103 protein-coding genes (1 of these 103 only partly in view) are annotated in these 114,690 nt (G+C 62.6%); 69 read left to right on the top strand and 34 right to left on the bottom strand.

What is annotated here, in order from left to right; translation table 11 throughout:
• Positions 1-362 carry the final stretch of an NAD(P)/FAD-dependent oxidoreductase gene (locus tag AC1RTB_RS21040; protein ID WP_492879396.1) on the top strand. The gene continues 964 nt to the left of window position 1, outside the view, so 362 of the gene's 1,326 nt are visible here — the last part of the coding sequence; the start codon falls outside the window, past its left edge; its stop codon occupies positions 360-362.
• 2 nt (positions 363-364) lie between these two features.
• Here the strand turns inward: AC1RTB_RS21040 and AC1RTB_RS21035 are convergent, their stop codons facing one another.
• Positions 365-1,612 (bottom strand): S41 family peptidase, encoded by a 1,248-nt coding sequence (locus AC1RTB_RS21035; protein ID WP_492879597.1) that lies wholly within the window; start codon positions 1,610-1,612, stop codon positions 365-367.
• 293 nt (positions 1,613-1,905) lie between these two features.
• On the opposite strand from AC1RTB_RS21035, the gene AC1RTB_RS21030 reads away from it, so the two are divergent.
• The 7 genes from AC1RTB_RS21030 (at position 1,906) to AC1RTB_RS21000 (ending at position 9,421) form a co-directional block, all read left to right on the top strand.
• Entirely contained in the window at positions 1,906-3,096 is a 1,191-nt protein-coding gene (locus tag AC1RTB_RS21030) for an aminotransferase class V-fold PLP-dependent enzyme (protein ID WP_492879394.1), read from the top strand.
• A 22-nt stretch (positions 3,097-3,118) separates the two neighbouring features.
• Entirely contained in the window at positions 3,119-4,084 is a 966-nt protein-coding gene (locus AC1RTB_RS21025; protein WP_492879392.1) for an HpcH/HpaI aldolase/citrate lyase family protein, read from the top strand.
• Positions 4,085-4,097: 13 nt separating this feature from the next.
• Positions 4,098-5,282, top strand: a complete 1,185-nt coding sequence (locus AC1RTB_RS21020; protein WP_492879390.1) for a malate--CoA ligase subunit beta — start codon at positions 4,098-4,100, stop codon at positions 5,280-5,282.
• Positions 5,283-5,293: 11 nt separating this feature from the next.
• Complete coding sequence (gene sucD / locus AC1RTB_RS21015; protein WP_492879388.1) at positions 5,294-6,193, top strand: succinate--CoA ligase subunit alpha; 900 nt, start codon at positions 5,294-5,296, stop codon at positions 6,191-6,193.
• A 60-nt stretch (positions 6,194-6,253) separates the two neighbouring features.
• Complete coding sequence (locus tag AC1RTB_RS21010; RefSeq protein WP_492879386.1) at positions 6,254-7,222, top strand: 2-hydroxyacid dehydrogenase; 969 nt, start codon at positions 6,254-6,256, stop codon at positions 7,220-7,222.
• Between the two features lie 32 nt (positions 7,223-7,254).
• Positions 7,255-8,520 (top strand): glycerate kinase type-2 family protein, encoded by a 1,266-nt coding sequence (locus tag AC1RTB_RS21005; RefSeq protein ID WP_492879596.1) that lies wholly within the window; start codon positions 7,255-7,257, stop codon positions 8,518-8,520.
• A gap of 220 nt (positions 8,521-8,740) precedes the next feature.
• A complete protein-coding gene (locus AC1RTB_RS21000; RefSeq protein ID WP_492879384.1) occupies positions 8,741-9,421 on the top strand; it encodes a helix-turn-helix domain-containing protein in 681 nt (226 codons plus the stop codon).
• Positions 9,422-9,624: 203 nt separating this feature from the next.
• Here the strand turns inward: AC1RTB_RS21000 and AC1RTB_RS20995 are convergent, their stop codons facing one another.
• Together AC1RTB_RS20995 and AC1RTB_RS20990 are read right to left on the bottom strand one after the other, a co-directional pair.
• Entirely contained in the window at positions 9,625-9,990 is a 366-nt protein-coding gene (locus tag AC1RTB_RS20995) for a type II toxin-antitoxin system HicB family antitoxin (protein WP_492879382.1), read from the bottom strand.
• Positions 9,987-10,241, bottom strand: a complete 255-nt coding sequence (locus tag AC1RTB_RS20990) for a type II toxin-antitoxin system HicA family toxin (RefSeq protein ID WP_492879380.1) — start codon at positions 10,239-10,241, stop codon at positions 9,987-9,989. The genes AC1RTB_RS20995 and AC1RTB_RS20990 overlap by 4 nt, the downstream gene beginning before the upstream one ends.
• Before the next feature lie 301 nt (positions 10,242-10,542).
• On the opposite strand from AC1RTB_RS20990, the gene AC1RTB_RS20985 reads away from it, so the two are divergent.
• From AC1RTB_RS20985 to AC1RTB_RS20950, 8 genes are all read left to right on the top strand, one after another.
• Positions 10,543-11,439: a class II glutamine amidotransferase gene (locus AC1RTB_RS20985; RefSeq protein WP_492879378.1), complete on the top strand. Its 897-nt coding sequence runs from the start codon at positions 10,543-10,545 to the stop codon at positions 11,437-11,439.
• A 4-nt stretch (positions 11,440-11,443) separates the two neighbouring features.
• On the top strand, positions 11,444-12,181 hold the full coding sequence (locus AC1RTB_RS20980; RefSeq protein WP_492879376.1) for a GltB/FmdC/FwdC-like GXGXG domain-containing protein: 738 nt from the start codon (positions 11,444-11,446) through the stop codon (positions 12,179-12,181).
• Positions 12,182-12,189: 8 nt separating this feature from the next.
• Complete coding sequence (locus AC1RTB_RS20975) at positions 12,190-13,518, top strand: FMN-binding glutamate synthase family protein (RefSeq protein ID WP_476799907.1); 1,329 nt, start codon at positions 12,190-12,192, stop codon at positions 13,516-13,518.
• A 29-nt stretch (positions 13,519-13,547) separates the two neighbouring features.
• Positions 13,548-14,891, top strand: a complete 1,344-nt coding sequence (gene glnT, locus AC1RTB_RS20970; protein WP_492879374.1) for a type III glutamate--ammonia ligase — start codon at positions 13,548-13,550, stop codon at positions 14,889-14,891.
• 83 nt (positions 14,892-14,974) lie between these two features.
• Entirely contained in the window at positions 14,975-16,228 is a 1,254-nt protein-coding gene (locus AC1RTB_RS20965) for a sarcosine oxidase subunit beta family protein (RefSeq protein WP_476788057.1), read from the top strand.
• A 16-nt stretch (positions 16,229-16,244) separates the two neighbouring features.
• Complete coding sequence (locus AC1RTB_RS20960) at positions 16,245-16,553, top strand: sarcosine oxidase subunit delta (protein WP_492879371.1); 309 nt, start codon at positions 16,245-16,247, stop codon at positions 16,551-16,553.
• 143 nt (positions 16,554-16,696) lie between these two features.
• Positions 16,697-19,618, top strand: coding sequence for a sarcosine oxidase subunit alpha family protein (locus tag AC1RTB_RS20955; RefSeq protein ID WP_492879595.1), 2,922 nt, complete (start codon positions 16,697-16,699; stop codon positions 19,616-19,618).
• The gene (locus AC1RTB_RS20950; protein ID WP_492879369.1) at positions 19,611-20,243 is read left to right on the top strand and encodes a sarcosine oxidase subunit gamma; all 633 of its coding nucleotides are present in this window, start codon (positions 19,611-19,613) and stop codon (positions 20,241-20,243) included. Before AC1RTB_RS20955 ends, AC1RTB_RS20950 begins: the two co-directional genes overlap by 8 nt.
• A 153-nt stretch (positions 20,244-20,396) precedes the next feature.
• On the opposite strand, the gene AC1RTB_RS20945 is transcribed toward AC1RTB_RS20950, so the two are convergent.
• Complete coding sequence (locus AC1RTB_RS20945; RefSeq protein WP_492879367.1) at positions 20,397-20,771, bottom strand: BRA0787 family protein; 375 nt, start codon at positions 20,769-20,771, stop codon at positions 20,397-20,399.
• A 361-nt stretch (positions 20,772-21,132) separates the two neighbouring features.
• On the opposite strand from AC1RTB_RS20945, the gene AC1RTB_RS20940 reads away from it, so the two are divergent.
• The 3 genes from AC1RTB_RS20940 to AC1RTB_RS20930 all read left to right on the top strand — a co-directional run bounded on the left by AC1RTB_RS20940 (position 21,133) and on the right by AC1RTB_RS20930 (position 25,918).
• Positions 21,133-23,841, top strand: a complete 2,709-nt coding sequence (locus AC1RTB_RS20940) for a phosphoenolpyruvate carboxylase (protein WP_492879365.1) — start codon at positions 21,133-21,135, stop codon at positions 23,839-23,841.
• 43 nt (positions 23,842-23,884) lie between these two features.
• Entirely contained in the window at positions 23,885-25,189 is a 1,305-nt protein-coding gene (gene glyA / locus AC1RTB_RS20935) for a serine hydroxymethyltransferase (protein ID WP_492879363.1), read from the top strand.
• Between the two features lie 81 nt (positions 25,190-25,270).
• Positions 25,271-25,918, top strand: coding sequence for a LuxR C-terminal-related transcriptional regulator (locus AC1RTB_RS20930; protein ID WP_476788053.1), 648 nt, complete (start codon positions 25,271-25,273; stop codon positions 25,916-25,918).
• 6 nt (positions 25,919-25,924) lie between these two features.
• Here AC1RTB_RS20930 and AC1RTB_RS20925 read toward each other — a convergent pair whose 3' ends face one another.
• Entirely contained in the window at positions 25,925-26,707 is a 783-nt protein-coding gene (locus AC1RTB_RS20925; protein WP_492879361.1) for an anti-sigma factor family protein, read from the bottom strand.
• The gene (locus AC1RTB_RS20920; protein WP_492879359.1) at positions 26,704-27,243 is read right to left on the bottom strand and encodes an RNA polymerase sigma factor; all 540 of its coding nucleotides are present in this window, start codon (positions 27,241-27,243) and stop codon (positions 26,704-26,706) included. Before AC1RTB_RS20920 ends, AC1RTB_RS20925 begins: the two co-directional genes overlap by 4 nt.
• A 178-nt stretch (positions 27,244-27,421) precedes the next feature.
• Here AC1RTB_RS20920 and AC1RTB_RS20915 point away from each other — a divergent pair, with 178 nt between their 5' ends.
• The gene (locus tag AC1RTB_RS20915) at positions 27,422-28,801 is read left to right on the top strand and encodes a S8 family serine peptidase (RefSeq protein ID WP_492879357.1); all 1,380 of its coding nucleotides are present in this window, start codon (positions 27,422-27,424) and stop codon (positions 28,799-28,801) included.
• Between the two features lie 60 nt (positions 28,802-28,861).
• Here the strand turns inward: AC1RTB_RS20915 and AC1RTB_RS20910 are convergent, their stop codons facing one another.
• Both AC1RTB_RS20910 and AC1RTB_RS20905 read right to left on the bottom strand, forming a co-directional pair.
• Positions 28,862-30,085, bottom strand: a complete 1,224-nt coding sequence (locus tag AC1RTB_RS20910) for a glycerate kinase family protein (RefSeq protein ID WP_492879355.1) — start codon at positions 30,083-30,085, stop codon at positions 28,862-28,864.
• Between the two features lie 154 nt (positions 30,086-30,239).
• Positions 30,240-31,688 (bottom strand): SLC13 family permease, encoded by a 1,449-nt coding sequence (locus tag AC1RTB_RS20905; protein WP_492879353.1) that lies wholly within the window; start codon positions 31,686-31,688, stop codon positions 30,240-30,242.
• Between the two features lie 265 nt (positions 31,689-31,953).
• Between AC1RTB_RS20905 and AC1RTB_RS20900 the strand changes: the two genes are divergently transcribed.
• The 4 genes from AC1RTB_RS20900 to AC1RTB_RS20885 all read left to right on the top strand — a co-directional run bounded on the left by AC1RTB_RS20900 (position 31,954) and on the right by AC1RTB_RS20885 (position 36,811).
• On the top strand, positions 31,954-33,027 hold the full coding sequence (locus tag AC1RTB_RS20900; RefSeq protein WP_492879351.1) for a GlxA family transcriptional regulator: 1,074 nt from the start codon (positions 31,954-31,956) through the stop codon (positions 33,025-33,027).
• Positions 33,028-33,216: 189 nt separating this feature from the next.
• Positions 33,217-33,864 carry a GntR family transcriptional regulator gene (locus AC1RTB_RS20895; RefSeq protein ID WP_492943839.1) on the top strand — a complete coding sequence of 216 codons (648 nt, stop codon included), beginning with the start codon at positions 33,217-33,219 and terminating at the stop codon, positions 33,862-33,864.
• A gap of 197 nt (positions 33,865-34,061) precedes the next feature.
• On the top strand, positions 34,062-35,591 hold the full coding sequence (locus AC1RTB_RS20890; protein WP_492879347.1) for a trimethylamine methyltransferase family protein: 1,530 nt from the start codon (positions 34,062-34,064) through the stop codon (positions 35,589-35,591).
• Positions 35,588-36,811: a M24 family metallopeptidase gene (locus AC1RTB_RS20885; RefSeq protein WP_492879345.1), complete on the top strand. Its 1,224-nt coding sequence runs from the start codon at positions 35,588-35,590 to the stop codon at positions 36,809-36,811. Before AC1RTB_RS20890 ends, AC1RTB_RS20885 begins: the two co-directional genes overlap by 4 nt.
• A gap of 88 nt (positions 36,812-36,899) precedes the next feature.
• Here the strand turns inward: AC1RTB_RS20885 and AC1RTB_RS20880 are convergent, their stop codons facing one another.
• On the bottom strand, positions 36,900-37,193 hold the full coding sequence (locus AC1RTB_RS20880; RefSeq protein ID WP_492879343.1) for a hypothetical protein: 294 nt from the start codon (positions 37,191-37,193) through the stop codon (positions 36,900-36,902).
• 232 nt (positions 37,194-37,425) lie between these two features.
• On the opposite strand from AC1RTB_RS20880, the gene AC1RTB_RS20875 reads away from it, so the two are divergent.
• The 9 genes from AC1RTB_RS20875 (at position 37,426) to AC1RTB_RS20835 (ending at position 46,621) form a co-directional block, all read left to right on the top strand.
• The gene (locus tag AC1RTB_RS20875; RefSeq protein ID WP_492879341.1) at positions 37,426-37,800 is read left to right on the top strand and encodes a YybH family protein; all 375 of its coding nucleotides are present in this window, start codon (positions 37,426-37,428) and stop codon (positions 37,798-37,800) included.
• A 30-nt stretch (positions 37,801-37,830) separates the two neighbouring features.
• On the top strand, positions 37,831-39,363 hold the full coding sequence (locus AC1RTB_RS20870) for an aldehyde dehydrogenase family protein (RefSeq protein WP_492879339.1): 1,533 nt from the start codon (positions 37,831-37,833) through the stop codon (positions 39,361-39,363).
• A 4-nt stretch (positions 39,364-39,367) separates the two neighbouring features.
• Entirely contained in the window at positions 39,368-40,489 is a 1,122-nt protein-coding gene (locus AC1RTB_RS20865; RefSeq protein WP_492879337.1) for an NAD(P)/FAD-dependent oxidoreductase, read from the top strand.
• Between the two features lie 410 nt (positions 40,490-40,899).
• Complete coding sequence (locus tag AC1RTB_RS20860; protein ID WP_492879335.1) at positions 40,900-42,072, top strand: ABC transporter substrate-binding protein; 1,173 nt, start codon at positions 40,900-40,902, stop codon at positions 42,070-42,072.
• A gap of 123 nt (positions 42,073-42,195) precedes the next feature.
• Positions 42,196-43,083, top strand: a complete 888-nt coding sequence (locus AC1RTB_RS20855) for a branched-chain amino acid ABC transporter permease (RefSeq protein ID WP_492879333.1) — start codon at positions 42,196-42,198, stop codon at positions 43,081-43,083.
• A 23-nt stretch (positions 43,084-43,106) separates the two neighbouring features.
• Positions 43,107-43,841 carry an ABC transporter ATP-binding protein gene (locus AC1RTB_RS20850; protein WP_492879331.1) on the top strand — a complete coding sequence of 245 codons (735 nt, stop codon included), beginning with the start codon at positions 43,107-43,109 and terminating at the stop codon, positions 43,839-43,841.
• A 113-nt stretch (positions 43,842-43,954) separates the two neighbouring features.
• A complete protein-coding gene (locus AC1RTB_RS20845) occupies positions 43,955-44,749 on the top strand; it encodes an ABC transporter ATP-binding protein (protein WP_492879329.1) in 795 nt (264 codons plus the stop codon).
• Positions 44,733-45,734, top strand: coding sequence for a branched-chain amino acid ABC transporter permease (locus AC1RTB_RS20840; protein ID WP_492879328.1), 1,002 nt, complete (start codon positions 44,733-44,735; stop codon positions 45,732-45,734). The genes AC1RTB_RS20845 and AC1RTB_RS20840 overlap by 17 nt, the downstream gene beginning before the upstream one ends.
• Before the next feature lie 41 nt (positions 45,735-45,775).
• Entirely contained in the window at positions 45,776-46,621 is an 846-nt protein-coding gene (locus tag AC1RTB_RS20835; RefSeq protein WP_492879326.1) for a fumarylacetoacetate hydrolase family protein, read from the top strand.
• Between the two features lie 59 nt (positions 46,622-46,680).
• Here the strand turns inward: AC1RTB_RS20835 and AC1RTB_RS20830 are convergent, their stop codons facing one another.
• Positions 46,681-47,238: an NADPH-dependent FMN reductase gene (locus AC1RTB_RS20830; protein WP_492879324.1), complete on the bottom strand. Its 558-nt coding sequence runs from the start codon at positions 47,236-47,238 to the stop codon at positions 46,681-46,683.
• Positions 47,239-47,317: 79 nt separating this feature from the next.
• The gene (locus tag AC1RTB_RS20825; RefSeq protein ID WP_492879323.1) at positions 47,318-48,871 is read right to left on the bottom strand and encodes a phytoene desaturase family protein; all 1,554 of its coding nucleotides are present in this window, start codon (positions 48,869-48,871) and stop codon (positions 47,318-47,320) included.
• Positions 48,872-49,128: 257 nt separating this feature from the next.
• On the opposite strand from AC1RTB_RS20825, the gene AC1RTB_RS20820 reads away from it, so the two are divergent.
• The 9 genes from AC1RTB_RS20820 to AC1RTB_RS20780 all read left to right on the top strand — a co-directional run bounded on the left by AC1RTB_RS20820 (position 49,129) and on the right by AC1RTB_RS20780 (position 56,476).
• Positions 49,129-50,070 carry a VOC family protein gene (locus tag AC1RTB_RS20820; RefSeq protein ID WP_492879321.1) on the top strand — a complete coding sequence of 314 codons (942 nt, stop codon included), beginning with the start codon at positions 49,129-49,131 and terminating at the stop codon, positions 50,068-50,070.
• A 171-nt stretch (positions 50,071-50,241) separates the two neighbouring features.
• Positions 50,242-50,655, top strand: coding sequence for a cupin domain-containing protein (locus tag AC1RTB_RS20815; RefSeq protein WP_492879319.1), 414 nt, complete (start codon positions 50,242-50,244; stop codon positions 50,653-50,655).
• Positions 50,656-50,685: 30 nt separating this feature from the next.
• Complete coding sequence (locus tag AC1RTB_RS20810) at positions 50,686-51,090, top strand: RidA family protein (protein ID WP_492879317.1); 405 nt, start codon at positions 50,686-50,688, stop codon at positions 51,088-51,090.
• The gene (locus tag AC1RTB_RS20805) at positions 51,090-51,806 is read left to right on the top strand and encodes a ribonuclease activity regulator RraA (RefSeq protein ID WP_492879315.1); all 717 of its coding nucleotides are present in this window, start codon (positions 51,090-51,092) and stop codon (positions 51,804-51,806) included. The genes AC1RTB_RS20810 and AC1RTB_RS20805 overlap by 1 nt, the downstream gene beginning before the upstream one ends.
• Before the next feature lie 140 nt (positions 51,807-51,946).
• Positions 51,947-52,984 (top strand): response regulator transcription factor, encoded by a 1,038-nt coding sequence (locus AC1RTB_RS20800; protein WP_492879313.1) that lies wholly within the window; start codon positions 51,947-51,949, stop codon positions 52,982-52,984.
• A 200-nt stretch (positions 52,985-53,184) separates the two neighbouring features.
• A complete protein-coding gene (locus AC1RTB_RS20795; RefSeq protein WP_492879311.1) occupies positions 53,185-53,892 on the top strand; it encodes a corrinoid protein in 708 nt (235 codons plus the stop codon).
• Positions 53,893-53,939: 47 nt separating this feature from the next.
• Entirely contained in the window at positions 53,940-55,214 is a 1,275-nt protein-coding gene (locus AC1RTB_RS20790; RefSeq protein ID WP_492879309.1) for a flavin-dependent oxidoreductase, read from the top strand.
• A gap of 26 nt (positions 55,215-55,240) precedes the next feature.
• The gene (gene purU / locus AC1RTB_RS20785) at positions 55,241-56,164 is read left to right on the top strand and encodes a formyltetrahydrofolate deformylase (protein WP_492879307.1); all 924 of its coding nucleotides are present in this window, start codon (positions 55,241-55,243) and stop codon (positions 56,162-56,164) included.
• Positions 56,165-56,188: 24 nt separating this feature from the next.
• Entirely contained in the window at positions 56,189-56,476 is a 288-nt protein-coding gene (locus tag AC1RTB_RS20780; protein WP_492879305.1) for a DUF2218 domain-containing protein, read from the top strand.
• Positions 56,477-56,551: 75 nt separating this feature from the next.
• Here the strand turns inward: AC1RTB_RS20780 and AC1RTB_RS20775 are convergent, their stop codons facing one another.
• A complete protein-coding gene (locus AC1RTB_RS20775) occupies positions 56,552-57,421 on the bottom strand; it encodes a methylenetetrahydrofolate reductase (RefSeq protein ID WP_492879303.1) in 870 nt (289 codons plus the stop codon).
• Positions 57,422-57,770: 349 nt separating this feature from the next.
• Here AC1RTB_RS20775 and AC1RTB_RS20770 point away from each other — a divergent pair, with 349 nt between their 5' ends.
• From AC1RTB_RS20770 to AC1RTB_RS20745, 6 genes are read left to right on the top strand one after another with little or no spacing between them, the layout of a single operon-like run.
• A complete protein-coding gene (locus tag AC1RTB_RS20770) occupies positions 57,771-58,088 on the top strand; it encodes a hypothetical protein (protein WP_492879301.1) in 318 nt (105 codons plus the stop codon).
• 10 nt (positions 58,089-58,098) lie between these two features.
• A complete protein-coding gene (locus AC1RTB_RS20765; RefSeq protein WP_492879299.1) occupies positions 58,099-58,482 on the top strand; it encodes a hypothetical protein in 384 nt (127 codons plus the stop codon).
• 12 nt (positions 58,483-58,494) lie between these two features.
• Positions 58,495-58,662: a hypothetical protein gene (locus AC1RTB_RS20760; protein WP_492879297.1), complete on the top strand. Its 168-nt coding sequence runs from the start codon at positions 58,495-58,497 to the stop codon at positions 58,660-58,662.
• A gap of 10 nt (positions 58,663-58,672) precedes the next feature.
• Positions 58,673-60,070, top strand: coding sequence for an APC family permease (locus tag AC1RTB_RS20755; protein ID WP_492879296.1), 1,398 nt, complete (start codon positions 58,673-58,675; stop codon positions 60,068-60,070).
• 58 nt (positions 60,071-60,128) lie between these two features.
• Positions 60,129-60,827, top strand: coding sequence for a hypothetical protein (locus tag AC1RTB_RS20750; RefSeq protein ID WP_492879294.1), 699 nt, complete (start codon positions 60,129-60,131; stop codon positions 60,825-60,827).
• A 7-nt stretch (positions 60,828-60,834) separates the two neighbouring features.
• The gene (locus AC1RTB_RS20745; protein WP_492879292.1) at positions 60,835-61,101 is read left to right on the top strand and encodes a hypothetical protein; all 267 of its coding nucleotides are present in this window, start codon (positions 60,835-60,837) and stop codon (positions 61,099-61,101) included.
• Between the two features lie 33 nt (positions 61,102-61,134).
• Here the strand turns inward: AC1RTB_RS20745 and hppD are convergent, their stop codons facing one another.
• On the bottom strand, positions 61,135-62,247 hold the full coding sequence (hppD, locus tag AC1RTB_RS20740) for a 4-hydroxyphenylpyruvate dioxygenase (protein WP_492879290.1): 1,113 nt from the start codon (positions 62,245-62,247) through the stop codon (positions 61,135-61,137).
• A 125-nt stretch (positions 62,248-62,372) separates the two neighbouring features.
• Between hppD and AC1RTB_RS20735 the strand changes: the two genes are divergently transcribed.
• Positions 62,373-62,840 (top strand): Lrp/AsnC family transcriptional regulator, encoded by a 468-nt coding sequence (locus tag AC1RTB_RS20735; RefSeq protein WP_476799877.1) that lies wholly within the window; start codon positions 62,373-62,375, stop codon positions 62,838-62,840.
• A 338-nt stretch (positions 62,841-63,178) separates the two neighbouring features.
• On the opposite strand, the gene AC1RTB_RS20730 is transcribed toward AC1RTB_RS20735, so the two are convergent.
• A complete protein-coding gene (locus tag AC1RTB_RS20730) occupies positions 63,179-63,625 on the bottom strand; it encodes a MarR family winged helix-turn-helix transcriptional regulator (RefSeq protein WP_492879288.1) in 447 nt (148 codons plus the stop codon).
• A gap of 84 nt (positions 63,626-63,709) precedes the next feature.
• Between AC1RTB_RS20730 and hmgA the strand changes: the two genes are divergently transcribed.
• The 3 genes from hmgA to maiA are packed head-to-tail and all read left to right on the top strand — an operon-like array spanning position 63,710 to position 66,730.
• Positions 63,710-65,059: a homogentisate 1,2-dioxygenase gene (gene hmgA / locus AC1RTB_RS20725; RefSeq protein ID WP_492879286.1), complete on the top strand. Its 1,350-nt coding sequence runs from the start codon at positions 63,710-63,712 to the stop codon at positions 65,057-65,059.
• 13 nt (positions 65,060-65,072) lie between these two features.
• A complete protein-coding gene (locus AC1RTB_RS20720; protein WP_492879285.1) occupies positions 65,073-66,098 on the top strand; it encodes a fumarylacetoacetate hydrolase family protein in 1,026 nt (341 codons plus the stop codon).
• The gene (gene maiA, locus AC1RTB_RS20715) at positions 66,095-66,730 is read left to right on the top strand and encodes a maleylacetoacetate isomerase (RefSeq protein ID WP_492879283.1); all 636 of its coding nucleotides are present in this window, start codon (positions 66,095-66,097) and stop codon (positions 66,728-66,730) included. Before AC1RTB_RS20720 ends, maiA begins: the two co-directional genes overlap by 4 nt.
• 172 nt (positions 66,731-66,902) lie before the next feature.
• On the opposite strand, the gene AC1RTB_RS20710 is transcribed toward maiA, so the two are convergent.
• From AC1RTB_RS20710 to AC1RTB_RS20675, 8 genes are all read right to left on the bottom strand, one after another.
• The gene (locus AC1RTB_RS20710) at positions 66,903-68,915 is read right to left on the bottom strand and encodes a putative 2-aminoethylphosphonate ABC transporter permease subunit (protein ID WP_492879281.1); all 2,013 of its coding nucleotides are present in this window, start codon (positions 68,913-68,915) and stop codon (positions 66,903-66,905) included.
• Complete coding sequence (locus AC1RTB_RS20705; protein WP_492879279.1) at positions 68,912-70,096, bottom strand: putative 2-aminoethylphosphonate ABC transporter ATP-binding protein; 1,185 nt, start codon at positions 70,094-70,096, stop codon at positions 68,912-68,914. Before AC1RTB_RS20705 ends, AC1RTB_RS20710 begins: the two co-directional genes overlap by 4 nt.
• A 185-nt stretch (positions 70,097-70,281) precedes the next feature.
• On the bottom strand, positions 70,282-71,304 hold the full coding sequence (locus AC1RTB_RS20700) for a putative 2-aminoethylphosphonate ABC transporter substrate-binding protein (protein WP_492879277.1): 1,023 nt from the start codon (positions 71,302-71,304) through the stop codon (positions 70,282-70,284).
• 228 nt (positions 71,305-71,532) lie between these two features.
• A complete protein-coding gene (locus AC1RTB_RS20695; RefSeq protein WP_492879275.1) occupies positions 71,533-72,369 on the bottom strand; it encodes an EamA family transporter in 837 nt (278 codons plus the stop codon).
• 136 nt (positions 72,370-72,505) lie between these two features.
• Positions 72,506-73,963 (bottom strand): phosphonoacetaldehyde dehydrogenase, encoded by a 1,458-nt coding sequence (gene phnY, locus AC1RTB_RS20690; RefSeq protein ID WP_492879273.1) that lies wholly within the window; start codon positions 73,961-73,963, stop codon positions 72,506-72,508.
• A 239-nt stretch (positions 73,964-74,202) separates the two neighbouring features.
• Entirely contained in the window at positions 74,203-75,459 is a 1,257-nt protein-coding gene (gene phnA, locus AC1RTB_RS20685) for a phosphonoacetate hydrolase (RefSeq protein ID WP_492879271.1), read from the bottom strand.
• A 27-nt stretch (positions 75,460-75,486) separates the two neighbouring features.
• Positions 75,487-76,689: a 2-aminoethylphosphonate--pyruvate transaminase gene (locus AC1RTB_RS20680; protein WP_492879270.1), complete on the bottom strand. Its 1,203-nt coding sequence runs from the start codon at positions 76,687-76,689 to the stop codon at positions 75,487-75,489.
• Positions 76,690-76,819: 130 nt separating this feature from the next.
• Positions 76,820-78,487, bottom strand: a complete 1,668-nt coding sequence (locus AC1RTB_RS20675; RefSeq protein WP_492879268.1) for a Na/Pi cotransporter family protein — start codon at positions 78,485-78,487, stop codon at positions 76,820-76,822.
• 319 nt (positions 78,488-78,806) lie between these two features.
• Between AC1RTB_RS20675 and AC1RTB_RS20670 the strand changes: the two genes are divergently transcribed.
• Complete coding sequence (locus tag AC1RTB_RS20670) at positions 78,807-79,676, top strand: LysR substrate-binding domain-containing protein (RefSeq protein WP_492879266.1); 870 nt, start codon at positions 78,807-78,809, stop codon at positions 79,674-79,676.
• Between the two features lie 255 nt (positions 79,677-79,931).
• Positions 79,932-80,588, top strand: coding sequence for a TerC family protein (locus AC1RTB_RS20665; protein ID WP_492879264.1), 657 nt, complete (start codon positions 79,932-79,934; stop codon positions 80,586-80,588).
• 469 nt (positions 80,589-81,057) lie between these two features.
• On the opposite strand, the gene AC1RTB_RS20660 is transcribed toward AC1RTB_RS20665, so the two are convergent.
• Positions 81,058-81,441, bottom strand: a complete 384-nt coding sequence (locus tag AC1RTB_RS20660) for a YciI family protein (protein ID WP_492879262.1) — start codon at positions 81,439-81,441, stop codon at positions 81,058-81,060.
• 131 nt (positions 81,442-81,572) lie between these two features.
• Entirely contained in the window at positions 81,573-82,484 is a 912-nt protein-coding gene (locus AC1RTB_RS20655) for a LysR family transcriptional regulator (RefSeq protein ID WP_492879260.1), read from the bottom strand.
• 137 nt (positions 82,485-82,621) lie between these two features.
• Here AC1RTB_RS20655 and gstA point away from each other — a divergent pair, with 137 nt between their 5' ends.
• Positions 82,622-83,248, top strand: a complete 627-nt coding sequence (gene gstA, locus AC1RTB_RS20650) for a glutathione transferase GstA (protein WP_492879258.1) — start codon at positions 82,622-82,624, stop codon at positions 83,246-83,248.
• A gap of 2 nt (positions 83,249-83,250) precedes the next feature.
• Positions 83,251-83,580, top strand: coding sequence for a DMT family transporter (locus AC1RTB_RS20645; protein WP_492879256.1), 330 nt, complete (start codon positions 83,251-83,253; stop codon positions 83,578-83,580).
• 56 nt (positions 83,581-83,636) lie between these two features.
• Here AC1RTB_RS20645 and AC1RTB_RS20640 read toward each other — a convergent pair whose 3' ends face one another.
• From AC1RTB_RS20640 to AC1RTB_RS20620, 5 genes are all read right to left on the bottom strand, one after another.
• The gene (locus tag AC1RTB_RS20640) at positions 83,637-86,114 is read right to left on the bottom strand and encodes a GcvT family protein (protein WP_492879254.1); all 2,478 of its coding nucleotides are present in this window, start codon (positions 86,112-86,114) and stop codon (positions 83,637-83,639) included.
• Positions 86,115-86,341: 227 nt separating this feature from the next.
• Positions 86,342-87,130, bottom strand: coding sequence for a DeoR/GlpR family DNA-binding transcription regulator (locus AC1RTB_RS20635; RefSeq protein ID WP_492879252.1), 789 nt, complete (start codon positions 87,128-87,130; stop codon positions 86,342-86,344).
• A gap of 77 nt (positions 87,131-87,207) precedes the next feature.
• Positions 87,208-89,631, bottom strand: coding sequence for a GcvT family protein (locus AC1RTB_RS20630; RefSeq protein ID WP_492879251.1), 2,424 nt, complete (start codon positions 89,629-89,631; stop codon positions 87,208-87,210).
• A 77-nt stretch (positions 89,632-89,708) separates the two neighbouring features.
• The gene (locus tag AC1RTB_RS20625; RefSeq protein ID WP_492879249.1) at positions 89,709-90,665 is read right to left on the bottom strand and encodes a PDR/VanB family oxidoreductase; all 957 of its coding nucleotides are present in this window, start codon (positions 90,663-90,665) and stop codon (positions 89,709-89,711) included.
• A gap of 167 nt (positions 90,666-90,832) precedes the next feature.
• Positions 90,833-92,032, bottom strand: a complete 1,200-nt coding sequence (locus AC1RTB_RS20620; protein WP_492879247.1) for an aromatic ring-hydroxylating oxygenase subunit alpha — start codon at positions 92,030-92,032, stop codon at positions 90,833-90,835.
• A 101-nt stretch (positions 92,033-92,133) separates the two neighbouring features.
• On the opposite strand from AC1RTB_RS20620, the gene gcvA reads away from it, so the two are divergent.
• The 6 genes from gcvA to AC1RTB_RS20590 all read left to right on the top strand — a co-directional run bounded on the left by gcvA (position 92,134) and on the right by AC1RTB_RS20590 (position 99,587).
• Entirely contained in the window at positions 92,134-93,018 is an 885-nt protein-coding gene (gene gcvA, locus AC1RTB_RS20615; protein ID WP_492879245.1) for a transcriptional regulator GcvA, read from the top strand.
• 134 nt (positions 93,019-93,152) lie between these two features.
• Positions 93,153-94,211, top strand: a complete 1,059-nt coding sequence (locus tag AC1RTB_RS20610) for a GlxA family transcriptional regulator (RefSeq protein ID WP_492879243.1) — start codon at positions 93,153-93,155, stop codon at positions 94,209-94,211.
• A gap of 306 nt (positions 94,212-94,517) precedes the next feature.
• Entirely contained in the window at positions 94,518-95,948 is a 1,431-nt protein-coding gene (locus tag AC1RTB_RS20605) for a hypothetical protein (protein ID WP_492879241.1), read from the top strand.
• A 133-nt stretch (positions 95,949-96,081) separates the two neighbouring features.
• Positions 96,082-96,456 carry a hypothetical protein gene (locus AC1RTB_RS20600; protein WP_492879240.1) on the top strand — a complete coding sequence of 125 codons (375 nt, stop codon included), beginning with the start codon at positions 96,082-96,084 and terminating at the stop codon, positions 96,454-96,456.
• A gap of 243 nt (positions 96,457-96,699) precedes the next feature.
• Positions 96,700-98,469: a GumC family protein gene (locus AC1RTB_RS20595; RefSeq protein ID WP_492879239.1), complete on the top strand. Its 1,770-nt coding sequence runs from the start codon at positions 96,700-96,702 to the stop codon at positions 98,467-98,469.
• 452 nt (positions 98,470-98,921) lie between these two features.
• Positions 98,922-99,587: a sugar transferase gene (locus tag AC1RTB_RS20590; protein WP_492879594.1), complete on the top strand. Its 666-nt coding sequence runs from the start codon at positions 98,922-98,924 to the stop codon at positions 99,585-99,587.
• Positions 99,588-99,592: 5 nt separating this feature from the next.
• On the opposite strand, the gene AC1RTB_RS20585 is transcribed toward AC1RTB_RS20590, so the two are convergent.
• The 3 genes from AC1RTB_RS20585 to AC1RTB_RS20575 form a co-directional block, all read right to left on the bottom strand.
• The gene (locus AC1RTB_RS20585) at positions 99,593-99,853 is read right to left on the bottom strand and encodes a hypothetical protein (protein WP_492879237.1); all 261 of its coding nucleotides are present in this window, start codon (positions 99,851-99,853) and stop codon (positions 99,593-99,595) included.
• Positions 99,854-100,052: 199 nt separating this feature from the next.
• Positions 100,053-101,444 (bottom strand): polysaccharide biosynthesis/export family protein, encoded by a 1,392-nt coding sequence (locus tag AC1RTB_RS20580; RefSeq protein WP_492879235.1) that lies wholly within the window; start codon positions 101,442-101,444, stop codon positions 100,053-100,055.
• A gap of 35 nt (positions 101,445-101,479) precedes the next feature.
• Positions 101,480-102,352 carry a glycosyltransferase family 2 protein gene (locus AC1RTB_RS20575; RefSeq protein ID WP_492879234.1) on the bottom strand — a complete coding sequence of 291 codons (873 nt, stop codon included), beginning with the start codon at positions 102,350-102,352 and terminating at the stop codon, positions 101,480-101,482.
• A gap of 271 nt (positions 102,353-102,623) precedes the next feature.
• Between AC1RTB_RS20575 and AC1RTB_RS20570 the strand changes: the two genes are divergently transcribed.
• Entirely contained in the window at positions 102,624-103,856 is a 1,233-nt protein-coding gene (locus AC1RTB_RS20570; RefSeq protein WP_492879232.1) for a glycosyltransferase, read from the top strand.
• Here AC1RTB_RS20570 and AC1RTB_RS20565 read toward each other — a convergent pair.
• Positions 103,846-104,964, bottom strand: coding sequence for a glycosyltransferase family 4 protein (locus AC1RTB_RS20565; RefSeq protein WP_492879230.1), 1,119 nt, complete (start codon positions 104,962-104,964; stop codon positions 103,846-103,848). The two genes, AC1RTB_RS20570 and AC1RTB_RS20565, sit on opposite strands and share 11 nt — an antisense overlap.
• Positions 104,965-105,217: 253 nt before the next feature.
• Here AC1RTB_RS20565 and AC1RTB_RS20560 point away from each other — a divergent pair, with 253 nt between their 5' ends.
• Genes AC1RTB_RS20560 through AC1RTB_RS20545 form a run of 4 tightly spaced genes read left to right on the top strand, consistent with a single transcriptional unit; the run spans position 105,218 to position 109,853 of the window.
• Positions 105,218-106,450 carry a glycosyltransferase family 4 protein gene (locus tag AC1RTB_RS20560; RefSeq protein WP_492879227.1) on the top strand — a complete coding sequence of 411 codons (1,233 nt, stop codon included), beginning with the start codon at positions 105,218-105,220 and terminating at the stop codon, positions 106,448-106,450.
• Entirely contained in the window at positions 106,450-107,823 is a 1,374-nt protein-coding gene (locus AC1RTB_RS20555; protein ID WP_492879226.1) for a polysaccharide pyruvyl transferase family protein, read from the top strand. The genes AC1RTB_RS20560 and AC1RTB_RS20555 overlap by 1 nt, the downstream gene beginning before the upstream one ends.
• Before the next feature lie 18 nt (positions 107,824-107,841).
• Positions 107,842-108,870 carry a glycosyltransferase family 8 protein gene (locus AC1RTB_RS20550; protein WP_492879224.1) on the top strand — a complete coding sequence of 343 codons (1,029 nt, stop codon included), beginning with the start codon at positions 107,842-107,844 and terminating at the stop codon, positions 108,868-108,870.
• The gene (locus AC1RTB_RS20545) at positions 108,861-109,853 is read left to right on the top strand and encodes a glycosyltransferase family 2 protein (RefSeq protein ID WP_492879221.1); all 993 of its coding nucleotides are present in this window, start codon (positions 108,861-108,863) and stop codon (positions 109,851-109,853) included. Before AC1RTB_RS20550 ends, AC1RTB_RS20545 begins: the two co-directional genes overlap by 10 nt.
• Before the next feature lie 32 nt (positions 109,854-109,885).
• Here AC1RTB_RS20545 and AC1RTB_RS20540 read toward each other — a convergent pair whose 3' ends face one another.
• A complete protein-coding gene (locus tag AC1RTB_RS20540; RefSeq protein ID WP_492879219.1) occupies positions 109,886-111,337 on the bottom strand; it encodes an oligosaccharide flippase family protein in 1,452 nt (483 codons plus the stop codon).
• Between the two features lie 232 nt (positions 111,338-111,569).
• On the opposite strand from AC1RTB_RS20540, the gene AC1RTB_RS20535 reads away from it, so the two are divergent.
• A complete protein-coding gene (locus AC1RTB_RS20535) occupies positions 111,570-113,009 on the top strand; it encodes a DUF4214 domain-containing protein (RefSeq protein ID WP_492879218.1) in 1,440 nt (479 codons plus the stop codon).
• A gap of 32 nt (positions 113,010-113,041) precedes the next feature.
• The gene (locus AC1RTB_RS20530) at positions 113,042-114,442 is read left to right on the top strand and encodes a glycoside hydrolase family 140 protein (RefSeq protein WP_492879217.1); all 1,401 of its coding nucleotides are present in this window, start codon (positions 113,042-113,044) and stop codon (positions 114,440-114,442) included.
• Positions 114,443-114,690: the final 248 nt, after the last annotated feature.

Raw genomic sequence — 114,690 nt, 5'->3', positions numbered from 1 at the left:
AGGGCAGCGTCTACGAGCGGCACCGCACGCTCGATCCTTCACCTGCAGTCGCCCCGCTGGAAGCGGCCCGCGCCAATATGGAGAAGGTTTTTCCCGCACTGAAAGGCGTGCCGACGCTGCAGCGCTGGGCCGGCTTCATCGATGCCACGCCGGATGCGGTGCCGGTGATTTCGCCGGTGAAATCGCTGCCCGGGCTTGTCATCGCCACCGGCTTTTCCGGCCATGGCTTCGGCATCGGCCCGGCGGCAGGCAGGCTGACGGCAGATCTGGTGACCGGAAATGCGCCGCTCGTCGATCCCCAGGCATTCCGCTACGAGCGCTTCATCGACGGTACCAGACACCGTCCGACGACGGGAGTATAGCCTCAGCCGCCGGCAAGGATGCGGCTCATCTCGTCCATTGCGGCCTCGCGCTGCGGGTCCCGGCCCGCGGCGTAAGGCAGGCCGAAGGCCACCGGAATATCCGGCTCGACGCCATGTCCTTCCAGCCGCACATCGTCGCCGATGACGGCGTCGGAGACCGCCACTTCGAGCAGGCTGTCGTCGGGCAAAAGATAGGCTCGTCCGGCCAGCAACGCGCCGGCGGTACGTGCGCCCACGAGCGGAATGCCGTTGGTCTTCAGTGCATAGGCGAAGAGTTCAAGCCCGCTTCGCGCGCCCCCATCGATGATGCCAACGACAGGCCGCTGCCAGCGCACATTGGCAAGCGTTGCCTCGCCGTCGCGCTGGATCAGCCGGAATGTCGGGGTGTCGCCAACGAATAGCTCTGCCGCGTCCGAAGGGCCGCCGCCCCAACGCCCGCGCAGGTCAACGACCATGCCATCGACGTCCTTGAGCCGACCGTCTCCCAGTTCGCGGGCAACGATGTCGAGGCCGTCAGGTGCCGAAAGGGTCCACAGCCTGACATAGCCGATGCGCTTTCCGTTGCGTTCGGTTACGCTGACGCTTGCCTCGATCGCTTTTTCGAACGTTTTGAGCGGACGCAACTGCTCCACAGCGACCTTGACGGTGATGGGTTCAGCTCCGGCGTTGCGGCGTAGCCTGATCTCGACGGCCCGGCCGACCTTGTCGCGGAACGATGCGATCTCGTGATAGGGCGCGCCATCGACCGCAAGAATCTCGTCGCCGACCAGGATGCCCGCCCGCTGGGCAGGCGACCCGTCGTAGATGTCGTTGACGAACAGCGAGCCTTTGGTCGACTGCACGATCATGCCGATGCCGGGGTACGAGACCTGGCCTTCCGAAGGAAACAGCCGCCGCAAATCGTTGCGGATGGCAAAGCGGAAAATGTCGGCAAGTTCGAAATAGGCGATCGTATCCGGCTTGAAGCGGCCGGTGTGGGAAGCCTGAAGGCTGGCAAGGACGGTGTCGATCGCCTTGTCGACCCGTTCATTGGAGCTGGTGGCATTGAGAGGCGCATCGGCGTTGTCGATTTCACGCCTGACCGCTGTTGCAAACCGCCCAAGCGCCGATGTGTCATGGAAATGGTCGAAGACCAGTTCGACAGCGCGGTCGAACACCGGCTGGCCCGAGCGGGGAGGGGCCTCCGCCAGGGCCTGGGCAGGCAGGAGAAAAAGCAAGGCTGCCAATGCGAAGGAGCCGAAAATCCTCATATCCATGGGCCGTTTCGTTCGCCGATCTGGCCATTATCGCCCGAACCGTTGGCGGAACGAGTCCCTCGGTTCACAACATTCCGTGAGTGCCTCCGTCGATCATCGTTGTGCCGGGTAGGCTCCGACCTATCCGATAGGACGCCGGCGCGTCTGAAAGAGTAGGCCCGGTCCAACGCCCAAAGGTCCGCGTTTCTATCCCGGCAGGTGTTGTGAGCCGGCAGTGCAAAACCGATCATCCTCCCGAAAGCCACAGACAGGGCACCACGCCGCAACAGTTTTCGGGAGGACTTTTCATGGCCGGCTTCAATCAGCTCTTCGTTCCAGGACCGACCAACGTTCCGGAGATTGTCCGGCAAGCGATGAACATGCCGATGGAGGACATGCGCGCGCCGGATTACCCTGCCTTCACGCGCGGCCTCTTTACCGACCTGATGAAGGTCTTCCGCAACGAGACCGGCCGGGCCTTCATCTTCCCGTCCTCGGGCACCGGTGCCTGGGAATCGGCGATCACCAACACCTTGAACCCGGGCGACCGCGTGCTGATGTCGCGCTTTGGCCAGTTCTCGCATCTGTGGGTCGACATGGCCGAGCGCTTTGGCCTCGACGTCGATGTCGTCGATGCCGAATGGGGCACCGGCGTTCCGGTCGAGATCTATGCCGAGCGTCTCGCCAAGGACAAGGAACACCGCATCAAGGCTGTGTTCGTCACCCACAATGAAACCGCAACGGGCGTCACCAGCGACGTCGGCGCGGTGCGTGCGGCACTCAATGCTGCCAAGCATCCCGCGCTGCTGTTCGTCGATGGCGTGTCCTCGGTCGGTTCGATCGACTTCCGCCAGGAAGAATGGGGCGTCGACTGCGCTGTGTCAGGTTCGCAGAAGGGCTTCATGCTGCCACCCGGCCTCGGCTTCCTGTCGGTCAGCCAAAAGGCGCTCGATGCCGCCAAGACGGCCAAGTACAACCGCTGCTATTTCGCCTTCGAAGATCAGATCCGCGCCAACGACACCGGCTATTTCCCCTACACGCCGGCGGTGCAACTGCTGCGCGGCCTGCGTGCCGCACTCGACCTGATCCAGGAAGAAGGCCTTGAAAACATCTTCGAGCGCCACAACCGGCTGGCGACGGGCGTGCGCAAGGCGGTCGACGCCTGGGGCCTGCGCGTCTGCGCCAAGGAGGCGAAGTGGAACTCCGATACGGTCAGCGCGATCGTGGTTCCCGAGGGCATCGACAGCGCCGAAGTCGTCCGCCGCGCCTTCCACGGCTACCAGACCTCGCTCGGCGTCGGCCTCAACAAGGTTGCAGGCAAGGTGTTCCGCATCGGCCATCTCGGCTGGGTCAACGAAGTGATGATGTGCGGCGCGATCTCGGCGGCTGAAATGGCGCTGCGCGACGTCGGCGTCAAGGTGCAGCCGGGTTCCGGCGTGGGTGCCGCGCTCGAGCATTACCGCCTGTCGGCCCAGCCGGCCGTCGCCAAAGCAGCCTGAAGCAGAACAGGGAGGAAAACAGATGAGCCATACACTCCACCACCTGCGCAAGCTTCGCCTGCAGCGTAGCGAACTCGCCGTGCCGGGTTCCAACCCGGAGATGATCCGCAAGGCCGCCGATGGCGATGCCGACTACATCTTCCTCGACATCGAAGATGCGGTGGCGCCGCCGGACAAGGAACGCGCCCGCAAGAACATCATCCAGGCGCTCAACGAGATCGACTGGCGCGCCAAGGGCAAGACCATCTCGGTCCGCATCAACGGCCTCGACACCCATTACATGTACCGCGACGTGGTCGATGTGATGGAACAGGCCGGCGACAAGCTCGACACGATCCTGGTGCCCAAGGTCGGCGTTCCCGCCGATCTCTATATGGTCGATGCCATGGTCACTCAGATCGAGACGGCCAAGGGTTTCAAGACCCGCGTCGGCCTCGAGGCGCTGATCGAAACAGCACTCGGCATGGCCAATGTCGAAGCCATTGCCGCTTATGGCGGGCGGCTCGAGGCGATGCATTTCGGTGTCGCCGACTATGCCGCGAGCTGCAAGGCACGCACCGTCAGCATCGGCGGCCTCAACCCCGATTATCCCGGCGACCAGTGGCACGCAGCCCTGTCGCGCATGACTGTCGCCTGCCGCGCCTACGGCCTGCGCCCCATCGACGGGCCGTTCGGCGATTTCTCCGATCCTGAAGGTTACATTGCCGGCGCAAAACGTGCGGCGGCGCTGGGTATCGAGGGCAAGTGGGCGATCCACCCCTCGCAGATAGAACTGGCGAATGCTGTGTTTTCGCCGCCGGAAAAGGAAGTCACCCGCGCTCGCCGCATCATCGAAGTGCTGAAGGAAGCCGAGGAGCAGGGCAAGGGTGCCGCTGCCCTCGACGGCAAGATGATCGACGCCGCATCCGAGCGCATGGCCCGCAACGTGCTGGTCATGCATGACGCAATCGAGCAGTCGGCGCGCTCGCGCACCGGCCTGCCGAACTGAGGAGGAGTTCGACATGGATATTCATGAATATCAGGCCAAAGAGCTGCTCGCACGCTACTCGGTACAGATCCCGCGCGGCGGCTTGGCCTACAGCCCCGAACAGGCGACCTATCGCGCCAGCGAAATCGGCGGTGGCAAATGGGTGGTCAAGGCGCAGATCCATTCCGGCGCGCGCGGCAAGGCCGGCGGCATCCGCATCTGCACCACCGACAACGAGGTCTCCGACGCCGCCGAAGCCATGCTCGGCCGCAAGCTGGTGACGCACCAGACCGGTCCCAAGGGCAAGCTGGTGTCGCGCCTTTATGTCGAAGAAACCGTCGACATCCGCCAGGAGCTCTATCTCGGCATCGTGCTCGACCGTAAGTCGGAGCGCGTCATGATCGTGGCGTCGGCGTCCGGCGGCATGGAGATCGAGGATATCGCTGAAAAGCAGCCCGACTCGATCATCCGCGCCATCGTCGATCCCGGTGCCGGCATGCAGCAGTTCCAGGCCCGCGAGATCGCCTTCGGCCTCGGGCTCGAAAACAGCCTGATCGGCAAGGCCGTCGACACGCTGCTCGGCTGCTACCGCGTCTTCCGCGATTTCGATGCCTCGATGCTGGAGATCAACCCTCTTGTCATCACCAAGGACGGCAATCTGATCGCGCTCGACGCCAAGATGTCGTTCGACGAAAACGCTTTGTTCCGCCGCGCCGAGATTTCCGAGCTGCGCGACAAGTCGCAGGAAGACCCGCGCGAAACCTTCGCCAGCGACCGTGGCCTGTCTTATGTCGGCCTCGACGGCAATATCGGCTGCATCATCAACGGTGCCGGCCTCGCCATGGCGACGATGGACATGATCAAGATCGCCGGCGGCGAACCTGCGAACTTCCTCGACATCGGCGGCGGTGCCTCGCCCGAGCGTGTCGCCAAGGCTTTTCGCGCCGTTTTGGCCGACAAGAACATCGAGACCATCCTGGTCAACATCTTCGCTGGCATCAACCGCTGCGACTGGGTGGCAGAGGGTGTCATCAAGGCGATCCGCGAGGTTGGCGTCAACGTGCCGCTGGTAGTGCGGCTTGCCGGAACCAACGTCGAAGAAGGCCGGCGCATTCTCGCCGAGTCTGGCGAAAAGATAATCGTTGCGGACACGCTTGCGGAGGCGGCCGAGAAATCGGTCGAAGCGATGCGCGCCTATTCGAAATCAAAAAAGAACTAAGGGAGGTCGAAATGGCAGTTCTCTTGAATCGCCGGACGCGCGTTATCGTCCAGGGTCTGACCGGCAAGATCGGCAGCTTCCACGCCGACGACATGAAGCGCTACGGTACCAACGTTGTCGGCGGCGTCACCCCTGGCAAGGGCGGGCTCGTCCACCAGGGCATCCCGGTGTTCAACACCGTCAAGGGCGCGGTGCGCGAGACCGGTGCCGAAGCCTCCATCGTCTTCGTGCCGCCGCCCTTTGCGGCGGACTCGATCATGGAAGCGGCTGAGGCCGGCCTGAAGCTCTGCGTCTGCATCACCGACGGCATCCCCTCGCAGGACATGATGCGGGTCAAGCGCTACATGCGCCGCTTCCGCTATGAAGACCGCATGCGCCTCGTTGGCCCGAACTGCGCTGGCGTCATCACGCCGGGACAGGCGTTGATGGGCATCATGCCCGGCAATATCTACCTGCCGGGCCGCGTCGGCATCGTTGGCCGCTCGGGCACGCTTGGCTATGAGGCGGCATCGCAGATGAAGGCGCTCGGCATCGGCATTTCGACCAGCGTCGGCATCGGCGGCGACCCGATCAACGGCTCGTCCTTCAAGGACATCCTCAAATTGTTCGAGGACGATCCCGATACGGATGCCGTGGTGATGATCGGCGAGATCGGCGGCCCGCAGGAAGCCGAAGCCGCAGAGTGGGCCAGGCACAATATGCGCAAGCCGCTGATCGCCTATATCGCCGGTCTTTCGGCGCCGAAGGGCAAGCGCATGGGCCATGCTGGTGCCATCATCTCGGCATTCGGCGAGTCCGCCCAGGAAAAGGTCGAGATCCTGCGCGAGGCAGGCGTGACCATTGTGCAGACGCCGGCGGCCTTCGGCCCCACCGTTGCGGGTGTGCTGGAACAGCAAAAGAAGGCCGCCTGACCTGGCCTTCGAGGAGCCGGCGCCGACCGGCTCCTCTCATACCTTGAACAGGGAATTGAAATGAAACCTCGCGTTATCGTCACGCGCCGCTGGCCGGCGGCAGTCGAACAGGTTCTTGCCGAACGTTTCGACACAACCTTCAATCAGGGCGACGCGCCGCTGGGCCCGACTGAGCTCAAGGCGGCGTTCCTGAACTTTGACGCGATCCTGCCGACGGTCAGCGACAAGCTGCCGGCATCTGTGTTCCCTGACACCGATATCCGTACCAAAATCCTTGCCAATTTCGGCGTCGGCTTCAGCCATATCGACACGGACGCCGCGCTTGCCCGGGGCATCGTGGTCACCAACACCCCAGGCGTTTTGACCGATTGCACCGCCGATATCGGCATGAGCCTGTTGCTCTCGGTTGCCCGGCGGGCGGGCGAAGGCGAGCGCCAGGTCCGCGCCGGCCAATGGACCGGCTGGTGCCCGACCCACATGATCGGCACCAAGGTCACCGGCAAGACTCTCGGCATCATCGGCATGGGCCGCATCGGCAAGGCCATGGCCAAGCGCGCGCATTTCGGCTTCGACATGGATGTCGTGTTCTACAACCGCTCGAAGATCGACGACGCGGAAACCCGCGCCATGGGCGCGCGTCAGCTTTCGACCATCGAGGACGTGCTGGCACAATCGGATTTCGTCTCGCTGCATTGCCCCGGCGGCGCCGAGAACCGTCACCTGATCAATGCCGAACGTCTGGCCGCGATGAAACGCGGTGCGTTTTTGATCAACACTGCGCGTGGCGACGTGGTCGACCAGAAGGCACTGGTCGCAGCACTCGACAGCGGCAAGATCGCCGGTGCCGGCCTCGACGTCTATGACGGCGAGCCTGATGTGCCAGGTGCATTGATGCGCATGGAAAATGTCGTCCTGTTGCCGCATCTGGGCAGCGCGACTGAGGAAACCCGCGTCGCCATGGGCATGAAGGCGGTCGACAATCTGACCGCTTTCTTCGAAGGCCGCGCCTTACCCGACAAGGTGGTGTGATGGTCCCCGACCGCTTGGCTCCTGCCGTGACCATGCTCCGTGAACAGGCAATCACCTTGTTCCGCGAAGGCGTCGCGGCGTCGGACCCCGAGCGGGCGGTCATTGCGGCGCTCGAAAGCCGTGCCCGCGAAATTGCGGCGGCAAAGCGCGTCATTCTCATCGCCTTCGGCAAGGCCGCATGCCCGATGGCGCGCGCGGCTTTGCCCTTTGTCGCCGACAAGCTGCATATCGCCTGCGCGGTCACCAACAGTGAAAACATGATCGGCATCGACGGCGTCGATGTCATATCAGGCGGCCACCCGTTGCCCGACGAGGGCAGCATCGCCGGCGCGTATGCCATCGAGCGCGCCGCACGTTCCGCCGCGCCGGGCGATCTGGTTCTGGTGCTTGTCAGTGGCGGCGGTTCGGCGCTGATCTGCGCGCCGGTGCCCGGTGTTTCGCTCGCCGACAAGATCGCGCTCAACAGTGCGCTCATCCGCTGCGGCGCGGAGATCAACGAGATCAATGCCGTGCGCCAGCAGTTCTCACGACTGAAGGGCGGGCGGCTGGCCAAGCTCGCCTCGGGCGCGAAGATGCTGTCGCTGATCCTGTCTGATGTGCCGGGCAACGATGTCGGCATCGTCGCCAGCGGGCCAACCGCCCGGCCTTCGGCCAGCGTTGCCGACGCGCTCGGCATCGTCTCGCGCTACGGCCTGTACGACAGGCTGCCCGCCACCCTTCGCCGCCATATCGACAATCTCTCGATGAGCGGACCTGACACGAGCTTCGACCATGTCGAAAATGTCATCATCGGCTCCAACAGCATCAGTCTGAAGCAGGTGATGGACAGTGCCGGGGTCGCCTATCCGCTCGTCGTCAAGGCCGATGACTGGCTGAGCGGCGATGTCGCCAATGTCGCCGAGACCTTGCACCGCATGGCGATCTTTGCTTCGAGCCAGCGCGGCCCGGTCGCTATAGTCGCTGGCGGGGAGCCAACCGTTCGCGTCGCCGGAAACGGCATCGGCGGCCGCAACCAGGAACTGGCGTTGCGCTTCGCGTTGCTCAACGAGTGGGCCGCGATCAAGCGTCCGTGGGTGTTCCTGAGCGGCGGCACAGATGGACGCGACGGCCCCACCGATGCTGCCGGCGGTATCGTTGACCCAGGCTCCACGGCCTGGATGCGCAAGCTGGGATGCAACCCGGTGGCGCTGCTTCAGAACAACGATTCCTACCATGCGCTGGCATCGTCGGGCGATCTGCTGATGACCGGTGCCACCGGCACCAATGTCGCCGACCTGCAAATACTGCTGATGCAGTAGCGGAACTTGTCCGCCTGTAGTCGGGCGAAGTTGAATTCCCGGCTAACTACTGTCCTGCCAGCATCCTTCGCTTTGCACCTTTGTTCACGGCTGTTGTTTCTTTTGCTGAAAATGTTTACTCTCGGTGAAATAGATTCAACGAGCAGAGGCAGGCGGCAACGATATGGCGAGAGCGAAGGCAGCGGAAAAGCAGGCGCCGTCGAAAAAGAACGGCAAAGCTATGCACGCAGCCATTGCGGCCGGAGCGGGCAAGTCCGCCCTGTCGGGCGTTTCGCCGCTGTCCCAGGATCCCCATGCCGTTCGCGACACCCGCGAAAAGGTGCTTGAAGTGGCGATCGGCCACGAGGTCCGTGCCTTCCGCAAGAAGCTCGGCATCACCGTTGCCGACCTTGCTTCGGCCACCGACATTTCGCTCGGCATGCTGTCGAAGATCGAAAATGGCATCACCTCGCCATCGCTGACGACGCTGCAGTCCCTGTCGCGTGCGCTCGGCGTGCCGGTCACCGCGTTTTTCCGGCGCTTTGAAGAAGAGCGCAATGCTGTCTTCGTCAAAGCGGGCGAGGGCGTTGATGTCGAACGCCGGGGCACGCGCGCCGGCCACCAATACACGCTTCTTGGTCATATCGGCTCGGACACATCTGGCGTGACGGTCGAGCCCTATCTGATCACGCTATCGGAGGACTCCGACGTCTTCCCGACCTTCCAGCATGACGGCATGGAGTTCCTCTACATGCTGGAGGGCGAAGTGGTTTACCGCCACAGCAACAATCTCTACCGCATGACCCCTGGCGACAGCCTCTTCTTCGACGCCGATGCGCCCCATGGCCCGGAAGAACTGACCCGACTGCCGATCAAATATCTGTCGATCATCTCTTATCCGCGCGGTCGCGGCGGCGACTGAGGGCGGCGAGGCAAGATTGAGGTTTTTGCTCGCTTGCCCGGCCTGTCCCCCGCGCCGAATTCCAGGTGCGGGGATAGAGCGTTCGCGGCTTGTTTCGCCAGCGTGGCCTTGGTGGCCATCCTTCGGCAGATCGATACTGCCTATCTCGCCGCTGTGGCTGTCGTTCAAGCTGAGGCCGCCGAGCGTGCAAGGCGGCCAGCGGATCAGGCGCCGAGCCTAGCCTCTGCGAAGCTCTCCTCTTCGGCTGCAGCCTTGGCAAGAGCCTCTTCACCCCATTGATTGAGGCTCTTTCCAGCGAGTTCGGCAGCAATTGCCGCCTTTGAATGCACCTCTGGGTCAACACGAAGCATCAGGTTGCCCGAATAGGGCTTCTGAGGGTCTTTGCCGGCTTTGGCGCATGCGTCGATGTAATCGTCCACCGCCTCGTGAAAAGCAGCCTTTAGATCAGCGACAGTGTCGGCATGAAAACCGATCACATCCCGAATGCCGGCAATGCGGCCGGTGAAGATTTCATCGTCGGCATCAAACTCGATCCGAGCAGCGTAACCATTGTAAACCATAGCCTTCATGGCTTCACTCCTATCTGCTGAAGGAACTCGCGAGCGTCCTTGACCTGATACCGCTTGGCCTCTTTGGCCGGGTGAGGACGATGGAAGCTGGCGATGTGGCCTTTGTAGCTGAAACGGACGCGAGAACCGTTGCCTTCAATGGCCTCGCATCCAACGGCAATCAGAAGGGCCTCAATGTCAGCCCATTCGACAGTGCCCGAAACCGGGTTCTTGAATATGGCTTCGAGGGTCCTTTTCTGCTTGCTGTTCATGCATGCAATCTAGGAGCTTGCGTTGAGTTTTGCAATCAAAAAGTGATTGCAAACGGCGGGCGATCGGGCCTGCCGCGCGCCGTGTCATCTCCCGAGATTCCTGCAATCCACATCGCTGCTCGCGGCAAGGTTGAGGCCCGGCCGCGGAGTGCCGCGCCTTGGTGGGTCAGCGTTGGCTGCAATACCCTTTGTGAGTCGCCCTCTTGTTTTTCTACAGGAATAAAAAATTCATCACAGTTGAATTGGGGTCGGGAACCTGCTAGCTTTTGTCACAGGCAGCCAATCAGGTGAGGAAACTGGGATGTGCGGAATTGTAGGACTCTTTCTCAAGGACAAGTCGCTGGAGCCCCAGTTGGGCGCGCTGCTGTCCGAGATGCTTGTAACCATGACTGATCGTGGCCCCGACAGTGCTGGCATTGCCATCTATGGCGGCGGCGCCAAGGGCCACGGCAAGATTACCATCCAGACGGCAACGCCCGACGCCGATTTCAAGGGTCTCGATGTCGAGCTCGGCAAGAAGATCGGCGCCAAGGTTTCGGCGACGGTGAAGTCCACCCACGCGGTGCTGGACGTGCCGGCCGACAAGATCGAGGAAGCGCGCGCGGCAATCGCCGAACTGCGCCCCAACGTCCGCATCATGGGCGCTGGCGAAGCCATCGAAATCTACAAGGAAGTCGGTCTGCCGATCGAAGTGCTCAAGCGTTTCGACATTGCCTCGATGGGCGGCAGCCATGGCATCGGTCATACCCGCATGGCCACCGAATCCGCCGTCACCACGCTCGGCGCGCACCCGTTTTCGACCGGTCCCGACCAGTGCCTGGTGCACAATGGCTCGTTGTCGAACCACAATAATCTGCGCCGCGAGCTGATCCGCGACGGCATGCGTTTCGAGACCGAAAACGACACCGAAGTGGCCGCTGCCTACCTGTCGTCCAAGATCGCGCATGGCCAGAATCTCGGCGAGGCGCTGGAAAGCAGCCTCAACGACCTCGACGGCTTCTTCACCTTCGTGGTCGGCACCAAGGATGGCTTCGGCGTCGTGCGCGATCCGATCTCCTGCAAGCCCGCCGTCATGGCCGAGACCGACCAGTATGTCGCCTTCGGTTCCGAATATCGCGCGCTCGCCAATCTGCCCGGCATCGAAGATGCCAAGATCTGGGAGCCCGAGCCGTCCACCGTCTATTTCTGGGAGCACTGAGATTATGCATTCAACAAATCTTGCGACCTCGCCTCTGCACCAGGCCAACTATGCGCCGAAGACCTTCGATCTTTCGAAGATCACTTTGCGCGAGTTCAACCAGGCCCTCCACGAGGTGAAGGATGCCGCGGGTGAATCGAACTGGGAGGTTCTCAACCCCAAGGGCAGCCATGCCGTCGCAGTCGGCGCCGAGCACGCGATCTCGATCGATGTGCAGGGCTCCGTCGGCTACTATTGCGGCGGCATGAACCAGAACAGCACGATCACCGTGCATGGTTCGGCCGGCCCCGGCGTCGGTGAAAACATGATGTCGGGCACGATCATCGTGAAGGGCGACGCCAGCCAGTATGCGGGCGCCACCGGTCGCGGCGGCCTGCTGGTCATCGAAGGCAACGCCTCGTCGCGCTGCGGCATCTCGATGAAGGGCATCAACATCGTCGTGCGCGGCAATATCGGCCACATGTCGGCCTTCATGGCTCAGTCCGGCAATCTCGTTGTCCTCGGCGATGCCGGCGATGCGCTCGGCGACTCGATCTACGAGGCCCGCCTGTTCGTGCGCGGCTCGGTCAAGAGCCTGGGCGCTGACTGCATCAAGAAGGAAATGCGCCCCGAGCACATCGCCATCCTGAAGGACCTGCTTGATCGCGCCGGCATTGCCGACGTCAAGCCGGAAGAGTTCTCGCGCTACGGTTCCGCGCGTACGCTCTACAACTTCAACATCGACAACGCCGACGCTTACTGAGGAACAAAATGAGCTATCACAATCCTCCGACGACGCCACGCAAGTCGGCCACGTTCGATGAATATGCGATGTCCGAAATCCGTCGCGCCGCAGCGACCGGTATTTATGACATTCGCGGCTCCGGCGCGAAGCGCAAGGTCCCGCATTTCGACGACCTGCTGTTCCTCGGCGCTTCGATTTCGCGCTATCCGCTCGAAGGCTACCGTGAAAAGTGCGACACTTCGGTGGTGCTCGGCTCGCGTTACGCCAAGAAGCCGATCGAATTGAAGATTCCGATCACCGTTGCCGGCATGAGCTTCGGCTCGCTGTCGGGCCCGGCCAAGGAAGCACTCGGCCGCGGCGCTACGATTGCTGGAACCTCGACGACCACCGGCGACGGCGGCATGACCGAGGAAGAGCGCGGCCATTCCAAGCAACTGGTTTACCAGTACCTGCCCTCGCGCTACGGCATGAACCCGCGCGATCTGCGTCGTGCTGACGCCATCGAAATCGTTGTCGGCCAAGGCGCCAAGCCGGGCGGCGGCGGCATGCTCTTAGGTCAGAAGATTTCCGATCGCGTCGCCGAAATGCGCACCCTGCCCAAAGGCATCGACCAGCGCTCGGCCTGCCGTCACCCCGACTGGACCGGTCCGGACGATCTCGAGATCAAGATCCTCGAAATCCGCGAGATCACCGATTGGGAAAAGCCCATCTACGTCAAGATTGGTGGCGCGCGCCCCTATTATGACACGGCACTTGCAGTGAAGGCCGGCGCCGACGTCGTCGTGCTCGACGGCATGCAGGGCGGAACGGCTGCAACCCAGGAAGTGTTCATCGAGCATGTCGGCCAGCCGATCCTGGCTTGTATCCGTCCTGCCGTTCAGGCGCTCCAGGACCTTGGCATGCACCGCAAGGTTCAGCTGATCGTCTCCGGTGGCATACGCAATGGTGCCGATGTGGCCAAAGCGCTGGCGCTCGGCGCTGATGCAGTATCTATCGGAACCGCGGCACTTATCGCGCTCGGCGACAACGACCCGCGTTGGGAGGACGAATACCAGAAGCTCGGCACCACTGCCGGTGCTTACGACGATTGGCACGAGGGCAAGGACCCTGCCGGCATCACCACGCAGGATCCCGAGCTGATGAAGCGCGTCGATCCGATCGCGGCTGGCCGCCGTCTGGCGAATTATCTGAAGGTCATGACGCTTGAGGCACAGACAATCGCCCGTGCCTGCGGCAAAAATCACCTGCACAATCTCGAGCCTGAGGATCTCTGCGCTCTTTCGATCGAAGCTGCCGCCATGGCTGGCGTGCCGCTAGCGGGAACGAGCTGGGTACCTGGTAAGGGTCCCTTTTAAAACCACAAGGATTGGGAGGAGCAATTCACATGGGTACGGCCTTTGAAGCCAAAATCGATCAGTCGGAGGTGACTGATCTCAAAGAGTTCGCAAGGGCTCGCAACATCCGATACTTCATGGTCTCGTATACGGACCTCTTTGGAGGTCAGCGCGCCAAGTTGGTGCCGGCGCAGGCCATTTCGGACATGCAAAAGGACGGAGCCGGCTTTGCCGGCTTCGCGACCTGGCTGGATCTGACCCCGGCACATCCAGACATGCTGGCTGTGCCGGATCCGCTTTCAGTGATCCAGCTGCCGTGGCGCCCGGAAGTCGCCTGGCTCGCGTCCGACTGCCTGATGGAGGGCAAGGGTGTCGCCCAGGCCCCGCGCAACACGCTGAAGCGCCTGGTCGCGGAAGCCGCCAAGGAAGGCATGCGGGTCAAGACCGGCGTCGAGCCGGAATTCTTCCTCACCACGCCGGATGGCAGCCAGATTGCCGACGAGTACGATACGGCGGCAAAGTCCTGCTACGACCAGCAGGCTGTGATGCGCCGCTTCGACGTCATCGCCGAAATCTGCGATGCCATGCTCGACCTCGGCTGGAAGCCCTACCAGAACGACCATGAGGACGCGAACGGCCAGTTCGAGATGAACTGGGAGTATGACGACGTTCTCCAGACCGCCGACAAGCACTCCTTCTTCAAGTTCATGGTCCGCTCGATTGCCGAAAAGCACGGCCTGCGCGCAACCTTCATGCCGAAGCCCTTCCAGGGCCTGACGGGCAGCGGCTGCCATGCCCATATCTCGGTGTGGGATCTCGCCGGCAAGTCGAACGCCTTTGCCGACAAGAACATGGAACTCGGTCTTTCGGAGAAGGGCTGCCACTTCCTCGGCGGCATCATGAAGCACGCCTCGGCACTCGCCGCGATCTGCAACCCGACAGTCAACTCCTACAAGCGCATCAACGCACCGCGTACCCTTTCGGGTGCGACCTGGGCGCCGAACACGGTGACCTGGACCGGCAACAACCGCACCCACATGGTGCGCGTGCCCGGCCCCGGCCGCTTCGAACTGCGCCTGCCCGACGGTGCTGCCAACCCCTACCTGATGCAGGCGATCATCATCGCTGCCGGCCTCAGCGGCATTCGCTCCAAGGCTGATCCCGGCCCGCGCAGCGATGTCGACATGTATCGCGAAGGCCACACCGTCACCCATGGCGCCAAGCTGCCGCTCAACCTGCTTGATGCGCTGCGTGCCTATGACGAAGACAGCGAGCTGAAGGCTGCGATGGGCGAAGAGTTCTCCGCCGCCTACATCAAGCTCAAGCACCAGGAGTGGAACTCCTACGCTTCCCACTTCACGCAGTGGGAACGCGACCACACGCTGGACGTCTGAGGCACCCAAACAGGCATAGCGCCCGGTCTTCCAGATCGGGCGCGGGCCTCGGACACACCTCACATTTCGCCGGAACACATGCGATGAAATATTCGATCTTCTCACTCGCCAAGGAAGCCCTGTCCGGCCACAAGGGCTGGACCCGCGCCTGGCGCGATCCGGCACCCAAGAGCCACTACGACGTGATCATCATCGGCGGCGGCGGACACGGGCTCGCCACGGCTTATTTCCTCGCCAACGAGTATGGCATCCGCAATGTCGCGGTGCTCGAAAAGGGCTGGATCGGCTCCGGCAACGCCGGCCGCAACACCACCATCATCCGCTCCAATTACGGACTTCCCGGCAATACCGGCTTCTACGAGATGTCGATGAAGCTGTGGGAGCGCATGGAGCAGGATCTCAATTACAACGCGATGGTCTCCCAGCGCGGCATCATCAACCTCTATCACTCCGATGCCCAGCGCGACGCCTTTGCCCGCCGCGGCAACACCATGCGCATCAATGGCATCGACGCAGAATTGCTCGACGCCGTGCAGATCCGCAAGGAACTGCCGTTCCTCAATTACGACAGCCCGCGCTTCCCAATCATGGGCGGCTTGATGCAGCGCCGCGGCGGCACCGCCCGCCACGATGCGGTGGTTTGGGGTTATGCGCGCGCTGCCGACCAGCGTGGCGTCGACATCATCCAGAATTGCGAAGTCACCGGCTTCGTGCGCGACCAGAATGGCAAGGTCACCGGCGTCGAGACATCGCGCGGCAAGATCAGCGCCGGCAAGGTTGGCATGGCGGTCGCCGGCAGCACCTCTCGTGTCGCTGCCATGGCCGGCATGAAGCTGCCGATCGAAAGCCACGTGCTCCAGGCCTTCGTTTCCGAGGCGATCAAGCCGCTCATCCCCGGTGTCATCACCTTCGGTGCCGGACACTTCTACATCAGCCAGTCCGACAAGGGCGGCCTCGTCTTCGGTGGCGATCTTGATGGCTACAATTCCTACGCCCAGCGCGGCAACATGCCGGTGGTCGAGGACGTCTGCGAAGGCGGCATGGCGGTCATGCCGATGATCGGCCGCGTCCGCATGCTGCGCCAGTGGGGCGGCATCATGGATATGTCGATGGACGGCACCCCGATCATCGACAAGACCCCGATCGACGGCCTCTATCTCAACGCCGGCTGGTGTTATGGCGGCTTCAAGGCGACGCCGGCTTCGGGCCTCGTCTTTGCCCATTTGCTGGCGCGCGACGAACCGCACCCTGAAGCCGCGCGCTTCCGGCTCGACCGGTTCCGCCGCGGCGCGATGATTGATGAAAAGGGCCAAGGCGCCCAACCCAACCTGCACTGAAAGCGAGACTGGCGGAATGCGTATTGCATGTCCTTTCTGCGGCGAACGCGAGAATGGCGAGTTCACCTATCTCGGCGACGCTTCGCCCAAGCGGCCCAACTTCGCAATCGATAGCGGCGAAAGCCCCGATCGCGTCGAGGACGCTTTCCACGACTATGTCTATCTGCGCGACAACGTCGCCGGCTACATGCGCGAATACTGGTATCACGGCGGCGGCTGCCGCTCCTGGCTGATAGCCGAGCGCAACACGGTGACGCACGAATTCAGATCGGTGACCGCAGCCCCAGGCGTGGGCGCGGCCAAGCCGGTGCAGGCAGGAGAATAAAGATGTCGGGCTATTCCGGATCTGAACCGCTCGACAGGACGGCAGCACTTGAGGGCAGCACCCCCAGCGCGCGCAGCCAGGCAGCGTCCGCCAGCCAGTCGCACCGGCTGCGCAGCGGCGGCCTGATCGACCGCCAGGCACCAATGCAGTTTTCCTTCGACGGCAAGGTCATGTCCGGCTTTGCCGGCGATACGCTGGCTTCCGCGCTCGTTGCCAACGGCGTCAAGCTGGTGGCGCGCTCGTTCAAATATCACCGCCCGCGCGGCATCATCACCGCCGGCTCGGAAGAGCCGAGCGCACTCGTCGAGATGCGAACCGGTGCGCGTAAGGAACCAAACACCCGCGCCACCACGCAGGAGCTCTATGACGGGCTTGTCGCCCAGAGCCAGAACCGCTGGCCGTCGCTGCGCCGCGACGTCATGTCGATCAACCAGCTGTTTTCGCCGATCTTCGTCGCCGGCTTCTACTACAAGACCTTCATGTGGCCTGCGAAGTTCTGGGAAGCGATCTACGAACCGATCATCCGCCGCGCTGCTGGTCTCGGCAAGAGTGCCGAGCTGCCCGATCCCGATCATTACGACAAGGCCTGGGCCCATTGCGACGTGCTCGTCGTTGGTGGCGGGGCCGCCGGTCTTTCGGCCGCATTGGCGGCTGGCCGGGCCGGCTCGCGTGTCATTCTTGTCGAAGAAGACGTTCGTGTTGGTGGCCGCCTGCTCAGCGATGGCGGCGAGATCGACGGCATGCATGCCGAGGAATGGGTGCGTCGCACGAGCGATGAACTCACCTCGCTGCCAAACGTCCGCATCATGGTCCGTACCGCACTGTTCGGCGTTTATGACGGCGGCGTCCATACAGCGCTCGAACGCGTCAACGACCATGTTCCGGTGCCCGGTCCGCATCAGGTCCGCCAGCGTCTCTGGCGCATCGTCGCCAAGCGCTCGGTCGTCACCGCCGGCGCCATCGAGCGGCCGATCGCCTTCCCGGGCAACGACCGTCCGGGCGTGATGATGGCATCCGCCGTCCGCACCTATGTCAACCGCTTCGCAGCGATGCCGGGCAAGCGCGTTGCGCTGTTCACCAACAATGACGATGGCTGGCGCACGGTCGAGGCGATCCAGCAGGCCGGTGGCGACATCGCCGCTGTCATTGACCCGCGCGGCAAGGTGCCGGCGGAATACCAGGCGCTGGCCGAACTTTCGGATCTGCGCGTGCTCGCGGGCGGCGTGTCCGACGTCAAGGGCGGCGTCGACGGCGTGCGCGGTGTCGTCGTTACCGACAACAACGGCCGCAAGCAGCAGATCGACGCCGACTGCCTGGCTGTTTCAGGCGGCTGGAACCCCAATGTCGGGCTGTCCTGCTTCCATCGCGGCAAGCCCGTGTGGCGTGACGATATCGCCGCCTTCATTCCCGGCGAAGCGCCCAAGGGCATGGTCATGGCCGGTGCTGCGCGTGGCGAGCTGTCACTCGGCGCTTGCCTGCGCGACGGCCATGCCGCAGGCGCGGCGGCTGCCGCCGATTGCGGCGCTACTGGCAATGCCGGCGAGGCATCGGAAGCCGGTGACGAGTCCTACGCGATCTCGCCGCTCTGGCAGGTCAAGGCCAAGGGCAAGGCATTCGTCGACTTCCAGCACGACGTCACCGTATCCGACGTGACGCTGGCGCAGCGCGAAGGCTTTGAAAGCGTCGAGCATCTCAAGCGCTACACCACGCTTGGCATGGCGACCGACCAGGGCAAGACCTCCAACATCACCGGCCTTGCCATCATGGCCGATGCGACAGGCCGCACCATCCCGCAGACCGGCACGACGATCTACCGTCCGCCCTATGCGCCGGTGGCGATCGGCGCGCTCGCCGGCCACCACCGCGACGAGAGCTTCCACGCCTGGCGCCTGACACCCTCGCACCACTGGGCGGCTGCGCGTGGCGCGGTGTTCGTCGACACTGGCCTGTGGAAGCGCGCGCAATGGTATCCGCAACCGGGCGAAAAGGACTGGATTGAATCGGTCACCCGCGAAGTGCTTGCGGTGCGCAACGGCGTGGGCTTCTGCGACGTCTCGACGCTCGGCAAGGTCGACGTGCGCGGTGCGGACGCCGGCACCTTCCTCGACCGCGTCTACATCAACGCCTTTTCCTCGCTTGCCGTCGGCAAGGCGCGTTACGGCCTGATGCTGCGCGAAGACGGCATCGTCATGGACGACGGCACGACCTCGCGCATCGCCGAAGACCACTACTTCCTGACCACGACCACGGCCAAGGCCGGCCCTGTGATGGCGCATCTCGAATTCTGCCGCCAGGTGCTCTGGCCCGAACTCGACGTGCAGCTGTCTTCCGCCTCCGACCAGTGGGCGCAGTTCTCCATCGCCGGGCCCAACACCCGCAAGCTGCTGCAGGAACTTGTCGATCCGTCTGAAGACATGACCAACGAAGGCTTCCCCTTCATGGGCGCCCGCGAGGTCAAGCTGCGCGGCGGTGTCACGGCGCGCCTGTTCCGCATCTCGTTTTCAGGTGAAATCGCCTTCGAGATCTCGGTTCCGGCCCGCTATGGCGGTGCCATGGCGCAAAACCTGATGATCGCCGGTCGTGATCTGGGCGTCACGCCTTACGGCACCGAAGCACTCGGCGTCATGCGCATCGAAAAGGGCCACGTCGCGGGTCCCGAGCTCAACGGCACCACGACCGCCGACGATCTTGGCCTCGGCAAGATGATGTCCAAGAAAAAGGACTTCATCGGCCGCGTCATGGCCGGCCGCGAAGGGCTGACTGCCACTGATCGTCAGGTCGTCGTCGGTATCAAGCCGCTCGATCCTAAGCGCCGCCTGCGCTCGGGTGCCCATGTCGTCCCCAAGGGTGCGATCCCGGGTCCGCAGACGGACCAGGGCTACGTCACCTCGGTCTGCTATTCGCCGATGCTGGAACAGTGGATCGGCCTTGGCCTGGTCGAACGCGGCCGCGAGCGGTTCGGCGAAATCGTGCGCATCCACGACCCGCTGCGCAGCGAGGACTACGAAGCCGAAATCTGCAACCCAGTCTTCTACGATCCAGAAGGAGCGCGCCAGCGTGGTTGATTATCTCTGGAACACCCAATCGCCACTGCAGAAGGCGCTCGTTCCCGGCCGTCACGGCGCGGCCGGAGCACATGTCGGGGTAACCCTGCAAGAAGTGCGCGATATCGTGCTGGTGCAGGTCATGGCGCGGCGCGGCAAGGCCACGGAAACCGCCAAGGCAGCCAAGAAGCTGTTCGGGGCTGAGGCGCCCAGCACACCCAAGGCTGTCAAAGGCAAGACCGCCACGCTGATCTGGTCTGGTCCCGACCAGTTCACCGTCATTGCGCCACGCACCGATGAGACGTCGCAGCTTGCAGCGATGGCCCAGGCCTTTGCCGGCTCGGCATCGCTGTCCGACCAGTCGGACGGCCGTTGCCTGATCCGCGTTTCAGGTCCGCGTGGAAGCGAAGCGATCGCCAAGTTCTCGTCGCTCGACTTGCACGACTCAGCCTTTCCGGTCGGTACAGCGGCGAACACCTCGGTCGACCACACGGCGGTGAATTTCTGGCGCGAGGCCAATGGTGCCGACGGGTACCCGGTCTACAACATGCTGGTCTTCACCAGCTTCTCCGACAGCCTGTGGCACACCATCGTGGATTCGTCGCTGGAATATGGCGTCGAAGCTTCGAGCGCCAAGGCAGCCTGACACGCGCTGAACATCAGCCATAAGAAAAGCCCCTGATCGGGGCTTTTTTCTTTTGGCATTTTGGCGCCGCGCCAAACTGAAATTCAAGCACGGAAAAGCTCTGCCGCAAGCGCCGGAGGACCTATGGCAGAGCCGGATGCGGCAGTGACTGAATCAGGCCTCGACGCATGCCTTGTGGGCGAGCGATGCGGTCGGGCGCAGCAGCGACAGGGTCAGGCGCTCGACGCAAAGCGGCATCACAAGCTTGGCGCCATCGGCATAAAACGAGCCGCCCGTGGCCCGGAACGAGCCCTTGTCGATGATGGTTTCGAGCACGTCGCGCGTGCGCAGCGGCAACAGATCGGTGCAAGCGCTCATGCGGGCGAAGATATGGCTGATGGGCACGTTGAAGCTGTCGACCGCTACGAGCGGTTCTTCGCTTCCTTCCTTCCATTCCTCGAGCGCTTCGAGCGCGTCGTGAAAGGCGTTCTGGAGGGTGATGGGCGCGTGGCCCTCGAAAAGTTCCGGCAGCACTTTCTGCATTGGCATGTTCCTCTTCAAGCTCGGTTGGATCGTGCTGCGGCGATGCGGATTTCGGTAGTGGACCTCACTTTCATGCGCCTCCCTGACTTGCCTGATATGCAACATACTTGCACATGAGTTAAATGTCGTCCACTGCAAAACGCGCTGGACCAATGCTGACGAAGTTCCTGTTTTTGCGCCCGGAGCGGTAGTCCAATTTGTGCCAGGCGATCATCGTTCGGCCAGTGCCGGCACCACCCGAACGAATGGGAAATCTACCCGTCCGGGGCGTTTTCAAGCCGGCGTAAAAACTGTCTGCTCCTCATTAGGAAAACTGCATCTTCTCAGGTGGCCGGCTCAATGAGGCGGCGTCTGGGAACAACTCAAGATGAACGGGTGCCGCTTGGAGGAGAGCAGACCACTCAGCTTTCGCGAAGACGTCCGTAGCCTGCTTTTCAGGTTGCTCCTGGCCGTCGTCAGCGAACGCGAGCCCGATATGGCGGAGGTGCTCACCGGCCGCGTGAGCCTTGATGCGCTGGCCAGCGAGCAACGCATTGCAGCACTGCAGGCGACCGGCATCTGGTTCCAGCTTGTCGCCATCGCCAACGAGCTGCTGGCCATGCGTTCACGCCGCGAGCTTGAGCAGATGGGCGGCGCCGACGAGGTGATCGGCTCGTTTGCCAATGTCATGGGCGAAATAGCAGCCGGCGGCTACCCGGCCGAGCAGATTCAGGCCACTCTCGACGACCTTTGCGTCGGCCCGACAATGACGGCGCATCCGACCGAGGCCAAGCGCGTCACCGTGCTTGAAATCCATCGCCGCATCTATCGCAAGCTGACCGAACTCGAACAGCAGCGCTGGGCGCCGCGCGAACGCGAGCAGCACATCAGCGACCTCAAGAGCGAGATCGAGCTTTTGTGGATGTCGGGCGAACTGCGGCTCGAACGGCCGTCGGTGGAACGCGAGATTGCCTGGGGCCTGCACTTCTTCCGCGAAGTGATCTTCGAGGCGACGCCCAAGCTTTATGACTCGGTCGAAGAAGCGCTGGCGCGCCACTATCCGGAATATGATCTGAAGGTGCCGTCCTTCATGCGTTATGCCTCCTGGATCGGTGGCGACCGCGACGGCAATCCGAATGTCACGGCCAAGACCACGACCTATGCGCTTAACGAATGCCGCCAGGCGATCATCGGCTGGTACATCGGCCAGGTGCGCAAGCTGGTCACGGTGCTCAGCGTCAGCGCCAATGTCGTCGAGATCCCTGAGATCTTCATCAAGGCTCTGGGTCATGCGCTGCATCGCAGCGGCAATGCCTCGGAGATCGTCGCGCGCAATCCCGATGAGCCGCTGCGCCAGTTCGCCGCCGCGATGCTCGACCGTCTGGAAGCGATGCGCGGCGAGGCTTCGGCCAAGCCTTATGCCCGTGCGGATGGTTTCAAGGCGGATTTGCGCGAGCTTGAAAGCGTGCTGGCCAAGCTCGGTGGCAAGCTGATCGCCAAGCGTTTTGTTCGGCCCTTGCGCCAGCAGGTCGAGACCTTCGGTTTCCGCACCGTTTCGCTCGACATTCGCCAGAACTCCACCGTCGTCAATCGTGTGCTGGCCGAGCTGTTCAAGCTTGCCGACCCGGCTGCGGCCCCGGCACCCGACACGCCGCAATGGACCACGCGCATCCGCGCGGCGCTGAATTCCGGCGAGCAGCTGGAAGTCGACCGGTTGGCGCTTTCCGAAGAAGCGCAGGAACTGCTCGACCTGTTCGACGTCATCCGCAAGGCTTCGGCTGGCCTGAATGGCGGCGCGGTCGGTGCCTTCATCCTGTCGATGACGCGGTCGAGCGACGATCTCCTGGCCGTCTATCTGCTTGCCCAATATTCCGGCCTGGCGACCGCGATGGACGGCAGTGGCACCATCGCACTTCGCGTCGTGCCGCTGTTTGAAACCATCGACGACCTGCGCGCCGCTCCCGAAATCCTCGACCAGCTGTTTGCCGTCTCCATTGTCCGCCGCTCGGTGCGCGATTTCGGCAACGCTCAGGAGGTCATGCTCGGCTATTCCGACTCCAACAAGGACGGCGGTTTCCTTGCCTCCAACTGGGAGCTGAACAAGGCACAGCGGCGGATCACGGCACTCGGCATCAAGCGCAAGGTCAAGATCAGCTTCTTCCATGGTCGCGGCGGTTCGGTCAGCCGTGGCGGCGCGCCGACGGGCAGGGCGATCGCGGCCCAGCCGGCCGGAACGATCGGTGGGGCGATGCGCGTCACCGAGCAAGGTGAGGTCGTTTCATCGAAATTCGCCAATCGCGGCACCGGGCTCTATCAGCTCGAAATCCTGGCTGCGAGTGTTTTTGCCCATAGCGTCAAGTCGCCCAATGAAGCCGAGCTCAAGGACATCCCCGAGTTCAGCGAAGCACTGGAAGCACTGACCGGCATGTCGCAGGCGTCGTATTCCGGCCTGATCAACGAGCCGGGCTTCATCGACTATTTCCACCAGGCAAGCCCGGTCGAGGAGCTTTCGCTGCTCAAGATCGGCTCGCGCCCAGCGCGGCGTTTCGGCGCCCGCGACATCTCCGACCTGCGCGCCATTCCTTGGGTCTTCGCCTGGAGCCAGAACCGTCATCTGTTGACCAACTGGTACGGCATCGGCAGCGCGCTGAACTCCTTCGTCAACGTGCGCGGCGAGGCTGGTCTGGAACTGCTCAGGCAGATGTTCGAGCGCTCACGCTTCTTTCGCCTCGTCGTCGACGAGGTCGACAAGGGCCTCTACCAGTCCGACATGGACATTGGCTGTCTCTATGCCGGACTGGTGCAGGACCGCGAGGTCGGCGAGCGCATCTACCGCAAGATATCGGCCGAATATGCACTGACGCGGCGGATGATCTCCGAGGTCAATGGCGGCCTGAAGCTGTCAGAGCGTTTTCCGGCCTTCAAGCGCCATTTCGACCGCATCCGGCCGCAGATGGACTCGATCCACCGGCTGCAGGTGCAGCTCTTGCGCGAAGTTCGCGCCCAGGACGGTGCCACCGCCAATCCCAAGCGCGCGGTCAATGCGCTCTTGCTTTCGATCAACTGCATTTCCGCCGGTCTCGGCTGGACCGGATGAGCACAAATTTGGGCGCCGCGCGGCGCTATTAGGGAGGAGCCTCATGAATATCCCCACCAGACCCGGCATCGGCAGTGTCCGCCACTTCTTCCGCACCGGCGTTGCCCAGGCGGACCCCGCCGTCAGCGACGCGATGGGCCGTGAGCTTCAGCGCCAGCGCGACGAGATCGAGTTGATCGCGTCCGAGAACATCGTCTCCAAGGCGGTGCTTGAGGCGCAAGGTTCGGTGCTGACCAATAAATATGCCGAGGGTTATCCCGGCCGCCGCTATTATGGCGGCTGCGCTTATGTCGACGAGATCGAGGATCTGGCGCGCGAACGCGCCAAGACGATGTTCGGCTGCACATTCGCCAACGTCCAGCCCAATTCGGGCAGCCAGGCCAACCAGTCGGTGTTCATGGCGCTGATGCAGCCCGGCGACACCTTCCTGGGCCTCAACCTTTCCGCAGGCGGGCACCTGACCCATGGCGCGCCGGTCAACCAGTCCGGCAAGTGGTTCAACGTCGTCTCTTACGGCGTCAAGCCAGACACCTGCCGCATCGACATGGACGAGGTGCGCGACCTCGCCAGGAAGCACCAGCCCAAGGTGATCCTCGCCGGCGGTTCGGCCTATCCGCGCATCATCGACTTCAAGGCGTTTCGCGAGATCGCCGACGAGGTTGGCGCCAAGCTGTTCGTCGACATGGCGCATTTCGCCGGCCTGGTTGCCGGTGGCGTCCATCCCAACCCGCTCGAACACGCCCATGTCGTGACCACAACCACCCACAAGACCCTGCGGGGGCCGCGCGGCGGCATGGTGCTGTCCAACGACGAAGAGATCGGCAAGAAGATCAATTCGGCTGTCTTCCCAGGCCTGCAGGGCGGACCGTTGATGCATGTCATCGCCGCCAAGGCGGTTGCCTTTGGCGAAGCGCTGACGCCCGACTTCAAGGTCTATGCCGCCAACGTCGTATCCAACGCCAAGGCGCTCGCCGAAACGCTGCAGGATGGTGGTGTCGATATCGTCTCGGGCGGTACCGACACGCATCTGATGCTTGTCGATCTTAGGCGCAAGAACCTCACCGGCAAGGCTGTCGAAGCAGCGCTCGGCCGTGCCCACATCACGTGCAACAAGAACGGCATTCCGTTCGATCCGCAGGGCCCGATGGTCACCTCAGGTGTTCGTCTCGGCACGCCTGCCTGCACCACGCGCGGTTTCCTCAACGAGGAATTCCGCCAGGTCGGGCGCATGACGATGGCCGTCATCGACGGACTTGCGGCCAATGGCGAGCAAGGCAACGCCAAGATCGAGGCTGCCGTGCGCGAAGAAACACGCGATTTGGTCGGACGATTCCGAATCTACGACTGATATCTGTCGTAGAAGAGCGGGCATTGCCTTGGTGAATTCGATTGGAATGCGCCAAGGCACGATGCCTGAGATGGCGGGCTGATGGCGCAACAAAAGAAGCTGAATGTCCTGATCGCCGAGCGCAATCCGCTGGTGATTTCGGCCTTGCGCGATATGATCAGCCGCGACGAGCGCTTTGATTTCGCCGAGGGAGTCCAAAGCGGTGAGGCCTTCATACGGGCCGTGGAGGAAGCGCGGCCGGCTTTCGACGTCGCCATCGTCGGCTGGAAGCTTTCCGACATGGATGCCGGCGAGGTGTTGGCCGAACTCCAGCGCCGGCAGCTTGTGGCGCGGCTGGTCATCTTTTCCAACGACCACGATGTTGGCATTCTGAAGCAATGCGTGCGGCTCGGCGCCCAGGGCTTCTGCTATCAGTTCGACGACCCGTGCATCCTGTTCGACACGCTGCTTGCGGTCGCCAATGGCCGCATCTGCATACCTTATGTCGATGTCGCCAAGATCAACGAGACACCACTGTCGCGCCTGACGACACGCGAACTCGAGCTGCTTGGCGTTTTGGCCGACGGCTGGACCAATTTGCAGATCGCGACACGGACCGGGATCTCGGAGAACACGGTCAAATATCACCTGAAGAATCTCTACGACAAGCTGGGCGTGCGCAACCGCGCCATGGCGGTCGCGCTCTATGCCAGCGAACGCAAGCGCGGCCCGCAGCCAAGCCCGCGATAGAGCCGGTCAAGGCAGGCCAAGCGCCTTTTTCTCTTCCGCTTCCGACAGCGGCGCCCCGGCCTGGGTGGTGGTCAGATACGCATCGACAGTCTCGGAGGCCCCGGCCGGAACATAGTCTTGTCCAGCGGCAGGTGCCGCCACGGCTAGCCTGACATCCCAATTCTGGTCTGCGCGACAAACGACCGAAACAAGCGACGACTTCGACGCGCGATGAAGCTCGAACTCGCGGCACAGCGCGCCGGCCTCGTCGCGGAAGCTGGAAACGAGTCTTACCGTCGTGTCGCCGACTGTCACGTCATTCCCTGATGGCGTGGCGTCGAGCACCCTGATGATCGCCGGGTCGCTGATCGAAGCAACGGCTAGGACATCCCGAACCGGCCCGCCGGCCTTGCCGGCGAGATACCCGCCGGCGCCGACGATGACGGCTGCGAGCGAGGCCGCCAACGGCATTGCCCAGCTCGAGCTGACTTTGCGTGGTGCGCGCGGCTGGAAGGTGACGACGTTGTCGGGGGCAAGCTGCTTGGTTGCGTCGACAGGTGCATTTTCCCGCTGACGCGCCTCGTCGATCAATCTCTGCACCGACAACGTCAGCGCCTCGGGTACCGGCTCGTCGATCAACGGCTTCAGCGCCGCCGATGCCTGGGCGCGGCTTTCCATGAAGGTGGCGACGCGGACAACAAATGCGTCGTCCGTGCCCATGGCTTCTTCGATCGCCGCTGTGGTTTCAGCGTCGAGTTCGCCGTCGGCGAAGGCCATCAGGGTTTCGTCGTCGAAATCGCGCCTGCTCATATGTTCCCACCTTTTTCGGGTAAACGGTCGGCCGCCGGGTTTATTCCGGCTACCTCGGCAAGATTCTTGCGGGCGCGGGCAAGCCTGCTCATGACAGTGCCAATGGGGATCGACAGCACCTCGGCCGCTTCCTTGTAGGACAGGTCCTCGACGCAGACGAGCAGCAGCACCTCGCGCTGCTCGTCGACAAGCTCGTCGATCGCCACAGCCACGCTTTTCAACGTGAGGCGCGCTTCGACATCGCGTTCGCCGCTCGAACCGACGATGTCCTGACGGTCGTCGATGTCCTCGCGCGGGCCAGCCGTCTTGGTGCGCCTGACCTGGTCGATCCACAGATTGCGAAGGATGCGGAACATCCATGCGTCGAAGCGGCTGCCCGGTTCGAACCGCTCCTGTCCGGCGAGCGCCCGCTCGCAAGCCGCCTGCACCAGGTCGTCGGCGAGATCGCGCGACCGGCATAGCGAGATGGCGAACCGCCGCAGATTGGGCAGGAAAGCGACCAGACGATCGCTGACCGGAACATCGTCACCCTTCATGCAGTCGTATCCTGTCTCTCCCCCGCGAATAATACGGTCCCCCACGGAATAAGAAGGGGCTTCGTCCGTTGGGCCCAAAATGCACAAATGTAGTCAAAATGATATGGGATGCCGAAAGGCTTATGTGGATCGCTAACATTTGCAGTCGGTGCGCCATATCGCCAGGAAAGGACGAGCCATGCCTCTGAAGCCCCCGTCGGGTTCACTCGCTGTTGTTTTCGCGCTGGCGTTGAGCGGCGCGACCTTTGGCGCCCCTGCGGCATATCAGTCGCTGGGACAGGTTTTTGGAACCGGCTTGGCATTCGCCGATGACGACGATGACGGAGGAAGTGGTGGCGGCGGAAGCTCTCGCGGCGCCAAGGATTCCAGCTCGGCGGCGCAAGGGGTGGGAAAGGGGCGCAATCTTTTCGACTATTTCCGCAAATCCGAACCACGCCGGAAGGCAGTTGCGCGCCCGGCTCCTGCGCTTGTGCGCCAGGCGCCGCGAGAGATCGTGGCACTCGGTCTCGATCAGGCGGCGATCACGAACCTGACTGCCGCAGGCTATCTGATTGGTGATCGTGCGAATGTTGCGCTCGTCGGGGCCGAAATCGTCAAACTCAGCGTTCCCAACGGCACGACGCTCGAAGCCGCGCGCGCACAGGTGGCAGCCGCAGCGCCCAACGCGGTGGTCGATTTCAACCATTTCTACCGGCCCGATCAGGACCGTCCCGACCCTTGCGGCGCGGACCAGTGCCTTGCGCGCCATGTCGTTGGCTGGCCTGCGACCGGGGCGATGCCGGATCGCTGTACGGCCCCGGTGCGGATCGGTCTCATCGACACGGCGATCAATGCCGACCATCTCGCCTTTGCCGGCGGGCGGATCGAAACGATCAGGCTGGGGACGGGCGACCTGCCTGAATCCGCGCGCCAGCATGGCACGGCGGTGGCAGCCCTGCTTGTCGGTTCTGCGGAAAGCCGGACGCCCGGCCTCGTGCCCGGCGGCGAACTCGTCGCTGTCGACGCTTTCCAGCGCAACGGCAATGACGACCGTTCCGCCGTCTACGATCTGGTGCGGGCGATTGACCTGTTGGCCGGCAAGGGCGTGCTGGTCATCAATATGAGCCTGACCGGCCCGGCGAACCTTTTGCTCGAGCGAACTGTCGAGTTGGCGGCACAGCGCGAGATCGTGCTGGTCGCGGCCGCCGGAAATGGCGGCCCGCGCGCCGCCCCTCTCTATCCCGGCGCTTATGAGGAGGTGATTGCGGTGACGGCGATCGACCGGCGCAAGAATGCCTATCGGCGCGCCGGAGCCGGCGACCATATCGACATCGCGGCACCTGGCGTTCAGGTGTGGACGGCGGCTTCGGTCAAAGGTGCTTCTTCCAAAACCGGCACGTCCTTTGCAGCACCCTTCGTCACTGCCGCGGCGGCGATGATCAAGGCGGCCAATCCGCAGCTCAAGGCCGACGAGGTCGAAGCGTTGTTGCGCAAGGGTGCCGAGGACCTCGGCCAACCCGGCAAGGACCCGGTGTTCGGCTGGGGTCTGCTCAACGCACGAGCGATCTGTCAGAGCTGACACATGGGTTCCACGAAAAAGCCGCCGCGACATTCGCAGCGGCTTTTTCGTTGGCGGTACTTAGGCTGCAACGCGCGGGTGGCTTTTCGAAAGCGCGGGCTGCTTTTGGCTGCGCCGCAACTTACTTGCCTGATTGAGGCGCATGCCGACCAGGATCATGCGCGAGGCGTCCTCGGCGGCGCGCACCAGCAATTTCGAGGCAGCACCGATGGCTTCGTCGAGGCTGCACGGCCGCTTGAGGATCGAGGCAAATGCGTCGATGCCGTGCTCGAAGTTCAGCGTCACACCCTTGCCGATGGTGCCGGCAAGCGCGATCACCGGCAGGCCTGCTGCCTTCGCCCTGTGGCCGACTTCCGCCGGCACCTTGCCGAAGGGGGTCTGGCCGTCGAGGCTGCCTTCAGCAGTGATGACGAGATTGGCGCGGTCGATCAGGCTGTCGAGGTCGAGGTAGTTCATCACGATTTCGTAGCGCGGATGGAGTTTGCCGGACAAAAGTCCAAGCACGGCCGCACCCAAGCCGCCCGACGCGCCAGCGCCTTCGGCCGCGCCGACGTCGATGTGGGTGGCGGCAGCAATATGCGCGGCATAGTTGTCCATGGCCTGCGCCAGCAGCTCGACCTGCTCGGGCGTTGCTCCTTTTTGCGGACCGAAGACACGTGCAACGCCACGCGGGCCCAGCAGCATATTGTGCCAGTTGACCGCGGCGTCGATGCGGACGCTTTCGAGACGCGGGTCGCGGCCCGACATGTCGATGCTGGCAAGCCTTGCGAGTTCCGCGCCGCCTGCGGCGAGCGGCCGGCCTTCATTGTCGAGGAACCGCACGCCAAGTGCCTCGGCCATGCCGGCACCACCATCATTGATGCCGCTGTCGCCGCAGCCGAGCAGGATGCGTTCGGCACCTGCGTCGAGTGCCGCCTTGATCAGTTCGCCAACGCCGTAGCTGGTGGTCAGGCACGGATTGCGCCTGTCGCGCGGCACCAGGCGCAGGCCTGCGGCAGCCGCCATTTCGATGACGGCGGTGGGCACAGGCGCGCCGCCGAGGAAGCCGAAAAACGACTGGACGGGATCACCGACCGGCCCGGTGACGGTGAGGCGGTGCATGGTGCCGCCGGTGGCCGCGACCAGCGCTTCGGTGAAGCCTTCGCCGCCGTCGACCATCGGTGCCTTGAGTATCTTCGCCTGCGGAAAAGCGCGCAGCACGCCTTCGCCGATGCAGTCGGCAACTTCATTGGCCGACAGGCTTTCCTTGAAGCCGGAAGGCGCGACAAGAACGGTGAATGTCATTGAGATAACTCCTCGTCTTCATGTGAACGATGGAGGAGAAACGGGGCGGACCTCGCTTTATTCCGCTAAAAAATAAAAATATTACAATGACTTACGAAAAAAGCAGACAAGCCATTGCTGGCTTGGCTGCTTGGGGTCTGGACGGCTGTTTAGGTCAGAGCGGTATGCCGAGCAGCGGCCAGGCGAAGATCGCGAAGGCCCCGAGCAAAGCGACGAAGGGCACAAAAAGCAGCGCGGAAAGCCACAGCAGATCGACCGCCGAAAAGGCGGGCGGCTCCATGCCACCGAACAATGTCACCGGCTTGGCCGAGACCATCAGCGTCTGGCAAAAGCCGCTGCCGAGTGTGACGACCAGGATCATCGCGGCGGGGTTCACGCCGAACCCGGTGAGCGGCAGCGCCAGTGCCGGGATGAGCACGGTGGCGCGTGCGGTGCGCGAGGTGATGACGATATGGGCAAGCGCGGACACGGTCGCGGCGAAGGCGATCAGGATCCACGGAGCGGGAGCAGCTGAGCCTTCGAAGGCTGTCATGACGCGATCGACCACTAGCTTGGCGGCACCTGACACAAGCAGGGCCTCGCCGATGACCAGCGTGGCAGCCAGAAACAGCAGCAGGTTCCATTCGACGCCTTTGAGCGCGGCCTTGAAGGTGATGCCCGAGACGGATTTCGAGGCGACGACAAGCGCGCCCACGAGCGCGACAACAGGCAGGCCAATGCCATGCAGGCTGCCGCCGGCCCAAAGCGCCACGGTCGCGCCAACCACGGCGAGAATGGTCTTGTCGCGGTTGGAGAATGGCTTTGCCGCCCCCTCGGCATGCGTTACCCGTGCTTTGCGGTCTTCGCCTTTGAGAAACACAAACAGGATCAGGCCGCAGGCAATGAGGCTGGAGATCAGCGCGAAGGGTGCGCTCAGCATCGCCCAGGTGGTGAAGTCGACAGGCTGGCCCGAAACGCGCTTGATCGCATCGGCCGCCACCAGATGCGCACCGGCACCGGTCAGCGAAGCGGCGGCTGAAAGCAGGATGACGGAGGGAAACAGCAAGGCGAGCGCGCGCGTCACTGTCGGCCTGCCGATGGCCGCTGAAAGGCTGAGGAAAATCGGCATCAGGATCGCCGCGCGCGCCGACGTCGACGGTACCAGGAAAGCGGTCAGGAAGATCGCGCCCGTTATTGCCCAGAAGATGCCTTGCACGGTCCGGAACGGAGCGAGCATGCGAAAAGCGCAGCGCTCGGCAAGGCCAGTCTGCTTCAACACCGCGCCGATGACGAAGGCGGCGAGCATCAGCACGACAATCTCGCTGCCGAGGGCCGAAAATAGCGCCTGCTCGCCGACGGCACCGGCCAAAACCAGCGCCAGCGCCCCGGCCAGCGCAACCGGCGTCTCCGGCAGGTCCATGACCGTCCAGGCGATTAGCGTGGCGGCAAAGACGGAAAGCGCGACGCGCATATCGGTCGACAGGCCATCGATGCTGGCAAAGATGGCGAAGGTCGCAAAGGCGATCAGCAAGGCGCCGACCAGGATGCGCACCAGGCGGAGCGAAATCTGCCGTTCGTGCGGGATAATCGCAACATCGGCGGGCAGTGCTGGGTTTTCCGACATCGGGCCTCTCTCCTTGGATACGCGCTGCGGCCAATAATCTTGAGCGCAACGTGCCTGTCTTGGTGTCGGCAGGGAGAACGGCTTGCCAGGCGCCTTATTCCACGCCGGCAAATGATTTTTTCGTGGCGATGCGGGAAGGGACAAGATTCGAAGGGGGCCATTTGGGACTTCTCGCTTTGACCTTCCCAGCGAGAATGCCGTCTCTTCTGGAATTCCATCTTCAGTTTCGAAGCGGGTTCCAGCCTCAATCCAGTGAGAGGCAGACGTGGCACAAAGCGCAATTCTCCCCGTAGTCAGCAGGCCTGTCTGGCCCGCAGTCACCCATGGCAGCCATCAGGCGAAAGCTGAGATCAGGCCGAAGGCGGCCGAGACTCAAGATATCCTCATTCTCGTCGTCGACGGGTTTTCGCTGATGAGCCTGTCGGGCCTGATCGAGCCGTTGAAGCAGGCCAACGACATCGCCAAACAGGTGCATTTCCAATGGCGCACGATCGGCGTCGAGCGGGCCCAGGCGACGTCGTCGTCGGGCATTTCGGTCAAGCTCGACGGCTGCCTTGGCGAACAGCATGCCGGCAATTTTCATGCCCTGCCGGCAACGATCCTGATCTGCGCCGGCGAGGACGTCGAAAACCATGCCAGCTGGCAGATCCGTTCGTTTCTCCAGCGCATGAAGCGCTGGGGCGTTTCGATCGGCGGGGTGGGCACCGGGGCGTGGCTTGTCGCCGACGCCGGGCTGCTTGCCGGGCGCGACTGCACCATCCACTGGAGCAAGATTCCGGCCTTCGCCGAAAAATTCCGCGACGCCAGGATCGACAACAGGCTGATCCAGCAGGACGAAAACATCTACACCTGCGCTGGCGAAATGGCGGCTTTCGACATGTCGATCGGCATGATCAACCGCATGATCGGCCATGAGACCGGCCAGCGCGTCAGCAACCATTTCGTCACCGACATGGCGCGCGCGCCCAACGAACGACAAAGGCTGCCGAAGGCGCTGAAGTATCGCACGCCGGGTGATCCCATGGTTCGGGCGATCACGTTGATGGAAAGCAACATCGCGGCGCCCAAGACGATGGGCGAAATCGCATCGAAGACCGGACTTTCACGCCGCCAGCTCGAACGCCTGTTCAAGCAGCATCTCGACAGCACGCCCTATCAATATTATCTCACGCTGCGGCTCGACTGGGCGCGCGATTTGCTGCGCCAGACAAGGATCCCGATCACTGAAGTCGCAATCGCCTCGGGCTTCACCAGCACGTCGCAGTTCTCCAAGTCGTTCAAGGATGCCTATGCCTGCCGGCCGTCGGATCTCCGCCAGGTCGGGGCAACGTCGGCGTAAGGTTCCAGCGCTTGGCTTGCTGTCGGTTGCAAATTTCCGCACAAGCGCTAACCAATGAGGCGACGCTCGAACCGGATCAACATGGCTCTATCCTCGATGACTGAAGCAAAGCGTGGCCCGAAGGCCGGGAAACGGTCTGCAGCGCCGGAGCAAGCGGTTGCCGATTCGGATGCGGAACACCATCCGAAGATGGCGGCGCGCAAGAATTCACTGACCGAGCGTGCCTATCAGGAGATCAAGAGCCGCATCCTGACCGCGCAATACGAGCCGGGCCAGTTCCTGCAGGAAAATGCCATCTGCGACGATATCGGTATCGGCCGCACGCCGGTGCATCAGGCATTGCAGCGGCTGATGCAGGAAGACCTGCTCGAAGTCATCCCGCGCAAGGGTATCCTGATCCGGCTCGATTCGCTCAACGAGATCATGATGGCGCTGGAAATCCGCAGCGTGCTCGAACCGCATTGCGCTGCGAAGGCAGCGACTCGGCTGACAACGGCGGAACTTGCCGAACTGCGCCAGATCCTCGACGAGACGATTACCGCCATGAAAAGCGGGTCGAAGGACGCGCTGATGGTCCGCGACCGGCGCTTCCATTCCATCGTCACCGGTGCCGCCGGCAACCCGCTGATCGCCGATTTCCTGCAGCCAGTGCATGAGCGCCTCAACCGGCTGTGGTTCCAGCCGCAATGGTCGCCGCAGGATTTTGCGCTCACCGAAGGCGAACACGAGGCGATCTACGACGCTCTTGCGGCGCGCGATCCCGAACGTGCCGGCAATGCCATGCGCGAGCACATCCGTTCGCTGCACGACCGGCTTTTGTCCTCAAGCCGCGGCTAGCACGGCTCTTCTTTTCCAAGGCCAAATTGAAGCGTCGCTTGAAACGGGCGAGTGCCAAATTGGACTATTGAGAGCGGCCTCGCTCTCGCAATGTCGCTGCGAAACTGCGCGGCATTTATCGAACATCAGCTCTTCCTGCCGCTGCAGCCGATCCGGTGCTCCGTTTCAAGGGGCCGCAGCAATGGCGGGACGCTAAGATGAACAATCCAGCAAACAGCAGGCGTGGCGGCGCAGCCAATCGCCGCGAGGCCCAGGCGCGAAAGGGCAATGTGCAGCGGCCGGCACTGCACAACGAGCTGCCGGCCTATTCGATCCTCGACGATGAACGCAGCGACCAGGTGCTCGATCTTGCCTTCAATATTCTGGAGAAGATCGGCATCGAGTTCCGTCATCCCGAGGCGCCGAAGATCTGGCGCGGCGTCGGTGCCGACGTCGATGGCGTGCGTGTCCGCATCAAGCGCGACCTGCTGCTCAAGCTGATCGAGACAGTACCCTCAGAGATCACGCTTAACGCACGCAATCCCGAGCGCACCATTACGCTTGGTGGCCCGCGCACCGCGTTCAGCGGCTCCTACGGCGCTCCGCACGTTCTCGACTTCGACAATGTCCGCAAATCGAGCACGCTCGAACACCTCAAGAATTTCACCAAGCTGGCGCATCAGGCCAAGACGATCCAGATCAATGGCGGCGTGCTGGCCGAGCCGCAGGATGTCGACGTCCGCCTGCGTCACCTGCATCTTGTCGGCGAGCCGCTGCTTTTGTCCGACAAGCCCTATATGGGCGCGGTGACCTCGCGCACGGCGGCCAACGATACGGTGCGGCTGTCGCAGCTGGTGTTCGGCGAGGAGTTCGTCGACACCAACACCGTCGTCGGTTCGCTGGTCAACTGCAACACCCCGCTCGTCTGGGACGAGACGATGATCAACGCGCTGGAGATCTACTCGCGCGCCAATCAGGCGGTGATCTGCACGCCGTTCATCATGGGCGGCGCGAGTTCGCCGGTCTCGACTGTCGGTGCCTGCGCCATGATCATCGCCGAAGCGCTGACCGGCATGGCCTATTCGCAGATCATCCGCAAAGGCGCGCCGGCGATCTTCGGCTGTGTCGCCCAGACGATCTCGATGAAATCGGGCGCGCCGCTTCAGGGCAGTCCCGAACCGGTGCTGATGAACCTGATCGTTGGCCAGATCGTGCGCAAGCTCGGCCTCGTCTGGCGCGCCTCTGGCCTGTGGTCGACGGCCAAGGTGCCCGACATGCAGGCCGGCTACGAATCCATCATGTCGACCTGGGGCTACATGCTGGCGCAGGCCAACTGGATCATCCATGCCGCAGGCATGGTCGAGGGCGGGCTGGCCATCAGCTATTCGAAGTTCGTCCAGGACGTCGAGCAGATCGACATTCTCTACGAGATCTTCAAGCAGCCGAAATTCGACGACCTCGACGAGGTCATGGAAACGCTGATCAAGGTCGGTCCGGGCGGGCATTTCCTCGGCGAGGCGCATACCCGCAAGAATTCTTTCTATATCCCCGAACTTTCCGACGCCAACAGCTATGAGCAGTGGCGCGACGAGGGCCGCCGCGACGCCCATCAGGTCGGTCTGGACCGTGCCCGCAAGCAGCTCGACGAGTTCCAGGCGCCGCCGATCGAGGACGGCCTCAAAGACAGCATCACCGATTTCATGGCCAGGCGTTCCAGGGAAATCCTGGGTGGAGATTTTGAACAATGACCAGCTTTGACGCGGCAGCCGTGGCAAGACCGGATCCATCGTCCTGGAGCCTGCATAGGCTGCGCGAGTATCGCCTGGCGCGGTTGCGCGAACAGATGCTGGCAAACGACATCGCCGGCATGGTGCTGTTCGACAGCGTCAACCTGCGCTACGCCACCGACACCACCAACATGCAGGTCTGGGGTCACCACAATCCTGTCCGTTATGCCTTTGTCGCGGCACAGGGCCCGGTGATCGTCTTCGACGCCACCACCATGCTGCACCTCTATGACGGCTTTGACCTCATCGACGAACTCAGGCCGTGCATTCCCTGGACCTATTTCACCGCCGGGCCGCGTTTCGAGGAGAATGCCAAGGCCTGGGCCGACACCATCGCCGATCTTGTGCGGGCGCATGGCGGCGGCAACAAGCGCCTTGGCGTCGATCGCATCAATCCGTTCGGCGTCTGGGCGCTGGAACGCCAGGGCATCCAGGTCGTCGAGGGCCAGGGCATCATCGAGCATGCCCGGGTGATCAAGTCGCATGACGAACTCTGCGCCATGCGCTGCGCCATCGCCACGGCTGAGGACGGCATGGAGCGCATGCGCGAGGGGCTCTATCCCGGTGCGACCGAGCGCGAGGTCTGGTCGATCCTGCACAAGCGCAACATCGAGCTTGGCGGCGAGTGGCTGGAAGGCGCGCTGTTTTGTTCGGGGCCGCGCACCAATCCATGGTTCAAGGAGGCCAGCGACCGGCGCGTTGAAAACGGCGACATCGTCGCTTTCGATACCGACCTGATCGGCAATTATGGCTATTGCGCCGACATTTCGCGGAGCTGGATCTGCGGCGACGCCAAGCCGACCGCCGAGCAGGATGAGCTCTACAAGACCGCGATCGAGCATCTCGACGTCAACATGGCGATGGTCAAGGCTGGGCTCACCTTCGGCGAATTCGCCGAGCGTTCGGAGAACCTGCCGGAGAAATTCCGCCGCCAGCAATATGTCTGTGCCGCCCACGGCATTGGCATGTGCGACGAGTACCCCCAGATCCTTTACTGGCGTGACTACAAGAATTTCGGCTTCGACGGCGTGCTCGAAGCGGGCATGACGATCTGTGTCGAAAGTTATGTCGGCGAGGTCGGCGGCCGCGAAGGCATCAAGGTCGAGCAGCAGATCCTGGTGACCGAGGGCGGCTACGAGCTGCTGTCCAAATATCCGGTCGAGCTTCTGAACTCGCGCTGAGGCGCGCCGCACAAGGACAAAGGCCCCGCGATCCAGATGGAGCGCGGGGCCTTTTTTGGTTTTGATGGAAGGTTGTTGGTCGCCCCGTCTACCAGGGCTCGCCCATGCCCGACTGCGGATGGTTGCTGCCGGTCACCGTAGCCCGCTCGGTTCCACTGCCATTGCGGTGCCTGAACCAGAGCACCGGAAAGGCCAGCAGGAAAAACAGCGCCGAACGGCTGGTGAGCATCGCCTTGAGAAAGGCGAGGAAATCGTCGGGCGACATGTGCACCGTCGTCTGCATCGCCTGGGACGGGTGGCTGTTGATCAAAAGCGTGGTGCCGTCGCGCTCGATGCGCCCGAAGCGGAATTCGACATCCGCAAGCTTGCTGGTCACTCTCATCCCGGTCCTCCTGAAATGCGGCGTACTCACGGGGCGCGGAGGCCCGGCGGCTTGCCTTCGACCTGACAGCAATCGGGCCACGCCATGGGTCGCTCAATAGGCGCCACCTGCATGACGGCCTAGTCACGAATGGGACAAGCAGCAGGCAAGGCCCCGCCCTATCAGATCATCATTCAGGACGCCCCCGTCTGGTCGGTGCGCGGCCTCCATTTCAGATATCGGGATTTCGAGCATGTTTGCGACTGTCGAGGCGGTGGAAAAGGCCTTCTACAAGGCGATCGAGGATCACGATCTCGAGGCCATGGAGCGGATCTGGGCGCAGGCCGACGACATCATCTATGTCGGTCCCGACGGTCAGGCTTCGGTTGGACGCGCAGCCGTGCTCGCGACGCTCTCGCAGGCATTCGCGACCGCACCGCTGGTCCGTTTCGACGTCGTTCGCTCGGTCGATTACGGCACCGACACGCTCGCCGTGCGGGTCAATCGCGAAAACGTCACCCTCGTTGAAAGCGACAAGAAGACAGCCCTGGTTGGCGCCAACAATTTCCGCCGCGAGGCCGATGGCTGGCGGGTCGTGCTGCATCAGGCGACGCGCATCGCGGCGTGATTGTCGATTGGAAGTGGGAGGAGTTTGAATATGATGTTTGATGCGGAGCAGGCTTTCCGGAAACTTGGGATCGAGCCTCTCAATTCGGGTGCCTATTGCAGCGACGGCGGCTGGTCGCAGCCAAGCAAGGACGATGCGTTTGCCGCGATCAATCCGGCGACGGAAACCCCGCTCGCGCTGGTGGGCAACGCCACCCGTGCAGACTATTGCCGCATCATCGAATGCGCGGTTGCCGCACAGCAGCGCTGGCGCATGGTTCCCGCCCCGGTGCGCGGCGAACTGGTCAACCGCATCGGCCAGTTGGTATCAGAACACCATGATGCGCTCGGCGCGCTGGTGTCGCTCGACACTGGCAAGTCGATCATGGAAGGCAAGGCCGAGGTCAAGGAAGTCATCGACATGGCGACCATGGCCGCAGGCCAGTCGCGCATGCTCTATGGCTTCACCCAGCAGTCGCAGCGCGCGCGCCACCGCATGTACGACCAGTGGCTGCCGCTCGGCGTCGCCAGCATCATCACCGCCTATAACTTTCCCGCAGCCGTGTGGGCGCAGAACGGCTTCCTCGCGGCCATCGGCGGCAACACCGTGATCTGGAAGCCAAGCCCGAAGGTGCCGCTGACGGCGATCGGCCTGCAACATCTCGCCAACCGCGCGATGACCGAGATGGGCCATGAGGGCGTATTCTCGATGTTCGTCACCGAAGACAATTCGGTCGCCGAAAAGATGGTCGCCGACCCACGCGTGGCGCTGGTGTCCTTCACCGGTTCGTCGGGCGTTGGCCACAAGGTGGCGAACATCGTCGGCTCGACGCTTGGCCGCCGCTACATGCTCGAATGCTCGGGCAATAATGGCTGCATCGTCGACGAGACCGCCGATCTGGAACTGGCCGCCGCGGCTATCGCCTTTGGCGCCGTTGGCACCACCGGCCAGCGCTGCACCAGCACGCGTCGTGTCATCGTGCACAAGAGCGTATCGAGCCGCCTTGTCGAGCTGCTCGGCAAGGCATTCTCGCGTATCAAGGTTGGCGATCCCGCCGACAAGGACACGCTTGTCGGCCCGCTTGTCGACAAGGGTGCGGTGGACAAATTCGAGGGCACAGTTGCCGCCGCAGTCGCGCTTGGTGGCAAGGTGGTTGCAGGCGGTAAACGCATGCCACGCGCCGGTTATTTCGTCGAGCCGACGATCATCATCGACGCGCAGAACGAGTGGCCCTGCGTGCAGGACGAGACCTTCGCGCCGATCCTGTTTGTCATCGACTACGACAAGTGGGACGATGCGCTTGCCATGCACAACGACGTCGCCCAGGGCCTCGCCTCGGGCCTGCACAGCACCAACATCACCAACATCGAATCCTTCCTGTCGGCCGAGGGCAGCGACTGCGGCATCGCCAAGATCAATATGGGTACCACAGGTGCCGATGTCGGAGCCGCGTTTGGCGGCGAAAAGGAAACCGGTGGTGGCCGCACGGCGGGCTCGGATGCGTGGAAAGGTTACATGCGCCGGCAAAGCGTGTGCGTGAACTGGAGCCGCGAGACGCCGTGGCGGCGCCTGGTCGAGGCTTGAGCCGATGGACTATCATGATGTCATCGTGATCGGCGGCGGCGTGGCAGGCGCTTCGGCTGCCGCCGAGATCGCGGTACATGCCAAGGTGCTGGTGCTCGAGGCCGAGGACCAGCCCGGCTATCACTCGACCGGTCGGTCGGCGGCGTTTTTCACCACCACCTATGGCAACAGCGCCTCCCAGGCACTCGGGCGGATCAGCGAACCTTTCTTCCGCAATCCGCCCGAAGACTTCTCCGAAAGCCCGCTGCTGCATCCGCGCGACCAGATCGTGGTCGCCAATGCCGATGGGCTCGGCCGCCTGCAGGCAATGCAGCAGGGAATCGCTGCCGACGTCGCGCCGATCTCGATCAGTGACGCGCTCGAACGCGTTCCCGTTCTGAACGCCAATGAGGTCGCTGGCGCGTTCCTCGATCGCACTGGCGGCGAGCTCGATGCCGGCGCGATCCTCGGCGGCTACATCAGGCTGCTCAAGCAGCGCGGCGGCGGCTTCGTCGGCAATGCCCGCGTGATAGCACTTTCCTACAGGGACGGGCTTTGGACCGTGACGACCGAGCGTGGCGACAGCTTTCGCGCGCCGACAGTCGTCAATGCCGCCGGCGCCTGGGCCGACAATGTCGCCGAGCTTGCGGGTCTCGCGCCCCTTGGCATCAAGCCGCTGCGCCGCACCGCGATCCTGGTTCCGCCACCCGAAGGCACTGATGTCGCCGACTGGTCCATGGTCGTGCATCTCTCGGGCGAGCTCTATTTCAAGCCCGACGCCGGCATGATCCTGGTGTCGCCGATGGACGAGACAGAAGACCTGCCAGGCGATGTCCAGCCCGACGAATATGATGTCGCTGTCGCCGTCGACCGGCTGATCAACAACACCTCCGTCGAGGTTCGCAACGTGCCGCACAAATGGGCAGGCTTTCGTTGCTTTGCGCCCGACCGCAATCCTGTCGTTGGCTATGATCCGCGTTGCAACGGCTTCTTCTGGTTGGCGGGGCAGGGCGGTTTTGGCGTCGGCACCGCACCCGCACTGGCGCATCTGACCTGTGCACTGGTCACCGGCGAAAAGATCCCGCCGGTCTATGACCGTGTTCTCCACCTGACGACCACGCTTGGCGTGGCGCGCCTGCTGAGTTAGGGCGCGCGATGGTGCGAGCTACCAGCCAGCGCCACGTACCCACATCCAGGCACCTTGCCTGCGGCCTGAACCTATGGCCGGCCAGCGGCATCGCGGCCCTGGCGCCCGTCGTTTTCGCGGCGGGCGTTCGGCTGCAAAACCCCCGCGCAATCCTGCAATTCGATAATGGTGCAGATGGCCGGCAACCGGCCGGTTCTGCGACATTTCGCGCACGCTTGGGCAAACTATCGGCATCGGCGCCATTGACAGGAATGAGCATTAATAGATACTGTGAAATATCACATGAACGAATTGTGCTTTAGATGAAGGCATCCACTTCGCCCCATGAGATCAAGAAAACGAGGCGTGCCGCGGACATGTGTCCGCGAAACCGCGCCCGGCAACACGAACAATTTTGGAGGAGAGAGATCGTGAAGCAGGCATCCATTTTTTCCGCCGGCACCGCCATGGTGCTGGTCAGTGCCTTGATGGCAGTCCAGGGCGCCGTGGCTCAGGAGAAGGAGCCGGTCGTTGTCGGCGTCATCTCGAACCTGAGTGGCCCCGAGAGCAAGCTTGGCACCGAGGCCGTCGGTCTCGCCGAACTCTATATCGAGCACATCAACGCCAAGGGCGGCGTCGATGGCCGCAAGTTCGAGCTGGTGGTCGGCGACAATGAGAACAACCCCGACAAGTTCATTTCGCTCGGCAAGCGCTTCATGCAGCAGCGCAACGTCATGGGTTTCACTGGCACCGCCGGTTCGGGCGAGATGCTGGCGTTCGAAAAGGCGGTCAAGAACACCAACGTTCCGATCTGCCTGAGCTATACGATGGGCAACAAGAATGTCGGGGCCGACCTGCCGTCGGTGTTCCGCATCGGGCCGTATAATGGCCAGGTCGCCAAGCTGATGGCCAGCTACCTGCAGAAGAAGAACTGGAAGAACGTCGTGGTGCTGGCCGAGCGTTCGGCCTTTGGCACCGACTTCGCCGATGCCTTGCAGGCACTCGGCAATGACGACTTCAAGGTCGATGTGGTGTCCTACGATCCGCAGGCGGTCGACCTCAGCCCAATGCTGGTGCCGGTGGCGCGCCAGGAAGTCCAGCCCGACGCGGTCGTCGTCGTCGGCTACGGCCCGGCGATCTACACTTCGGCGGCGCGCATCCGCGAAGCCGGCATCAAGAGCCAGATTGTCGGCACCTGGGAATTTCCCGAAATGCCTGAATTCTGGTCGGCGACGGGCGATGCCGGTGTCGGCATCATGTATTCGACCTTCGGCATTTCCGAAGCAACGCTGACTGCCGGCGGCAAGGAGTTCCGCAAGCTGTTCACCGACAAGTTCGGTCGCGAGCCGGTGTTCTACGACTACAACGAATGGGACTGTCTGACCGCCTTCACCAAGGCTGTCGAAAAGACCGGCAGTGTCGATCGCGAGACGGTGTCGAAGGCGTTCGGCGGCCTGACCTTCGAAGGCACCAGCGGCCAGATCGCCTTCAAGCAGGACGCGGCACCCGGTGCCTGGAACAGCTCCAATGCGGGCTCGATGTTCATGCTGCAGATGGGCAAGTCGGGCCAGACCAAGGGCGATGTGGTCGAGGAAATTAGATAACCTAAGCCTTATTGCATTTGCTTTTGCAAAACCTGCACATTGAAAGCGGCGCCCGCCTGCGAAGGCGGGCGCCAGTCATGCGGCTGGTACAGCACCGGCCGTCTGGGAGGATGGAGGACTTCGTTGGAAACTTTTCTTCAGGCGCTCTCGCTCGGGATCGCCATCGGCGGCACATATGCTCTGATGGGGGTCGGGCTTAACCTGATCTTCGGCGTCATGCGCATCGCCAACTTCGCCCATGGCGCCCTGTACATGATCGGCGGTTATGCGGCGTATTACGCCTTCACCGGAACCGGCCTGCCGATCATCGCGGCCATGGCGCTGGCCATCGCTGTCGGCGGTATCTCGGGCTATCTTGTCAATGCGGTCTTCCTCCGGCAGCTCTACAAGAGCCGCGTCGAGCGGCCGATCGACTTTGCCTTCATCGTCACCTTCGCGCTTTCCATGTTCCTGGGTTCGGCCGCGATCGCAACCGTCGGTTCGGGCTACAAACGCTTGCCTGGCCTGTGGAACGAGAACGTGCATCTGTTTTCGTCGGTGCAGATGTCGGGCAACCGCATCGTCGCCTTTGTCGGCGCATTGGCGCTGATCGGCCTGCTTTTGTGGGTGGTCAAGCGCACCGATATCGGCCGTGGCTGGCGGGCGCTGACCCAGAGCCTGACCGGCGCTGAAGTCGTCGGGCTCGACGTCTTCCGGCTCGCCAATCTCGCCTTTGCCACCTCCGGCATGCTGGCTGCCGCTGCCGGATCGCTTTTGGTTCCGATCTATCTTGCCTATCCCGGCATGGGCAGCTGGGTGCTGTCCAAGAGCCTGATCATCGTTGTCATCGGCGGCCTCGGTTCGATCGGCGGCGGTCTTGTCGGCGGCTTCGCGCTCGCGCTCGCCGAGGTGTTTGGCGCCGTTTACATCGACCCGAACTTTACCGAGGTCTACGGCTTCGCCGCGATGCTGTTGATCTTGCTGCTGCGGCCGCAGGGCCTGTTTGGCGCCCGCATGGACAGGGCGGTGTGAGCGCGATGCTGGCGAGAACTGACGTGACCCAGATCCAACAAACCCCCGTTCTGCCAACCGTGCTGTCGGTCAAGGCGGTCGGCAAGAGCTTTGGCGGCCTGCACGCTGTCAACGATGTCGGCTTCGAGGTCGGCGCCGGCGAAGTGGTCGGCCTGATCGGCCCCAACGGTGCCGGCAAGACCACGATGTTCAACCTGGTCAGCGGCCAGCTCAAGCCCGACCGTGGCCGCGTGATGTTCGACGATGTCGATGTCACCGCCCTTGCGCCCTCGGCGGCCAAGCGGCGCGGTATCATGCGCTCCTACCAGGACGGCGGCATCTTTCCCAAGATGACGGCCGCCGAAAACGTCATGGTACCGATGCTGGCGCGCGGCCTGAAGCCGCGCCAGGCCGACCAGCTGGCGCGCAAGGCGCTGGGGCGTCTTGGCCTGGCACCCGTGGTCGATGAACTGGCCGAACGCCTGTCGGGTGGTCAACGCAAGCTGATCGACTTTGCCCGTTGCGCCGTGTCCGAGGCCAGCTTGATGCTTTTGGACGAACCGACCAACGGCGTTCACCCGAGCATTGCAACGACGATGGCCGAGGTCATCCGGGAGCGGCAGCGCGACGGGGTGGCTTGCGTGATCATCAGCCATGATTTGCCGTGGATCTTCTCGTTGTGCTCGCGCGTGGTGGTGATGGTCGCAGGCGAAAAGATGACCGAGGGCCTGCCCGAAGTCGTCGGCGCCGACCCGCGCGTCCACGCCGCCTATCTCTAGAGCGGTTCCGCTTTTCTTCGAAATGCGGCCCCCCTCTATCTTCTTGTTTACGCAATTCCGGACGGAAAACCGCTGCACACTTTTCCTGGAATTGCTCGAAGTGGAGAGTTCAGTTGTTGAAGGTTGAGGAACGCCCAAACGGCGTCAAGGCGGCCGGTGATCCGCCGGGGCTTTTCGTCAGCGATCTTCGTGTCGCCTACCAGCGCGACATCGAGATCCTGCGCGGCGTTGAGCTCAATGCCCGGGGCGGTGAGATCACCGTCGTCATCGGCCCCAACGGTGCCGGAAAGTCGACCTGCCTCAAGGCGATTGGCGGTCTGGCCCCAGTCACCGGCGGTACTGTGCGCATGGCTGATCAAGCCGTGACCGGATGGGCGCCACGTCGCCTTCTCGGGCTCGGCATGGCTTTTGTGCCGCAAGAAGGCACGTTGTTTCGCGACATGACCGTTCGCGAAAACCTGGTCATGGGCGGTTGGTTGCGGCGTAGCGAAAAGGACTGGCTCAACACCCGTGTCAGCGAGATCGCCGAGACGTTTTTGATGTCGTCGGACTTCCTGGCGCGTCGCGCCGGCGACCTGTCGGGCGGGCAGCAGAAGCTGCTGGAGATCGCGCGCGGCATCATGCTGTCGCCTTCGGTGCTGCTGCTCGATGAGCCGACCGCCGGCCTGTCGCCCAAGATGATGGATCAGGTCTACGAACGCATCCGCAAGCTGTCGAGCGAGGACCGGCTGACCGTCGTTCTGGTCGACCAGAATGTGCGGCAGGCGTTGGCCATCGCCGACATGGTCTATGTGCTCGCCATGGGACGCAACAATGCCAGCGGCCCGGCGAAGGAAATTGAAAGCCGCCTCGAAGAAATCATCGCAGGCTGGATGAAGGATGGAGCTTCAGGTGTCGCTCGGGTCTAAACGTACAAACGCCTATGTGCTGCTCGCCATCCTGGCCCTTGCGCTGTTCTTCGTCCTGACGGTCGAGGACCCGGTGTTCATCGACTACGGGGTGTCGTTCTTCTATTTTCTGCTGTTGAGCGCTTCGTGGAATCTCCTGGCCGGTTATGCCGGGCAGCTGTCCTTTGCCCAAATGGCGCTGGCACTCGCCGGTGGATATGCAACTGCCGGCATCTCCAACAGCACCGGCATCAGCCCGCTCATCAGCATGGTTCTGGCAGGCTTCGTCACCGCCGCCTTCGGTCTGGTGATGGGTATCGTCACGCTGCGCTTCCGCGAGATCTATCTCGGCCTTGCGACCTATGCCTTTGGCGGCATGTTCGCCAGCTGGGCGCTTGCTGCCGGCGACATCACCGGCGGCAGCCGCGGCATGGAGGTTTTGCCGCTGTTTGCCGACGGCGACAACCTGGCGCTCTACGCGCTGTGGCTGGCGCTGGGGCTCAACGTCGCCTTCTTCGCCGCGCAATGGGCCTTGCTGTCGAGCCGCTGGGGCTTCCTCGCCATGGCGGTGCGCGACCGCGAGGCTGTGGCGCAAGGCCTTGGCGTGCGCACCACCCTGGTCAAGGTCACGCTCTTCGCCTTCACCGCATTCTGGGCAGGCCTCGCGGGCGGCTTCTACGCCTCCTATGTCAGCCTGGTGACCCCGGCGATGGGCTCGTTCACCAATATGGGCCTGGTCATGGCGATGACCGTTGTCGGTGGCATGGGCACGATGCTGGGGCCGATCTTCGGCACCTTCATCTTCCGCGTCATCGACTACTGGACCAGCGGTTATGGCGGCGAATACACCAGCCTGATTTTCGCCGCCCTGATGCTGGCAGCGATGCTGTTTGCCCGCGACGGCGTGATTGGACTGATCGCCCGTTATGGCGGCAGGCTGTTGCCGAAACGCGATCGCTGGGCGCTCGACCGACCAGCCGAAGCCCCCAAACCGCCGGCCGCTTGAGCGACCGCCAGCATTCAAAAAATCCATTACAGGAGAGAGCGATGAAGCTTGTCAGCTTTCGCAAGGACGGCCGCTCGGCCTACGGTATCGTTGAAGGTGATGGCATCATCGACGTCCACGCGCGTATCAGTGGCAACCATCCGACCTTGCGTTACCTGCTTGATCCCGTGGGTCAAAAGCTGCTTGCCTCGATGGCTGGCGGGCAACCCGACTTTCCGCTTGCCTCAGTCGAGCTTTTGCCGGTCATTCCCGATCCGGACAAGATCTTCTGCATCGGCGTGAACTACCTGTCGCATCTGATCGAGACAGGGCGGCCGACGCCGGAATATCCGATGGTGTTCCTGCGCGTGGCCTCAAGCCAGGCCGGGCATCTGCAGCCGATCGTCAAGCCCGCCGAATCCGAGCAGCTCGACTTCGAGGGCGAACTCGCCGTCATCATCGGCAAGGGCGGGCGGCGTATCGCCAAGGCCGATGCGTTCGACCATGTCGCCGGTTACGCCTGCTACAATGATGGCAGCATTCGCGACTGGCAAAAGCACACCACCCAGTTCGCGCCGGGCAAGAATTTTGACAGCACCGGCGGTTTCGGCCCCTGGCTGGTGACATCGGACGAGGTCGGCGATCCCGCGACGCTGAACATCTGGACCCGGCTGAATGGCGAGGTGATGCAGCAGGCGCCGCTGTCGGACCTCGTCTTCGACATCCCGACGCTGATTGCCTATTTGTCGTCTTTCGCAACGCTTTCGCCAGGCGATGTGATCGTCACTGGCACGACCGGGGGCGTCGGCGCCTTCCGCACGCCGCAGCTCTGGATGAAGGCAGGCGATGTCGTCGAGATCGAAGTCGACCGTATCGGGGTGCTGCGCAATCCGATCGCTCAGGGCTGAATGAAAAAACGCTGCCCCGAGGGGCGGCGTCGTTCTTTCCGGTTCGGATCTGGCAGCAGCTATTGGTTTGGCACGTGCCGTTCGATCCAGATGCCGAATTCGTCGAGGACACTGCGCAGAAATTTTGCCGTGTCCTCGCGTATCAGCCTGCCGGTCTCGTCGAACAGTTCGGCAGCACCACCGACATAAGCCTCGGGCTGCTGAACCGTCGGCATGTTCAAAAACACCAGCGATTGGCGCAGGTGATGGTTGGCACCGAAGCCACCGAGCGCGCCCGGCGAAACGCTGATGACAGCCGCCGGCTTGTTGTCCCACACACTTTGGCCATAGGGCCGCGAGCCGACATCGATGGCGTTCTTCAGCACCGCCGGAACCGAGCGGTTGAATTCGGGCGTGATGAACAAGACCCCTTCGGCCTGCCTGATCCTGTCGCGAAACATTGTCCAGGTCGACGGCGCGTCGGCTTCGATATCCTGGTTGTAGAGCGGCAGCCCGCCGATCTCGACGATCGACAGGTGCAGCTGTTCGGACGCCAGCGGTTCAAGCGCGTGCGCGAGCATCCGGCAATAGGAGCGCTTGCGCAGGCTGCCGATGAGAACCGCGATGTTGCGGGGCATGAATTGTTCCTTTGTCCGTGGGAAGAAAGGCGGTCCGGCAACGCCTGATGGCCGGACTGCAAGAAAGGCCGGCGCGCTTTCAGGCGGCGCCGACGTCGCGCAGGATGACGTTGGCGGCGATGGTGCCCATGGCCGAGATGCCGTTGCCGGGATGGCAGTGCGGGCCGGTCATGTAGAGCTTGCGGATTGGCGACTTGTATTGCGAGTAGCCGGCGAAAGGCCGAAACGCACCCCATTGCGCCAAAGTACGCTCGCCGCCGGTCGGGCAGCCATTGACGAAGGAGCGGTTGAAGCGGAACAGGTCTTCGGGCGTGTGCACCACCGAGCCGATGATGTTGCTGTCGTCGAGATTGACGACATGCTTGCGCACCTCGTTCAGCATCGTCTCGCCGAAGGCTTCCTTGACGTCGTCCCAGCGCTGGCCCGAGCGCAGCTTCGACGGCACCACCGTGTCGAGCGACAGCGTGTGCTTGCCGGCTGGCGCGCGGCTTGGGTCGCGCTGCGTCCAGTTGACGTAGATCAGGCAAGGTTCGCTCGGCAACTCGCCGAGTTCGACTTCGGCGAACTGGTGGCGGATCTTGTCGACCGAGCCGAAGAAACGATGGAACGGAATGCCGTCGAGCGCTTCGTTGCGGAAACGCGGCTGCTCGTTGAGCGCATAGTGCACGCGCGCGATGCCGTGGTCGGAATATTTGAAATTGTTGACGGTGCGCAGGAAGTCGCCGCTGAGGTGCTTTTCGTCGATCAGGCGCAGGAAGGTCTGCTTCGGGTCGAGGGCGGTGACCACACCGTGGCGGGCGAGATATTCGGTGCCGTCGGCCGTCCTGATGCCCTTGCACTGGCCGTCGGCGATGATGAATTGCTCGACGTCGGCGCCGGTCACCACCTTGCCGCCGCGCGCCTCGATCAGCCGGACCATGGCAAGCGGCAGCTGCTGGCTGCCGCCTTGCGGAATCGCCTGGCCGTAGTGATGGACGGACGGCACCATGACATAGAAGCCGGCCCCCATGCCCTCCTGGTCGGGTCGCGTGTGCGGCGCAAGCGACCAGCCGAGGATCATCGCGCGGATCGCCTCGCTTTCGAACTTCTCCTCGACGAAGGCGCGGGCGCTGAGATTGAACTCGCGTAGCCGCCGCATGCCTTCGGCGCTCTTTTCCATCGCCGCCGCCTGCAGGCTCGGCTGGTTCGGCGGTGAAAACACGCCGCGAATGAAGCCGTCGCGGATCTCGCCGAACTCGTCGACGATCCGGCGGTAGGTCGCAGCGTCCGCCTTGCTGTGCTGAGCGATGCTGTCGCAGGTCTTGTCGACGTCCTTGTAGAGCACAACGCCCGACCCGTCGTCGAAGGGATGGCCGGTGATCTTGTCGTCGGCCCAGAGATATTTCAGCCCGTGCGTCTCTAGTTCACCCCTGAGGTGCTGGTTGAAGTCGGGATTCATGTGAATGAAGATGTGCGACGAGCTGAACAGGTCGTGCTTGAAGCCGGGGGCCACGATCTCCTGGGTGACGGCGCCGCCACCGACCCAGGGATTGCGCTCCAGCACCAGGACCTTCAGGCCCTTGACGGCGAGCAGACTGGCGCAGGCGAGACCGTTGTGGCTCCCGCCTGCGATGATGACATCAAAATCCGACATTCTTCACTCCGGCGCAGAGCCAAGCTCCACGAAAACCTGCTTTGGGGCCGCAGAATCGCATCTCGGGGGCGCGCCGATAGTCTCATTTTCGACAAGTCGGCTATTTCCCGCCGACCTATAAATCGCGGTGCCGACGTGGCCGTCGACCAACAGGATCGGCGGGCGTTGACAGGGTTGAAAATCAAGTGTTACTCTGAAATATCAGATGCACTAATTATGACGGCAAATCGCAGTCTGCATCCAAGGGAGGTATGTTCATGGCGCGCATCAAGCTGAAGCAGCTCGCTTACGTCACTTACGCGGTTCCTGACCTCGACCTGATCGAGCGCTTTCTGACCGACTTCGGCCTGACGCGAAACCTGCGCACCGATGACGTGCTCTACATGCGCGGCAGCGGCTCCGAGCAATATCTCTATGTCGCCGAAAAGGCCGCCAAGGCTGAATACATCTCGCTCGCCTTCGAGGTGCAGTCGATCCAGGATCTGGAGACGGCATCCATGGTTCTGGGTGCATCGCCGCTGGAGAAACTGACGACGCCGGGAGGCGGCGCACGTGTGCGGCTGACCAGCCCGGGCGGCCAGCGTATCGATCTTGTTTATGGCATCGCCGAGCTTTCGCCGCTGCCGATCCGCGAAACCTTCCCGCTCAACATCTCGGATCGCCAGCCGCGCAAGAACCGTCCGGTTCGCCAGCGCGCCGAAGCGACGCCGATCCTGCGGCTTGGCCATTGCGCGCTCTGGGTCAAGGATGGCCAGGCGGAACTCGACTGGTTCCTCAAGCACCTCGAACTCGTCGCCTCCGACTATATCTGCATTCCCGGCGAGCCCCAGCCCAAGGTCATCGGCGCCTTCCTGCGCCTTGATCGTGGCTCTGAGTTCGTCGAGCATCACTGCATCCTGATCAACGAGTCGATCCATTCAGGCTGCCATCACGCTTCCTTCGAGGTGCTTGATCTCGACGCGGTATTCGCCGCGCACGAACACCTCAAGGCGCAGGATTGGTCGCTCGATGCCGGTATCGGCCGCCATTATCTCGGCAGCCTGATCTACGATTACTGGACCGACCCGTTCGGCAACCGGATCGAGCACTACACCGATTCCGACATCGTCAATCACGAGTACCTGCCGACCCGTTTCGTCGGTGGCGCCGAGGAAACCACGCAGTGGGGCATGGCGCCGCCACCGGAATTCTTCGCCTGACAAGAAGCATCAGTGCGGAGAAGCGAGCTTCTCCGCACCAGACGAAAACCGCCTGGAGCGCCGCGTCCATTCGGACGCAAAGGACGCTCCAGGACTTTGAATTGACGCATCGTGCTTTCCGAAAATCGATTCCGATTTTCGGGCCGATGCGCGCGCAGGAGCATGCCGGCAGTGACGCTAGAAGTCCTCATCCATACCGCGAAGCTCGACCCCGATAACTGGATCGACTTCCCCGAATACGGTTTCCGCCAGTATTTCCTCCACAAGAACACGGCGACGGGCGCGTCGATCGCGCTGCTCGAATTCAACGAGGGCGGTGGCGTGCCGGTGGCGCATTCGCATGCGTCGAACCAGTTCATGTACTGCCTGGAAGGCGAATACGAATATTCAGGCGGCAACCTCACCTTGCGTGCTGGGGACTTCTACATGAACCCCAAGGATCATCCGCATGGCCCGACGGTGGCGCGCAAGAAGTCGACGCTGATCGAGATCTATGACGGCCCGCACTACTACGAAAAGCCGGTGTTTCACACCGACGAGACGATCGGCGGCATGCTGGCCAAGCAGCCGGAAAGCCGAAGCTGAGGCTTCGGAATATTGGGAGGAGACAGGACTATGGGTTTTCGCCGCGTGACGTCACCACTTGCGCCTGAGCCGGCTGCCGGCATGTGGTCGAACTGCCTGGTCGCAGGCAATGTCGCCTACATCTCCGGCATGACCGCGCGCTCGCTCGCCAATGCCGAGCAGGTTTCGGGCGACAATGAATATGAGCAGACCAAGGCGGTCTTTGCCAAGATTCAGGGCCTCGTCGAAGCCGCCGGCGGCACCATGGCCGACATCGTCAAGCTGACGATCTTCGTTACCCGCATCGCCAACCGCGAACAGGTCTGGAGGGCCCGCCAGGAGTTTTTCTCAGGCGATTTTCCGGCATGTTCGCTCGTCGAGGTCAGCTCGTTGGCCAAGCCGGAGATCCTGATCGAGATCGAAGGCATTGCCCATCTCGGCGGGAAGGCCGCCTGATGGAAGCGCTTACCGCGCTCAACCGCGAGCGGCTGCGGGCAATCAGCGTTTCGACGCTGGCCACTTGCCTGCTGCAGAAGGGCTTTCGCAATCGCGTGATGCGCGGCGTGCTGCCGCTCAACACGCGCGCCGATCGCGTGGTCGGCGAGGCTTTCACGCTGCGCTTCATCCCGTCGCGCGAAGATCTCGACACCATGACCAACTACGCCAAGCCGGACTTCTTGCACCGGCGCGCCATCGAGGAATGCCCGGCGGGACATCTGCTGGTCATCGACAGCGGCGGGGTGGCGGAAGCAGGCTCGGCCGGCGACATCATGATCGCGCGGCTCAAGGCACGCGGTGTCGCCGGTGCGGTCAGCGACGGTGGTTTTCGCGACACGCCCGATATCCGCAAGCTTGATTTCCCCTGTTATCATCAGGCGCCGGCACCACGTTCGACGCCGGTGGCACTCAGCCCTGTCGATCTGCAGCAGCCGATCGGCTGCGGCGGGGTCGCGGTCTATCCCGGCGACATCATTGTCGGCGATGGCGACGGGGTCGTTGTGATCCCCGCTTATTTGGCCAATGAAATCGCCGAAAAGGCGCAAGAAATGACCTGTTATGAGGGCTTTGCCGCCGAAAAAGTCGGCGAGGGCCGCAGCATCATCGGGCTCTATCCGGCAAGCGAAGCGTCGCTGAAAGAATTCGAACAATGGCGCGCCGAACGGGGCAATTGACGAGGCGGCGTCAAAACGTCTGCAATTGTATGAAAAGACGCTTCCAAGCTTCGCCGAACTGCGCATTATGCTGACGCGATAGCGATGGAAGAATTGGGCCTTGCTTTCCGCCTTGTACCTTGGTTGGGAAATTGGACGGCATGTACAACGATCTGATTGGTGCGATTCAATCGATAGGCACCTCCGAATTCTATCGCCCGCTCATCGATGTCGCCAAGCGCGAGGTCGCTGCCGACGTCGAATGGGTCGTGCGTTATTCACCGCATGTTCCACCGGCGCTGATCCATTGCGGCAAGCGTCCGCAGACGCAGGTCGCCGTCGACCTCGACATGGTCAACAAGCTTTATGACGAGGGCTTTTATCGCCTCGATCCATGGCTGCGTTACTGGACCAGCTACAAGACTGCCGGCCTTGTCACCCCCGACACGCTGCCGAGCCATTTCGCCAAGGATGATTTCTATTCGGCGCTGAAGCCGTTTCTCGGCGACATGGACGTCATGGTGATGTTCCTGCCGGCCTTCGGCGGCAATTGCGTCGCGCTGTTTTTGGAGCGCGAAACGCCGTTCGACATGGACGAGCGGGCGAAATTCCTGTCGCTGTTTCCGGCCATGCTGGCGCTGCACAAGGTCCATATCCAAAACCTGATGACGCAGACCTGGCTTGGCGCGCCGGCCGAGCGCAGCGCAGCCCTCCAGCTGCCGTCGGCGGTGCAGATCCGTGATGGCGCTGGCCGCGTCGTCTACGAGTCCGAGTCGTGGCTGTCGGTGCGCAAACAGAACCCTGGCTTTGCCCGTGCCGCCGAAACCGTGCGCACCAAGGGCGATGGCAAGTCGGTCAAGACCGATCTCGGCATGTTCCACATCGACCGCATGGATTTCCCGGACCTGTGGGGGCGCGACCTCAGCGTCGTCACCTACGAGGTCAATGGCAAGGTCCGCTCGTCGCTCGACATCGACAAGGCGATCGACGATTTCGAGCCGACCGACTTCACCCCGCGCGAGCGCGAGATGGTGCGGCTGATGCTGCTCGGCAATTCCAACGAGCGCATGGCCGAGAAGCTGTCGATAGGCATCGGCACCATCCGCAACCACCGCAAGCGCATTTACGACAAGCTCTACATCTCGGCGGAACGCGACCTGTTTTCGATGTTCTTGACCTCGCTCAACGAGAACACCTGAGACCTGTCATCGATAGCTGGAACGGCGCGCTCTCCGGGGCGCGTCGATGCTTGTTCTGTCGCCGCTATCGCACTGATTTCACCGCATCATTTCTGCCCGCTTGATGGTCTCATTCGGGACTTCGCCCGCACCCTCTGAGTGCCTACCAACGATCCTGTCGATGGCCGATTGCGCCATCCCAAGGTATTCGGGAGTGGGCTATGAGTGGTGACATGGACGACATCGTCCTTTCGGAATTGCCGGACGAAGAACTCGTCGCGCAGATGCATGCCGACATGTATGACGGTCTGCTCGAGGAGGTCGCCGAAGGCACGCAGATCCTGCTCGATCGCGGCTGGCCGGCAACGGAAGTGCTGCAGAAGGCGCTTGTCGACGGCATGACCATCGTCGGCGTCGATTTCCGCGACGGCATCTTGTTTGTGCCCGAAGTGCTGCTTTCGGCCAACGCCATGAAGGCTGGCATGAAGCTGCTCAAGCCGCTGCTCGCCAATACCGGTGCCAAGCCGGTCGGCAAGGCTGTCATTGGCACGGTCAAGGGCGACATCCACGATATCGGCAAGAACCTCGTCATCATGATGTGGGAAGGTGCCGGCCTCGAGGTTGTCGACCTTGGCATCAATGTCGATGCCGACGTCTATATGCGGGCGCTGGAAGAGCACCAGCCCGATATCCTTGGCCTGTCGGCGCTTTTGACCACGACCATGCCCTACATGAAGGTCGTCATCGACACGATGAAGGAAAAGGGCGTGCGCGAGGACTACATCGTGCTGGTTGGCGGCGCCCCGCTCAACGAGGAGTTCAGTGCCGCTGTCGGCGCCGACGCCTATTGCCGCGACGCCGCGGCCGCCGTCGACATGGCCAAGCACTACCTCGCCCAAAAGTACCGGATCAACTCGGTCGCCATGTAAGTGCGCCACCCTCCTGCGCGCCTCAACTGATTTTCGGGACAAGCAACATGACAAAGGCACTCATCGTAGGCGGCGGCATCGCCGGGCTGACCGCGGCTCTCAGGCTGCATGCGCTCGGTATCGATGTCGAGGTATTTGAGGCGGCGGCTGAAATCCGCGAACTCGGCGTCGGCATCAACCTCCAGCCCAACGCGGTCAAGGAACTGACCAATCTTGGTCTTGGCGAACGCCTCGCGGCGATCGGCGTGCCGATGCAGGAGCTTGCTTATTACAACAAGCACGGCCAGCAGATATGGACCGAGCCGCGCGGCCTGAAAGCCGGGTATCTCTGGCCGCAATTCGGCATCAATCGCGGCCGCTTCCAGGGACTGTTGCTCCAGGCGGTGCGTGAACGGCTCGGTGCCGACAAGATACATCAGTCGCATTTTTTCGACCGGCTCACCCAGGATGCCACCGGCGTCACGGCAGAGTTCCTCGATGCCAAGGGTGGCAAGCCCATCGGCGGCTATCGCGGCGATATATTGATCGGGGCCGATGGCATCCACTCGGCGGTGCGCCGTTTCTTCTATCCGGAAGAGGCGCAACCACGCTTTGCCGGCCAGATCATGTGGCGCGGCGTCACCGATGCCAAAAGCTTCCTCGACGGCCAGACCATGTTCATGGCCGGACACCGGCAGCAAAAGGTGGTGTTCTACCCGATGAGCGGCGAAGCACTGCGCGGCGGTTCAGCCGAAATCAACTTCGTCGCCGAGGATTCGGTCGATCCGGACAAGCCGATGCCGCGCGAGGAATGGAACCGCGTCTGCGCCATCGACGAGGTCGCGCCGCGCTTCGAGAAATGGTCCTACGACTGGTGCGACGTGCCCGGCATCATTCGCGGCGCCAAGGAAATCTATGTTTTCCCAAAGGTCGACCGCGACCGCATCCCGCAATGGACATTCGGCCGGGTGACGATGATCGGCGATGCCGCTCATGCCATGCATCCGGCGGGTTCCAGCGGTGCGTCGCAGGCCATCGTCGACGTCCGCGCGCTCGCCATCTCCTTCGTCACAGAAGCAGATCCGGTGCGGGCGCTCTCGCTCTACGAAAAGCTGCGCCTCGACGAGGTCTATTCGCTTGTCGCGCTCAACCGCGAAAAGATGGGCCCTGAGTGGGTGATGGTGATGGCCGAGGAGCGCGCGCCCAACGGCTTCAAGCACGTCCACGACATCATCCCCGCCGAGGAGCTGCAGAAGATCGCCGACGACTACAAGCGCGCTGCCGGCTTCTATCCCTCCGACGTCAACGCGCTCGACCTCAGGGTCGACGTCGACCCCCGCTGATTTCGGCCGCAAACAGGATCTTGTTCATGAACATTGTCGTTGAACCCCCGATCACGGCGAGCAAGGCCGAGCCGTTCACGTCGGCGGACCAAAGGCCCTCTTTCGTGCTGGCACTGTCGAGCCCCAACCGGCGCGGCATTGTCGCCGCCATCACGGCCATCCTGTGCGAGGAGCAAGGCGACATCACCGAGGCGCATCAATATGGCGACGAGCGCACCGACCGCTTCTTCATGCGCATCGTCTTCAGCTTCGACGACGATGCGGCGAAGCTCGAGCATCTGAAAGCGCGCCTGACCGATGTCGGCGGACGTTTCGGCATGGAATGGACGGTGCGCGACCGCAGGCACAAGCATCGCATCATGCTGCTGGTGTCCAAGTTCGATCATTGCCTTGTCGATCTGCTTTACCGCTGGCGCACCGGCGAACTGCCCGTCGACATCGCTGCGATTGTCTCCAACCATCCGGCCGAGACTTTCTCACATATCGACTTTGGCGGCGTTCCGTTCCATCACCTGCCGGTCAGCGCCGCCACCAAGCAGGCGCAGGAACAGGTGCTGCTGCGCCTCATCGATGAAACCGCCACCGACCTTGTCGTTCTCGCGCGCTACATGCAGGTGTTCTCCGACGAGATGTCGGCAACGCTCTCGGGGCGCTGCATCAACATCCACCATTCGTTCCTGCCCGGCTTCAAGGGCGCCAAGCCCTACCATCAGGCGCATGAGCGCGGGGTCAAGCTGATCGGCGCGACGGCTCATTACGTGACCGGCGATCTCGACGAAGGTCCGATCATCGAGCAGGGCGTCGAGCGCATCAGCCATATCGACACCGCCGACGAGCTGGTGCGCAAGGGCCGCGATATCGAGCGCTGGGTGCTGGCCCGCGCCATCCGCAGCCACGTCGAACAGCGCGTCTTCCTCAATGGCAAGACGACGGTCGTCCTGCAAGATTAGCGAGAGCGCCAGAGGAGGCGACATATGCCTGAAGCCAACGTTACCTTGACCACGCTGAATGCGGCGAAATATGCGGCGCAGCTTTTGAAGCACTGGAGCCACCGCAACCCTGATATCGCGGCCGGCCCGCAATGGACCTCGATGACCTTCGGCGCCACCACCTATATCGTCGAGTCGAGGGCCGACGCGCTGGTCGCCCGCATCACCGCTGCTGATGATGCCGCGCTGGACGCGGCCAAGGGCGCGTTCCAGGAACATATCGACCGTTTTGCCTTTCGCGAGACACCGGCGCTCGTCTGGGACTGGCGCTAGTTTCTTAGGCCGACAGGTTCAAAAAACCGAAGCGCCCGGCAGTCGTTCTGCCGGGCGCTTCATGCTGTCTGATGCTCACTTGCCGCGATAAGCCGCAAGCCAGTCGGAGGTTTTCTGCCAGCCGCCGAACGGGAAGAAATGGATATCCAGTGGTCCAGCCGGCTCGGGATAGGCCGCCTCGATGGTCTCGATGAGCTCCGCCGGATCGCGGTCGGACAACACATTGAACAGCCCGGTTCCCGAACGCTTCAATGCGGCCAGCGAAGGGCCTACGCCGCACATTGCAGCGAACTTGATCAGCTGCGGCAATGAGGTGACGCCGGCAAGGCCGATGCGGACGGCAAGCGCCGGATGCTCTGCTTGCAGGCGCCGCGCCCACCCAGCCATGACCGCGCCGTCGAAAGCGAATTGCGAAACGATGTTGGGCTCAAGGCCAAGCTCGGCGCAGCGCGCCAGTTTACGTTTCAGCGCATCGCTGAGCGCGTCCTGGCTGATCGCTGAATGTCCCTCGGGATAGCCGCCGATGAAAGCGGTGCGGATCGAGCTCTGCGCCAGCGCCGGGTGTGAAAGCAACATCGCCGCCTCGGTCAGCGGGCCTGACGAGATCAGCGGGTTGCCGCCCAAAAACAGCGCCTGCGATATGCCGTTGCGGCCATGGGCTTCGAGGTGGTGAATGAACTCGGCGACGGAAACGAAATTGCGTGCCGCCAGATGCGGCACCGGGCTGTAGCCCATCGCCTTGAGACGTGCCGAAGCCTCGACCTGGACCGGCAGGGCAGCACTCGACAGATGCGTCAGGAAGACCCTGCTACCCCGAGGAAAAACGCGCCTGTCCGGCTCGAATTTCAGTGCCTGCTGCGGCGAAAGTTCGATGGAGACATCGCCGAAGGCGAGGCCAGGAGAGGGGAGCTTGGGCGTGGCAAGAGCAGCATTTTGGTGAGGCATGGGCTCGCATTCGCTGGGTTAGGGTTGGACGACGTTTCGTCCGGGCTAACACCCGCCATGCACCGCCAGTAGTACCGTCTTGGATCATCACGGCCGAAGTGCTGCACTGTCATCGACCATTTCTCGCTCATTTCCGACCTGCCGCGTAAAATTTCCGACAGCCTGTCAGGGGCGACAAAATCCAATCGTTTCAATGCCATTGCGCCCCTGTCGAAAGCCACGATGCGACAGTTGCGCGCGGTCGTCACTTGACAGGAAATTAACTTTGCCGGACATTCCTCAAGGGAAATTAATTTCCCGCAGAGGCAAACCATTACGAAGCCGAAAACGGCCTGATGGAGGAGGAAATATGGAAGCGACTTTAAGTCAGCAGCGCGAGGCTGCGACTCTCGATCAGCGCATTGACCGCATGCATGCCCGTGATCGAGCGGGCCTCGTGATTTTCGTCGCGGTGCTGTGGTGCACCATGTTGTTCGCGCTGTTCAACATCTGGTCCTACATCTCGATCCCGGCCATTCGCGTCATCCTGTCGATCGCCTGCGGTCTGGTGCTGACGTTCAACACGGCGGCCATCGTCGCCATGCTGCGCCACTACGTCGAAGACAAACACTTCATCTATGGCCTCGACATCAAGCATCTCGACGAGATGCGCCGGCGTCGCGGCTAAGGAGCGGACAATGGCTTACAAACCTCCGAAACAGGGCCTCGCCGGCCAGATTTTCGACGTCGTGACCTTGCTCGTGCTGACCATCGGCGCGCTTTATATTCCGCTCTATCTGGGGCTGGCGGGCGCGGTCAAAGTGCCGAACCCGATCGCCAATCCGACCTGGGAGGCGCTCGGCCAGAACGCCGTCGAGCAGCAGCAATGGGCAGCCCTCGGCATCACCGACCCGGCAGCAGCCAATGACATCATCACCGCGCGGTTCGACTACAGCTTCAGCTGGGTCGCGCTGGTCGTCATGGCCGTACTGGTCATCGGCTACTTCGTCATGGTCGTGCGGCTATCCGACCGGGAATACCGCGAAGTCATCGAAGAACGCTTCGGCAAAAAGAAGCACTAGGGAGAGGCCACGATGGATACCTGGAACATCCTTGAATATGTGGCCTGGGCGCTCGCGGCCATGTTCGGCGTGCTGATGCTCATCGACCTCGTCCGCATCGACACGACTTACGACAACGAACTGCTGATCTCGTCTCGCGAAGGCGAGATCGAGGCGGCCGCAGAACGCCACGAACTCTGAGGGGACGACGATGGCAAATGTTACATCAACGACGGCGGAGCCGGAGCGGCTTCAGCTGCTGCGCGTGCTTGGCCCCGCCCATATCTGGGCGCTCGGCGTCGGCATCGTTCTGGTCGGCGAATATATGGGCTGGAACTTCTCGGTCGGCAAAGGCGGCATGATCGCCGGCCTCATCGCCTGCTGGGTCGCCGGCCTGCTCTACACCTGCGTCGCCATGATCGACTCCGAAGTGACCTCGACGGTTGCCGCGGCCGGCGGCCAGTACGCCCAGGCCAAGCACATCGTCGGCCCGCTCATGGCGTTCAATGTCGGACTGTTCCTTGTCATGGCCTACACCATGCTGGAAGCGGCCAACGCGATCACCGTCGGCTTCCTGCTTGACACGGTGGCCGGCATGCAGGGCCATACCGGTCTCAACCAGCAACCCTTCATCATCCTCGCCATCATGTTTTTGGCGTGGCTCAACTATCGTGGCGTGCTTGCGACGCTGACCTTCAACCTGGTCATCACCGCGGTCGCATTCATGGCGATCATCACGCTGTTCGTCTCGGTGCAGTTCGGCGCTTCCAACGTGGCGCTCGATTTCTCGGCTGTTACCAACGATCCGCTGCCTTATGGCTGGGTCGGCATCGTTGCGGCACTTCACTTCGGCCTGTGGTACTATCTCGGCATTGAGGGTACCTGCCAGGCCGCCGAGGAAGTGCGCTCGCCGGCGCGTTCGCTGCCCTACGGCACCATGGCCGGCATCATGACGCTGCTGATCGCGGCGACCATGACGTGGTATGTCTGCTCGGGCCTTATCCCGTGGGAATATCTCGGTCAGGCCGGCACCCCGCTGTTCGACGCCGCCCGCGTCACCGGCAACTCAGGACTGATGATCCTGCTCTTCGTCGGCACGACTTTCGCCACACTGGCCTCGGCCAATGGCTGCATCAACGACGCCTCGCGCGCCTGGTTCTCCATGGGCCGCGATCGCTACCTGCCGAGCTGGTTCGGTGCCGTGCATCCCGTCTACCGCACGCCCTACCGCGCCATCGTCTTTCTGGTTCCGATCGCGCTTATCTTCGCGCTCGGCGCACCGCTCGACCAGGTCGTGACCTTCTCGATCCTGTCGGGCCTGCTCGGCTACACCTTCATGACCTTCAACATGGTCATGTTCCGCAACAAGTGGCCGCTCGACACCATCAAGCGCGGCTATGTCCACCCGTTCCACCCGCTGCCGACGATCGTCCTGCTGATCCTGTGCTCGACCGCCTATTTCGCCGTGTTCCTCGGCTATGGCACGCAGCTCAGCGCAATGATGTGCTTCTACATCGTGGCATCGCTCTGGTTCCACTTCCGGCGCTACCAGTTCGTGCGCCGCGGCGACCAGTTCACCATGCCCTGGCCGAAGCCGGTCGGCTACTGACCATGCCAGGAGAGGCGGCGCAAACCCGCGCCGCCTCTCATCCAACAAGGCGCCACCGATGATCACCACCATTGCCCTTTCGGCCTTTGCCGCCATTTCCTGCGGCTGGATGGGCACCCGTGCACTGAGCGAACATCGCGCAGCCCTCGCACAGCGCCACGGCCTGCTCGATGACGCGGCCGCGCTGTTCGCCAATGCCCACATCACCTTCGGCCCTGATCATTTCCCGACCCTTGTCGGCCGCCTCGATGATGGCCGCCAGGTCAAGGTCGAGCTCATTGTCGACACCATGGTTTTCCGCCGCCTGCCGCAGCTTTGGCTGAGGGTCACCTTGAGCGAAACCGGGGCGCAGAAACGGCCGACCATCGGCGCGCTCGCCCGTCCGACCGGTGCCGAATATTATTCGCTGGTCCACGACATGGCGGAATGGATGACCCCGCCCGAGACAGACGCGTCGCTGCTGATGCGCGGCGACGGCAGTGCTTCGCCATGGCAGGTTGAGCGCATCTCTGCACTGTTCCGCAACCTGTTTGCCGATCCGCAAGTCAAGGAAGCCGTCATCACGCCACGCGGCACGCGCATCATCCGCCAGGCCGCTCAAGGCGAGCCCGGTGCGCATCTTGTGCTGCGGCAGATCAAGTTTCCGGTTACCGCGATCTCGCCAGATCTCGTGAAGCTAGCCATCGCCGAGGCAAAGGCGCTGAGCGAGGCGCTGGCCGAACCGCAAGCCGCGATCCCCACCTACGAAGCCGCCTGAGGTTCCCATGGCCAAGCCGATCAACCCCTATGTCGTGCTGGCGCTGGCGATCGTTCTGCCGGGGGCAGGGCATGTCGCTGCGCGCGACGCCACGCGTGGGCTCGCCTTCGCCTTCTTCGTGGTGCTGTTTTCGGTGATCACCTACGCCACGACCACGCCAGACCAGAGCTTCATCGGCCGCCATGCCGGTGGCCTGTTTATCTGGGCGCTGTCGATCCCGGACGCATATCGCCGGGCGCGGATTCTGGCTGCCACGACGCAGCGCGCGACCTGAGGCCCGGCTTCGCGAGAAACCGGGCCTTGGTACTCAGGCCGCCGCGTTGTTGGTGATCGCGCCGCGCCGGATCTGGTCTTCTTCGATCGACTCGAACAGGGCGCGGAAGTTGCCCTCGCCAAAGCCTTCGTCACCCTTGCGCTGGATGAACTCGAAAAAGATCGGTCCGATCACGGTCTTGGAGAAGATCTGCAGCAGGATCTTGGTCGTGCCGCCGTCGATCACGCCTTCGCCGTCGATCAGGATGCCGTATTTCTTCATCCGTTCGATCGGCTCGTCATGGCCATGCACGCGGGTGTGCGACAGCTCGTAATAGGTGTCGGGCGGGCCGGGCATGAACTTCAGGCCCTTTTCGGCGATCCTGTCGGTCGAGCTGTAGATGTCGTCGGTGCCAACGGCGATGTGCTGGATGCCTTCGCCCTTGTACTTCCTCAGATATTCCTCGATCTGGCTGGTATCGTCCTTGGACTCGTTCAGCGGGATGCGGATCTTGCCGCAGGGCGAGGTGATCGCGCGGCTGACCAGGCCAGTGATACGGCCGTCGATGTTGAAGAAATGGATCTGCTTGAAGCCGAACAGCTCGCGGTAGAAGTCCCACCACTTGTCCATGTTGCCGCGATAGACATTGTGGGTGAGGTGGTCGAGGAAATAGAAGCCAACGCCCGCAGGCTTCGGATCGGCTTCGCCGAGCCAGTCGAAATCAGCCGCATAGGTCGAACCCTTGGCGCGATATTTGTCGACGAAATAAAGCAGCGAGCCGCCGATGCCGACAATCGCCGGCACGTCGAGGGCCCTGTCGTTGCCGGTGTAAGGCGTAGCGCCCTTGGAAACGGCATGATCGAAGGCATGCTTGGCATCGACCACGCGCCAGGCCATCGAGGCGGCGCAAGGACCATGCTCGCCGACGAAGCGCATGGCATGGCTGCCCGGCTCGGCATTGATCAGATAGTTGATGTCGCCCTGGCGCCAGACGGTGATGTTTTTGGTCCTGTGACGGGCAACGGGTGCATAACCCATGCGGGCGAACAGTTCCTCGAGCTTCTCCGGCTCGGGATGGGCGAATTCGACGAATTCGAAGCCGTCGGTGCCAGCGGGGTTGTCGGCACTGATTTTGGCCGGCGGCGCATCGTGCGGAAACGGACCCATGCAAATTCCTCCTCAAAAACTAGGTGACGCATATTGTGCTCCCCATTCGATGCAATGTGCTTGCATTTTGATGCCATATGGGCCGATCTATGCATGAAACGCGCATGAAGTTGGAGAAGCATGCAATGGCTGACGGTCTCGACCAGTTCGACCTCAAGATCCTGCGCGAGCTGCAGCGCGATGGGCGGCTAACCAACAACGAGCTGTCGGAAAAGATCGCCCTGTCGGCCTCGCAGTGCTCCCGCCGTCGCGTTCGGCTGGAGGCTGACGGCTTCATCCGCGGCTATCAGGCGATGTTGGATCGGGAGAAGCTGGGGCTCGACCTGCTTGTGGTCATCTCGGTGACACTGGCCACCCACAACCGAGACAATGCCCAGCGCTTCGCCCGTCTGGTCAACGACCTGCCCGAAGTGCTGGAGGCGTATTCGCTGACCGGCGAGATGGACTACCACCTGAAGGTCGTGGTGCGCGGGCTTTCCGACCTGTCGCGCTTCGTCAACGAGGTGCTGTTGCCGCACGACGCCGTGCAGCACGTCAAGACGTCGATCGTGCTGACCACGCTCAAGCAGTTCGGGGCGTTGCCGATCGGGTAGGGACGTGTCGTTGCCAAGTGCCCCAAGCGCCATCTCGCATCCCTGCTCGGATGTCTTCTGGACCGCTCCCGCCTTCATTAAGGTCACGGCATGGATTCCCGACACTCTCCGCTCGTTTCACTCGCTCACGAGGTCGGGAATGACGAGCTTCTTGGCCGTTCCCGCCAATCATGATCCGTTTCCGCCAACCACCGACGTCGAAGGTTGGACGAGGCGACACCTGTAATTCGTCATTCCCGACCTCGTGAGCGAGTGAAACGAGCGGAGAGTGTCGGGAATCCATGCCGTGACCTCAATGAAGGCGGGAGCGGTCCAAGCAGCAGCCTGCCTAACTCCAGCTATCGCCGCTTCGCCAGCAGCGCCATCTCGACATCGGCAAGCCCAGCTTCGATGCGCTCGATCGCGCCTTGGCCAAGCGTTTGCTCAAGGCTCGCCTGATAGGCACGGGCAAGGGCTGCAATCTCGCGATAGGATTGCTGGCCAAGCGCGGTCAGCTCCAGATGCTCGACACGGCGGTCGGCATCGTCTTCCGTGCGTTTCAGCCAACGGCGCTGTTCGAGCGCGCGCACGGCGCGGCTGACCTTGGTCTTGTGCATGTTGGAATGCACCCCGACCTCGGTGGCGGTCATCCGCCCGACACTGCCAAGGGCCGCCAGCGTGCGCCATTCAGGCCGCGTGATCTGGTAGCGCTGCTTGTATTCGCGTGCGAAGCTCAGGCTGATCAGCTCGGCGGCGCGGTTGAGCCGGTAGGGCAAAAAACTCTCGAGATCGAAGGATGCGGGCATCGAACAGCCTTTGATAGTTACAAAATCGACGGTTACAATTGCAACCAATTCGACGATCTCATGTGCTCACGGGAGGTGCAAGCCATGCTGGACAAAACCGACAAGCAGGTGGCCGCGGCGGCTGGCGTGAAATACATGCCTGGCTTTGGCAACGACTTCGAGACCGAGGCGCTGCCCGGTGCCCTGCCGCAGGGCCAGAACAGCCCGCAGAAATGCAATTACGGGCTCTACGCCGAGCAGCTTTCAGGCTCGCCCTTTACCGCGCCGCGCGGCACCAACGAGCGCTCCTGGCTCTACCGCATCCGCCCGAGCGTGCGCCATACCAAGCGCTTTTCGGCCGCGAGCTACCCGCACTGGAAGACAGCCCCTTGCCTTGACGATCATTCGCTCGCGCTCGGCCAGTTGCGCTGGGGGCCACTGCCTCAGCCGAAGGAGAAGCTCAACTTCATCGAGGGCATCCGCACCATGACGACGGCAGGCGACGCGATGACCCAGGTCGGGATGGCAGCGCATGTCTACGCCTTCAACGACGACATGGTCGACGACTATTTCTTCAATGCCGATGGCGAGCTGCTGATCGTGCCCGAAGTCGGATCGATCCGCATTTTCACCGAGATGGGCATCATCGATGTCGAGCCCTCGGAGATTTGCCTGATCCCGCGCGGCATGATGTTCAAGGTTTCGCGCCTCGGCGAGGGCGAGACGCGGCGCGGCTACATCTGCGAGAACTACGGCGCCAAGTTCACCATGCCCGACCGTGGCCCGATCGGGGCCAATTGCCTGGCCAATCCGCGCGACTTCAAGACGCCGACAGCAAGCTATGAAGACAAGGAAACGCCGTGCCGCGTGCTCGTCAAATGGTGCGGCAAATTCCATGTCACCGAGATTGGCCATTCGCCGCTCGACGTTGTCGCCTGGCACGGCAACTATGCGCCGTTCAAATATGATCTGCGCACCTTCTCGCCGGTCGGCGCGATCCTGTTTGACCATCCCGATCCGTCGATCTTCACAGTGCTGACCGCCCCGACGGAAGAAGCGGGCACGGCCAATGTCGACTTCGTCATCTTCCCGCCGCGATGGCTGGTGGCCGAGCACAGTTTCCGCCCGCCCTGGTATCACCGCAACATCATGAGCGAGTTCATGGGACTGATCTACGGCCAGTACGACGCCAAGGAGGAGGGTTTCGTGCCAGGCGGCATGAGCCTGCACAACATGATGCTGCCGCACGGGCCTGACGCCATGGGCTTTGAAAAAGCGTCGAACGGCGAGCTCAAGCCGGTCAAGCTCGACCACACCATGGCTTTCATGTTCGAGACGCGCTTTCCCCAGCAGCTGACCAAATTCGCCGCCGAGCTGGAAACTTTGCAGGACAATTACATCGATTGCTGGGATGGTCTCGAACGCAAGTTCGACGGCACACCGGGCATCAAGTGAAGACGGGAAGATCATGAAACTCGCGACGCTGAAAGACTCCACCCGCGACGGCCGCCTTGTCGTCGTCTCAAAAGACCTCACCCGCTGCTCGGAGGTGGGCCACATCGCCCGCACCTTGCAGTCAGCGCTCGACGACTGGGCCCATGTCGGCCCACGCCTCGCCCTTGTCGCCGAGGGTATCGAAACCGGCAGTCAGCCGACAATGCGCTTCCACGAACATGACGCGGCATCGCCCTTGCCGCGCGCTTTTCAGTGGGCCGACGGCTCGGCCTATGTGAACCATGTCGAGCTGGTGCGGAAGGCCAGGGGTGCCGAGATGCCGGCAAGCTTCTGGACCGACCCGCTGATCTATCAGGGCGGCTCGGACGCGTTCCTCGGGCCCCGCGATCCGATCGCGATGGCCGACGAGGCCTGGGGCATCGATCTCGAAGGCGAGGTAGCGGTCGTTGTCGATGACGTGGCGATGGGCGCTGGCCGCGACGAGGCGCATGCGGCGATCCGGCTGGTCATGCTGGTCAACGACGTGTCGCTGCGCGGGCTGATCCCGGCGGAGCTCGCCAAGGGGTTCGGCTTTTTCCAGTCGAAACCGTCGACGGCGTTTTCGCCGGTTGCTGTCAGTCCTGACGAGCTGGGCAGCGCCTGGCACGGTGGCAAGCTGCATTTGCCGTTGCTTGTCGGCGTCAACGGCAAGGCTTTTGGGCGAGCGAATGCCGGTGTCGACATGACCTTCGATTTCCCGACGCTGGTCGCCCATGCCGCCAAGACCCGGCCATTGTGCGCCGGCACGATCATCGGCTCGGGTACCGTGTCCAACAAGCTCGACGGCGGCGCGGGCAAGGCCATTTCGGCGGGAGGTGCAGGCTATTCCTGCATCGCCGAGATCAGGACGATCGAGACGATCGAGGCAGGTGCGCCCGTTACACCGTTCTTGAAGTTCGGCGATCAGGTCCGTATCGAGATGGACGATGCCGATGGCCACTCGATATTCGGGGCCATCGAGCAGACAGTGACCCGATACGAAAGGCCTGAGCCACGATGACCGAAACCGTCCTGTTCGACTACTGGCGCTCGTCGGCGAGCTACCGCGTGCGCATCGCGCTCAACATGCTGGGGCAGGAGTTTCGTTCGGTTTCGGTCGACCTGCTGGCCAGGGGTCAGAAATCATCCGAGCACCTGGCGCGCAACCCGCAAGGGCTGGTGCCGGTGCTGGAAATCGACGGCCACGCCTTCACCCAGTCGCTGGCAATCATCGAATATCTCGACGAAACCCGCCATGCCGGCTTCCTGCCTGCCGACCCGGTCGGACGCCAGCGCGTGCGCCAGTTGTCCTACGCCATCGCCATGGAAATCCACGCTGTCTGCAACACCGGCGTGGTGGCCGAACTGATGCGGGTCACAAGCGACGGCGAGGCAGCGCGCGATGCCTGGATGCAGAAATTCATCGGCGACGGCATGGCAGCGTTCGATAAGCTGCTCGACCATCCCGCGACCGGCACATTCTGCCATGGCGACACGCCCGGCATGGCCGATTTCTGCCTAGTGCCGCAGGTCTACAATGCGCGGCGCTGGAACGTCGATCTCTCAGCCCTGCCGCGCATGCTCGAAATCGCCAGCCGCTGCGAAGGCCTCGAAGCCTTCGCCAGGGCGCATCCCGATCGGGCCAAGGGCTGAGGGTCGTTTCCGGGAGGCGAAGCCCCCCCACCCCTAACCCCTCCCCACAAGGGGGAGGGGGATTCTGGTGACATCTTCGTCAAAGGAAAGCCGCCTTTGCAAGGGTGGCGCTGACAAAGTCCCCCTCCCCCTTGTGGGGAGGGGTTAGGGGTGGGGGTAAGTCCAGGGAGGACTACCGCAACCGCCAGGCCTGCGTCCGCGCGATCAGCACCTTGGACAGGAACAGGTGGATCAGGCGTGCGGCGGCGTTGGTGTAGAAGATCATCATCGCCATCGCCGCTGCCGGTGCCACGTCGCCGGCGTCGTCCATGTTGAGCACGGCGACCGAGGCCAGTGCGGTGTCCTTCGAATAGAGAAACACCACCGCCGATACCGTCGTCATGGCGTTGACGAACAGGTAGATCGAGATGTCGAGGATCGCCGGCAGGCAGACCGGCACCGTGACCCGGGCAAACAGCCTGTAGAATGGCTGCTTGAGCGACGCCGCCACTGGCTCGAACTCCTGGTCTATCTGCTTCAACGCCGTCAGCGCGGTCAGGTGCCCGACGGTGTAGAAGTGGGTGATGGTGCAGACGACAAGGATGGTCATGGTGCCATAGATGGCATGCAGCGGGTTGGCTGGATCGTTGAAGAAGAAGATGTAGGCGAGACCCAGCACCATGCCTGGCACCGCCATGGGCAGCATGGCGAGGAACTGGAATGCCGAGCGTCCTGTGCGGAAGCCTTCGGTCTTTTCGACCATATAGGCACCGACGAAAACGATGATGGTGCCGAAGATCGCTGTCAGGCCGGCGAGCCGGATCGAGTTGTAGTACGAACCCCAACCGCCGCCGTCCATGCGGTCGAAGGCGAAATGCTTGAGGCTGAAGCTCATGTCGTAGGGCCACAGCTTGACCAGTGCTGCGAGCTGGCTCGTTGCCATGATGCCCAGGATGAAGACGGCGATCAGCGAACACCAGGTCAGGCACAGCGCGTCGAAACGCCGGTTCGGCTTGGGCTGGTAGGGCACCGAGCGGGCAGACAGGAGCGCGACCTGCTTTTTCTGCACCATGCGGTCGACGACGAAGGCGGCGATGGCCGGCACGAGCAGGATCACCGAAACCACCGCGCCCATCTCGAAATTCTGCTGGCCGATGACCTGCTTGTAGATGTCGACGGCAAGCACGTTGTATTGCCCGCCGATCACCTTGGGCAGGCCGAAATCGGTGATGACGAGCGTGAAGACGACAAAGGCCGCCGAGATCAAACCGTAGCGCGCACCGGGGATGGTGACCGTCCAGAAGGTGCGCCAACTGCTGGCGCGCAGCGAGGCGGCTGCCTCGTAGTGGCGCTGGTCGGAGATCGCCAGAGCCGTCGAAATGATGATCATGGCGTGCGGGAAAGCGAAGAACACCGAGCCGATGACGATGCCGAGCGGCCCGTAGATCGGCACCCCCATCAGCACGTCTTTGAGCATGCCCTGGTTGCCGAACAGATAGATCAGCGCGATGCCCGGCAGCAGCGACGGCACCAGGATCGGCACCATGGCGACAAGCTTGAAGGCATCCTTGAAGCGCATGCAGCTGCGGTTGAGCGCATAAGCGAAACCGAAGGCCAGCCCGACCGTCACGATGGTGCTGATGACGGCAATGAAGACCGAGTTCTCGATCGAGCGAAACAGGGTCGGCGTCGAGAAATAGGTGGTGTAGTTTTCAAGCCCGATCGATCGCGACGGCCTCAGCATCACGCGGCGGAAATCGTTGGAGCCGAGCTCGAGCCACTCGGTACCCTTGTGCAATTGCAGGCCGACGAGGAAAGAGGCGTCCGATGAGGTGCCGCGGATCTTGTATTTCACCGGGCTGCGGAAACTGAAGTCAGGGAAAAGACTCGTCGCTTGCAAGCGACCATCGGAATTGGTGGCGAGCTTTTCGGGCGTTAGCGTGTTGAGCTTTTCATTGAGCGCAAAGGCCGTGACCGGCGCACCCCAGTTGCCCGAGCTATCGCTGACCTGGAACTCGAACCTGGCCAGATCGAAGCTGTAGGTCGAAAACGACTTCGACAACATGACATAAAGCGGGGCCGCCAATGCCACGATGAGATACAGTGCGATGACCACCATCAGCCCGCGCTTGATCATTTCGTCCTTGTCGAGCGCGAGCTTCAGCGTGCGGCCAGCGGGCAGGCCCGCAACAATTGCCAGGGTCATGACGCTTCCCCTCGGGGATAGACCAGCAGCCGCTCTTCGGGCAGTTCGACAGTCAGCGCACCACCTTCGGCAAGCCCCAGGCGCCGGGCGGCATTGATCGAGAAATCGGCGATCAGCGTCTCGTCGCCAAGATCGGCGCCACGCAGCCGGGTGCGCCAGAACGAGCCGAGGAATTCCATCTCACCGATGGTGACATCGAGCAGGTTCGCCGGTTCTTTCACGACATCGGGCGCGCCAGGTGAACGCGCCCCAGGCCCGTGCGGAATGACATCCTCGGGCCGGATGGCTGCAATGACCGGAGCGCCAGCGTCAAACGCATGGGCCGCGCATTTGAAGGTCTTCGAGCCAAAGCTTACCGCGCCCTTGTGGGCCTTGCCCTTGAACTTGTTGGCCTCGCCGATGAAGTCGGCGACAAACAGCGTCGCGGGATGCCGGTAGATCTCCGTCGGCGTGCCGATCTGCTCGATGACGCCATGGTTCATCACGACGATGCGGTCGGCCATCGACAAGGCTTCTTCCTGGTCGTGGGTGACCATGATGGTGGTGACGCCAAGCTTGCGCTGCAGCTCCTTGATCTCATGGCGAAGATGAACGCGCACCTTGGCGTCGAGCGCCGACAATGGTTCGTCGAGCAGCAGAAGGCCGGGCGAAATGGCAATGGCTCGGGCGAGCGCGATGCGCTGCTGCTGCCCGCCGGAGAGCTGGGCTGGATATTTGTTGGCCTGGTCGGGCAGGCCGACGAGTTCGAGCAGTTCGGCGACACGCTTTTCGATCTCGGCGCGCGGGCGCTTGGTGTTTTCGAGGCCGAAGGCGATGTTCTTGGCGATCGTCAGATTGGGAAACAGCGCGTAGGACTGGAAGACGATGCCGTAGTCGCGCTGCGACGGTGGCAAGGTGGAGACGTCCTTGCCGCCCTGGTGGATCGAGCCGCGCGTTTGCAGGTCAAGACCAGCAACTGCGCGCAACAATGTGGTCTTGCCGCAGCCGGAGGGGCCGAGGAAACAGACGAACTCGCCTTCGCGGATGTCGAGGGAAATGTCCTTCAGCGCATGGAAATCGCCGAAGGCCTTCCAGACATTGGATATCTTGAGGTAGGCAGGCTTCACGTTCAGGCTGGCAGCGGTCATGGCGCTCACGTCAACTGGAGTTCGCGGCTGCTCGGCGAGGGTCTCGTGTTTCATCGTGATGATCCGGCTTGCGCATGATCCGCCAAGTTGAACGACTTTGGCGAAAAGATCATGTGCCGCTTCAAGGGGCAGGGCGCGACCGGACGCAAAACCGGGTCCCATTTTTGCAGACCGCGCTCTGGGGCAAGAGACCGGACGCCGCTTGTGGCGGCGCCCGGTTCAACAGGCAAAAGCCGGTGTCAGCTCTTCGGCTCGGACTTGGAGTCGTAACGCTTGGTCCATTCCTCGAGGATGGTCTTGCGGTTGTTGGCCGCCCATTCGAAGTCGTTCTTGATCATCTTTTCTTCGATGTCGGCCGGCAAATACTGGACCGGCTTGGCGACACCAGGCATGGCGACGACGGCGTAGCCGACATTGTACATCTCGTTGGCCTTCTTGGTGATCGACCAGTCGAGCAAGGTCTTGGCGGCTTCTTCGTTGGCGGTACCAGCAACGATTGCCGAGGCTTCCATGTCCCAGCCGATGCCTTCCGCGGGGATGATGATGTCGAGCGGCGCGCCTTCGGCCTTCGACTTGGCGGCACGGAACTCGAAGGAGATGCCGATCACGGTCTCACCGGCCGCCGCCATCTTGCAGGGCTTCGAGCCGGAATGTGTGTAGCTGGCGACGTTCTGGTGCAGGCCATCCATGTAGGACCAGCCCTCCTTCTCGCCGAACAGTTGCAGCCAGCTCGACACGTCGAGGAAGCCGGTGCCCGACGATGCCGGATTGGGCATCACGACATGGCCCTTGTATTCGGGTTTGGCCAGGTCCTTCCAGCTCTTGGGGGCGGTCAGGCCGAGCTTCTGGCCTTCAACGGTGTTGAAGCAGATCGAGGCTGCCCAGGCGTCCATGCCGACCCAGCTTGGCGGGGTGTCCTTGTCGATGAAATTGGGCTTGAGCTGCTCCACGCCCTTCGGGGCATAGGCTTCGAGCATGCCCTGGCTCTTCAGCACCAGAAGCGAGGTTGCTGCCAGACCCCAGATCACGTCGGCCTGCGGATTGTCCTTCTCGGCGAGCAGCTTGGCGGTGATGACACCGGTGGAGTCGCGGATGAAGTTGAGCTTGATGTCGGGATGGTCCTGGCTGAAGGACTCGGCGTAGCGCTTGAGGTCTTCCGCTTCGATCGCCGTATAGACGGTGAGCTGCGTCTCCGCCCATGCCGCCGATGACATCATCATGGTGGCAAATGCGGCGAGCACGAAGGATTTCTTCTGGTTCATTGATATCTGGCTCCCATTTGAATCGCTTGGTCACGTTCTGATTGGGAGAGGTCTGAACAGGGATGCGCGTGCTGCAAATGCCCCGATTACGCCTCGTCCAAGGCTGATAGTGGGAACGAGGGGTCAATAAGTAAAATCTATTCTTTTTATGATACTGTAGGCTCAGCTTATGAGCGGCACAGATGTGCGACAGGTATGTGACGGCGTTGTTTCAAGCCGGTGAAACGATCAGGAAAAGGCGAGCGCGATGACGCCGCAGGCGACAATGACCGCCGAGACGATGCGCGCCGGCCAGGGCCGTTCGCCGAAGATGAACAGGCCGATCAGTGCCGCGATGATGACGCTCGATTCCCTGACCGCCGACACCGCGCCGAGCGGTGCGATTGTCTTGGCGTAGATGACCAGGCCATAGGCGGTGACAGCACCCAGCCCGCCGATCAGCCCCAGCCCGACGGTGCGGAGATCGATGGTGTGGGTGGCGCCGCGCCGGCGAAACAGCACGAACAATGTCACTGGAAATTCGAGCAGGAACAGCCAGCCCATATAGCCGAACGGGCTGTCGGACAGGCGCACGCCGATACCGTCGACGACCGAATAAGAAGCGATCAGAACGCCGTTGATCGCTGCGGCGGCCACCGCGCGCGGATCGGCATTCGCGGCCCCGCGCTGGAAAGCAAGGAAACCGATGCCGAATGTGATCGCCGCGAGCCCGACCCAGCCCAGTGGCGGCAGCGTTTCGCCGATCATCACATAGGCGCCGAAGGCGACAAGTGCGGGGGCCAGTCCACGCGCGATGGGATAGACCTGGCTGAGGTCGCCGAACCGGTAGGACTGGAACAAGAAGACGTAGTAGCCGAAGTGGATGACTGTCGACAAGAAGATGTAGATCCAGCTTTCCATCGACGGCGACGGCGCGGACAAGACCAGCACCGTGCCAAGCGTGGCGTGGGTGGCGGAGACGGCGGCAAGCACGACGGCGCGGTCGGTTGCCGCCTTGACGACGGCATTCCAGCTTGCGTGCAGGAATGCCGCGACCAGCACGATGGTAAGCGCGAAACCAGACATGCGATCAGGCTTTTATGCGGGAGAGGGGCGCGCCAGTCGTCGGCTGCGCCAAGGCATTCATCAAGTGCATTTCCCCTCCAGACGCGAATGAGGGAGCGCGAGCGCTCCCTCATCGAGGCTTATGCGATTTGCCGGCTCAAGACCATGGCAGCGAGAATGTCTTGACGTTGGTAAAGCTCTTCATCGCCTCGATGACGCCTTCCTTGTAGCCGTTGCCGGAATCCTTGATCCCGCCAAATGGCGACATTTCGATGCGATATCCCGGGACTTCCCAGATATTAACCGTGCCGACCTGAAGGCCGGCGATGTATTTTTGCATGCGGCTGAAATCGTTGGTGCAGACACCAGACGACAGGCCGAAGGCGGTCGAGTTGGACAGCGCGATCAGCGCATCGTCATTGTCGGGCGCGCGCACGATCGGGATGATCGGACCGAACGTCTCTTCCATGACGAGCTCGGAGGTGTGCGGCACGCGGTCGACAACGATCGGCGGCAACAGCGCGCCTTTGCGGCCCGGATCATAAAGCACTTCGGCCCCTTGCTCGGCGGCCATGTAGACGCGCTTTTCAAACAGCGCTGCGGCCTTCTCGTGTACCACGGTGCCGAGGTCGGTGTTGCGGTCCATCGGGTCGCCGAATTTGAGTTTCTTGGCGCGTTCGAGCACCATCGGCACGAAACGGTCGGCGACGCTTTCCTGGCACAGGATGCGCTTGACCGCGGTGCAGCGCTGGCCCGAGTTCTTGGTGGCGCCGGCAACGGCGAGATCGGCCGCCTTGGCGAGATCGTCGTCCGACAGGTCGTTGAGGATGATCAGCGGGTCATTGCCGCCGAGCTCCAGCACCTGGCGCTTGTAGCCGGCTGTGCGGGCGATCATCTTGCCGACCGGCACACCACCGGTGAAGGTGATCAGCTCGATGTTCTCGTTGGTGATCATCTCGGCGCCGATGTCGGCCGGCATGCCCGTCACCACCGACAGCATCTCCGGCGGCAGGCCGGCCTCATAGAGGATGTCGGCGAGGATCAGCGCCGTCATCGGCGTCAGCTCGGTCGGCTTGACCACCACGCAATTGTTGGTGGCAATCGCCGGCGCCACCTTGTGCGAAACCATGTTGAGCGGATGGTTGAAGGGCGTGATCGCCGAGATCGCCCTAAGCGGCTCGCGCGTGGTGAAGATCTTCCGCGCCTTGCCGTGCGGGGTCAGGTCGCAGGAGAAGATCTGGCCGTCATCCTGGATGCACATCTGCGCCGACAGCGTGAACACGTCATAGGCGCGGCCAACCTCGTAGAGGGAGTCGGCTTTCGAAATGCCGAGCTCCAGCGTGATGATGTCGGAGATCTCCTCCTTGCGCGCGGCAAGTGCTTCGGCGGTGCGAAACAGGATCTGCTGACGCTCGTAGCGCGTCAGCTTCGGCTTGTAGTTGGCGGCGATGTCGAAGGCCTGGCGCGCATGCTCGGCACGCCCCGCCGGCACCGTGCCGATCACCGCATTGGTGTAGGGGTAATGGACGTTGACGACGCCATCGGCATCGACCTTGCGTCCGGCGATGCGCATGGGCTCATGGCGCACCTTTATCGACGTTTCGATCTTGGTCATTGGGTCTGCTCCAGCAGGTCGGCGGGCACGGTGGCACAAAAAACAATCGACCCCCACTCCGGCCCTTCGGGCCACCTCTCCCCCGTTCGACGGGGGAGAGGAACTTCGTCTGCTATCTCGGCGCCAGCCTCTGCTCGACAACATGTCGGGCAATGCAAGTCCAGCGCCTTTCCTTTCCCCCGTCGAACGGGGGAGAGGTGCCGAGCGTAGCGAGGCGGAGTGGGGGGCGACATAAGGGCTCAGGCCAGCGCCGCCGCCATGGTGGCATAATAGAACGCATCGAAGTTGCGCAGCACCGGTTCGTTCGGCAGGGACGGCAGCTTGCGGTTGACGATGAACGGCACCGCCTGCTCGGTCAGGCCGCCATGCGAACGCAGCGGCTCGTTGAGTGCTGCCAGATCATGGCGATGCTCGCTGGTGCCGATTGTCTTGTTTTCCGTCGAGACCAACACGATGTCGCCGATGCGGTCGCTCGGCAGTTCGAAGCGCGCGCTGGCGGTGGCATTGTCGATGACCACGTCGATGCCTTCGATGGCGGCCAGGCGCTTCATGATGGCGGCCTGGTCGGCACCCTCGGGCAGGTAGGCGGTGGCAAACGAGCCAAGCGCGCCGTGGTGGACGACATAAGGGTCGGTGATCGGCAAGATGACGCGTGCGGCGTCCTTGCCCAGCCACTCGTCGAGCAGGTCCTGGACATAGACAACGTCAGGGGTGCCGTCGGCCTTGTGCTTGGGCTTCATGCCATGGTCGGCGGTGATGACGATGGCCGCACCGAGCGCATCGAGCTCGCCGAGATATTTGTCGAACATCTCGTAGAAGGCATTGGCCTGCGGCACGCCGGGCGCATATTTGTGCTGCACGTAGTCGGTGGTGGTCAGGTACATCACGTCAGGCTTGAATTCCTTGAGCAGCTTGACGCCGGCGGCAAAGACGAACTCCGACAGCTCTGCCGAATAGACCTCCGGCACCGGCTTGCCGAGCCAGGCGGATGCATTGTCGATGCCGTGCTCGGCCTTGGTCGAGACATCGGACTTTTCCGACGAGAAGCAGATCGCACGACCCTCATCGAACTTCAGGCCGCTGCCGAGAAGGGCGCGCAGCTTGTCCTTGGCGGTGACCACGGCAACGCGGGCGCCGGCGTCGTAGAAGGCCTGGAAGACGGTCGGCGCGCGCAGGAAGCGCGGGTCGTTCATCATCACTTCCTTGCCGGTCTCGCGTTCGTAGAGGTAGTTGCCGCAGATGCCATGCACTGCCGGCGGGCGGCCGGTGGCGATCGACAGATTGTTGGGGTTGGTGAAGCTCGGGATGACGCTATGCGCTGTGCGCTCGGTGCCCTTGGCGCGGATCTTCACCAGCGAGGGCATCAGGCCCGCCTTGATCGCCTCGTCGAGATAGGCCGGCTCGCAGCCGTCGAGGCAGATCGCAATCGCCGGCACGCGTGGCCATTCGTAGGTGCGGCCGTTGGCGCTGACATTGATCGTGGTCATCTTGTTCATGGGGAGGGTCCTTTGAAATCTTTGCAATCAGGCGGCGAGCTTGGCGCGCTCGGCGATGGCGGCGGCGGGAGGAGCCGCAGTGTCGACGCCCATCTCACTGAGCGACTGGCCTGCTGCCTCGACCACCTTGCGCATGACATGCTCGTCCATCCGCCCGATGCAGCCGACGCGGAAGCTGTCCACCACAGTCAGCTTGCCCGGATAGATGATGAAGCCCTTTTCCTTCATCAGCTCATAGAAGCGGTCGAAGGAAAAGTTCGGATGGGCCGGGTTGAAGAAGGTGACGATGATCGGCGACAGCCAGCGATCCTTGAGCAGGGTTTCGAAGCCCAGTTCGCGCATGCCTGATACCATCACGTCACGGTTTCTGACGTAGCGCGCGCCGCGACCGGCAACACCGCCCTCGACCTCATGCTGGCGCAGCGCTTCGAGGAAGGCGGCGACCACATGCGTTGGCGGCGTGTAGCGCCACTGGCCGGTCTTGTTCATGTGCGCCCACTGGGCATGCACGTCGAGGCTGAGCGAATGGCTGCGGCCCTTGGCTGCCTCAAGCTCGCTCTTGCGGGCGATGATGAAGCCGAAACCGGGCACGCCTTCGATGCACTTGTTGGCCGACGACACCATCGCCTCGTAGCGGATCTCGCTGACGTTGAGCGGGATGGCGCCGAACGCGCTCATCGAGTCGACAAGGAACTTGCGGCCCTTGGCATAGACCGTCTCGGAAATCTCGGCGACCGGGTTGAGGATGCCGGAGCTGGTCTCGCAATGAACGAGGATGACGTGGGTGATGGCAGGGTCGGCGTCGAGCGCAGCAGCCACTTCGTCGCCGCGCGGCGGCATGTAGTCGCCTTTGTCGATTGCCACACAGTCGCGGCCGAGATAGCCGAGCGTCTGGACGATGCGCTGGCCATAGGCGCCGTTGACCAGCACCAGCGCCTTGCCGTCGCGCGGTATGAAGGAGCCGAGCATCGCCTCGACGGCGAAGCTGCCGCTGCCTTGCATCGGCACGCAGTCGAACTCGCTGTTTCCGTCGCCGAGCATGGCCAGAAGACGCTGGCGCATCTCCGCCGTCATGGCCCGGAAGTCGCCGTCCCATGAGCCCCAGTCGCGCAGCATCGCCTGCTTGACCGCATAGGAGGTGGTCAGCGGACCGGGCGTCAGCAGATAGGGCTCGCCGAGCGCTGGTGCCGGGAAGGGGGCTTGAGCCGCAAGCTTGTATTCGGACAGCATTTCTTTCTCCTCGCCGTCTTCAGATGTCTGGTTCGGCTTCACATTGCTGGCCGGCAATCCATATGTAAAATCGTTATTTTGTATTCATTCATAAGCTGAAACGATGATGGCTATATGACGGGCAATTCCGTCACGCGATCTTGGCAAGCCGGCTTTCCAGCAGGTCGCCGCTCTGGGTCAGGATCGGGTACGCGACCGAGACAAGAAGCGAGTTGAACTCCTTGAGCGCCCGCACCGCTTCGAGGTGGATGTCGCTGGTCTCGATGCTTTGCGGCGAGCCAGATTGCAGCCGGAGCAGATGCCGCTCGTGGCTTTCGCGTTCGAGTTTGCGCATGCGCTCCTTTTCGACCACCAGCTGGCGCGCGGCATCGAGGTCGCCCGACACCAGCACGTTCATGGCGATCTGCATGTTGGCCAGCACCCGATCATGCAGCGCCGTCAGTTCGCCCCAGCCTTCCCTGGAAAAACTCAGCCGCTTGTCGTTCTTCTCCTGCGCCAGCACCAGAAGGTTCTTGGCGATGATATCGCCGGCATGTTCGAGATTGATGGCAAGGTCGGTCAGCTCGATGCCGCGCCGCGCCTCTTGCTGGGTCATCGTCCCTCTGTTGACCTCGGCGATATAGAGTTTGATGTCGGTGTGAGCGCGATTGACCTCCTCGTCGAGCTTGCGCACCTGCTCGACGCGCGTACGGTCGCCGGAATCGAAAAGATCCATCACCGGGCGCAGCATGATCTCCACCACCTCGGCCATGCGCAGTACCTCGCGGGTGGCGCTGGCGAGCGCCACGCTCGGCATCTTGATCACCGTACGGTCGAGGGCGCTGACCCGCCGCGACATCAGGTCGAAGCTTTCCGCGCCTGCCGGCGCATCGGGCAGGATCAGCGCCACCAACCGCTCCATCGGCCCGGTGAAGGGCAGGCACAACACCAGCAGCGCCAGGTTGAAGGCAAGGTGCATGTTGACCACCTGCCGGGCCGCACTGGCGCCGAACCAGGCCAATGGGATCTCTGTCGCCTGCATGGCAACGAGGATCGCGATTGCTGCCGTTGCACGGAAAATCAGATTGCCGACCGGGATACGCCTGGCATCAATCGCCTGGCCGCGCGTCAGTCCGACCGCGACAAGCCCGGCGCCAAGATTGACGCCGAGGATCATCGGCAGCGCCACCTCGGCCGGCAGCACGCCTTGGGCCGCCATCGACATGAACAGCAGCACCGAAGCGACGCTGGAATGGATCAGCCATGTGAACAGTGCTGCCGCACCAAAAGCCGTCACGGGATCGCCGCGCAGATAGTCGATGGCCATCGGCAGCAACGCGCTGTGGCGCATCGGTGCCGTCGCCTCTCCGACCATCCGCAGCGAGATCAGGATGAAGGCGATGCCAAGCAAGGTGCGCCCGGTCTGCTTGACGATGCGCGCCTCGAATTTGAGGAACATGGTGGCGCCGAAAAACAACAACAGCGGCACCAGCCAGCTCAGGTCGAAGGACAGCGCCTGAACGACAAGTGCCGAGCCGACATCGGCGCCGAGCATGACGGCAAGTCCGCCCGATACGGTCAAGACACCAGTGGCGGCGAAGCCTGCGGCAAGCACGGCAACCGCGGTTGCGCTCTGGAGCAGGATGGCAAGCACCGTGCCGGCCGTGGCCGCCTTCAGTCGTCCCTTGGTGGCGCCACGCAATGCCTCGCGCAGCACCGCGCCATGGGCGCGTTCGACGCCAGTGCGGACCATGCGCACCGCCCACAGGAGCAGCATGATGGCCCCGGCCAGTTGCAGCAGGATGAACATGAAATGCATGGCCGCGAGCCTCCGATTGCAAGCGCGCAGCTGTGGCGCTTGCTCTATCCTTGGCGGTTTTGAATATAAATCAAATCGTTAGATTCGATAATTGTATTGGCTCAGTTTATTGGTATTGTCGCTGTGTCGATGGGTATTACCCCCACCCCTAACCCCCTCCCCACAAGGGGAGGGGGACTTCTTGCCATCCCGCGCCGCTAAACGTTGATCGGTTTGGCAGGGTCGGCGGCGAAGTCATTCCCCTCCCTCTTGTGGGGAGGGGTTAGGTGTCGGGGTACTTTCAGCTAGCGGTGGGCGATACCCACGTCAGGGAGCAAACATGCGCTACGTTCAGCTTCGAGCCTTCCATTATGTCGCTGTTTGCGGCGGTTTTTCGCGCGCCGCCGAGACGCTGTTTCTCACCCAGCCGGCGATATCCGACCAGGTGCGCAAGCTTGAGGAAGAATACGACGTCCTGCTCTTCAACCGCCACAAGAAGCAGGTGACGCCGACGGTTGCCGGCCAGCAATTGCTTGAGATCACCCGCCGCATGTTCGACACCGAACAGCAGGCACTGGAGCTGCTCTCTGAATCCCGCGCGCTGCGCTCGGGCACGCTGCGCATTGTCGCCGACGCTGCCCACCATCTGCTGCACATTCTGGGCCAGTTTCGCCAAAAGTATCCCGGCATCCAGGTGTCGGTTCGCGCCGGCAACACCGAGACCGTCATCTCCAGCCTCTACAGCTACGAGGCCGACATCGGCGTGCTCGGCGAAATCCCCACCGGCCGCGATTTCGAGGTGGTGAACCTCAACTCGACGCCGATCATCGCCTTCGTCTCCACCGACCACCCGCTGGCGTCGGCCAAATCGCTGTCGCTGCACGAATTGTCGTTGCTGCCGCTGGTCATGCGCGAGCGTGGCTCGAAGACCCGCGCCAAGCTGGAAGACCTGGCCATCAAGGAAGGCTTTGAGTTCAAGCCGGCGATCGAGGCGGAGGGCCGTGAGGCCGTGCGCGAGATCGTGGCGTCAGGTGCTGGTGTGGGCTTCGTCTCGGCCGCCGAGTTCGGCCAGGATGCGCGGTTGGTGCGGATCCCGATCGACGCGCCCGAAATGCTGATGGACGAGGCGCTGATCTGCCTCAAGGAGCGCAGCGGCGGCAAGCTGGTGCGGGTGTTTTTGGATATCGCAAGGTCGATGGCGTCTGGGTGAGGGGATTGTGCTCGGATGGCGCTTCGGCAGCACATTCAGTCTTGAATTTCTCGCCTCGGTCGATTACCAAACCGTCACCAGGCCGGGCCCCTCTGGCAGTCAATAATGGCTGTGATGTCGGACTGGAATTTCAATCCGGCGGCCTGGCTTTGACGTTCCTTACTCCTTGACAGCACTTGACGAGTTTCGCGCGGGTTCCGCGCGAGGCAGAGCATGTGCGAGCCACGCCGCCCTAGCGACAGCAAAGGGTGCCGCATGACAGAACTATTCACTCCCGAAGCCTTATCGGCTCTGCTCCAGGTCATCATGATCGACCTGGTCCTGGCGGGCGACAACGCCATCGTTATCGGTCTCGCCGCGGCGGGCCTGCCAAAAGATCAACGCGCCAAGGCGATCCTTATCGGCATCATCGCCGCAACGGTTCTGCGCATCGGCTTTGCCGCGGCAACGACACAGCTCCTTCAGATCGTCGGCCTGTTGCTTGCCGGCGGTGTGCTGCTGCTTTGGGTGTGCTGGAAGATGTGGCGCGAACTCCGCCACAGCCATGCCGAAGAGACCCAGGCCATGGAAGCGCTGTCCGAACAGGACATCGACAAGGACGGCAAGGTTGCCGGTGCCGCACCGCGCAAGACCTTCGCCCAGGCAGCCTGGCAGATCGTCATCGCCGACGTGTCGATGTCGCTCGACAACGTGCTGGCCGTTGCTGGTGCTGCGCGCGACCATCCCAACGTGCTGGTCTTCGGCTTGATCCTGTCGATCGCGCTGATGGGTATTGCCGCGAGCTTCATCGCCAGCCTGCTCCAGAAGCATCGCTGGATCGCCTATGTCGGCCTGGTGATCATCCTCTACGTCGCTGGCGAAATGATCTATCGCGGCGCTCTCGAAGTCATGCCCTATCTCAGAGGCGCCTGAGACGGGCCCATGCATGCCGGAGCGACATTGCTCCGGCATGCAGCCTTCGACACCTACCAAGCCACCGCTCGCCCCAAGAGATTCCTCTAGTGTGAAACTATTTTTCATGCTATGAATAGTCAGTCTTCGGATTTGATCGGCACAACGACCGCATCCGAGCATTCGCAGAACCAATCAACCGAACCGCGAGCTGAAGTGGCCAACGCTTCAGACAGGTCGTTATTGACCGGCGATAGCTATGAAAACGGCTTCGACCCTATTGCAGCTTCTGGCACTGAGCGCATGTCTCGTGGCTCGGCTGCTTTGCGCTGGTGAGCTTCAAATGCCAGGCGTGCGCCGGGCCATGCAGACGATTGCGGTGCCGGGCAACCGGCGATCACCGAGTGCCTTGGTCAAGCAAAACCTGCATACGTCAGCGCCGTAGCGCCTGAACAGGCAATGGCGAACAGTTCAGATGGCGAAAGCTTCGCTAGTTGTCGTCCCGCGCCGCCATTGCGACACCTGGGAGATAGAGCGAGATCGGCCGGATCTCGTACACTGCAGTCGGGTTGGCAGAGCGCAGTTCGCGTGCTGCTGCGACAGCTGCGTCGATCGTTGGATAGTCCACGACGTAGAAACCGAGCAATTGCTCCTTGGTCTCGGCAAAGGGACCGTCGGTGACAATGCCAAGCCCTTTCCCCCTCAAGGTCACAGCATTTTCCGTTGCCCCCAGGCGCGCGGCCGGACCCAGGCGCTTTTCCCGGACAAGCCGATCGTTGATCTCCAGCAAATCCGTCATCAGGGCCGCATCCTCCTCATCGGTCCAGGATTCGACCACTCCCTCGGCGTGATACGCCAGGATAGCGTACAACATGGCTGCCTCTCCCTTGCCAGTGCATCTCTCGATTTCAGCGTCGAACCATTATTCAGGTTCGATTGCAGTCGAGCAAGCCTGTGTGATTTTCGGCGTCAATTGCCACACCAGCCCCAACCCACGGCCGCCGATCAGCCGCAGCGCCTGCCTTCAAACAGATCGCGTTCACGAGCGAGGCCGTCGCCGACGACATCGAAGAACGCGCGGACCCGCGCGGTGCCTTTCAGGTCGGAATGGGTGACGATCCACAATTCGCCGGCAAGCTCGGGCAACGGCTCGGCGATGGCACGGACGAGACCGGGCTCGCCGTCGCCGAGATAGCAGGGCAAAAGCGCCATGCCGATGCCGGCCCGGGCCGCGACCGCCTGGTTGACCAGGCTGTTGGTGCGGTAGACGAAGCCACCGGCAGGCACCGCGCGATCGAGCCAGTCTGCGGCCATGATGCCGCCAGCCGTCTCCTCCCAGCCAATCAGCACATGATGGCCAAGATTGCCAGGCCCTTCGATCAGCCCGCCATTGGCATCGAGATAGGCGGGGGAGGCAAAGAGGGTCCAGGCGACGCCGGCAAGCTTGCGGCCCCAGAGATCGCCCTCCTTGGGCCGGATCGGCCGCAGTGCCACGTCGGCCTCGCGGCGCGACAGGGAGAGCACGCGGTTTTCGATTGCCAATTCGACGACGATGCCCGGATGCGCCCGCCGGAAGGCGGCGAGATGCCCGGTCAGCCTGGAGTAGGCCAGCGTTTCAGATGAGGTGATGCGCAGCCGTCCGGACAGGCGGCCATCGGCGCCGGCAATGTCACGGGCGAGCGCCAGCGCCTCGTCTTCCATGCGCTCGGCGGCAGCGGCCATGCGTTCGCCCGGAGGCGTCAGCTGATAGACGCCGCCGGGCAGGCGCTCGAAAACACGCACGGCAAGCCGCTGTTCCAGCGCGTTGAGCCGGCGAAACACCGTGGAATGGTCGATGCCAAGCGCTGCGGCTGCCACCGTCAGGGTACCAGCGCGGGCGACGGACAGCACCAGCCTGAGTTCGTTCCAGTCTTCCATGCGAGCTTTCTAGCATGGCTACAGCTTGCAGTCATGCAAGTACGACTGGCGAAAACCCAATGAGCGTTGCGAATGCGCAACGCCTAGATTGATCCCTGGAAGCAACGACCACACGGTCGAACCCAAGAGGACAGATCATGAAACTCTACTACGCCACCGGCACCTGCTCGCTCTCGCCACACATCGTGGCGCTCGAAGCCGGCATCGCGCTCGACATCGAGCGTGTCGACATCTTCAAGCAGCCGCATGTCACCGGCGCCGGGCGCGACTTCACCAAGGTGAACCCGAACAGCTATGTGCCCGTCCTCGAACTCGACGACGGTTCGCTCCTGACCGAGGGCGCCGCCATCGTCCAGTATCTCGCCGACCTCAAGCCGGAAGCGAGGCTAGCGCCGGCGGCCGGTACGCGCGAACGCTATCAGCTGCAGTCATGGCTCAACTTCGTCGCGACCGAACTGCACAAGATGTACAGCCCATGGCTGTTTCATCCCGAGTACGGCGCCCAGGCGCAGGAAGTGGCGCGCGGCAAGATCGCCCAGCGCCTTACCTATGTCGAAAGCCATCTCACGACTTCCGGCCCATTCCTGATGGGCGAGACCTTCACCGCCGCCGATGCCTATCTGTTCACCATCGTCGGCTGGTCGGCTTTCGCCAAGGTCGATCTTTCGGCCTTCCCACGGCTGTGCGCCTACATGGACCGCATCGGTGCGCGGCCGAAGGTGCGCCAGGCGATGTTGGCCGAAGGCATGAAGCTCGCGGCCTGACCATGAGCCAGAGCGCCGCCTGGATACTGCTGGTCGTGGCCGGCGTGCTCGACGTCGCCTGGGCGGTGTCGATGAAATATGCCGAGGGCTACACGCGGCTCGGCTGGTCGGCAGTCTCGGTGCTGCTGCTGGCAGCCTTTGTCTACCTGCTCGGCCGAGTGCTGGAGACGTTGCCCGTCGGCACCGCCTATGCGGTGTGGACCGGGATCGGGGCTGCCGGCACTGTGCTGATGGGCGTCGTCCTGTTCGGGGAAAGCTTCGGAGCGCTGAAGCTCGGCGGGGTTGTCGTCGTGCTCGCCGGCATCGCCATGCTCAAGCTGGCAGAGGCCTGAGTCAAAAAAGAACCCCTCCCGCACGGGGAGGGGCAGTTGGGGTCTGATGGACAGGATCAGGCAGCGGCGCGCAGTTCGCCGCTGTCTGCTTTCACACGCTCCGACTTCGGGTCGTAAGGCGCCTTGAGATGGGCGGTCGCCGTATGGCGTTCGCCGGCAAGGTCGATCTCGAAGCTACCGCTTTCGATGAACGCTTTGTCGACACCCTCGGCATTTTCGAGCAAACCGAGCGCGACCGAGCGGCCGAGCGTGTGGCCATAGCTCGCCGAGCGCACCTCGCCGACAGGCTTGCCGTCGCGCAGGATCAACTCGCCGCCCCACAACATCGGTGCTGCGTCATCGAGCGTGAACTGCACGATGCGGCGCGTCAGCCTGCCCGCTTGCTTGGCCTTGACCAGCGCGTCGCGGCCGATGAAGCCGCCCGGCTTGTCGAGCGCAACCGCGAAGGCGAGGCCCGCTTCGAACGGGGTGATGTCGGGCGTAAGCTCCCGGCTCCAGGCGCGAAAACCCTTTTCGATGCGCAGCGCCTCAAGCGCATAGTAGCCGCAGTCGGTGAGGCCGAGATCGCGCCCGGCTTCGTGCAGCGCCTCATAGACACCGACTGCGAATTCGCTCGGCACGATCAGCTCCCAGCCGAGCTCGCCGACATAGGTCATGCGGTTGGCATAGGTGGTGGCGTAGCCGACATCGATTTCCTGGATGGTGGCGAAGGGGAAGCCGGCATTCGACAGATCGGCCGAACTCACCTTGGCCAGGATGTCGCGCGAGCGCGGCCCCATCAGCGCCAGCACCGAATAGGACGAGGTGACGTCGGTCAGCGTGACATGCGCGCCCTCGGGGATGTTCTTGTTGATCCAGTCGGCGTCGTGCACGGCCTGGGCCGAGCCGGTAACGATCAAGAACTTGTCGCGGCCCAGCCGCATCACGGTCAAGTCGCTCTCATAGCCGCCGCGCTCGTTGAGCAGGCCGGTATAGACCGAGCGGCCGATCTCGACATCGATGTCGGCGGCACAGATGCGATTGAGCGCGGACGCCGCATCTCGCCCCTGCACCATGATCTTGGCAAACGAGGTCTGGTCGAAGATGCCAGCGGCCTCGCGCACGGCCTTCATCTCGCGCTTGACCGCATCGTGCCAGTTCTGGCGGCCAAAGGAGTATTGCGTCTCGGGCTTCTCGCCCGGCGCGGCGAACCAGTTGGCGCGTTCCCAGCCCATCTTCGAGCCAAAGCAGGCGCCCTTGGCGGCGAGCCGGTCATAGAGCGGCGAACGGCGGAAAGGCCGCGCGCTGTCGAGTTCGCGGTTCGGCCACGGCATGGCGTAGTGCAGGCCGAGCGTTTCCTTGACGCGGTCGTGCAACCAGCGCGGATTGTTGTTGAAGCCAGCGAAACGCCTGATATCGACCGGCCACAGATCCATTGTCGGCGAACCGTTGACGATCCACTCGGCGAGCGCTTTGCCGGCACCACCGGCACTGGCGATGCCCATCGAATTGAAGCCGGCGCCGACGAAGAAGTTCTTCAGTTCCGGCGCTTCGCCGAGGATGAAGTTGTTGTCGGCGGTGAAGCTTTCCGGCCCGTTGTAGAATTTCTTGACCTCTGACGTTTCCAGCTGCGGCACGCGCACAAGCGCGTTCTGCATCAGGATTTCGAACTGGTCCCAGTCGTCGGGCAAAAGCGCGAACTCGAAATCGTCGGGGATGCCGTTCATGCCCCACGGCTTGGCCTCGGGCTCGAAGCCGCCCATGACAAGGCCACCGACCTCTTCCTTGAAATAGATGAAACCGTCGGGGTCGCGCATGACCGGCAGGTCGGGATGCACGCCCTCGATCTTGCCGGTGACGATGTACATGTGCTCGGCCGAATGCAGCGGCACGGTAACGCCGCACATCGCACCCACCTTGCGCGCCCACTGGCCAGCACAATTGACGACGATCTCGGCAGCGATGTCGCCCTTGTCGGTCTCAACGCCGCAGGCCTTGCCGTCCTTGACGGTGATGCCGGTGACCCGCACGCGCTCGATGACGCGCGCCCCGCGATTGCGCGCGCCCTTGGCCAGAGACTGGGTCAGGTCGGTGGGGTTGGCCTTGCCGTCGCCCGGCAGCCAGACGGCACCGACGAGGTCGTCGATTGCCATCACCGGCCACAGCTCCTGCGCCTCCTTGGCAGAAATGACCTCGATGTCCACCCCCTGCGCGCGGGCCGAAGCCGCGGTGCGCTTCAGCACTGTCATGCGGTCAGCACTGCGCGCGACCGACAGCGAGCCGCAATTCTTCCAGCCGGTGGCAAGCCCCGTCTCGGCCTCGAGTTCGCTGTAGAGCTGGGTCGAATATTTGATCAGGCTGGTCATGTTGGCATGGCCGCGCAATTGCCCGACAAGGCCCGCCGCATGCCATGTGGTGCCGCCGCTGAGCTGGCCCTGTTCGAGCAGCACGACGTCTTTCCAGCCGAGTTTCGTCAGATGATACGCGACCGAGCAGCCGATGATGCCGCCGCCGACGATGACGACGCGTGCCTGCGTCGGGAATTCCTGCGCCATGGTGAAACAACCTCCCAAAGGTGATGGTCGCCACTCTATCGCGATCGCAACATAATGCAACATGATATGCAACAAATAATCACATTGAGTCGCGCGGACGAAATCTGCCCCGCCGTCACCTGGGGGGCGGATGTCGGTGAGTTCGAATTTTTCTCGTGCCTGTCGGAACGCGCTACCGTTGAACGTCTTGCCTATGTGAGCATTGCGGCGGTCCCGCTGCCGCTGGTTTACTGGCCCACGATAACCTTCGGCCCCTTGCGCTCCAACGCCTCGATGGTCGCTGGCGGGGGAGGGGTATCGACGATGACGCCGGCGGCGAGTTCGAAGCGTTGGATACGCAGCGGGGTGAGCCGTCCGAATTTCGAGCTGTCGAGCACGAAATAGGCTTTGGCCGCGGTCGTCGCCATGCGCGAGCGCTGCTCGGCGCCGTTGCGGGTGAAGTCGGTGATTTCGCCCTCGGGCGACAGGCCACCGCCGCCCAAAAACGCCACATCGACGCGGAAGCGGCTGATCGCCTCCAGCGCATCGATGCCGATGGCGGCTTCCTCCGATGGATCGATTTCGCCGCCGAGCATATGCACGCGCACATGCGGCTGGCGGCACATATGCAGCGCGATCACCAGGCTTGTCGTGCAGACCGTCAGGTTCTGCTTGCCTGTCAATGCGTGTGCGACGGCGAGCGTGGTGGTGCCGGAATCGAGGAACACCACCATGCCGTCTTCGACCAGATTGGCCGCGGCGCGGCCGATGGCGGCCTTGCCGGCAGCGTTTTCCTGGCTGCGCTCGTTCAGCGCCGGTTCGGTTGCCTCAAACAGCGTCGCCCCGCCATGGACGAGATCGAGCTGGCCGCGCTCGGCCAGATGTTTCATGTCGCGGCGGATGGTCTCCCGCGACACGTCGAAGAAATTGGCAAGCTCGGTGATGCCGACCGAACCGTCGGCGGCAAGGCGCCTCAGGATCTCGTCATGGCGGCGCGGCGCGAGCGCCCGGGCGTTGGGACTGTGCGAGTCGGACATGAGGCCAATGTGGCGATATTGGCCTCATCGAGCAAGCATATGTTGCAATATGTGGCAGCCGACCCGCACAAGTCACATCACATGCGAACGCGCTCGCCGGCCGGATCGTAGACGCAGCGCTCGACGACAGTGGCGCGGCTGCGGCGACCGAAGGCCTCGACCTCGATCTCCTTGAGGCCCATGTCCTCGCCCTTGAGATAGCCGAACACCAGCGAGGCGCCCACCGTATGGCCGAAGTCGCCGCTGGTCGTCATGCCGACGATACGGCCGTTCACCGACATAGCCTCGCCGCCATAGACAGACAGCGGCTCGTCAAGCTTGAAGCAGGCGAGCTTGCGGGTGAGGCCGCGTTCCCTTTGCGCCACAAGCGCATCACGGCCCTGGAAATAGCCCTTCTTCATCGATACGGCAAAGCCGAGACCCGCCTCCAGCGGCGTGTCGTCGGGCGTGATGTCGGCGCCCCAGTAGAGGTAGCGCTTTTCCATGCGCAGGCTGGAGATCGCCTTGTAGCCGACATCGGCGATGCCGAACGCAGCACCCGCGTCCTTCAGCACCTCATAGACATAGGCCATGTATTCGGTCGGCACATGCAGCTCCCAGCCGAGTTCGCCGACATAGGTGACGCGCGCGGCCATGACAGGTGCCCAGCCGACGCGGATGTTGCGGCAGCTCATATAGGGGAAGGCGGCGTTGCTCACATCGTCCTCGCTGACCTTGGCGAGCACGTCGCGCGAAAGCGGTCCGCACAGGTTGATGACGCCGTAAGCGCCGGTCACGTCCTGCACCGTCACCGAGCCGTCACGCGGCATGTGACGGCGGATCCAGCCGCCGTCACGCGTGCCGAAGGCCGAACCTGTGACGACGTGGAAGATGTCTTCGCGCGGCCGCATGATGGTGAGGTCGGCTTCGATGCCGCCGCGCTTGTTGAGCAGCTGGGTGTAGATCACGGCACCTTCGCCGCGGTCGACATTGGCCGCTGCCAGCCACTGCAGGTAAGCGAGCGCGCCCGGTCCCGCGACCTCGAATTTCGAAAATGACGACTGGTCGACAAGTGCCACGCCCTCACGCACGATCCTGTGCTCGCGGCCGATCACTTCGGCATAGGGCGCGCGCTCGAAGGTTTCGAGCGGCGGCTTTGCCTCACCGGCTTTGAGGAAATAATTGGGCCGTTCCCAGCCGAACTTGACGCCGTTGACGGCACCTTGCGCCGTCAGTGTCTGGTAGAGCGGCGAGCGGCGCAGGGGACGACAGGCCGAACGCTCTTCCTCCGGCCAGGCGATGGCGTAATATTTGGAATAGGCCTCGATCGCGCTGTCCCTGAGATAGGCCAGCCCGCCATGCGGCTTGCCGAAGCGGCGCAAGTCGAAGGCCCACAAATCCATGCCGGGATCGCCCTCGACGATCCAGTTGGCCATGGCGCGGCCGGCACCACCGGAAGCCGCGATGCCCGAAGTGAAGCCGCAGGCGACGAAGAAGTTCTCGTAGTCGCCGGCAAGGCCCATCACCGGCTCGCCGTCGGCTGAGATCGGGATCGGGCCGTTGACCACGGCGCGCACGCCAAGTTCGCCGAGGATCGGAATGCGGTTGGCGGCCCCTTCGATCACCTCCGACATGCGCTCGAGGTCGTCGGGAAACAGCTCCTGGCCAAAGCTCATCGGCAGCTTGCCCAGGCCGTAAGCAGCACGCGTTTCCTTTTCCCAACCGCCGATCGCCATAGCACCCGGCTCAGGCTTGACGTAGAAATTGGCGTCGGGATCGCGCAAAGTCGGCAGGTCGTCGGGCACGGAAGACGACTTTTCGGTGACGAAATATTCGTGCTCGACGACTGTTATCGGCAGGTCGATGCCGGCGAGTTCGCCGAGCTGGCGCGCCCACAGCCCTGCCGCGTTGACGACGATCTCGCAGCCGATCTCGCCCTCTGATGTCTTCACGCCGGTGATGCGGCGATCCTTGATGGTGAAGCCGGTGACGGTCACGCCCTCGACGATGCGCACGCCGCCTGATCGCGCGCCCTTGGCGTAGGCATGGGTCAGCGAATAAGGATCGACATGGCCGTCGGAGGCGATCCAGGTCGCGCCGCGCAGGTCCTTGGTGTCGACAAGCGGGAACAGTTTCTTGACCTCGTCGGGGCCGACAAGCTCCATGTCGAAGCCGTAGCTCTTGGCGGCGGTGTGCGCCCGCTTCAGCTCTTCCCAGCGCGCGTCGGAGGCGGCAAGGCGCAGGCTGCCGACGTTCTTCCAGCCGACATCCTGGCCGGTCTCAGCACCGATCTTGGCGCAGAGATCGGCGCTGTACTGCATCAGGCGCGTCAGGTTTACCTTGCTGCGCAACTGCCCCATCAGGCCGGCGGCGTGCCAGGTCGAGCCCGCCGTCAGCACGTTTTTTTCAAGCAGCAGCACGTCCTTTTCGCCCGCCTTGGCCAGGTGATAGGCGATGCTGGTGCCAAGGGCGCCGCCACCGACGATGACGATGCGGGCGTGCGAGGGGACTTTGCTGGACATGCTTTGACTTTCCAAGTGGTCTCGCGGCTGCGAGGTGATTTCAGCTTTGTTCAGCCGGCTTTCACCGGGCAAATTCATCAGAGATCGAGAACGAGCGTTGGTGAACGGGCGCGCGAACAGCACACGGTGAGGAAGTCGCGACGCTCGTCTTCGGTGAGTGCGGTGTCGCGGTGGTCGGGCTCGCCGTCGAGATAGCCGACCATGCACGAGCCGCAGATGCCTTGGCGGCAGCTCGTCTCGATGCGGTGGCCGGCGGCGGACAGGACCGCGAGCAGGGACTTGCCTGCCGGCACGTCAATGACCGCGCCGCTCGAGGCAATCTTCACCTGGAACGGCCGGTCGCCCGCCTCAATCTGTTCCTCAGGCGCGAAGCTTTCGACATGCACCTGCTCGCGCGGCCAGCCTTCGGTCGCTTTGCCGAATGCCTTGAGGAACCCCGCAGGGCCGCAGGCATAGGCGTGGGTGCCGTCGGCTGCTTCACCGACCAGAGCTGCCATGTCAGGGCGTTTTGCGGCGTCGTTGCCGTCGTGATGCAGGGTGGCACGTCCGGCTTTGATTTCATCAAAAATGAAATGGCGAAATGCCGTTTCTTCGATGGAGCGAGCGCAGATATGGGCGAAGTAGCTCGCCTTGGCGGCCTTGAGGTGGTGGATCATCGCAATGATGGGCGTGATGCCGATGCCACCTGCAACAAGGATATGACGGTGCGCGTCAGCGGCGAGAGGAAACCCGTTGCGGGGCGGATCGGCGCGAACCACCACGCCGCGTTCGAAGGCTTTCGCCACCTCCAGCGAGCCGCCTTCGCCCTGCTCCTCGCGCTGCACGGCGATCCAGTATTCGGATTTCTGCGCCGGGTCGCCGCACAGCGAATAGCAGCGGGCTCGGCCGCTCGGCAGGCGGAAGTTGAGATGCGCTCCAGCTTCCCAGGCCGGCAGGCGCTCGCCATGCGGCGAGACCAGCCGATAGGCTGAGACTCGCGCTGTCAGCGCCTTGATCTCGGCTATTTGCAGCAGGATTTCGGGCCTGGAGAGCATGGTCAATATCGCCTTGGGCGGGTGGTTGGGCGCTGATGATCCCCTCCCCCTTGTGGGGAGGGGTATGGGGTGGGGTAATGCGTCGCGAGATGAAGGCTCAGGCACACCATCGCCAAAACACCCCCACCCTCGATCCCTCCCCACAAGGGGGAGGGAGGCCCTCTGCCTCACGCGCCCATCTGGCGGGCATACCACCTGACGTAGCGGTCGACGTTCTGCTCCTTCAGCGGCGAGTAGGGGCCGGGCTGGAAGCCGGGCGAGGTCACGCCGATCCACTGGCGCCGGCAGATCTCCCAGTCTTCCGACATCACCTCGTCATGGAAGGCGGCAACCTTTTCGGGGTCGTAGTCCCGGCCCTCGACCGCGTTTTCGTCAACCAGCCAAGTGCCGCGCACGATGGTTTTGGTCGGCGATACCGGCGTGATGCGCACAGTGTGGGCATAGTCGGAATTGGCGTGGCACCAGAAGTTGATGTTGGTGTTGGCGCGCGCCGTGCCCATGTCGGGATCGGAAAAGCCGGCCATCAGTACGTTGCACACCAGCTGGCCATCAGGGCTCTCGGTGACCATGCCCTTGCGCACCGGCGTGCGGTTAGCGCGGAACCATTCGGCGGTGTAGTCGGACGAAGTATTGACGCGGGCAGTGTCGAGACCGGCCTTTTCCCAACGGATGGCGCAGTCGGCCAGGCGCTCCGATATCTCGTCCTTGAGGTCCGGATTGTCGTTTTCGGTGTCGTATTGCACCGAGACATAACCGTGATGGTTGGCCTCGCAATGGTAGCACTCGCGGTTGTTCTCAACGACGATCTTCCAGTTCACGTCGAGCTCATAGTCGCGGATCAGCGCGATCTTGGCGCGGTTCATGCCTTGAGATTTCAGGATCGGCGAGAGGTGGTCGCGCAGCTCGTGGAACGGGGAGGGCGTATCGGACAGGTTGACGAAGATCAGCCCGTCGAATTCCTCGGCGTGAACCGGCTTGAGGCTGTGTTCGGCCTTGTCGAAATCATCGCCCATCATCGGTGCGCCGATAAGGCTGCCGTCATGGGCATAAGACCAGGAGTGATAGGGGCAGACCAGCCGCGTCGCCTTGCCCTTTTCCTTGGTGCAGATGATCGAGCCACGATGGCGGCAGACATTGTGGTGGGCATGCACCTTGCCGTCGCGATCACGCACCACCAGCACAGGCGCGCCGCCGACATTCAGCGTCATGTAGTCGCCCGATTTCGGCAGCTCGACCGAATGGCCGGCGAAGAACCAGTTGTTGCGGAATATCCGCTCCTGCTCTTCGGCGAAGATCTCCGCATTGGTGTAAAAATCGCGCGGCAAGCCATGTCCGGGCCTGTAGCCATCGAGCCAGTGAACGTTCATGCAGCGCCTCCCAATGCTTGTTCGGGCAGATTGGAATTGTTCTTGTCGGCGCAAGCAAACGCGATTACCTTGGGGGAGGCGTAAGAAATTCTAATGGTGCCATGGCAACTGCCCGACCTCCACTGAACTGGCTCCGGGCATTTGAAGCCGCCGCACGGCTTGGAAGCTTTGCCGGCGCGGCAGGCGAGCTCAACGTCACCCCTTCGGCGATCTCACAGCACATCCGGGCGCTGGAACTGCGCCTCGGCAAGGAACTGTTCGACCGCCATGCCAATGGCGTCAGGCTCACCGACCGTGGCCGGCTCTATGCGGAGGAACTCGGCCGCGCTTTTGCGATGATCGATGAGGCAACCGCAAAACTCGCCGGGCGCGGCACGCGCGAAATGCTCGTCGTGCATGTGCCGACATCCTTTGCCAGCCAGTGGATCGCGCCGCGGCTCGACCTGTTTCGCGCCCAGCATCCGACCATCGATCTCAGGCTGACCGCGCTCGACCATGGCGAAGGCAAGGTCGATGCCGCGATCGAGTTCGGCTGGGGCAACTGGCCCAAGCGCGAGGCGACGCTGCTGCTGCGCGACGAAACCTTTCCGGTCTGCGCGCCGAAATATGCCGCCGGCTTGTCCTCGCCGCATGACCTGCATGCCCGCAACCTCCTGCATGTGCCCGGTTATGCCGAGGACTGGGACACCTGGCTGGCGCATGTCGGTGTGAGCGGCATCGACACATCAGCCGGCTCGTTCTTTGACCAGTCGATCATGGCGATCCGCGCCGCCATCGAAGGCAAGGGCGTGCTGCTCGGCCGCTCGGCCCTGGTCGAGCGCGAACTTGCGGCCGGCCTGCTCGTTGCGCCTTTTGAGCAGCGGCTGCGCGGTGCCGGCTCCTACTGGTTCCTGGCAACGCCGCAAAAGGCGAAAACCCCGAAAGTCATTGCCTTCCGGGAGTGGCTGATGAGCATGGTGCAGCCAACCGCAGCCGCCGAAGGCTGAAGCCCAACGCGACAAAAGCAACGGTCAGTGCATATTGCGATGTTGCATTTTGTGTTGTTTGTTGCCAATTTGTGATCCTGCAGTCTCATTTGAGGCAAGCGACTCCGGCGAATGCCGGGGTCGGGGAGGGGCACATGAACGCGCCGAACAAGCACACCGCCTTCAATGTCGAGGCCTGTTGGCCCGGCGCCAAGATGTTGCCCGTCACCTTGCCCATCCCGACGATGGCAGCGGCGCCGGCCGAATTCCTGGTGCTTGTGTTGCCCGGTTTCTCGCAGCTGTGCCTGTCATCGCTGATTGACCCACTACGGATCGCCAACTCGCTGTCTGGCCGCGGCCTGTTCCGCTGGCGGCTGATGAGCCTGGACGGCGAGCCGGTGGAGTGCGCCAGCGGCATTTCCATCGCTGTGTCAGGGAGCTTCGTCGAACATCAAAGGGCGACGGTGCTCGACCCTGAATGCGCGATCGCGATCTGTGCGGGCGAGGGTGTCGAAAAGCACAGCTCGCATGAGCTGCGCGCCTTCCTGCGCCGGGCCTGTCGCAGCCATGTTCCGATCTATGCGCTTGGCACCGCGACCTGGCTGCTGGCGGAAGCCGGACTTCTGGGCGACATCAGATGCACCATCCACTGGGGCAAGATGGCGGCACTTTCAGAAACCTTCTACGACCTTGCCGTCGACGATGCGCTGTTCGTCCGCGACGGCCAGATCGTCACCTGTGCCGGCGAACTCGCTGCCTTCGACCTCGCCTTGGAGCTGATACAGGAACGCTGCGGTGCCGAGCTTTCCCGCAGCATCTGCCAGCATGTGACGGCAGACCGCTGGCGCGATGGCGCAAGCTGCCAGTCGGTGCCGCCGGGCCTGCGCTACGGCAGCACCGGCAAGAAGCTGCTGCGCATCATCCAGCTGATGGAGCGCAACATCGAGGACCCGCTGTCGCTGGAGGGGATCGCAAGCCAGGTGTCGCTGTCGCGGCGCCAGATCGAGCGGTTGTTCGAGCGCCATCTCTCAACGACGCCATGGCAGCATTATCTGGCGCTCAGGCTTGCCAAGGCACGCCAGCTGATCGAGCTGACCGCGATGCCGATCATGGATGTCGCGGTTGCCTGCGGCTTCGTTTCGTCGTCGCACTTTTCGAAGTCTTTCCGCGACCACTTCAAGGTCCTGCCGAGCAAGCTGCGCGCCGTGGCGTAATTGGCTTCGCTGGCAAGGCCGCGCAGTTGGCGCCTTTATGCCTGCGAAAGTGGTACGGACGTGTTTCCAGGCACCGCAGGCTACGCCCTTTGGGCTTCTTGCCTGCAAATCCGTGCCTGCCGAGAATACCGGAGACCAGGCTAGAGCATGATCCCGAAAAGTGGGACCCGGTTTTCGGATATGATCATGCTCCAACAAGAAGATGGAACGGGCTCTAGGCAATCCGGCGACACAGCTATGTCCGACCATTCTCATCCGATCAGCGGCAGCTGCCTATGCGTCGCGTATGGGCAAAGAAGCTAGCCCATGCAGCTCTCGGTGGCGGGTCTGATCGTTTGCATCGGCGTGCTGATTACCGGCTATTATTCCCGCAGCCTGTTGATCGTCGGTCTGATCGCCTCGCTTGCCTTCGGTTCGACAGCGCTGATGACACTGACCTCGCTGGGCGGGTCGTCACCCCTGATCTACACATTCTTCGCAGCCCTTCTGCTGGTGGCCGTGGCGGCCAAGTCGAGCATCTGGCGGGACCTGGGTCTTGTCTTCGGTAGCATGCGGCCTCTGTGGGTCCTTTGCTGCCTGATGATCTATGCTGCCGTGGGATCATGGCTGTTTCCGCGCCTGTTTGCCGGGCAGACAAGTGTCTTCGTGCAGTCGAAGCTTCGCCTGGGGGTCGTGGAATCCGCGCTTGAGCCGGTTTCGGGCAACATCTCCCAAACCGGATACTTCGTCCTTGGCGGGCTCACCGCGATAGCCCTCGGTGTCCTGCTGTTGCAGGCGGATCGTCTCGAGCAGGTTCGCCGGGGCTTTTTCCTGTGGTGCGGGCTGCACGCCGGCATGGGGCTGCTGGATTTCGTGGGCAAGTTCGCCGGCGCTGGCGATGTCTTGCAGCCCATCCGCACGGCGAGCTACGCCATGCTGACGAATGTCAGCGAAGGCGGTTTTTTTCGTATCGCCGGGGCATATTCGGAAGCCTCCGCGTTCGGTACGGCGTCGCTTGCATGCCTGGCTTTCACCTATACCTACTGGCGCAAGACCGGATCACTGCTTGCCCAGTGGTTTTCAGCGGTCTTGTTTGCGCTCGTCATTCTCTCGACGTCGTCGACGGCCTATGTCGGTCTCACCATCCTTGTGGTTCCTGTCGCATTTTCGCTTGGCCGCTCGATGACCCAGGGGCGTTTGAAATCCGACGAGTTGCTGATCCTGGGAGCCCTTGGATCGATCATCTTCGTAGCGCTGGCGATAAGCCTCTACAATCAGGGGTTCTTCGATCCCTTCATCCAGCTCATCGACTCGATGGTCATCAACAAGGGCAATTCGTCGTCCGGCCAGGAGCGCGCCTATTGGAACATGAAGAGCCTCCAGGCCTTCACTGACACCAGTGGGCTGGGCATCGGCTTTGGCAGTTCGCGGGCTTCAAGCTGGGTGATCGCGGTGCTTTCCCAGTTGGGGGTCGTTGGAGCCTTGCTGATGGTGACCTTGCTCGCTGTCGTGGCACGGGGCATGGGCCACATGGCGTCCTGGGTCGATCCCGAGACGGACGCGATCGTGGCGAGCGTGCGGGCCAGTGCCTTGGCCAGCATCGTTGCCGCTTCGCTGGTCAGCGGAACTGCCGATCCCGGCATGTTGTTCTTCATCGCCCTTGCGGTCATCTCGGCCAGCAGGGCGCGCGCGCGGCGCAACATGGCGGCCGCCCATCGGAGCGGCACGGTTATTGGCCCATCGGCGATTGCCGCTTGACGGTCAGCTGTTCCGCCAAAGGGATGCGTCGCCGCGCCGGCAATTTTGCCTAAGATAGGAACCCTGGGTTTTCCGGCACGGACCGCATTTGGGGCCTTACCCTGTGCGATGTGCCTCACAAGGCGGCTTGGATATGAAGCTGTTCAATATCAGGGTTCCCTCGGCTGTCAGCGATCGGAACGTCAGACGTTTCGGGTACCTTCTGATGCTGCTCGACGACATCGGCGACGATATCGTGACGGAGCGAACCAGGCTGAAAGACCAGCACGAGAGGGCGGCCGCAAATGCCGCGTTCGCGTTCGAGGCCATGGAAAATGGCGCCCGTTCTCACGCACTGTCGGCCAAGGTCGACACGCTGACGGCATCGATCGTCCAGTGTTCCCAGCGTTCTTCTGCCTTGAAGCGGCAGGCTGCCTTCATCGAAGGGACCAGGCAACAGCTTGCGTTGCTGCTGCATCGAAAGGACCGGCGTCGGCGGAATCCTGGTCTGGCCGACGGCCCGATCTAGCTGAAAGTCAACAGCCAAAGCCAAGCGACGGCCCGGGAGTACCACCCATACGCCATTTGGCGGCGTTTACGTTCCACTGCGCGAAGCTAAGCTTCGGTTGAACATTTTGGGGTCGCCTGACATGCTTGGCCTTTCGAGACCTCCAAACGGACGGGGCACCGCAGCCAAGCGGCATGCCGGCCCGCCGTTGCAGGACATTTTCCATCAAACGAGAACAATCAACCTTGCTAGGCAGGTTTCGCGATGGACAGCCGTCTAGCGCCGCGCTGGCAACCAGTGACCGATCAGCAAGAGGCGGATGAACGCGAATTCATCAGCTTTGCCGACATAACGGCCTTCGTGAAGCGATATCTGCGGACAATTGCCGGGTCGGTCGCAATCACCCTGTTCTGCGCCTGGTTTTATGTCGTCACGACCGACCCGGTTTATACAGCGCAAACGCAAATTCTCATCGAGCCGAAGGTCCCGCAGCTTCTGCAACAGCAGCAGACCGAAGTGAATCTTACGCTTGATACCGCGCAGGTCGAGAGCCAGATAGCTGTCATGCAATCGGAAAAGATTGCGAAGATGGTGATCACCGACCTCGGCCTCGACAAGGACGCGACCTTCCGCTCGCAAAGCCCCACGATTACGGAGCGTTTCGCGAAGCTGGGGAAAATGCTGGCGAGGAGCGTAGGACTTGCGAAGGCCGGAGACGGCACTGGCAATGCCAGCCTGGCGAATGGCGCCAGCGAATTCGAAAGCACGCGATATACGATGTGGGCGTTCACCGATGGCTTGGATATCCGCCGCGTCGGTGTGTCCTACGCGATCAATATCGCGTTCCAATCGCCTGATCCGGAGATGGCCGCAAAGATCGCCAACGCGACTGCGGACGCCTTCGTGCGCGAACAACTCGAAACCAAGTCCTCGTCCGCGCGCGAAGGCGGTGCATGGCTCGAACTTCGATTGAATGAGCTACGGGCTCAGATGAACCAGGCAACGAAGATCGCGCAGGAGTTTCGCGCCAAGCACGACTATGGCGTCGGTCAGAACCAGAGTAGCGGCGCGGGCGGAGAGGGAGGCCAGGGCGTCGGCAACGCGCCAACCCTGGAAGAGCTCGAGGTGACCGCCGACACGTATCGCAAGATGTATGAGAGCTTCCTGCAGGCGTTCACGAGCTCGGTAAGCCAGCAATCCTACCCCGTCGCCGATGCGCGTGTCATCACTGCCGCGACACGCCCCCTGGTGCCCAGCGCACCACGAAAGAAACTTGTGCTTTCCTTTGGCGCGCTCGCTGGACTTATCGCGGGCATTGGATTGGCGTTCCTGAGAAACGCGCTGGATCGAACGCTCCGCTCCTCCAGGCAATTGCGGGAAGAGTTTGGCCTCGAATGCATTGGCGAGATGCCGCCGCTGTCGGGGATGGGGGCCCGCGATACGCTGAACGAGGCGGCGATCTCGCCTCTTTCGGAATACAGCAACAGTCTCAGGCGCGCCAAAACGGCGATTGGCCTGGCGGACTCCGGCTCTTCGCTGCGTTGCATCGGCGTCGTTTCGGGCTTGCCTTCTGACGGCAAAAGCTCGTTTGCGAGCAATCTCGCGGCCCTCTACGCGATGTCGGGCGCGAGAACCCTGGTCATCGATGCCGACATTTACCACTCGGTCCTGAGCGATGGGCTGGTGCCGACCTCGAACGCGACATTCGAGATCCTGACAAGCAAGGTAGCGGATTCAAGGAACCTCCTTGCGCCCAGGAACATGAGTGCCTTGCTGGCGGAACTGCAGGCCTATGACATGATCATCGTCGACCTGCCGCCATTGACGTGCGGTTCTGACCGCCTGGCTGCGAGCCCGCTGTTTGACGGCGTGATCCTTGTCGCCGAGTGGGGCAGGACCCCGCTGGATCTGTTCAGCGAACTGGTCAGGACGATGCACGCCAGCAAGACCTCGATCATCGGGGCCGTGATCACCAATGTCCGCATCAGGTCCAACAAGACCTACAAGGGTCATTTCGGCCGCCGCGCCCGCTAACGCCCGCGCCTTCTCCAATCATCCTGCAATCCCGCCCCGGCTGTCGCGTGCGAAAACCTCGGGCGCCGATGGATTCGGCAATCTCGACCGCCAGGAATCCGAAAGGGGCAATGGCATCGGGTTCAGCGCATGGGTGCAGGCAGCTAATGCCTTAGGCTTAGGGTGTAGTCCCCCATCGATGCCGATACGACCTTTGCCTTTCTTGCTCGCCGATGCCCGAGACTGGGATTGTAGGTCCACGATAGCAACAGTGCGATACGCCCATGACGATCAATGTCCCTGGCAAGCGAGCACCCCGTCGCCATTTCCGGCATCCGCGGAAAACCCGGTCGCGCGCGTCGGCAAATGTGAGCCTCGATTATGAGATTGTGGTCCCCAATGATTGGGGCTGGTCGGCAGTTGCCGCTTTGCCTGCCTTCGACCAGCCAGGCGGCGGCGCGGCCGCCGGAACAATGGACAGCGAGCAGCCCTCCATAGCGGATGCAGGCGGCCCGCCATCGGCACCGCTGGGCGGCTGGGCAAAGAGGCTGGAGGATCTGGTCATCGCTTTTTGCGCCCTGGCGCTGGCCTCGCCAGTGATGCTGATTGTCGCGCTGGTAATAAGGCTCACCACTGGCGGGCCTGCTCTTTATTCCCACACACGTGTCGGTTTCGGCGGCAAGCCGTTCCAGTGCTACAAGTTCCGTTCGATGGTCTGCAACTCGGACGAAGTGTTGCGCGACTATCTTGCGCGGGACCCGGATGCTGCCCGCCAGTGGGATGCAAACAGGAAGCTCAAATGCGACCCGCGCGTCACCTTTCTGGGCAAGCTGCTGCGGAAATCGAGCCTCGACGAGCTCCCCCAACTGTTCAACATCCTCAGAGGCGAGATGAGCTGCGTCGGGCCTCGCCCGGTGGTAGCGGACGAGCTCTGCCGCTATGGAAGCAGCGTCGAGGACTATCTGGCGGCTCGACCGGGCCTCACAGGGCTGTGGCAGGTCACGGGGCGCAGCAGCACCGATTATTCGAACCGCGTCGCCCTGGACAGCCACTACGTTCGCAACTGGTCCCTTCGTGCCGATGCCGTCATCCTGGTGCGCACGATCTTTGCGGTCATGCGTTTTGACGACGCGTCATAGTGCGTTCAATGGCCGCCGCCGGCAACCATCCGCCGCCACAGGCTGGCAAGCGTAAGTCCCACGAGATAGGCGCATTGCAGGACGACGACCGGGAGCAATATCCGCTGGAGAAGTGGCCCTTCGAGGAGAAGGCCTGTCGCCGTGGCGGTCAGGGCCGTTGCGGCAAGCAGTGCTGGGGCGCGAAAGCTGAACCCCAGCAAGACGCCAAATGCGGCAACCGTGATGACGCTCCAAAGCACGTCCGCTGTCTCCCTCTGGCGAATCATGGCGCAGTGCTGCCCGATATTGAAACACTGCACCGACCGGCCTGAACAGGGACTTTTGTAATTTTCCAAGGCCGGCATTGCCAGCCTGCTCGGATGATCGGCCCAATCTGATTGGAAATCGGACAGCACGGACGGTGCCAAACGCAAAGCGCGAGGGCCTCGTGGTGGCCCTCGGAGCTGTGATGGTCCTTGCTGGTTGTTATTGCGTGTTGGCGGTTGCGGCTGCCTGATCGGGAGCTGCCGCCCCTTGCGTGTCCAGGGGCATCGCCTGGGCGAGCGGAACTTCGGAAATGTCGCTTTCGGTCGGAAGCACAAGCCCCCCGTCATCGAGCTTGGGCAGCGGGATTTTCACTTTGACCGTGTCGCCAGGTTCCACAATAGTCGTTTCGGTGACCTCGACGTCCATTGATTTGCCGTCGGCTGTTGGACGTATGATCGTGTAAATCGGCTGCGCTTCCTCCGCGCGGGTACGAAGGGCAAGCAAGCGCGGCGCGGTGACTTCCGAATCGTGGAGCATCTGCACCGCGGTATCGGCTTTGCGCGCGATCTCGTTGATCTGCGCTTGTGTTTCACGCAACGACTGGGAAACCTCGGTCGCGTGCTTGTTGTTGACGTCAAGGATCGAGATGTCAGCTCGGCTGACCTCCTGCCTGGCACGGAACACGGCGGTTTCCGCTGCCAGCCGATCGCTGCGGACCTGGGCAAGCGCACGTTCGAGCGCGATCTGCCTGGGAGCAGCGGAGAGCCCCTTGTCGACGAGCGTCGTCACGCCGCTCAGTTCCTTTTGCACCAGCCCGATCTGCTCGTCGTAAAGCTGCAACTGCGCCTCGAGCGAGGTAAGTTCCTTTCCCAGGAAGTCCTTCAGTCCGCTCAGGGCCTCCAGTTGAGTCGTTATCCCGTCCTTGCGGGCGCGAAACACCAGGCGCTCCTGCGCCATGGCCAATGCGACGGAGCTGTCGCTCGCCCGGCGCGTCAGCTGCTCGGGAAAGGCAATATCGTCGGCGTTGGTCAATTCGGCCGTCAAACGTGCCTTTTTAGCCATGAGATTGGTGCCCGCCAGAGCAAGCAGGCCAAGATCGCCCCTGCCGGTAATCACCTCGCGTTCCAGCCTTGTGCTGTTGTCTTCGCGCGTGCGCAAGCCGCCGGCGATGCTGACCGCCTGCAAGACGGTAAGCCCGGGTCGATAAGGAAACTCACCTGGAGTGGTGACCTGGCCAAGGATATAGAACGGCCTGAACTGCACGACTTCCACCGAAACGTCCGGCGGGCGCCCAAGCCCCATGCGACCCATGAGCGCCTCGCCGATCTTTAAGCCGAGTGCGCCTGGTTCCGATCCGGCGGCATTGATTTCGCCGACAAAAGGCAGCGACAACTTGCCGTTGGCGCCGACGATGAACTGGTCGTTGAGCGCGGTCCATTCGAATATCTCGTCTCTCGATGCGCGCCACTCGTAGATCTTCAGCCGGACCTTGTCCTGCGGGCCGAGCAGATATTCGGCCGCTGTGGCATGCGGTATTCCGATGGCACCGGGCGCGAGCGATACAGCAACAGCGAAGACACTTCTCCGCAGCCGCCGGGTAAACACCGACATTGCGGACCTCGGCATGGTTTCCACGCGACGCACTCCTAGATTCTCAGGATGTATTCGGGCTCGATGCGCCCCATCAGAATATGGGCCATCGCCAGCACGTTGCCGCGCAGTCTTCCGCGCCGGTCGATGTAAGGTTCGGGTACGACGCTGCGGGCGAGATTGGCGGCGATGTTGCGCGCCATCAGCGGCACGGCAAAGGTGGCCGGCACCGTGCCTTTCCTGATGAGGTAGATCGGGTTGACGATCTGCGAGTAGCCGAATCGCACCCCGCTTACGCGCCCGGCCTTCAGGCCGAGATGGACGCCGACGATCGATGAAACGCCAACGACACGGCCACGCGACCTGAGTTGGCTGGTGAAGTCGATATCCTCCTGCCAACCATAGAGCACCAGCCGCTCGTCGAAGCGGAGATCTCCGATACGCGACGCCCGGATCGACATGTTGCAGCCATAGGCGCCGACGTGATCGGCCACTCGCGGCTCGGCCGGCGGGTGTGCCTTGGCTTCATCGAGCGCTTGCAGCGCATCTTGCCAATCGTGACCCGCGTTGCGCGCGCCGTCCAGGATGGCATGACCCATGACGACTGCCCAGTCGGAATGGTCCTCGAAGGCTCTCACGATGCTGTCGAGATAGTCGTCGGCAGGCACAAAGTCGTCGTCGAAGAAGGTGATGATATCGAAGCGCCGGGCGGCGTGTTCGAGCGCATTGTTGCGCTGGGCCGTCAGCCCTTTTTTCCCGAAGATCACCGACACCGGAAAACGTTCCGAATGAATGGCCTCGACATGGGTCGCATCGGGTGCTGAAACGATGACTTCGTCGGGCAATCTCGTCTGCCATTCGAGATGCGCCAGCAGGTGCGCAAGTTGCTCGCTGCGTCCGAGCGTTGGTATCGCAACTACAAGCCTCATGTGCATTCCCTTGCGGCCCTCGAAGGCGCGCCGCTTGCATCCGGGCGGATTCATCCGCTGTGACCCTAGCCAGTGCGGCGCACTGCTACAGCCTGCAAAAAAGGGGCGGCATTCTCCCCATATGCGCCGTTAGAGGTATGGATGCGACCCGCCTGACGTAGGCGCCATACCCCTTGGGCTAGGAATTGATGCCACCCCGTTTGGCCAGCTTGCCGGGGGCGGGGCGTAATCGGAGACTGGTGGCATCAAGCAATATCGGATGATGCCCATCATGCGCCATGAAAGCCCGACCGAGCTGGTGACGGCAACCGAATATGCCGCTGCTCCGCCGCTGCACGTTCCGGCAGTTTCCGGCGTTGCCTCCGGCGACCGGGTCGCCATCGTTCACGACTGGTGTCCCGACTTCAGGGGCGGCGAAAGGGTCCTGGCGCAAATCTGCCGACAGTTCCCCAATGCCGATATTTTCACCTTGTTCGATTTCTTGCCGGCTGCGGTGAAGGAGCAGTATTTCCGTGACATCGAGTTCCATACGTCGGCGGCCAACCGGCTGCCGATGATCAAGAAATACTACCGCTCGTTGTTTTTCCTCTGCCCTTTCCTGATCGAGCAGTTCGACGTCACCGGCTACGACGCGGTGATTTCGTCGTCGGCGGCTTTCGCGCGCGGCGTGATCACCCGGCCCGACCAGCCGCATCTGTGCTACGTCCACAGCCCCGTTCGTTACGCCTGGGACGAGCAGTTCTCCTATCTCGAACAGGGCAAGCTCGGTTTTGGACCCAAGGGCACGCTGTATCGCTACATGCTGCACCGGCTGAGGGAGTGGGATACCCGCACCGCCCACGGACCGGACCTGATGCTGGCGAATTCCAACTATGTGCGGTCGCGGATCAAGCATATCTATGGCCGTGACGCGCGCGTGGTGTTCCCGCCGGTGTCGCTGGGCGAGCTCGATTTCGTCGCCGACAAGGACGATTACTATGTCTCGGCGTCGTTCCTGGCGCCCTACAAGCGCACCGATCTCGTCATCCAGGCGTTCAACGAAATGCCCTCGCGCCGCCTTGTCGTTGTCGGCGAAGGCCAGCAGTCGGCGCGCCTGAGGGCACTGGCCGGACCAAACATCAGCTTCGCCGGTTTCCTGCCCAGGCGCGAATATGTGCGCACGCTCGCCGAGGCACGCGCGATGGTCTTTGCGGGATGCGAGGATTTCGGCATAGCGCTTGCCGAGGCCCAGGCCTGCGGCACGCCGCTGATCGCCTTTGGACGCGGCGGTGCCACCGACATCGTGCAGCGTCTAGGTTCAGCCAAGACGCCGACAGGGGTATTGTTTGGCAAGCAGACGGTCGCCGCTCTGAAAGAGGCCGTTGCCTATTTCGAAGACAACCGGGCGTCGGTCACCGCCAGTGCCTGCCGCGAAAACAGCGAACGGTTCTCGGAAGAGCGTTTCGATCGAGAATTCCTGGACGCGGTCGGCAATGTCCGGTCGCTTCACGCCGTCATTGCGTGAATTGCCTCTTGGCGGCATGTCCATGCGCTTGCTGCTCCAGCATCGCCAGCAGATATAGCTCCGCCGATGTCTCCCAACGATAATGCGATGTTCTTGCGCGGCCGCGCTCGATCATGTCGAGCCTGAGTGCCGGCGATGCCCGAAGCTCCATGAAACGGTCGAACCAGGCGCCGGCGTCGTCGGGTGAGGCATAAAGTGCCGCATCGCCGCAGATTTCCGGCAGGCTGGCACGGTCTGAAACCACAACCGGGCACCCCACCACCATGGCTTCCAGCGGCGGCAGCCCGAAACCTTCGGCAAAGGACGGGAAGGCAAGGCACATGGAGTCGCGCAAGAGTGCTGACAGTTCTCCGTCCGAAAGTCGTCCGAGCCAGAAGACATTGGCGGTTTCGCCATGCGCGGGCAGCTTGAAGACGCGCGGATCTGAAATGCCCGCCACGGCAATCCGGAAGCCCGCGGCATGAAGCCTGTCGGCCATGCCGACGATGAGCTGGGCATTCTTGTGGGGAGCGGTGCTGCCAAGCAGGACGATCGTGTCGGGACCGGCGGCCATTTCGGTCTTCAGCGAATGTTGGGCCTGCCATCCGGCGGCGTGCTCGTGACCGTTCGAGGCGACGAAGATCCTGTTTGCCGGGCAGATCCGGTGGCGGACAAGTTCGCCGGCCGAGTAATGCGAAACAGTCGAGATGCACTCGGCGCTGCGGCCAAGGGCAGGCAGCAGCGAGCGATAGAGCGCACGAAATGAGGGCGAATAGCTCTGTGGATAGTTCCGGGTGTTGAGATCGTGGATGCACACGATGTGTTTGCTCGCCAGAACCGGGCCGGTATTGCACAGGCTGAGCAAGCCGCCGCTCACATTGGCAGGCAACACGGCCTGTTCCCACGGGTGACCGCCAAACCTGCCGATGGTCCGCGTTCGGATGGCCGACAAAGGCAGGTCGGAGATGGCATCGGGCGGCACAAGCAGTTCGAGATCGAGATGGTGCGCGATGCCGGGATGCCGCGCGAGCAGCCTGTCCAGGGCGCAGACGATCTCGCGCGCATAGCGCTGCACACCGGTCATCTGCTGAGCGAGGAAGCGGCCGTTGATGGCCCAGTGCCGTCTCAAGTCGACCTCCCGTCGCAAAGCCGAGTTTGCCAGATGGTCATCTTGCAGTGGCAGATGGGGCCAGTCATTTCGTCCATTGGGTCGCAGGTCCCGAATGGCGTCAGCCAATCGTCGCCGCAACTCACCCCCATGCTATCCGAAGGGGGAGGCGCCTACCTCCAACGTGTAAAAGTCCGCCATGGCCGCACAGTGCTAGGGTCTGTTGGTATCCATGCGGCGATGCAGGGCCGCCGATTCGGAAAGACGCCGACAAATGGGCAACCCAAAAATCCCGGCCACGCAGCGAGCGCAGCTCGAAAACGGCAACGTGATCGCTTTGCCTTTGCGCGCGACATCCGCAGGCGAGGCGGCTCGGGCTGTTCCACGTGTCAGGCGCTGGAGCATCAATGGCGATTTCGTCACGCTCAATCCCAATGGCGTGGCGCGTTATGCCCGCGAGGTCACCTCGGCGCTCGACGCCTTGATTGCGGAGGGCCATCCGCTGGCACGCGGCCTCGACGTCGACCTCATCGTGCCGCGTGAGGCACAATTGCAGCTGCGCGCGATCGGCGTACGGCTCGTTTCCGAATACAGCCGCCCGCGCCTGCCGCAATTTTGGGTGCAGGCACAATTGCCCCGGCATGTGCCCGGCGGGCTCTTGAGCTTTTGCAACCTTGCGCCGGTCTCGGTCAGGCGGCAGATCGTCTGCATCCACGACCTGCACACCCGGCTGATGCCGGAGAGTTATGGGTTGCTGTTTCGCTGGGCGCATCGGCTGATCCTGCCAGCCCTTGGCCGACGTGCCGCGCATATCACCACAGTCTCGCAGCTCTCGCGCGGGCATCTCGCCGCTTACGGCATAGCCGATGCGAACAAGATAACCGTCACATACAACGGCGCCGATCACGCGGCGCGCTGGGACGCCGGCAGATCAAGGCTGCTGCCGGTTTCCGATCGGCCCTATGTCTTGTGCCTGGGCCGTGACCAGAAATACAAGAACATCGAGTTGCTCGTTCGCCTGGCGCCGCTGCTCGACGCGATGGGCCTCGACCTGTGGATGGCGGGAGATGCAGGCGAAGCCGTCGTCTCCAGATTTGCCGCGCCTATACCGGCGAACCTTCGCCTTTTGGGGCGGATCAGCGACGACGATTTCAAAAAGGCCCTGTCGGGGGCGCTGTGCTTCCTCTTTCCCTCGCGCATCGAAGGTTTCGGTCTGCCTGCTGTCGAAGCCATGGCATCGGGATGTCCGGTCGTGGCCTCGACGTCGCCCTGCCTGCCTGAAGTCTGCGGTGATGCCGCCCTTTACGCCGACCCCGACGATCTGGCCGGCTGGGCCGATGCGATCGGCAGGCTGCGGTTCAGGCCGGAACTGCGGCGCGGCCTTGTCGAGGCGGGTTTGGCACAAGCCGGGCGTTACACCTGGCGCGGCATCGCCGAGATCTATCTCAAGCTCATGGCTGAGGTCGATATGGCCGACGCAAAGCAGCTGGCTAGAGGAACGCACTGATGGCCGGCGACAATGGGCGCGCGCGTGGTGCTTATTTCGGCGGCGTTCCGACCGGATTCCGCGAGGAATTGAGCGACTACCGGACCATGCCTACCGAAGCTGCGGAGCTTGTGCTCGCGCCAGGGGAGCCCGGCACAAAGCCCGCACCGAACGGCACGGCAAAAATCGCCAAGCCTCTCCGCATCGCGCTGTTGGGCCAGTTCGGCGTCGGCAATTTCGGCAATGACGGCTCGCTCGAAGCCATGATCGCCTCCTTGAGGCGGATTTGTCCGGATGCCGAATTATGCGTGATCTGCACCGAACCGGATGTTGTCGAACGCAGCTTCGACATCGAAACCATCAAGCTGACCCGCCCGGATATCACAATGCCTTGGCTCGACCGGCTGAACCGCCTGTTTGGTCGCTTGCCCTACAAGCTGCTTGGCCCCATCCGTGCCTTCCACCTGCTGCGCGGGTTCGATGCCGTGGTCCTGCCGGGCACCGGGGCATTCGACGATTTTGGCGACACGCCTTTCGGCATGCCCTATGTGTTCCTGAAATGGATGTTCATGGCGCGCCTGCGCGGCAGCAGCGTCGCTTTCGTCAGCATCGGCGCCGGGCCGGCCTATCACCGCCTCAGTCGCATGTTTTTCTCCGGGGCGTCGCGCTGCGCGACATATCGTTCCTTTCGCGACGGCATATCGCACGATTTCACGACCTCGCTCGGCGTCGACACCAGCAAAGACGGGGTCTTTCCCGATCTTGCCTTCAGCCTGCCGGTGCCCCAGCCGGCCGCGCGCAAGCTGGGCACACCGCTCATCATCGGCCTGGGTGTGATGAACTATCGCGGCCGCACGGGCGAAGGCACCCAGATTTATGACCGCTACATCGCCAAGCTAGCCGATTTCACGGCATACGCCCTGTCACGCGGTTTCGCCGTCAGATTGATGCTGGGGCAAGACAACGACGTTGTTGCCGTGGACGACCTTGTCGAGCGTCTCCGGACGCGTGTGACCGATGAAGAACTGGCGCGCGTCATCTATGAGCCGTCCAATTCGCTGCACGATGTCATGGCGCAGATGCAGGCCACCGATGTCATCGTCGCAACACGTTTCCACAATGTGGTGTGCGCGCTGCGTGTCGGGATGCCGCTGATCTCGCTTGGCTATCTCGAAAAGCACGATGCGCTGGCCGAGGAGATGGGGCTGTCGGACTATTGCGCCGACGTCGAGCAATTCTCCGTGGCATGGCTGATCTCAAGTCTCGAACGGTTGCTTGAGGAAAAGGACGCCCGCGCTGCTCGGGTACGAGAGACGGTGCAGCGTTATGCCAGGAAGCTTGCGACCCAGGAGAACCTGCTCGGCAAGCAGGTTTTCAATCCGCTAAGACGCTAACAAAACAGGGCAAGACACATGCCTTTTGACGCGGACAAATTCAGCAATGGCGACGACTGTCGGCCGGTCGGCCGGGTTGCCATCGCATATGTCACGGATCGGAATTACCACGACATGACGCTCTATGCGTTGGCTTCGGTCGCCATGTTTCACCGCAAACCGGTCGACTTCTTCCTGTTTCAGCACGAGTACGCTGCGGCCGTGACGGAACGCTATCGTTCAGTGATCGAAGCGTATGGCCATAGCCTGACGATTGCGGAAGCCCCACCTTACGACACCGCATATTCGATGACCGTCAGCAAGCACCTCACGCATGCGGCGTTCTTCAGGGTGTCGGCGATCGAAAAGCTCGCCCACAGCTACGAATATGTCCTCTATCTGGACGGTGATACGCTGGCTTTCGGCGATCTGCGTTGCAATGAACTCGCGGGCTTTTCCGAAATCGCCGCCGCTTGCCTGGATCTGTCGGTCTCGACCGGTTTCGACGATCCCCACTTTGCCGACAATTGCCGGCACAACGCCGTCGCGCCTGAATATTTCAACTCCGGCGTGATGATGATCAACAGCAGGAGGTGGCTCGAGGCTCGGGCGCTCGATCGCTTTACCGAGAACCTTCGTCAGCACGCGGACGCCTGCGTCTATCTCACCCACTGCACCACGAACGACCAGTGCGCGTTCAATCTCACCCTTGGCGGCGCATACAAGCGGCTGCCGGTAACCTACAACGTGCAGAAGTCGGCGTTTCAGACGCGCGCATGGGCCGATGCCCTGCTGCGGCACTATACAGGGCTGATCAAGTTCGTGCCCGTGCGCTCCTGGCGCTGCGACCGCAAGGAATACCAGCTCCTTCGCCGCATCCGCGGCGAGACGGGCCTGACATTGCCAATGCGGTTTTTCGACTTCGGGTTCAGCTACTCCCTCAACGCCCTCCGCCGCCGCCGCACGGTGGCGAGTTACGACAGCGCGATTGAGGAAATCGAACATCGAATGGCCAGGCAGCGGGCGATTCCGCCTGACAAGCCAAGGGGAGCGCATTTATGGCACTGATCGACATCGTCATTCCGAACTATTGCTATGCGCGATACCTGCCGCAATGCGTGGAAAGCATCACCTGCCAGGGTGTCGACGACATTCGAATCCTGATCGTCGACAACGCATCCACCGACAACAGCGTCGAGGTGGCGCGGGATCTGGCAAGCCGCGACGATCGGATCGTCGTGGTGGCGCGCGAGAAGAATCTTGGCCACCATGCTTCGTTCAACTACGGCGTCGACTGGGCGGCGGCAAAATACTTCGTGCTGCTTTGCGCTGACGATCTTCTCGTCGAAGGCTGTTTCAAGCGTTCCCTGTCAGTCCTTGAGGCGCATCCGGAGGTTTCCTTCGCCGCCGGCTCCGAGCTGGTCTGGCATGAGGAGGCGGATCCATTGCCGAACATCGTGGGCACCGACGACGCGGCATGGCGGTTCCTGTCGAGCGAAGAATTCACCCTTGCAAGGTCACTGCCCAGCGAGGTGCTGTTTGGTGGCGGCGCTGCGCTGGTGCGAACAAAGGACCTCAAGCGCGTCGGGCATTTCCGGTCCGATGTGCCGTTCAATGAAGACCTCGAAATGTTCCTTCGCCTATCCCTGAATCGCAAGGCTGCATTGACCGACGCCGTGCACGGCATCAGGCGCGTGCATGGTGGAAATGTCTCTTCGATCTTCTGGCGCGACTTCAAGCGTGATCTCGTCGAGCGGAAGCTGACGTTCGACAGCTTCTTCACCCGCGACGCCGGATCGATGCCAGGCGTGGACAGATTGCGTCAGCGCGTTCACCGCAACATCGGCAAACGCGCCTACTGGTCCGCCTTGTCTCATATCGCGCGAGGCCAGCGAGAGGCCGGCGTTGAATTGCTCAAGTTCGCGTTCGAACTTTCGCCGCGCTTCGTGCTTCTGCCGCCGGTCGATTACCTGCTGCGCATGGGCAATCCCGTGGGACATATCCGGACGCGCCTGGCGGAAGCATTTGCCGGGCGCGGCGCATCGACGTGAAAAGCGCAGCGTAGCGCGACGCGGTTCGGCATTCACAGATGCTGGACCGCGATGCGTCGCAGGGGAAGCGTCTTCAGCAGCTCTTCCAGCAAGGGGTGGCGGGTCGACCAGAGACCCAGCAACCAGCCTGCCGCCGCAAAACAGCCGGCGATGATTCCTTGCCACACCGACAGCTCGAACCGGAAGCCTGTGGCTGCGATCATCGTGACCGGGCCGGCAGCTGTCGCTGATGTGACAAGGCAGCTGCGCCATAGGGCCGTGCCGATATCCGTCCAGTTCATCGAGATCCGGCGACAGACGATGCGTAGCGAGACGAAGGCCTGAAACGGGATGACCAGCATCAGGCTCCAGGCGACCGCATGCAGGTTTATGAAGCTGGCGATGGCAACGATCGCAGCCGAGATCGGAAAGACGATCAGCGCCCGGCGGAAGATGTCGCTCACCGCGCCAATCGAGACAAGCACCGGATAGTTCAGCTCGAAGCTGAAGCTGAACAAGGTAGCGATCGCCATGATTTGAACAAGGGGAGCCACGGCGCGCCATTGGGGGCCGAGCAGGATGTCGACCACCGGATAGGCAAGCAAGGCGATGGTGACGAGCGCCGGCCACTGCAGGGCGGTCACCAATTCGAGCGCCTTGAGATAAGGCCCCTTCAGGCTGCGGCCTTGCCTCGCCTCGGTCGCGAACGCAGGCAGGATCACCGGCATCGCGCCACCGAGGATCAGCTTGTCGGGGAGCTGGCAGATCATGGCGCTGCGGCTCAGCAGGCCGGCGGCGTCAGGCGAAATCAGTCGACCGAGCAACAGGTAGGGTAGCGCCTCGTATGTCCGGAGCAGCACGACGGTGGCGCCGTTGTATCCGCCGAAGGTGATCATGTCGCGCCAATGGCGGAACGATGGCTTGAACATCCAGAAGTGCGGGCAAAACGAAAGCGCAAGCAGGCCCATGACGCTGGCGGAGGCAAGCCACGCCCAGGCAAAGCTCATATAGCTGAAGCCCAGAAGCGCCAGCGTGATGGTCGCCACGGCGCTGGTTGCCGTTCCGGCTATGTTGATGGTCACCACTTTTCCGAAACCCATGTCGCGGCGCAGCAACGTCGATACCTGCATCGAGATCAGTTCCAGAAACAGGCTGGCCGAGATCACGCGCAGGTAAGGGACCAGTTTTTCTTCGCCATAGGCAGCTGCCAGATGCGGAGCGGCAAGGGCAAGCGCTGTGCTGACGACGATGGTCAGGATCAGCATCACCGTGAATGCGCCGCGGATTTCTTCGGGGGACAGTTCGCCCCGTTGAATGAGAAAGCTGCCGCTTGCGAATTCCCTGACCGACATGACGATGCCGACGATCGCCATGCCGATCACCGAGACACCGATTTCGCTTGGCGAAAGGATGCGGGAGACGATGGCAACCGTCGCAAAATTGGCGACGAGGGCAAAGTAGCGGTCGCCAGTGCTCAGCAGAAGCGCGCGCTGTATTCCAGACATCAGGCCTAGATCTCCCGATCGCGAACGGGAAGCTCAAATTTGTGACAATTCGGCTCCTGAACAGTTTTGCTCGGAAACGCGCCACCTTGTCATGCCGGCCAAAGGGGTGGGTTTAGCCGTCAAAAGGCGTAAAGGGCCCGGCTGCGCCCCCAATACGGTCGGGTTGCGGCGCGGTCTGCTGAATGTAGCATGGCGAGCGGACAACGAGAGCAAGACTGCGGTGTACAGATCCTTGGCAATCGGAATTGCGTCTCTGCTGGCGACATCAGGCGTCGCCTCGGCCGACCTCCTGTGGGGCGTGAACGGCCATCCCTTGAATGCCTATCCAGGCGTCAGCATCGAGCGCCAGCTCAACTATCTGAAGGACCTCGGGATGAAGTCCTACCGGGTCAACATTTCTGGTCTGGAGGCAGCCGACGATCTCGCTGCATTGGTGAGCGCTGGAAAGCAACGCGGGATAGAAATCCTGCCGGTCATCACCCCCGGCCATATCGATCTCGACAAGGATAGCGCAAGCGAACTCTATGAAAAGGCCCGGACCCTGGCGGTCGGGCTCGGCTCCCGGTTCAAGGCCGACATCCGGGTTTGGGAGCTGGGCAACGAGATGGAGAACTACGCCATCCTCAAGCCGTGCGAAAAGCGCGACGATGGCAGCCAGTATCCTTGCATATGGGGTGCCGCCAGCGGCGTCGACGCCAGGGACTACTATGGCCCCCGATGGGTGAAGGTGAGCGCGGTCCTGAAGGGACTGTCGGCTGGCATGACCGAAGCAGACCCCACCATCCGCAAGGCGATCGGCACGGCCGGCTGGGGGCATACCGGTGCGTTCGAGCGGATGCAGCAAGACGGGATCAAATGGGACATCACAGTCTGGCACATGTACGGGGAAGATCCGGCATGGGCGTTTGAGAAGCTTGCCCGCTACAATCTGCCGATCTGGGTCACCGAGTTCAACAATCCTTACGGCAGCCAGCGCAGCGACAAGCTGCAAGCCGATGGCCTGAAGCAAACCATGGTCCGGCTGCGCGAACTGCAGGGCAAATACCGGATCGAGGCCGCCCATATCTACGAGCTTCTTGATGAGACCTACTGGGCGCCGGATTACGAGGCCTACATGGGTCTGGTGCGTCTGACTGGCAGTGCCGAGAGCGGCTGGAAAGTGGGCGAAGCCAAGCCGAGCTATACTGTGGTGAGAGAACTGATCCGCGGCATCCGTCCGCCATCTCTGCCGAGCCGCGGTTGCGACCTTCAGGCAGTCCAGGCTGCCAACCCCGTTCCTGTCCGGCAAACGAGCTTCGGATATTGCCTGATGCTGGGCCGCGGTAATGGTGGGGCCGAGCTGGAGCAGTGGGCCGGCGCGCTGGAGAATGGCAAAGCGAGCTATGTCGACATGCTGATGTCCATATTCCGTTCCGACGAGTTCAACGACCGCTACGCGACACTTGCCATGTCGGACCGCGCTTATGTCGGATTTCTCTATCAGCTGCTCGTGGGACGCCAAGGCGACACCTACGGCGTGGACAGCTACGTTCAGCAACTGCAGGCCGGTTTGATGACCCGTGAAGCCATCGCGCTGGGCATGATGACGTCGAGCGAATTCGCGGACAAATATGCCGCCCAATTGGGCGGGAACCGCGATGCACGCGCCACGGCCACTCAGCCTCCCGGCTAGCGAAGTCAACCTCCGGGGGGTAGGAGAAGCACATGAGGTGTGCGGCACATCCATGGCCCAGCGGTCGGCTTTACCTGTACAACTGCGTGTTTCTCGCCTTTTGCCTGCTGACGGCGATGAGCTTGCCGGTGCGTGCATGTGAAACGCCAGCGGCATCCGATGCGGCCTTTCCGCTTCAGGTCCAGCCCGGCAAGCGTTATCTCCTGGATGCTCGTGGCCAACCTTTCTTCATGCAAGGTGACTCGCCCTGGTCGTTGATCACCCAACTGACCAAAGAAGACGCTGACCTCTATCTCCGCGACCGCAAGGCACGCGGGTTCAACACGTTGCTCGTCAACCTGCTCGAGCACCGCTTCGCCGCCAAGGCTCCCGCCAATATCTATGGCGACAAGCCGTTTCTTGTCGACGGCGATTTCAGCACACCGAACGAGGCCTATTTCCGGCACGCCGATTGGGTTTTGCAGCGCGCCTGCGAGCTCGGCTTTGTCGTGCTGCTCGCGCCCTCTTATCTGGGAGCTGGCGGCGGCATCGACGGCTGGTATCAGGAGATGAAACAAAACGGCGCGCGGAAGCTTGCCGATTACGGCCGTTTCGTCGGCCGGCGCTACGCAAACTTCAAAAACATCATGTGGGTGCAGGGCGGAGACTACAGCGCGCCGGACAAGGATCTGGTTCGGGCGATCGCCAACGGAATCCGGGAGACCGATCCCGATGCGCTGCAGACCGCTCACAATTCATCCGAAACGGCGGCATTGGACTATTGGCCCGGCGAGCCCTGGCTGGATGTCAACAACGTCTTCACCTACGGGCCGGTCGACAAGGCAGCGCTTGGCCAATATGCGCGCGGCGGCGACATGCCGTTCTTCCTGATGGAAACCGCATATGAGAACGAATACGACGCCGACGGGCAGCGGGTGCGCATGCAGGCCTACCAGGCCATACTTTCCGGCGCTTCAGGCCATTTGTTTGGCAACAATCCTATCTGGCATTTTGACGGGCCTGGCCTGTTTCCGGCACCGATGGGTTGGAAAGAGGCTCTGGACAGCCCCGGCGCGCGGAGCATGTCTTTGCTCGGAGATGTCATATCGTCGGTGAAATGGTGGCTTTTGGAGCCCGATACCGACGGCACATTTCTTGTTGGCGGCAAGGGCGGAGACAAAGCGCATGTGGTCGCCGCGACTGCGAGCGATCGGTCCTTTGCCCTTGTCTATCTGCCGACGAGCAAGGACGTCAGCCTCGATCTTTCCAGGCTTTCCGGCCCGCTGGTCACCGCGCGCTGGCGTGACCCGACGAACGGGGAGCTGCTGCCGGTCGAAGGTTCACCCTTCGCGCCGGGGAGGCAAACGTTCCGGCCGATGAGACTAAATCAGGGGGGCTTCACCGACTGGGTCCTGGAGCTGACGTCGGTGGGCGAGCAGCGTCAAAGCCAGTGAACCGTTGCCCTTAAAAACAGCGCGGCGTCGCCATCCACACCCACGGAGGGCCGGCTTCGCCAGCTTATTTTGTGGCGCCATGAAGCCAACGTGCTGGAGGGCTGCTCCATCCCAGTCGATGGACAAGCCTTACCTTCCTGCTAGAGCGTTTCTGATCTTGCCTGAATCGTAGGGGATTCCGGTTTGGGCTGTTTTGTGATTCAAGATGCTGGCTGGAATGGAGGCCAGCATCGGATGACGCGACCTCT

The organism is Aminobacter sp. GW821-FHT11F06, assembly GCF_058808215.1.
The sequence above is the reverse complement of the archived record's forward strand: the minus strand, read 5'-3'. Positions and strand labels throughout refer to the sequence as shown.

Bases quoted from the DNA above. Each gene is read 5' to 3' on its own strand.
- AC1RTB_RS20655 (WP_492879260.1), bottom strand. From the start codon at position 82,484: ATGGAAGACTGGAACGAACTCAGGCTGGTGCTGTCCGTCGCCCGCGCT.
- AC1RTB_RS21035 (WP_492879597.1), bottom strand. From the start codon at position 1,612: ATGAGGATTTTCGGCTCCTTCGCATTGGCAGCCTTGCTTTTTCTCCTG.
- AC1RTB_RS20825 (WP_492879323.1), bottom strand. From the start codon at position 48,871: ATGTCGGATTTTGATGTCATCATCGCAGGCGGGAGCCACAACGGTCTC.
- AC1RTB_RS20735 (WP_476799877.1), top strand. From the start codon at position 62,373: ATGGCTGACGGTCTCGACCAGTTCGACCTCAAGATCCTGCGCGAGCTG.
- AC1RTB_RS20920 (WP_492879359.1), bottom strand. From the start codon at position 27,243: ATGAAGGGTGACGATGTTCCGGTCAGCGATCGTCTGGTCGCTTTCCTG.
- AC1RTB_RS20890 (WP_492879347.1), top strand. From the start codon at position 34,062: ATGAACAATCCAGCAAACAGCAGGCGTGGCGGCGCAGCCAATCGCCGC.
- AC1RTB_RS20560 (WP_492879227.1), top strand. From the start codon at position 105,218: ATGGGCAACCCAAAAATCCCGGCCACGCAGCGAGCGCAGCTCGAAAAC.
- AC1RTB_RS20540 (WP_492879219.1), bottom strand. From the start codon at position 111,337: ATGTCTGGAATACAGCGCGCGCTTCTGCTGAGCACTGGCGACCGCTAC.
- AC1RTB_RS20965 (WP_476788057.1), top strand. From the start codon at position 14,975: ATGAAATATTCGATCTTCTCACTCGCCAAGGAAGCCCTGTCCGGCCAC.
- phnA (WP_492879271.1), bottom strand. From the start codon at position 75,459: ATGAACAAGATGACCACGATCAATGTCAGCGCCAACGGCCGCACCTAC.
- AC1RTB_RS20645 (WP_492879256.1), top strand. From the start codon at position 83,251: ATGAGCCAGAGCGCCGCCTGGATACTGCTGGTCGTGGCCGGCGTGCTC.
- AC1RTB_RS20975 (WP_476799907.1), top strand. From the start codon at position 12,190: ATGAGCTATCACAATCCTCCGACGACGCCACGCAAGTCGGCCACGTTC.
- AC1RTB_RS20720 (WP_492879285.1), top strand. From the start codon at position 65,073: ATGAAACTCGCGACGCTGAAAGACTCCACCCGCGACGGCCGCCTTGTC.
- AC1RTB_RS20670 (WP_492879266.1), top strand. From the start codon at position 78,807: ATGCGCTACGTTCAGCTTCGAGCCTTCCATTATGTCGCTGTTTGCGGC.
- gcvA (WP_492879245.1), top strand. From the start codon at position 92,134: ATGGCAACTGCCCGACCTCCACTGAACTGGCTCCGGGCATTTGAAGCC.
- AC1RTB_RS20800 (WP_492879313.1), top strand. From the start codon at position 51,947: ATGTACAACGATCTGATTGGTGCGATTCAATCGATAGGCACCTCCGAA.
- AC1RTB_RS20745 (WP_492879292.1), top strand. From the start codon at position 60,835: ATGGCCAAGCCGATCAACCCCTATGTCGTGCTGGCGCTGGCGATCGTT.
- AC1RTB_RS20835 (WP_492879326.1), top strand. From the start codon at position 45,776: ATGAAGCTTGTCAGCTTTCGCAAGGACGGCCGCTCGGCCTACGGTATC.
- AC1RTB_RS20910 (WP_492879355.1), bottom strand. From the start codon at position 30,085: ATGACATTCACCGTTCTTGTCGCGCCTTCCGGCTTCAAGGAAAGCCTG.
- AC1RTB_RS20630 (WP_492879251.1), bottom strand. From the start codon at position 89,631: ATGTCCAGCAAAGTCCCCTCGCACGCCCGCATCGTCATCGTCGGTGGC.
- AC1RTB_RS20925 (WP_492879361.1), bottom strand. From the start codon at position 26,707: ATGAGCAGGCGCGATTTCGACGACGAAACCCTGATGGCCTTCGCCGAC.
- AC1RTB_RS20765 (WP_492879299.1), top strand. From the start codon at position 58,099: ATGGCTTACAAACCTCCGAAACAGGGCCTCGCCGGCCAGATTTTCGAC.
- AC1RTB_RS20705 (WP_492879279.1), bottom strand. From the start codon at position 70,096: ATGAAACACGAGACCCTCGCCGAGCAGCCGCGAACTCCAGTTGACGTG.
- AC1RTB_RS20915 (WP_492879357.1), top strand. From the start codon at position 27,422: ATGCCTCTGAAGCCCCCGTCGGGTTCACTCGCTGTTGTTTTCGCGCTG.
- purU (WP_492879307.1), top strand. From the start codon at position 55,241: ATGAACATTGTCGTTGAACCCCCGATCACGGCGAGCAAGGCCGAGCCG.
- AC1RTB_RS20895 (WP_492943839.1), top strand. From the start codon at position 33,217: ATGGCGGCGCGCAAGAATTCACTGACCGAGCGTGCCTATCAGGAGATC.
- AC1RTB_RS20980 (WP_492879376.1), top strand. From the start codon at position 11,444: ATGCATTCAACAAATCTTGCGACCTCGCCTCTGCACCAGGCCAACTAT.
- hppD (WP_492879290.1), bottom strand. From the start codon at position 62,247: ATGGGTCCGTTTCCGCACGATGCGCCGCCGGCCAAAATCAGTGCCGAC.
- AC1RTB_RS20960 (WP_492879371.1), top strand. From the start codon at position 16,245: ATGCGTATTGCATGTCCTTTCTGCGGCGAACGCGAGAATGGCGAGTTC.
- AC1RTB_RS20770 (WP_492879301.1), top strand. From the start codon at position 57,771: ATGGAAGCGACTTTAAGTCAGCAGCGCGAGGCTGCGACTCTCGATCAG.
- AC1RTB_RS20595 (WP_492879239.1), top strand. From the start codon at position 96,700: ATGGACAGCCGTCTAGCGCCGCGCTGGCAACCAGTGACCGATCAGCAA.
- AC1RTB_RS20555 (WP_492879226.1), top strand. From the start codon at position 106,450: ATGGCCGGCGACAATGGGCGCGCGCGTGGTGCTTATTTCGGCGGCGTT.
- AC1RTB_RS20700 (WP_492879277.1), bottom strand. From the start codon at position 71,304: ATGAACCAGAAGAAATCCTTCGTGCTCGCCGCATTTGCCACCATGATG.
- phnY (WP_492879273.1), bottom strand. From the start codon at position 73,963: ATGACCAAGATCGAAACGTCGATAAAGGTGCGCCATGAGCCCATGCGC.
- AC1RTB_RS20760 (WP_492879297.1), top strand. From the start codon at position 58,495: ATGGATACCTGGAACATCCTTGAATATGTGGCCTGGGCGCTCGCGGCC.
- AC1RTB_RS20945 (WP_492879367.1), bottom strand. From the start codon at position 20,771: ATGCCAATGCAGAAAGTGCTGCCGGAACTTTTCGAGGGCCACGCGCCC.
- AC1RTB_RS20880 (WP_492879343.1), bottom strand. From the start codon at position 37,193: ATGAGAGTGACCAGCAAGCTTGCGGATGTCGAATTCCGCTTCGGGCGC.
- AC1RTB_RS20570 (WP_492879232.1), top strand. From the start codon at position 102,624: ATGCGCCATGAAAGCCCGACCGAGCTGGTGACGGCAACCGAATATGCC.
- AC1RTB_RS21000 (WP_492879384.1), top strand. From the start codon at position 8,741: ATGCACGCAGCCATTGCGGCCGGAGCGGGCAAGTCCGCCCTGTCGGGC.
- AC1RTB_RS21010 (WP_492879386.1), top strand. From the start codon at position 6,254: ATGAAACCTCGCGTTATCGTCACGCGCCGCTGGCCGGCGGCAGTCGAA.
- AC1RTB_RS20780 (WP_492879305.1), top strand. From the start codon at position 56,189: ATGCCTGAAGCCAACGTTACCTTGACCACGCTGAATGCGGCGAAATAT.
- AC1RTB_RS20830 (WP_492879324.1), bottom strand. From the start codon at position 47,238: ATGCCCCGCAACATCGCGGTTCTCATCGGCAGCCTGCGCAAGCGCTCC.
- AC1RTB_RS20990 (WP_492879380.1), bottom strand. From the start codon at position 10,241: ATGAACAGCAAGCAGAAAAGGACCCTCGAAGCCATATTCAAGAACCCG.
- AC1RTB_RS20625 (WP_492879249.1), bottom strand. From the start codon at position 90,665: ATGCTCTCCAGGCCCGAAATCCTGCTGCAAATAGCCGAGATCAAGGCG.
- AC1RTB_RS20940 (WP_492879365.1), top strand. From the start codon at position 21,133: ATGAACGGGTGCCGCTTGGAGGAGAGCAGACCACTCAGCTTTCGCGAA.
- AC1RTB_RS20810 (WP_492879317.1), top strand. From the start codon at position 50,686: ATGGGTTTTCGCCGCGTGACGTCACCACTTGCGCCTGAGCCGGCTGCC.
- AC1RTB_RS20805 (WP_492879315.1), top strand. From the start codon at position 51,090: ATGGAAGCGCTTACCGCGCTCAACCGCGAGCGGCTGCGGGCAATCAGC.
- AC1RTB_RS20870 (WP_492879339.1), top strand. From the start codon at position 37,831: ATGATGTTTGATGCGGAGCAGGCTTTCCGGAAACTTGGGATCGAGCCT.
- AC1RTB_RS20585 (WP_492879237.1), bottom strand. From the start codon at position 99,853: ATGATTCGCCAGAGGGAGACAGCGGACGTGCTTTGGAGCGTCATCACG.
- AC1RTB_RS20795 (WP_492879311.1), top strand. From the start codon at position 53,185: ATGAGTGGTGACATGGACGACATCGTCCTTTCGGAATTGCCGGACGAA.
- AC1RTB_RS20610 (WP_492879243.1), top strand. From the start codon at position 93,153: ATGAACGCGCCGAACAAGCACACCGCCTTCAATGTCGAGGCCTGTTGG.
- AC1RTB_RS21020 (WP_492879390.1), top strand. From the start codon at position 4,098: ATGGATATTCATGAATATCAGGCCAAAGAGCTGCTCGCACGCTACTCG.
- AC1RTB_RS20680 (WP_492879270.1), bottom strand. From the start codon at position 76,689: ATGCTGTCCGAATACAAGCTTGCGGCTCAAGCCCCCTTCCCGGCACCA.
- AC1RTB_RS20820 (WP_492879321.1), top strand. From the start codon at position 49,129: ATGGCGCGCATCAAGCTGAAGCAGCTCGCTTACGTCACTTACGCGGTT.
- gstA (WP_492879258.1), top strand. From the start codon at position 82,622: ATGAAACTCTACTACGCCACCGGCACCTGCTCGCTCTCGCCACACATC.
- AC1RTB_RS20775 (WP_492879303.1), bottom strand. From the start codon at position 57,421: ATGCCTCACCAAAATGCTGCTCTTGCCACGCCCAAGCTCCCCTCTCCT.
- AC1RTB_RS20750 (WP_492879294.1), top strand. From the start codon at position 60,129: ATGATCACCACCATTGCCCTTTCGGCCTTTGCCGCCATTTCCTGCGGC.
- AC1RTB_RS20985 (WP_492879378.1), top strand. From the start codon at position 10,543: ATGTGCGGAATTGTAGGACTCTTTCTCAAGGACAAGTCGCTGGAGCCC.
- glyA (WP_492879363.1), top strand. From the start codon at position 23,885: ATGAATATCCCCACCAGACCCGGCATCGGCAGTGTCCGCCACTTCTTC.
- AC1RTB_RS20545 (WP_492879221.1), top strand. From the start codon at position 108,861: ATGGCACTGATCGACATCGTCATTCCGAACTATTGCTATGCGCGATAC.
- AC1RTB_RS21005 (WP_492879596.1), top strand. From the start codon at position 7,255: ATGCTCCGTGAACAGGCAATCACCTTGTTCCGCGAAGGCGTCGCGGCG.
- AC1RTB_RS20995 (WP_492879382.1), bottom strand. From the start codon at position 9,990: ATGAAGGCTATGGTTTACAATGGTTACGCTGCTCGGATCGAGTTTGAT.
- maiA (WP_492879283.1), top strand. From the start codon at position 66,095: ATGACCGAAACCGTCCTGTTCGACTACTGGCGCTCGTCGGCGAGCTAC.
- AC1RTB_RS20875 (WP_492879341.1), top strand. From the start codon at position 37,426: ATGTTTGCGACTGTCGAGGCGGTGGAAAAGGCCTTCTACAAGGCGATC.
- AC1RTB_RS20710 (WP_492879281.1), bottom strand. From the start codon at position 68,915: ATGACCCTGGCAATTGTTGCGGGCCTGCCCGCTGGCCGCACGCTGAAG.
- AC1RTB_RS20635 (WP_492879252.1), bottom strand. From the start codon at position 87,130: ATGTCCGACTCGCACAGTCCCAACGCCCGGGCGCTCGCGCCGCGCCGC.
- AC1RTB_RS20955 (WP_492879595.1), top strand. From the start codon at position 16,697: ATGCAGTTTTCCTTCGACGGCAAGGTCATGTCCGGCTTTGCCGGCGAT.
- AC1RTB_RS20580 (WP_492879235.1), bottom strand. From the start codon at position 101,444: ATGTCGGTGTTTACCCGGCGGCTGCGGAGAAGTGTCTTCGCTGTTGCT.
- glnT (WP_492879374.1), top strand. From the start codon at position 13,548: ATGGGTACGGCCTTTGAAGCCAAAATCGATCAGTCGGAGGTGACTGAT.
- AC1RTB_RS20730 (WP_492879288.1), bottom strand. From the start codon at position 63,625: ATGCCCGCATCCTTCGATCTCGAGAGTTTTTTGCCCTACCGGCTCAAC.
- AC1RTB_RS20620 (WP_492879247.1), bottom strand. From the start codon at position 92,032: ATGAACGTTCACTGGCTCGATGGCTACAGGCCCGGACATGGCTTGCCG.
- AC1RTB_RS20790 (WP_492879309.1), top strand. From the start codon at position 53,940: ATGACAAAGGCACTCATCGTAGGCGGCGGCATCGCCGGGCTGACCGCG.
- AC1RTB_RS20605 (WP_492879241.1), top strand. From the start codon at position 94,518: ATGCAGCTCTCGGTGGCGGGTCTGATCGTTTGCATCGGCGTGCTGATT.
- AC1RTB_RS20930 (WP_476788053.1), top strand. From the start codon at position 25,271: ATGGCGCAACAAAAGAAGCTGAATGTCCTGATCGCCGAGCGCAATCCG.
- AC1RTB_RS20885 (WP_492879345.1), top strand. From the start codon at position 35,588: ATGACCAGCTTTGACGCGGCAGCCGTGGCAAGACCGGATCCATCGTCC.
- AC1RTB_RS20590 (WP_492879594.1), top strand. From the start codon at position 98,922: ATGGACAGCGAGCAGCCCTCCATAGCGGATGCAGGCGGCCCGCCATCG.
- hmgA (WP_492879286.1), top strand. From the start codon at position 63,710: ATGCTGGACAAAACCGACAAGCAGGTGGCCGCGGCGGCTGGCGTGAAA.
- AC1RTB_RS20865 (WP_492879337.1), top strand. From the start codon at position 39,368: ATGGACTATCATGATGTCATCGTGATCGGCGGCGGCGTGGCAGGCGCT.
- AC1RTB_RS21025 (WP_492879392.1), top strand. From the start codon at position 3,119: ATGAGCCATACACTCCACCACCTGCGCAAGCTTCGCCTGCAGCGTAGC.
- AC1RTB_RS20695 (WP_492879275.1), bottom strand. From the start codon at position 72,369: ATGTCTGGTTTCGCGCTTACCATCGTGCTGGTCGCGGCATTCCTGCAC.
- AC1RTB_RS20600 (WP_492879240.1), top strand. From the start codon at position 96,082: ATGAAGCTGTTCAATATCAGGGTTCCCTCGGCTGTCAGCGATCGGAAC.
- sucD (WP_492879388.1), top strand. From the start codon at position 5,294: ATGGCAGTTCTCTTGAATCGCCGGACGCGCGTTATCGTCCAGGGTCTG.
- AC1RTB_RS20675 (WP_492879268.1), bottom strand. From the start codon at position 78,487: ATGCATTTCATGTTCATCCTGCTGCAACTGGCCGGGGCCATCATGCTG.
- AC1RTB_RS20755 (WP_492879296.1), top strand. From the start codon at position 58,673: ATGGCAAATGTTACATCAACGACGGCGGAGCCGGAGCGGCTTCAGCTG.
- AC1RTB_RS20640 (WP_492879254.1), bottom strand. From the start codon at position 86,114: ATGGCGCAGGAATTCCCGACGCAGGCACGCGTCGTCATCGTCGGCGGC.
- AC1RTB_RS20905 (WP_492879353.1), bottom strand. From the start codon at position 31,688: ATGTCGGAAAACCCAGCACTGCCCGCCGATGTTGCGATTATCCCGCAC.
- AC1RTB_RS20660 (WP_492879262.1), bottom strand. From the start codon at position 81,441: ATGTTGTACGCTATCCTGGCGTATCACGCCGAGGGAGTGGTCGAATCC.
- AC1RTB_RS20665 (WP_492879264.1), top strand. From the start codon at position 79,932: ATGACAGAACTATTCACTCCCGAAGCCTTATCGGCTCTGCTCCAGGTC.
- AC1RTB_RS20530 (WP_492879217.1), top strand. From the start codon at position 113,042: ATGAGGTGTGCGGCACATCCATGGCCCAGCGGTCGGCTTTACCTGTAC.
- AC1RTB_RS21030 (WP_492879394.1), top strand. From the start codon at position 1,906: ATGGCCGGCTTCAATCAGCTCTTCGTTCCAGGACCGACCAACGTTCCG.
- AC1RTB_RS20575 (WP_492879234.1), bottom strand. From the start codon at position 102,352: ATGAGGCTTGTAGTTGCGATACCAACGCTCGGACGCAGCGAGCAACTT.
- AC1RTB_RS20550 (WP_492879224.1), top strand. From the start codon at position 107,842: ATGCCTTTTGACGCGGACAAATTCAGCAATGGCGACGACTGTCGGCCG.